Raw genomic sequence first — 113,817 nt, forward strand, 5'->3', positions numbered from 1 at the left:
TTGGTCATGAAATACTGCTGCGCGTTGAACGGTTCTTCGCCCCTGCGCACTTCCATGCGACGCGACGTACCGTCGGGCAATATCTCGTAGCTTTGTTGATTGTCAATCACGTTGCCAAGCATAATCTGTGACAAGACCTGCTCGTGAACGGTGGGATTCGTCAGCGGAACCATGGTTTCGACGCGGCGATCAAGGTTTCTCGGCATCATGTCGGCCGAGCCGATGTAAACCAGCGCCTTGTCGGACGGCAGGCCGTGGCCGTTGCCGAAGCAGAAGATGCGGCTGTGTTCGAGGAAGCGGCCGACGATCGACTTGACGCGGATCTTTTCCGAAAGGCCAGGCACCTGCGGACGCAGGCAGCAGATGCCGCGCACGACGAGATCGATCTCGACGCCGGCATGGCTGGCGCGATAGAGCGCGTCGATGATGTCGGGATCGACAAGCGAATTCATCTTCATCCAGATCGCCGCCGGTGCACCGTTCCTGGCGTGCTGGACCTCTTCCTCGATGTGACGCAGGATGCGCGAGCGCATCGTATAGGGCGAGATGGCGAGCTGCATGCCCTCTTCCGGCTCGCCGTAGCCGGTGATGAAGTTGAAGATGTTCGCCATGTCGTGGGCGATGACGGGATTGCAGGTGAAGTAGGAGAGATCGGTATAGATCTTCGCGGTGATCGGGTGATAGTTGCCGGTGCCGAGATGGCAATAGGTACGCAGTTTGCCATCCTCGCGACGGACGACCAGCGACATCTTGGCGTGGGTCTTGAGCTCGATGAAGCCGAAGACGACCTGGACGCCGGCACGCTCGAGGTCGCGCGCCCAGCGGATGTTCGCCTCTTCGTCGAAGCGGGCCTTGAGCTCGACCAGCGCCGTCACCGACTTGCCGGCTTCGGCGGCATCGATCAGCGCGCGAACGATCGGGCTGTCGTTGGAGGTGCGGTAAAGCGTCTGCTTTATCGCCAGGACGTCAGGATCGCGCGCAGCCTGGAGAAGAAACTGGACCACCACGTCGAAGGATTCGTAGGGGTGATGGACGACCATGTCCTTTTCGCGGATGGCGGCGAAGCAGTCGCCGGCATGTTCGCGGACGCGCTCGGGAAATCGCGCATTGTAGGAGGGAAAGCGCAGATCGTCGCGGGGCGCCTTAGTGATCTCAGACAGGGTGTTCAGCGCCAGAAGACCAGGCAGAACGGCGACGCGATTATCAGGGATATTGAGCGCCTGAACGACGAACTGACGCAGCGAGGCCGGCATTTCCGAGTCGGTCTCGATGCGGATGACCTTACCGCGGCGGCGGCGTTTCAGCGCCGTTTCGAAGAAGCGGACGAGATCCTCGGCCTCTTCCTCGACTTCGATATCGCTGTCGCGGATGACTCGGAACGTACCGGAGCCCTGCACCTCGTAACCCGGGTAGAGCCGATGGATGAAGATGTTGGCGACATCTTCCAGCGTGATGTAGCGGATTGTGTTTCCATCATCCGGCAGGCGGACGAAGCGGTCGAGCGCCACCGGCAGGCGCAGCAGCGCCGTCATCGGCTCGCGGCCGTTCTTGCTGACGAGCTGCAGACCGATCGAAAAGCCGAGATTCGGAATGAACGGGAACGGATGGGCGGGATCGATCGACAGCGGCGTCAGCACCGGGAAGATCGCCTGTTCGAATTCGGCGGCCAGCCACTGGCGGTCGCCCTCGCTCAGGGCGCCGGGGCGCACGATCAGGATGTCTTCCTTGGCGAGATATTGCTGCAGCACGGCGAGCGAGGCCTGCTGCTCCATCTGCAGATGGTCGATCTCCTGCAGGATCGAGTCGAGCTGCTCGGCCGGCGTCTTGCCGTCCGGGCTGCGGATGGCGATATTCTGGCGTACCTGGCCCTCGAGGCCGGCGACACGCACCATGAAGAATTCATCGAGGTTGGCGGCCGAGATCGACAGGAAGCGGACACGCTCGAGCAACGGATGCTCGGTATTCAAAGTTTCTTCCAGGACACGGCGGTTGAACTGCAGCCAGGAGAATTCTCGGTTGATGAAGCGCTCGGGGCTCTTGAGCAGCTCTTCCAGCGGGGGGGTGTTGTCGTTGATTTCCGGAGTGAGTTCCTGATGTTCTGCGACTGCACTATCCATGGTCCGCTTACCCCGTTTTCAATCGCCAAAGGCAATTATATCAGTTTGACGACGGAACTGTGACAGTCAATCGGCCGGTTCCGAATTTCCCAATTCATTCAATACTTCGGCAGCAAGAGACCGGGTGATTTTCGTGCCCCGCGACAGGGCCAGCCGATCAAGCCTTTCGACGATTGTCTGGGCCGCGTTTAGCGACCGCTCCATCCTGACAACGATATAGAGCACGAGTTTGTCATCTATATAAAGCTGCCGGTCGGCAAAGAGCTTGACGATCACCTGCGACAACAGCGCCTCATCGGGTTCGCCGATCTCGACGACGGTTGCCGCTTTCAGGCGCGAGCGCAGATCGGGCAGCAAAACCGGCCACGACATCGGCCAGAGACGGCTGGTCATCAACAGGCTGGTACCGTTTTCGCGGACGCTGTTGATGACGTGGAAGAGCGCATTGTCGTCGAATCCGAGGCGGTCGGCGTCCTCGAACAGCACCGGGCCGGCAGCGGCGGCAACCGCGGCGTCCGAGCCAAGCTCGGGATGGATATCGACGGCGCCGCTCAATTCCCGCCAGATGCGGGCGAGATGCGATTTTCCCGAACCGACGGGGCCGGCGAGCACGACGACCGGCGATGGCCATGCCGGCCAGGCATCGACGATCGAAACGGCGGCGGCAAGACGCTCCGAGATCAGGAGGTCGTCGCGCCCGCTTGCGGCATCGTGCGAAAAGACCAGCGGCAGCTGCTCTCCGGCCTTGCGCTTCGGATCAGCGTTTTTCACGTCATTCATTGGGAACTGATTTCGTCTTCCGGGCGCGGCCACTGGGCGACCCGCCAAAATAAAGATCACTCTGAAGGTAGCGTGAAAGCGCGAAACGAACAAGGACGCCGACGGCCGCCGCCGCCGGCACGGCAACCAGAAGCCCGACGAAACCGAAGAGCGCGCCGAAGGCAAAGAGCGCAAACATCAGCCAGACCGGATGCAGGCCGACACTGGAGCCGACGAGCTTCGGCTGCAGAATGTTGCCTTCCAGGAACTGACCGCTGAAGAAGACAACGAGCACCAGGCCGATCCACGGATAATCGGGCCAGAACTGCACAAGCGCGACGCCGACCGCCAGCACGAGGCCAACCATCGAGCCGACATAGGGAATGAAGCTGATCATGCCGGCGAAGAGGCCGATCAGCAGGCCGAAATTCAGCCCGACGAGAGAAAGGCCGACGGCATAATAGATGCCGAGGATGAGGCAGAGCGAGCCCTGGCCGCGGATGAAGCCGGCAATCGCCTGGTCGATCTCCTTGGCGATCTGGCGAACATCGCTGACATAATCGCGCGGGATCCATTGGTCGACCTTGGCGACCATGCGGTCCCAATCGAGCAGGATGTAGAAGGCGACGACGGGGGTGACGACGAGCAGCGATATGACGTCGACGATCGCTTTGCCGGAATTCCAGATCTGCGCAAAGAGCCCGGTGAGGAAGCCCATGCCCTCCGACAGGATGCCCGAGAGATTGTCCTTGATCGTGCCCATCTGGTTCTCGACCCAGTCCGGCAGCAGCGAATTCTGCGCCTGCGCGATAAACTGCTGTAATTGGCTGATATAACCCGGCAGACGTTGAGCGAAATCGTTGAACTGGCTGATCAGCACCGGAATGAGGATCATCAGCGCCAGCGCGAAGACGATGACGAAGGCAACGAGAATGCCGATGGTCGCCATCATGCGGCTTAGACCCAGCCGCTCCAGCCGGTCGGCCACCGGATCGAGGAAATAGGCGATCGCCATGCCGGCGATGAAGGGCAGCAGGATCGAGCTGAAGACATAGAGAAAGGCGATGAAAAAGACGAGCGCCGCCAGCCAGAAGAAGATCTGACGCTTGAGAATGTTCCCACTGACTTGCTGTGGCATTGCCTTCCCCGCTGATCGCTCGCCGCCGCCGAACGCCGCATGCGATCCGAAGCGGCCATTCAGCACATAGGATGCAGGCGCAAAGATGGTCAACCCTGTCGCGCCGAATCCCGGAAAGGCCGGAAGAAGACGCGGGAAATTGGGGGCTTTTGCCATGCAGCGCTTGCATAAAAGCCCCTGTCATGCAATTGCGACCGGCAGATGACGCGGCACGTTTGCCGCCTGAAATAGCCATCGGAGACCAGCATGAGCCAGTCTGGGAAAAACGGCCTGACATATAGCGATGCGGGCGTCGACATCGATGCCGGCAACCTGCTCGTCGAGAAGATCAAGCCGGCGGTGCGCTCGACCCGCCGTCCCGGCGCCGACGGCGAGATCGGCGGCTTCGGCGGGCTTTTCGACCTCAAGGCGGCAGGCTTTACCGATCCGGTTCTGGTCGCCGCCAATGACGGCGTCGGCACCAAGCTGAAGATCGCGATCGATGCCGACTATCACGACACCGTCGGCATCGACCTCGTCGCCATGTGCGTCAACGATCTTGTGGTACAGGGCGCCGAGCCGCTGTTCTTCCTCGATTATTTCGCGACCGGCAAGCTCGACCCCGACCAGGGCGCGGCCATCGTCGGCGGCATTGCCGCCGGTTGCCGCGAGGCCGGCTGCGCGTTGATCGGCGGCGAGACGGCCGAGATGCCCGGCATGTATTCCTCCGGCGACTACGATCTCGCCGGCTTTGCAGTCGGTGCGGCCGAACGCGGCAAGCTCCTGCCATCCGGCGATATTGCCGAGGGTGACGTGATCCTCGGCCTTGCCTCCTCCGGCGTCCATTCCAATGGCTTCTCGCTGGTGCGCAAGATCGTCGAATTGTCCGGCCTCGATTGGGATGCACCGGCGCCGTTCGCCGAGGGCAAGAAGCTTGGCGAAGCCCTGCTCGAGCCGACACGCATCTATGTGAAGCCGCTTCTGAAGGCGATCCGCGAGACCGGCGCCATCAAGGCGCTGGCGCACATCACCGGCGGCGGCTTCCCGGAAAATATTCCGCGCGTGCTGCCGAAGCATCTGGCGGCCGAGATCGATCTTGCCGCCGTCAAGGTGCCGCCGGTGTTTTCGTGGCTCGCCAAGACGGGCGGCGTCGAAGCCAAGGAAATGCTGCGCACCTTCAACTGCGGCGTCGGCATGATCGCCGTCGTTGCCGGCGAGAATGTCGCGACGGTTTCCGCCGCACTCGAAGCCGAGGGCGAGACAGTTATCACGCTCGGCCGCATGATCGCCCGCGAAGAAGGCGCTGCCGGCACGGTCTACAAGGGCACGCTTGCCATATGAGCTCGCCGCGCAAACGCGCCGTCGTCTTCATATCAGGCAGCGGCTCCAACATGATGGCGCTGGTTGCGGCGGCAAAGGCAGCCGACTATCCGGCCGAGATCGTCGGGGTGATCTCCGACAAGGCGGATGCCGGCGGGCTTGCCAAGGCCGCCGCCGAAGGCATCGCCACCTTCGCTTTTCCCCGCAAGGACTACGCCAGCAAGGATGCGCATGAGGCGGCGATCTTTTCGGCGCTCGACGAGCTTAAACCCGATATTCTTTGCCTGGCAGGCTACATGCGGCTGCTGACGGCGACATTCATCCAGCGTTACGAAGGCCGGATGCTCAACATCCACCCTTCCCTGCTGCCGCTGTTTCCCGGCCTGCATACGCATCAGCGGGCCATCGACGCCGGCATGCGGATCGCCGGCTGCACGGTGCATTTCGTCACCGAAGGCATGGATGAGGGGCCGGTGATCGGCCAGGCGGCCGTGCCGGTTCTTTCCGGCGACACGGCCGAAAGCCTTGCCGCGCGTGTGCTCACCATCGAACACCAGATCTATCCACAAGCGCTGCGGCTCTTTGCCGAAGGCCGTGTGACGATGGAAGGCGGCAAGGCCGTCGGCGCGGAGGCTTCGACCGCCGCACCCAAGACCCAGCTTATTTCGCTGATCGGCGACCGCGCTTAAGCCGCCAGCGCCCGCAACGGATGCAGCGTGCCGTCGCTGTAGACGAAGCGGCCGGCGCGGAAGGTGGCGCGGATGCGATTGATATCACCCGGCTCGACCACGACCAGATCGGCGCGTTGGCCGATGGCGATCTCGCCACGATCCGACAGACCGGCGGAACGGGCCGCATTGCCGGTCGCCATGGCGACGCCTGCCGGCAGGCCGCCTTCCACCATGTCGGCAAGCTTGAAGATGCCGGGCACGAAGGCAGCCGGATGATAATCGGCGGCGATGATGCTCAGCAATCCGGCCCTTGCAGCATCGAGCGCGCTGAGATTGCCCGACATCGACTGGCCGCGCAGCGCGTTCGGCGCGCCCATCAACGTCCAGAGGCCGCGACGGCGCGCCTCCTCCGCCGCAGGTGCAGTGACCGGAAACTCGCTGATGGTGACGCCGAGATCGTGCATCTCGGCGACTTTTTCGGCGCTGTCATCGTCATGCGAGGCAAGCGACAGCTTGTGCTTCAGCGACAGCGCGACAATCTCCTTCAGCTTGGCCTCGATGTCTGGATTGCTGCGCATGGCGATGCGCTTGGCAACGATCTCCGCCGCCATTTCCTCGGAGATGGCGCGGCGCTCGGAAATGCTGAGGATGTAGCTCTGCAGGTTGTTGTACTGTCCCTGGCCCGGCGTGTGGTCGGTGAGCGAGACCATGTCGATCTGATCGGCATTCAGCAGGCGCTCGAGCGCAGGAGCTGCACCAACATTGGTGATTTCGTAGCGGGCGTGGACGCGGTGGTCGATCAGCAGATCGTCGCGCAGGCGATTGATGCCCTCGATCACCGCTGATGTCGTCTCCAGCGAACGGACGTGGCCGTAGACGCTTTCGGTCGCAAAGGAGACGGCGGCAAACGCCGTGGTGACACCGGCGGCGGCAAGCTTCTTGTCGAGTTCGTGGATACCGAAATCGATCGGCATCGTCGCGTTCGGCCGTGGGGCGATCTCGCGCTCGATCATGTCGCCGTGGAGATCGACGAATCCCGGCATCAGCAGCCGCCCGCCGCCATCGATGGCAGCGCCGGCGACCGGCTCCGGCCTGATCTCGGCGATGGCGCCACCCTCAACACGCACGGAACCTTCACTCACCACCTCGTTTGGGAGAACGAGGGTGAAATTGCTGAGCCACATGGGCTTTCTCCTGACCGCATTCGATGATTGACAGACCGCAGCGGATAGAACCGCTTCGTGACAGTCGTATGAAATTTTGCGCCGTATCACCTTAAAGCGGAAACTTGCGCTTTGGAAATGATCCGATGCGGTCGCCCCGCAGATTCAGGCCGTCAGCCTTGCCCTATTCAACATGGCCCATTGCAGGAGCACGATCGTTTTGACGTCGAAGATCTCGCCGGTTTCGATCATCGCTGCCGCCTCGTCGAGCGGGATCTCAAGGACTTCGATATCCTCGTGTTCCTCGTCCAGGCCACCGCCTTCGGCCACGCGGTCGGCGATGTCGACGAGGGCTGCGAAGAAATGCACGACCTCGGTGACGGCACCCGGCGATGTATAGGATCTGAACAGGAAGCGCGCATCGCGCAGGCGATAGCCGGTCTCCTCCATCGCCTCGCGACGGATCGCCGCTTCGGGATGGTCATCGTCGAGAAGGCCGGCCGGCACCTCGATTATCCAGGCGGCATCGCCGTTGAGATGAACGGCGAGGCGGAATTGGCGGACGAGAACGACGAGGTCGCGCTTGGGATCATAAAGCAGGATGCAGGCGGCCGGCGTGCGGTGGTAGACCTCCCGCTTCAACCGTTGGGTTGCGCCCTTGCGGTCGATATAGTCGAGGAGGTAGCTGCTCAGCCGCGTCCACCCATTCGACAGTGTTTCTTCGCTGACGATCTTCACGCGTGATTTCGGCTGCATCATGCTGCGTCCCTGCGAAGCCAGACCTTGTTGTCATGGACGGCCGCCCCGCCATAAGGCGCGACAGGGTCGGCGCCGGTCAAGACGTTGATGCCCTCGCCGTCAACATGCGCCTTGTTCGGCCAGAGGCCCTCGGCAATCAGCACGCCTGACTTCACTTCGGTAGTGATACGGGCGTGGATGCGCAGATCGCCGCGGCTGTTGCCGATTCGGACAAGATCGCCATGGACGATTCCGTTGGCTTCGGCGTCGGCCGGATTGATCATCACCTCGGGGCGGCCTTCCTTCTGGCGGGAGGTCTTGGTCTCGGAAAAGCTCGAATTCAGGAAGTTGCGCGCCGGCGACGTGGCGAGCCGGAAGGGATGCTCGGAATCGGCGACTTCGATGACATCGACCTGATCGGGGAAGGCCGGAAGCGCGGCGTGCGGCCCAAGCGCGCCGATCGCCGCTGGCGGCTTATTCGGCGCCGGCTGATTGATCCAGTCCGGGCGGAAATGGAACTTGCCATCCGGATGGGCAAAGCCGTTTAGGTAATGCGCTTCCTCGAAAGCAGGCTGGCGATCGAACCATTTATGTTCGAGGAAATGGTCGTAGCCCGGCAGGCCGCTCGATTCGAGGATGCGGTCGACCATCTCTCGGGCGGTGAAGCCGAAGCCGGGGCGATCGGCGACGCCGAGGCGTTTGGCAAGTTCCTCGATGACGAAGAGATTGGTGCGCACGGTCGGCGGCGGTTCGACCAGCTTCGGCCCCAGCAGGATATGGTTCTGGCCGCCGGCGCGGTAGATGTCGTCATGTTCGACGAACATCGTTGCCGGGATGACGATATCGGCGATCTCGGCCGTTTCGGTCATGAACTGCTCATGCACGGCGACGAAGAGGTCGTTGCGGGCAAAGCCGCGTCTGACGAGGCGCTGCTCGGGGGCGATGTTTGCGGGATTGGTGTTCTGGATCAGCATAGCCGTCACCGGACCGCGGTGGCGCAGCGCCACGGCATCGCCGGTCAGCACGCGGCCGATCTGCGACTGGTCAAGCATGCGGATATCGGCATCCTTCATCGACCGGCCGGTCAGTTCCGCGCCGTTCATGCGGAAGATATCGCTGTTCGAATGGAAGGCGCCGCCGCCCTCATATTGCCAGGAGCCGAGAACGGTGGCGATCGAGGCGGCCGCATGCATGGCGACCGCGCCGTTGCGCTGGCGGGTGAAGCCGTAACCCAGGCGGAAGAAGGTCTTCTTCGACGTGCCGACGAGGCTGGCGAAGGCTTCGATCTCCTCGACCGAAAGGCCGGTGATGGCAGCGGCCCATTGCGGCGTCTTCGTTTTCAGATGCGCTTCGAGACCCTCGGGATCATCGGCGTATCTCGCCATGTACGCGCGGTCGGCGTAACCGTCGCGGAAGGCGATGTGCATGACGGCGCAAGCGAGTGCGGCGTCGGTACCCGGCCTGACGATCAGCGCCATGTCGGCCTGCTTCATCGTCGGATTGTCGTAAATATCTATGACGACGATCTTCGCGCCGCGCTCCTTGCGCGACCTGATGGCGTGGGTCATCACATTGACCTGGGTCGACACCGCGTTGGTGCCCCAGATGACGACGCAATCGGTGCGGCCCATCTCGCGCGGATCGGGACCGCGCAGCGTGCCGGTCGCCATGGTGAAGCCGGTCCAGGCGGGGTTGGTGCAGATCGAGGAGAAGAAGCCGGAGTAGCGCTTGGCATGACGCAAGCGATCGATGGAATCGCGCTGCACCCAGCCCATGGTGCCGGCGTAGAAATAGGGCCAGATCGCCTCGCTGCCGTCCCTTGCCTCGGACTTCACAAAGGCTTCGGCGATCTCATCCAGCGCATCGTCCCAGGAAATCTGCTGCCACTGCCCTGCCCCCTTGGCGCCGGCGCGGCGTAGCGGATGCATCAGGCGGTCGGGATGGTAGAGCCGCTCGGCATAACGGGCGACCTTGGCGCAGATGACGCCCGACGTGTAGGAATGGTCGCCCGCGCCGCGCACACGGCCGATGCGGCCATCCTCCGATATCTCGACCTCCAGCGCGCAGGTGGAGGGACAGTCATGCGGACAGGCCGTGTGGCCCACCCTGTTGTCCGGCTTTTCTGATTTGGCTTGGATGGGGGTCGCAATGTTCATGGCATTTGTATATTCCAAGGCTTGCACGGCCAAAAGCCACAAAAATTTCCCATGACGCGAATTCATACGGACATCAGCGAAAATGAACTACCGCCACATCTATCACGCGGGCAACTTTGCCGATGTGCTGAAACATGTCGTGCTGACGCGGCTGATCCGTTACATGCAGAAAAAGGATGGCGGGTTCCGCGTGCTCGACACGCATGCTGGCATCGGGCTCTACGACCTCTCCTTGGAAGAAGCGCAGAAAACCGGCGAATGGCTCGATGGCATCGGCAAGCTGATGGAGGCAGACCTCGGCCCTCAGGTTTCCGAACTGCTGGAGCCCTACCTCTCGGCGATCCGTGAACTCAATCCTGAGGGCGGCATCCGTTTCTATCCCGGCTCGCCGAAACTTGCGCGCATGCTGTTCCGGCCGCAGGACCGGCTGTCGGCGATGGAACTGCATCCCGAGGACTATGTCAGGCTGCACCGGCTGTTCGAGGGCGATCACCATGCCCGCATCACCGAGCTTGACGGCTGGCTGGCGCTCGGCGCGCATCTGCCGCCGAAGGAGAAGCGCGGCATCGTCCTCGTCGATCCGCCCTTCGAGGAAGAGGACGAATATCAGCGGCTGGCCGAAGGGCTGGAAAAGGCCTATCGGCGCTTTCCCGGCGGCACCTATTGCCTGTGGTATCCGCTGAAGAAGGGCGCGCCGATCAAGGAATTCCACGAGACCCTGCAGGCGCTCGACATCCCGAAAATGCTCTGCGCCGAACTTGCCGTCCGCAGCGACCGCGGCATTACGGGACTGACGGGCTCAGGCCTCGTCATCGTCAACCCGCCCTTCACGCTGAAGGATGAGTTGCACCAATTGCTGCCCGCATTGAAGGACCATCTGGCGCAAGACCGTTTTGCCTCGCACCGCGCCTTCTGGCTGCGCGGCGAGAACAAGGCGGTCAAGGACGATTGACCGGGCAACCCGCTTCGGGAATAGTCCGCGCCGCAGTTCCACAATCTCATCAGGTGTCCCATGAAGCTCCTTTGTTCGCCCGCCTCGCCCTATTCCAACAAGGTACGGATGGCCGCGCATTTTCTGGGCCTGGAGGTAAACGCCATCCGGGTCGACACCAATACCGGACCGGCGATCCTGGTGGACAACAATCCGCTCGGCAAGATCCCGACGCTTCTGACCGATGACGGGATCTCGATATACGACAGCGTGGCGATCATGCATTATTTCGACCGGCTGACGAAGGGCGGGCTCTACCCTTCGAAGAACGGCAAGCGCACGGATGCGGAAATCCTCGAGGCGCTCTGCGACGGCATCTGCGACTGCCTGCTGGCGATCGTCTACGAGCGGCGCTTCCGCGACGAGGAAAAGGTTCATCAGCCGTGGATAGACCGGCAGTGGAAGAAGGCGACGAGCGGGCTCGCTCATCTCAGCGCCAATCCGCCGAAAACAGGCAAGAAGCTCAATGGCGGACATTTCGCGCTGGCCGCGACGCTCGATTATCTCGAGCTGCGCTTCAAGGACCAGTGGGAAGCCGATCATGCGCCGCTGATCGACTGGCAGCGGCAGTTCGACAAGAAATTCCCTGCCCATAGCGAGCTCAAGTCTGAGGGTTGAGCGGGCTCAGCGTCTGGAGCAACGAGCGGACAGCAAAAAGCCGGGCGACGTGCCCGGCTTTTCCATGTCAGGATATTCAACCCGCTTAGAACTTGACGCCGATACCGAGCTTGACGCTGTTCTCGTCGTAACCGCGCGAGAAGCTGCCGGAGTCGAGGTCGTAATCCTTGCTCTGGTAGTCGGTGTAGCGATATTCGAGGCGCGTCGTGATGTTGTTGGTCACGAAGGCTTCGACGCCGGCGCCGACCGTATAGCCGAAGTTCGTCTTGCTTTCGTCCGAGGTGTCGTCGGAAACCTTGACGTCGCCGATGGCAAGACCGGCCGTGCCGTAGAGCAGGAAGGGGTTCATGTCATAGCCGACGCGGCCACGGACGGAGCCGTTCCAACCATACTTGTTCTTAACGCCGCCTGAGGAGACGTCGTCGCCGCTGTAGCCGAGATCGGATTCAACACCGTAAACGATCTGGCCCTGCTGCCAGTTGTAGCCGGTGAAGACCTGGCCGCCGAAACCGTAGGTGTGGCGGTCGGAACCGAAGTCACCCATGTTGTAGGTGCCGGCGCCGCCGAGGTAGAAGCCTTCCCAGTTGCCTGCCGGCTTGACTGGTGCGTCCTGGGCGACCGGTGCTTCCGGAATCTGGTCCACGGCATCGGCCGCCTGAGCTGCCGAGACGCCCGCAATTGCAAAAACGGAGGCCATGAGGCCAGCAATGAGTACACGCATACTTAATCTCCTTTCAGTCCCGCGCCGCTTGTCATCTGTCTATCAGTGAAGCATTGGCGGGATATTGCCAGATGTCCCTTCCGGATCGAGACTGAAATTGGAACTCAAATGCGGATTTGAAAGAGCCAAATTGTGATATCATTGTGGCTGCCGCATGGCTGAAATTCGATGTTGCTTTAGCGCAACATACATTTCATTAACCCTACTGAAGTGTTAAACTTAAAATACTTATTTTAAGAAATCGCATTCTTAAATAATACATAGAATATCCCCCTCCCCGACGCAACCGCAACGGCCTATTTATATAATCTCCGTCGGCCCCTATATAGTTTGCAGACAGACTCGCGGGATCAGAAGGCACGATCTTGAACCACAAAAGACTTCGCTCGGCCCTTATAACAGGGGCTGCTAAAAGAATAGGCCGGGCAATCGCCGACGACCTTGCTGCAAATGGCTTTTCCGTTGCCATCCACGCGAACGGCTCCATCGGTGAGGCCGAAGAGCTGGTGGCGGAATTGCGGCGGAAGGGATATCGGGCAATCGCCCTGCAGGCCGACCTCACCGATATCGGCGAAACGGGTGAGCTCATTACAAGGGCGTCGGAAGCGCTCGGGCCGCTCGATCTGCTCGTTAACAATGCGTCGGTCTTCCAGCATGATTCAGCGCGTAGTTTCAATGCCGCCACCTGGGCAGTGCACTTCGACCTGCATGTCCGTGCGCCCTCTATCCTTGCGGCGGCCTTCGCGCAGCAGATGCCCGCTGAGGCAGCGGGGCTGATCGTCAATATCATCGACCAGCGGGTCTGGGCACTGAGACCCAGCTTCTATTCCTATACCCTCTCCAAATCGGCGCTGTGGACGGCGACACAGACGCTTGCACAGGCATTGGCGCCACGCATCCGCGTCAATGCCATCGGCCCCGGCCCCTCGATGCCGAGCGAGCGGCAGGCGATGGAGGACTTCCAAGCGCAGGTCTCAGCCCTTATCTTGCAGCGAGGGCCGGCGCTGGAGGAATTCGGACAAACGATTCGCTTCCTTTACGACACGCCCTCGATCACCGGCCAGATGATTGCCCTCGACGGCGGCCAGCACCTCGCCTGGCAGACGCCCGATGTGGCGGAGATTACGGAATGAACGGACGAAAGCTGCCGGATGGCGGCGTTCTCTACGACGACACGGACGAGAGCGAAGACGATACCGAGGTGGAAGGCGACGCTTCCGTCGCCGCGCCGCTTACGGCTGCTGTCGACTGGAATGCGGGCAGCCTCAATGAAACCGGGCTCCTCGGCGCGGAACTGATCGGCGAATTCGTCAAGCGACTGCCGAACAGTCCCGGCGTCTACCGCATGTTCAATGCCGAGGGCGACGTGCTCTATGTCGGCAAGGCGCGCAGCCTGAAGAAGCGCGTCAACAATTACGCCGTCGGCCGCGTCCATTCCAACCGCATCGCCCAGATGGTGCGCCAGACGGCGAACATGGAATTCGTGACGACGCGCACGGAAACCGAAGCGCTGCTGCTGGAAGCGAATCTGATCAAGCGCTTGCGGCCGCGCTTTAATGTGCTTTTGCGCGACGACAAGTCCTTTCCCTATATCCTCATCACCGGCGACCACCGGGCGCCGGCGATCTTCAAGCATCGCGGTGCGCGAGCGCGAAAGGGCGACTATTTCGGACCCTTCGCTTCGGCCGGCGCGGTCGGGCGGACGATCAACTCGCTGCAGCGCGCCTTCCTGATCCGCACCTGCACCGACAGCGTCTTCGAAACGCGCACGCGACCCTGCCTGCTCTACCAGATCAAGCGCTGTTCCGGGCCGTGCACCCACGAGGTCAGCGATGGGGGGTACGGCGAACTGGTGCAGGAGGCGAAGGACTTCCTGTCCGGCAAGAGCCAGAAGGTGAAGTCGCATATGGCCGAGGCGATGAACCAGGCGGCCGAGGACCTCGACTTCGAGCGGGCGGCGATCTATCGCGATCGCCTGGCCGCACTTTCTCATGTGCAGAGCCATCAGGGCATCAATCCGGCCGGTGTCGAGGAGGCTGACGTTTTCGCCATCCATCATGAGGGCGGCATCTCCTGCATCCAGGTATTCTTTTTCCGCACCGGCCAGAACTGGGGCAACCGCGCCTATTTCCCGAAGGCCGATCCGCAGCTTTCGAGCGCCGAAGTGCTGAATTCCTTCCTCGCGCAGTTCTACGACGACAAGCCGGTGCCGAAGCAGATCATGCTGTCGCAGACGGTGGAGGAGTTGGAGCTGCTGGCCGCAGCACTCGGCGAAAAGGCCGGCCACAAAGTTTCCATCCTGGTGCCGCAACGCGGCGAGAAGCGGGATCTGGTCGACCATGTCGTTGGCAATGCACGCGAGGCGCATGGGCGAAAGCTTGCCGAGACGGCGTCGCAGTCGCGGCTGCTCGAAGGTTTCAAGGAAACGTTCGGGCTTACCTATGCACCGCAGCGCATCGAGATCTACGACAACTCGCATATCATGGGCACCAATGCCGTCGGCGGCATGGTGGTCGCGGGGCCGGAAGGTTTCGTCAAGAACCAGTACCGCAAGTTCAACATCAAATCGACCGACATCACCCCCGGCGACGACTTCGGCATGATGAAGGAGGTGATGACGCGGCGGTTCTCGCGGCTGATCAAGGAGGAAGGCATCCCTGACCGGACGGCGCAGGTGGCCACCCCCGATGCAGCCGACATGCCCTTCCCGACCTGGCCCGATGTGATCCTCATCGACGGCGGCCAGGGACAGATGACGGCGGTGCGCGCCATCCTTGCCGAACTCGGCATCACCGACAGCGTGACGGCGATCGGCATCGCCAAGGGCGTCGACCGCGATGCCGGGCGCGAACGCTTTTTCCCGCCGGGACGCGAGAGCTTCACCCTGCCGCCGCGCGATCCGGTGCTCTACTTCGTCCAGCGCATGCGCGACGAGGCGCATCGTTTCGCGATCGGCTCGCACCGGGCACGCCGCAAGAAGGAAATGATCAAGAACCCGCTCGACGAGATCGGCGGCATCGGCCCGTCGCGCAAACGCGCGCTGCTCCAGCATTTCGGCACGGCGAAGGCGGTTTCGCGCGCCGCCCTGTCCGACCTGATGGCGGTGGAAGGCATATCGGAAGCCGTCGCCAGGCAGGTCTATAACCATTTCCATGACGACGCCGCGAAATAACCGGCGTCCGTCGCAAATTCCACGCAAAGGCGGTGAAAAGACAGAAAGAATGTTGACGGTCCGCAGCCAAAGCCGTCATCTACCGCATCGGCCCGAGCATGATGCGGAGGTTCTAAAGTGTTACAGTGTCCTTGGCTCGTCTGAAAAGGCGCGCGGCGCTGTAGCGGTGCATCAATTCAGAGAAACGATCCCATGGCATCGCGTGCGTACAGCATTCCCAATCTTCTGACCTACGGCCGCATCCTCGCCGTACCGTTGATCGTTCTCTGCTTCTTCATCGAGGGCAGGCTGTCGATCAGCAATACGGCGCGTTGGGTGGCGCTGTGGATCTTCGTCATCGCCTCGCTCACCGATTTCCTCGACGGTTATCTCGCGCGCATCTGGAACCAGACGTCGAATATCGGCCGCATGCTCGATCCGATCGCCGACAAGCTGCTTGTCGCCTCGATCCTTCTTCTCGTCGCGGCCGACCAGACCATCGCCGGCTGGTCGATCTGGGCGGCGATCACCATTCTCTGCCGCGAGATCCTGGTGTCGGGGCTGCGCGAATATCTGGCGGCGCTGAAGGTCAGCGTACCGGTGACGCGGATCGCCAAGTGGAAGACGACGCTGCAGCTCGTCGCCATCGCCTTCCTGCTCGCCGGCCCGGCCGGCGACGAGATTTTCCCCTATACGACGCAGACGGGCATCGCGCTGCTGTGGATCGCGGCGCTGCTGACCATCTATACCGGCTACGACTATTTCCGCGCCGGGGTGAAACATATCGTGGATGACGAGGAATGACGCGGCTTGTCTATTTCGCCTGGGTGCGGGAGCGCATCGGCAAGGGCGAGGAGGAGATCGACCTCCCCTCCTCCGTCGTCACCGTTGCCGATCTGTTGAATCATTTGAAGACGCTGGGCGAAGAATATGAGACCGCACTTCAATATCCCGACGTGATCCGCGTGGCGCTCGACATGGAGCATGTCGAGCATGACGAGCCGATATCAGGCGCGCGGGAAATCGGGATATTTCCGCCGATGACGGGTGGATGAGGCGGTGATGGTGGTGCCGTGTCGCTACCCCCCTCTGCCCTGCCGGGCATCTCCCCCACAAGGAGGGAGATTGGCTGGAAGCACGAACTTCCCCAAGCAATCAACGTCGCAGCCCGGAAAAACTGTAGATGGGCACGATGGTCAAGCCGCCTGTAATCTCCCTCCTAGTGGGGGAGATGCCCGGCAGGGCAGAGGGGGGGTGGCACGGCACGCCCTCTCCATAGCCTCCGCTACGAGATCAAAGCAGTTGGGGATGTTATCATGACCATCGCCCCCACCATCCGCGTCCAGCATGAGGATTTCGACCTGCAAGCTGAGGTCGATCTGCTCTCCAAAGGCAAACCCGGCATCGGCGCCGTCGTCACCTTTTCCGGCCTCTGCCGCGATGAAGGCGGGACGCTGGCTGCCCTCGAGCTCGAGCATTATCCCGGCATGGCGGAGGCGGAGATGCGGCGCATCGGCGATCTTGCCATCCAGCGTTTCGGGCTGCTCGGTGTCACCGCCATCCACCGCTACGGGAAGATCGCAACTGGCGAGAATATCGTGCTCGTCGTCGCAGCAGCACCGCACCGGCAGGCGGCGTTCGACGGCGCCAATTTCGTCATGGACTTCCTGAAGACGGCAGCCCCCTTCTGGAAGAAGGAGCACGCCAGGGATGGCGCCACCCGCGACTGGGTCGCGGCGAAAGACGCCGACGACGCAGCCCGCGACAAGTGGAAATAAGTTAGAGCACGACGCGCTCCCTGCGGCTCATGACCAAGAGCAGGACGAGCAGCGAGAAGACGACCAGATCCCGCCAGACGAAGGGGCCGTAGGCGCCCCACATGGTTTCGACGACGGCAAGCCCGGCAGCGCCGCCCGCCGAGCGCAACGGATCGGAATAGCCGCCGACCGCCGCGATCAGCAGCACCTTCAGCCCGAACATCAGGCCGGCGCCGAAATCCATCGAGCCGTAATAGAAAGTCGCAAGGATGCCGCAGATGGTGGCGACGAGGGCTGCGGCCCCATAGGCGACGAGAAAGACGCGGTTGGCGCTGGTGCCGCAGAGTTCGGCTGCCAGCGGATCATCGGTAACGGCGCGCCAGACGCGGCCCCAGGCTGTGCGCCTGAGGATCAGCGTACCCAGGACGACGATGGCGCACATCAGTGCCGTGTTGATCAACTGGATATGGGTGAGCGTCACCTTGAATGGGCCGTCGCTCCAGAAGACGACCGTGTCGTTCAGGAATGGCGGTAACCAGATGGCGCGGGTATTGGCGGCGAGCCTGGCGGTCTCCATCAGCACGATCATGATGCCGAGGGCAGCGACGATGACCGTATTCGGCGATTTGCTGACCAGCGGCATCATGATCGAGCGGCCGATCCATAGGCCCGCCGCCAGCGAATAGACGATGGAAGTGCAGGCGCCGACGGCAAGGGCGGCCGGCAGCACCAGCCAGAAGCGGTTGAAGGCGAGTTCGGTGAAGAGCAGCAGGATCTGGCCCGCGAAGGCAAAGATCGCCCCATAGGTGATGTCGGCCCGCTTCGTCACGCCGAAGGCTACGGCATAACCGAAGGCAAGCGCGGCATAGAGGGCGGCCAGCGGAACCGCATTCGCCAGCTGCTGCAGAAGATAAGCCATTCCAGACACTCCGCGTCACCAAAATTATAACTGGTAAAACCTATTTCACCAGTTATAATTTCACCATGAGCTTTTCCTGGACTCCTCACCGCTTTGCCGGCGGCGTGCTGGCACTCGATGTCGTCAACAGCGTCGTTCTGCGCCACGATGCAACGCGGCGGATCGACCGCTTCGCGGTCAGGGACCAGATGCGGAGTTTTCCAAGAGCCGCGGCCGAATTCTGCGCCGAGCGCGCCCTCTTCGGCGACATCGCGCCGGTGGCGGCGGAAAACGAGGTGGATTTCATCGCGCTGCGGGAAGCGATCGACCTCTATTTCCGCGAGCGTATACTGAATGGCGGCGACGACCAATTGCTGGCCAGGTTGCTGGAAGCGCTGGCGAAGACATTACGCGAAGCAGGCTCCGACAGCCTGGCCGCGGCGACCGCCCATTCGGCACTGCGGCTGATCGTCATGCCCGATCCGGAACGCATGAAGATCTGCGGCAATTGCGGCTGGCTGTTCATCGACCGCAGCAAGAACAGAAGCCGGGCCTGGTGCGACATGGCGGTCTGCGGCAACCGCGCCAAGGCGAACCGTCACTATCGCCGCAAGAAGGAGGAGACGCCATGAGAAAGCATTGGATCGTGATGGCGGTGGTGGCCGGGCTGATGCTGTCAGCCTGCCAGCGCCAGGCTGAAAACCTGGTCGAGGTCACCGGCCATCTCTTCGTCTTCAACTATCGGGTGGCGAGCGCCACCTATCTGCTGACGCTGAAGAAGACAGGGCCTATCCCCGACGGTTCTGTCATCATCGCCGAATTCGAAAATCCTGAAGGAGGCGATCCGCTGGTGCTGAACCAGAAAATCTACCCGATCGACGACAAGATCGCGCTGCAGAGCGAAAAACTGCACTGCGTGCGCAAGGACCGCCCCTATTCCGTGAGCGTCCGGCTGGTCGACAAGGACGGCAAGGTGCTGCAGGAATTGAAGACGCAGTTCCGGTCCGACCTCGACCAGACCGTCCTGCCGAGCAAGCCGCTGGTCGTCGGCGCGCTTTATGAAAAGAACCCGGAGGTCTTCAAGCCTGACGGCAGCGTCGATTTCTCGAACACCGACAAATGCCCGGCATAGAGAAATGCATAGAAAAAGCCGGAGCAAGGCCCCGGCTTTCGAGAGTCAATTCAAGGCATTGCCGGCGAATGCCGAAGCGTGGCCTCAGCCGACGATTTCGGTATCGGAAAACCAGTACTTGATTTCCTGGGCAGCCGTTTCAGGAGCATCCGAGCCGTGGACGGAATTTTCGCCGATCGACAGAGCGTGAACCTTGCGGATCGTGCCTTCGTCAGCATTTGCCGGGTTGGTCGCGCCCATGATCTCGCGGTTCTTGAGGATCGCGCCTTCGCCTTCCAGCACCTGGACGATGGTCGGGCCGGAGGTCATGCCTTCGACCAGTTCGCCGAAGAAGGGACGATCCTTGTGAACGGCGTAGAAGCCTTCGGCTTCGCGACGGCTCATCCAGACGCGCTTGGAAGCAACGACGCGCAGGCCGGCATCTTCGAGCATCTTGGTGATGGCGCCCGTCAGGTTGCGCTTGGTTGCGTCCGGCTTGATCATCGAGAAGGTGCGTTCAATCGCCATAGTCAAATCCTCTGTTTTCTCGGGAAAAGTGGGCGGTCTTTACCCGCCCCAACGCCCGAAAACAAGAGGTAGACGGCAATTTCACGCCGCTGTCACAGTCCTGCCGCGGCTTTCGTGAAGATCGAGGCAGCGTTCGAACCAGGCCATGACGGGATCGTCGGCGGCTAGCATGGCGAGACCCGCGGAGACACGCAGCCATTGCAGCGCGCCGAAGACGATATAGTCGGCAAAGAGCGGTGTCTGCCCGCCGATGAAGGGCTGGAACTTCAGCATGTGCTGCAGCGGCTCCAGCTTGGCGCCGAAGGTGGCTTTCTCCGCTTCGCTGTCGGCGGCAACCACTTCCAACGGCTTGCCGAGCCGATCCTCCCGGCTTTCGCGGAAATAGGCCTTGTCTGCCTCGTCGAGGTTCGCATGGATATCGAGAAGGGCGATGCGCATGATCGCCGGATGGATGATCATCTGCGAATAACCTTCCACCATCCGCGACAGCGCCTTGCCGCCCTCGCCGTTGAATAGCGACGGCCGCTCGGGATAGGCCTCTTCCAGATAGAGGGCGATGTCGAAACTGTCGGGGATCAGCCGGCCGTTGTCGTCGAGAACGGGCACGATCGACGAGACACCGCCGCCGATCGCGCGGATGCGGGCATAAGTCGTCGGAATCTCCTCGAAATCGAGCCCCTTATGCGCCAGCGCCATCACCGCCTTCCAGCAATGGGGCGAAAAGAAGCGCCGCTCGTCGGCTCCGCAGAGGGAATAGAGGGCTCTGGTCATAACAGTCCTTTCGAGATCGCAGCTCCATGCATTCGACGACAGAAAGCGCCTGCGATCAAATCAGGAAATTTCATGGGCGCATCACTGCGATTTTCGGGAAAAGGGGATAGACTGCCGCGACCAAACCGGGAGGGACGGAATGCTCAGACATTACAGGATGTTCGCCGCCTATAATCGCTGGGCCAACACGCAAGTCTATGCAGCTGCGGCCGAACTTAGCGATACAGAGTTCCGCAATGATTGCGGCGCCTTCTTCGGCTCGCTGCATCGCACGCTCAATCATCTGATCGTTGCCGACCGGATATGGATGAAGCGCTTCACCGGCACCGGCGAAGCGCCGACGACACTCGATGCCGTGCTCTTCGAAGATCGGGATTCGCTTGCCGCCGCCCGCAAAGCCGAGGACGAGCGTATCATTGCCTGGACGGGCATGCTGGACGAGGCGGCGCTTGCCGCCAACTTCACCTATGTAACAGTGGTGCAGCCGGCCGAGATCACCCAGCCTCTGTCGTCAGCGCTCGCGCATTTCTTCAACCACCAGACCCATCATCGCGGCCAGTGCCACATGACGCTGACGGCGCTCGGCAAGCCGAGCCTCACGCTTGATCTCATCTACTTCCTGCGCAGCGAGGGCCGCGAATGGATGTGAGGCCCGATCAAAGAGTTAGAACATGATGTCATCCGAAACTGGCCATCAAGACTGAATTAACCGCCTTTGCCGGTTCTACCGCCAATCCTGGGCTTCCCTTTGAAAATTCAGTCTCTTTTAAAAGCTTGCAGTCATAGCGGAGTGAGAGAGATGAGGCCGGGCCGCGAGGGATCGTCATGCAGAATGCAAGCGCAAACGCACTGGTGCCGCGAGAGGCTGCGCGTCCGGCGCCGATGGCGGATATTCAGAAGATCGCCCAGCACATGGCGCGTCTGAACGTCGCAGCACTCCCGCGCAATTACGAACTCTTTCATGAGGCGATCGTCGGGCTCAATGCCGGCCTTGCGCAGGATATCGCAGCACTCGGGTCCCAGCCGCAGCAGCCGATGCTCGACGAACTCGGCCTGAAATACCGCCTCGTCGGCCATTGCGGGCTGGCGGGCGAGACATCCCGAAACGAGGCGAGCCGGATGCTGCGCGACGTGGCGGAAAGGCTTGCCGAAGGGCTGAAGCACAAGAACGCCTTTGCGCGCGCCTGCGGCACGATCCTGAAATCCGTGTCCGGCCATGACGACCAGAGCCTTGCCGCCTTCCTCAGCGAGATCGACTACCTCACTGCGTCCCTTTCGACCGTTCTTGCAGCGGAGATGGAAATCGGCGCGAAGCTGCAGGACGATATCAAGACGCTGGAAACGCTGGAGCGCGGCATTTCGGCGATGCAATCGGCCGCGATCGCCGACAGGATCACCGGACTTCCGAACCGCATCGCGCTGAACCGGACGATCGCCGATCTCTATAAGCGCGAAGAAGGTGCCGCCGGCAGCGCGCTGATCATGGTCGATATCGACAATTTCACCGATCTCAACGACAAATACGGCACCCAGGTCGGCAACAAGCTCCTGAAGAAGCTCGCCGGCCTGTTCAGCAAGTCGGTCAAGAAAAACGATTTAGTCGCCCGCACAGAGGCTGACGAATTCGCCCTGTTGTTTTCCAATGTCGGCATGCAGGATGCGATGACGATTGCCGAGCGCCTGCGCGCCTCCGTCGAGGACAATCTGGTCTTCGCGACATCCGACAAGGCCGATCCCGGCAGGCTCACCATCTCGGTCGGCGTGGCGCTCAGCACCGACGCGGCAACGCCGGGACAATTGCAAGCCAATGCCCGGGTGGCGCTTCTCGCCGCGCAGTCGAACCCCCGACAACCGGTGCAGGCTTTCGGCCGCTGAGGCGGCGGACGAAGCAGGTTTGCCATGGGACAAGCAAGCTTGTCCCGAGGATAAGCAAGCTTGTCAGTGCACAAGCAAGCTTGGCGCGGGGATAAGCGCTCTTGCCTTGGCGAGCGCTTTCGGCCAAAACGCCGGCCATGATCACGCTCACCGATATTTCCGCCCGCATCGCCGGGCGCCTGCTTCTCGACAATGCCAGCGTTTCGCTGCCTTCAGGCACGAAGGCTGGGCTCGTCGGGCGGAACGGCGCCGGCAAGTCCACGCTTTTTCGCGTCATCACCGGCGATCTCGGCTCGGAGAGCGGGTCGGTGTCGATCCCCAAGGCCGCACGCATCGGCCAGGTGGCGCAGGAAGCGCCGGCGACCGAGGACGCCCTGATCGAGATCGTGCTTGCCGCGGACAAGGAACGCACCGCCCTCGTTGCCGAGGCGGAAACGGCAACCGATCCGCACCGCATCGCCGAAATCCAGATGCGCCTTGTCGATATCGACGCGCATTCGGCCGAAGCGCGCGCGGCGAGCATTCTTGCCGGCCTCGGCTTCGACAAGGCGGCGCAGGCCCGCCCCGCCTCCTCCTTCTCCGGCGGCTGGCGCATGCGCGTCGCCCTTGCTGCCGTGCTGTTTTCCGAGCCGGATCTGCTCCTGCTCGACGAGCCGACCAACTATCTCGACCTCGAAGGCACGCTGTGGCTGGAAGATTATGTCAGGCGCTATCCGCACACCGTCATCATCATCAGCCACGATCGCGACCTGTTGAACAACGCGGTCAATGCGATCGTCCATCTCGACCAGAAGAAGCTCACCTTCTATCGCGGCGGCTATGACCAGTTCGAGCGGCAGAAGGCGGAAGCCGACGAGTTGCAGACGAAGGCCAAGGCCAAGAACGACGCGGCGCGCAAACATCTGCAGGGCTTCATCGATCGCTTCAAGGCCAAGGCTTCCAAGGCCCGGCAGGCGCAATCGCGCGTCAAGGCGCTGGAGCGCATGGGAACGGTCGCCGCGGTGATCGAGGACCACGTACAGCCGATCACTTTTCCCGAGCCGGAAAAGCAGCCGGCCTCGCCGATCGTCGCAATCCAGAGCGGCGCCGTCGGTTACGAGCCCGGCAATCCGATCCTGAAGAACCTCAATCTGCGCATCGACAATGACGACCGCATCGCCCTGCTCGGCTCGAACGGCAACGGTAAATCGACCTTCGCCAAATTCATCTCCGGCAGGCTGGCGCCGGAGAGCGGCGAAGTGAAGATCGCGCCGAGCCTGAAGATCGGCTTCTTCGCGCAGCATCAGCTCGACGACCTCATTCCCGAGCAATCGCCGGTGGAGCATGTGCGCCGGCTGATGCCGGGTGCGCCGGAAGCCAAGGTGCGCGCCCGCGTCGCCCAGATGGGGCTTGCGACCGAGAAGATGGCGACGGCCGCCAAAGATCTCTCCGGCGGCGAAAAAGCCCGCCTGCTGATGGGGCTTGCCGCCTTCAATGCACCGAACCTGCTGATCCTCGACGAACCGACCAACCACCTCGACATCGACAGCCGCCGTGCGCTGATCGAGGCGCTGAACGATTACGAAGGCGCCGTCATCCTGATCTCGCACGATCGCCATCTGATCGAGGCGACGGTCGACCGGCTGTGGCTGGTCAATGGCGGCACGGTGACGACCTTCGAAGGCGACATGGACGAATACCGCGACCTCATCGTTACGTCAGGTAAAAAAAAAGAAGAAAAGCCGCAGCTAACTGAAGACGCGACGTCGAAGGCCGACCAGCGCAAGCTCAATGCCGAACGTCGCGCCTCGCTGACGCCGCTCAGGAAAAAGATCAACGAAATCGAATCCTTGACGGCGAAGCTGGAGAAACAGATTCAGGCGCTTGACGCGGAACTTGCGGATCCGGCCCTTTACGAGAAAACACCAGCCAAGGCCGCCGAGAAGGCAAAGCAGCGCGGCGAAGCTGCGGCGAAACTCGCTGCCGCCGAGGAAGACTGGCTGATGCTGTCTGCCGAATACGAAGAAGCGATGGCGGGATAGCCACAGGGTGACGCTGAAATTCAAGAAGACCGAGGTGCCGAACACCGTCGTCGCCTCGGCCGATTTCGTGACGATCCGCTAGCGATGCTTAGATTCAAAGTGTCAGCGTCCTTCGCGCGTCTGAAGAGACGCGCGGCGCTATAACGCGGGTTGCCAAGTCGGGACCGGCTGCCTAGATCTGTCCGACGTCAACGGAAGCCGGCAGGTCAGATATGAACCTTCATCTCGAAACGGACGACGATCCGCGCACCCGCCAGTTCATCGACGAGCACAACCGGGTTTCCGACGCGGCACTGAGAACACCTGAATTCGAGAGCGATCGCGACGCGATCAAGGCGCTGATCGAGCGGCAGGACAGGCTGATCGTTCCGATGCGCCGAGGCGAGTGGCTGTTCGATTTTCGCCAGAGCAAGGACAATCCTCTCGGCATCTGGCTCCGCCTGCCGGCAGATCAGGAGCCGCTGCCGGACGCCGGCTGGGAGCCGGTCTTCGATCTCGACGCCTTCTGCGTCAGGGAAGGCAAGCGCTGGAACTGGCGCGGCGCCGTCACCTGCGCATGGGAGCCGATGCGGGTGCTGCTCACGCTTTCGGACGGCGGTTCCGATCTTCTCCGGCTGCTCGAATTCGACGCCGAGCGGAAACAGGTCGTCAAGGGCGGCTTCGATACACCGGCCGCACGATCGCATGCCACCTGGCTGAGCCGTGACGAAATCTGCTATTTCGGTTCCATCGACAGGTTTTCGGCGACCCGCTCGGGATGGCCGCGCGTCGGACGGCGATTGAAGCGCGGGCAGCGACCGGAAGATGCCGCCGTCATGTTCGAAGCAGCAGACGAGGACGTCTACGGCTTCAATCTCGTCATCGACCCTGCCCTATCAGGCGCTTCGGCGGATCGCGGATTGATCGATATTTTCGTCGCCGCCCACGAGATCGGCGTCGCGAGCGCTTTCCTGATCGCCAACGACGGCACACAGCGGCGCATCGATCTGCCTAAGGAAGCCGATTTCCAGTTCAATCATGATCATTGCCTTTGGCGGGCAAAGACCGATGAACGCGTTGCGACCGGCAGCCTCGTGCTGCAACGCTTCGATCCCGCCTCGGAGACGGCTCTGCTCGGGCCGGAGCGGATCCTGTTTCAGCCGGGCGAGGGCCAGTCCATCGCGCAGATGATGCTGATGCAGGAGTGGTGCGTCTTCATCATCTCCGATCGGCTGCGTCCGCGTCTCATGGTGCTGGACCTGACAAGGCCCGACGCCGAGCAGCGCGAGATCGCACTGCCTGCGGATATGCAGACGGCTCACTTCAGGCCACTCCATGCCGATCTGCATCTTGGCGACGATACGCTCCACATCGTCGGCCAGGGCTTCCTGCAGCCGCCCGTCTGTTACCGCCTCGAGCTGTCGGATCGCAGCAGAGAGGCCGAACCGCTTTTCGTCGCCGGGGCGCCCAGCTATTTCGATGCGACAGATATGTCATCCGAACTGCTGGAGGCTGTTTCCGAGGACGGGACCAGGGTTGCCTACCGGCTGGTCCTGCCGAAGCAATGGACCAAGGGCGCGCTGCCGGTGCTGCTTTACGGCTATGGCGGCTTCGATGTCCCGTTGTCGCCAAGCTATTCCGGCGTGACAGGACGCTGGCTGGAACAAGGCGGCGCCTATGTGCAGGCCTATATTCGCGGCGGCGGCGAATTCGGGCCCGACTGGTATCGCAGCGCCAAGCGGCAGGGGCGAGACCGGGCGTTTGCCGATTTCGTCGCCATCGCCCGCGATCTCGTCGCCCGCGGCTATACAGTGCCGTCGCGGATTGCCTGCCAGGGCGGCAGCAATGGCGGCCTGCTGACCGGCGTGATGCTGACGCGCTATCCCGACGATTTCGGTGCCGTCTGGTGCCAGGTGCCGGTTCTCGACATGACACGCTTCCACCTGTTCAGCGCAGGGCAAGCCTGGATGGACGAATATGGCGATCCGGAGACGCCGGTGGACCGGGATTTCATGCTCGGTTATTCGCCGCTTCACAATGTCGGACCGGCGACCAAGGTCAGCTATCCGCCGATCTACATCGAAAGCTCCGCCAATGACGACCGCGTGCATCCCTCGCATGCGCGCCGCTTTGCCGCGCGGCTGGAGGAAGAAGGACACCGGCCGCTCTTCCATGAATTCGGCTCCGGCGGGCATGGCGGCGACGGCAATTCCGAAGAGCGCGCCGCCCGCGCGGCGATGGGTTACAGCTTCCTTCGCCAAACCATCATGCGATAGGATGCCACAGAATGGAGGAGGAGAGCTTGTCGGCACGCCTCTTTCTGATACAAACGCGTCAATAATCATACTTTTCATACAGGCTCGAGCGAAACACCATGTCTCCTATCAATCTCGCCATCGTCGGCGTCGGCAAGATCGTCCGCGACCAGCACCTTCCCTCCATCGCCAAGAACCCCGATTTCGAACTCGTCGCCACGGCAAGCCGCCACGGCACGGTCGAAGGCGTCAAGAGTTATACGACGATCGAAGCGATGCTCGACGCCGAGCCCTCGATCGATGCCGTTTCGCTCTGCATGCCGCCGCAATATCGCTACGAGGCGGCCTATAAGGCGCTCGTCGCCGGCAAGCACGTCTTCCTGGAAAAGCCGCCCGGCGCGACGCTCAGCGAAGTGGCCGACCTCGAAGCGCTGGCGAACAAGCAGGGTGCGTCGCTCTTTGCCAGCTGGCATTCGCGCTATGCGCCGGGCGTCGAGGCTGCCAAGGCGTTTCTTGCCGCGACGACGATCAAAAGCGTGCATGTGATCTGGAAGGAGGATGTCCGCCACTGGCATCCGAACCAGGAATGGATCTGGCAGGCCGGCGGCCTCGGCGTTTTCGATCCCGGCATCAACGCGCTGTCGATCGTCACCCATATCCTGCCGCGGCCGATCTTCATCACCGAGGCCGTGCTCGAATTTCCCGAGAATCGCGATGCGCCGATCGCGGCCGACATTCACTTCCGCAATGCGGACGGCCTGCCGGTTCACGCCGAATTCGACTGGCTCCAGACCGGCAAGCAGAGCTGGGACATCGTCGCGGAGACGACAGCCGGCCAGATGATGCTTGCCGAGGGCGGCGCCAAACTTTTGATCGACGGCGCGCTCAGCTTCGCCGAGCCGGAGCAGGAATATCCCTCGCTCTACCGTCGCTTTGCCGAAATCATCAAGGCCGGCAAATCGGACGTCGATCTCGCGCCGCTGCGCCACGTCGCCGATGCCTTCATGCTCGGCAAGCGGAAATTCGTCGACGCCTTCCACGACTGAGCGTCGCAATAACGTCATAGAAACCGGCAAGATTTGCCGGCCTATGGCAATCGTGTTCGGGGGCAGCCGCTCATGAGCAATAAAATTGGCCGCAAGGGCCGATTTTCCCGCGTGTTGAAAATTGGCATCCTCGTGGTGCCGCTTCTCGGCCTTGCGGCATGTTCGGGCGAAGAGGCCGTCATGCCGCCCGATGCACCGGGCGTTTCCCGATCCGAGGAATATTCCTTCGGATCGGCGACCCAGGCCCAGGATTGGCAGGCCACCCGCAAGGTGCTGGGCCAACTGGAAGGGCGGTTCGGAGAGAAGTCCATGCGTATCCTGGCGCGCAATCTCGCCAGCACCACCGACCCGCAGACCATCAAGGTCTATTATGCCGAACGCCTTGTCCATCAAGCCGGCTGGGCGGAAATGCCGGTCAGCACCTTTGCCGACAAGGCGTGGGCATTCGCTTTGGTCAGTCCGAATGGAAAGCATGTTTTGGCAGTCGAGGCGCTCGACGCGTCGGAAAGTGCTGGCGGGATCGTACCCCTCAATATCCTGACAAACCTCGACGAGGATAATGGTTCGAAACGGTAGCGGCGTTCGCTGGCCGGGAGAGCGAAGCTGGACGGCTTCATGCCGCAATTCAAAGTGTTGCAGCGTCCTTTGCGGCTCTCGAAAAGACGCGCGGAACTGCAGCGTCGTGGCGAAACGCTCAGGCCTTCTTCTCCCACCGCCCTTCCGGTGTCTGCTGCCAATAGGTGAGGTTATGTCCCTCGCCTTTCAGCTTCTTCCACTGCGCACGGGCGGCGTCCAGTTGCTCCTGGTCGTGACCGTCGAACATGAAGACGATGCGCTCATAGCCATCAGCCGGCGGCGGCTCGGCGCCGTCGACGATGAAACGCACGGTCGCCGCATTGGCATTGTCCGGCGTCACGGTCAAAAGCACCGGCTGGCTTTCGGCGAAATCCGCCTCGTCGGTGCCGTGCGGCAGGAAGCTCTCCTCGCGGAAAGTCCAAAGATGCTGATCGAGAGCATCACGCCGCGCCGGCTCGCGCGTCTGGACGGCAACGCGCCAGCCGCGCTCGACGCTTTTGTCGATGAGCGGCGGAAGCGCGTCCTCCAGCCTGGATTCAGTCAGATGATAGAAGAGAACGTCGGTCATCAGGATTCATAATGGGCGCGAACGAGCTCGTCGAGCAGGCGCACGCCGAAGCCGGAACCCCAGGACTGGTTGATCTCGTCCTGCGGCGAACCCATCGCCGTGCCGGCAATATCGAGATGCGCCCAAGGCGTGTCCTGCACGAAGCGCTTGAGGAAATGCGCGGCCGTGATCGAGCCGGCCTGTCGGCCGCCGGTGTTCTTCATATCAGCGAACTTGCTGTCGATCAGCTTGTCGTAATCCCTGCCGAGCGGCATGCGCCAGAGTTTTTCGTTGCTCGAAAGACCGGCTGCCGTCAGTTGGGTGGAAAGCTGGTCGTCATTGGAGAACAGGCCGGCATGCACATTGCCGAGCGCCACGATGATCGCCCCGGTCAGCGTGGCAAGATTGATCATGAACTGCGGCTTAAAGCGGTCGTTGCAGTACCAGAGCGCATCGCAGAGCACGAGGCGGCCTTCGGCATCGGTGTTGATCACCTCGATCGTCTGGCCGGACATCGAGGTGACGATATCACCAGGACGCTGGGCGTTACCGTCAGGCATGTTCTCGACCAGGCCGATGATGCCGACCGCGTTGACGGCAGCCTTGCGGGAGGCGAGCACATGCATGAGGCCGGTGACGGCTGCCGCACCGCCCATATCGCCCTTCATATCTTCCATGCCAGCGGCCGGCTTGATCGAAATGCCGCCGGTATCGAAGACGACACCCTTGCCGATGAAGGCGACGGGGCGATCCTTGCCCTTGCCGCCCTTCCACTGCATGATCGCCAGGCGCGGCGGACGCACGGAGCCCTGGGCGACGCCGAGAAGGGCGCCCATGCCGAGGCGGCGCATTTCGCGCTCCGTCAGGATTTCCACTTCGACGCCGAGCTTTTCCAGTTCCTTCGCCTTGGCGGCGAACTCGACGGGACCGAGCACGTTCGGCGGTTCGTTGACGAGGTCACGGGCAAGGTTGACACCACCGGCAATCGCTTCGGAATCGGAAAACGCCTTCTTGGCACCACCCGGATCGGCGGTGACGATCGTCACCTTGACGGATTTCGCCGGTTTTTCTTCCTCGTCGTTCTTCTTCGTCTTGTAGGTATCGAAGCTATAGGCGCGCAGCAGCATGCCGAGCGCAAAATCGGCGGCAGCCCGCGCGTTGGTCTCGAGCCCGGGCACGTCGATGAAGACGGCGGCCTTGTCGGTGTTCTTGATTCTCGAGGCCGCAGCACCGCCGGCCTTCAGCCAGTCATGGGCGGTGAGTTCGGCGGCCTTGCCAAGCCCGATGACGACGATGCGCTCGACGGGCGCGCCTTCGGGGGCGACGATATCGAGCGCACCCATGGATTTCGCGGAGAATCGGGCGATTCTCGCAGCCTTGGCGATCACGCCTGCCGGGTCGACTGTTTCAGCGCCGGCAGCGCTGTCGGCCTCCGCGGTCTTCAACAGGATCGCCAGGCCGCCATTGAGCTTTGCCGACTTCGAGAATGAAATTTCCAACTTTACTGACATGTCTTCTCCGCTGGGATTCTTTGAAATCCGTCCCTCGCGGATAATTTCGCGTTTGGCGGGTCTGTCAATGGCTTGCGACAATTGTTATGGTCGCCCGCAGCCATCAGGGCTCTCATGTTTTCGTCAGTTTCGTAGATATTCGCGTTGACAGTTTTTTCGAAAAATCGATGGCGGGGCCTGGCAATCCGCCTGCCGAAAACGACTTTCGGCGCATTCATGCTGCTGTTTTGGATGTGGTGGGCGCTGCTTGCCGTCTTCCGCGCCTTTCCCGGAATAGACATCTATTTTTCCCAGCTTTTTTTCGTGGGCGCAGATTGCGACGCGACTGCTGCTGCCGGGAGCATCTGCGGCGGCTTTCCCTATCGCGACGTCGCGGCCTTCGACCTGCTGCGCACCATCTTCTTCCGCCTGCCCTATGTGGTGGCGATCGTGATGGTGTGGAAACTCGTCGAATGCTACCAGCAGCATGGCGCGACCTTCAACGCTCAGCGCGCGCAAAAGCTCAAAGTCGCGCTCGGAACGCTGCTGATCGGGCCGGTGCTGCTCGTCAATGTCGTCCTGAAGGAACATTGGGGCCGGCCGCGGCCGATACAGACGGACATTTTCGGCGGTGCTCTGCATTTCGTCGAGGCAGGTTCGCTTGCCGGAAAATGCGTTTCGAACTGCTCGTTCGTCTCCGGCGAGGCGGCGAGTGCCGGCTGGCTTCTCTGCCTTCTGCTCTTCGTTCCGAAATCCCTGCGTTATGCGCTGGTACCGCCCGTGGCGGCAATCTCGATCCTCACCCCGGTGATGCGGCTATCCTTCGGCGCACACTACCTTTCCGACGTAGTTCTTGGATGGCTTTCCTCGCTTGTCGTCTTCGCCGCATTGCTGGCGTTAACTGAGTCGCAACAGCATCAAAAAAATTCTGAAATTTGAATGAATTTTTGACACCAGCTTGTCGCAAAAGCGCGACAAAGAGCGTAGAGGGATTCTCCTGCAAGGCCGTTTGGGCGTGCAGGTGCTTTCAAGGGCAGGCATGAAACTACTCGAGACATACATATTACGGCGCGTCGGCCAGATGTTTCTCGTGGCGCTCCTGCCCGTTCTGGCGATCATTTGGACGACTCAGGTTCTGCAGCGCATCAATCTGGTCACCGACAGCGGCCAGTCGATCGGCTCGTTCGCCAAGCTGGCGACGATGATTCTGCCGTCGATCATTCCTGTCGTGCTGCCCTTCGCTCTCGTTATCGCGATCACCCAGACGCTGACGACGATGAACAATGATTCCGAGCTCACCGTCATCGATGCGGCCGGGGCGCGGCGCAGCGTGCTGATCCGCCCGATCCTGCTGCTTGCCGCCGTCATCAGCGTCTTTTCCTTCTTCGTCGACAACGTCGTCGAGCCGCGCGCAAAGACCGTCGTGCGCCAGATGATCGCCGAGACCTATGCTGACCTCCTCTCTTCGGTCATCGAGGAAAAGACCTTCCGGAAACTCGATGAAGGCCTCTATGTACAGATCTCACAGCGGATGGCGGGCCGCATGCTGAAGGGCCTTTTCGTCGCCGACGAGCGCGACCCGGCCTACGAACTGATCTACTATGCGAAGGAAGGCGCTGTCGACGACACGGGCACGACGCTGATCATGCATCAAGGCGAAGTGCACCGCAAAACGCCCGACGGCAACGTCTCGGTCATCAATTTCGATTCCTATTCCTTCGACCTCTCGGACATGACGGAGAATCGCGGTCAGGCGACGCTGCGCGCCAGCGACCGTGACCTGTGGTTCCTGTTCAATCCGGATCCGGCCGACAAGGACTATACGATCCGGCCGCAAAGCTACCGCGCCGAACTGCATCGGCGGCTGACCGACTGGATCCTGCCTGTCGTCTTTGCCCTGTTTTCACTGGCGATCGCCGGCGATGCGCGCTCACACCGCGAAGCGCGGCTGCATCCGATGGTGAGCGCTCTCGCCTATGCCTTCGCGATGCGATGGGCGGCCTTCTACGCGGCCAATCAGATCGATACCGATCCTGAATATATCGCCGTCCTCTACGCCATCCCGATCGTCAGCAGCATCATCTCGATCGTCTTCCTCGGCCTGCACAAACGACTGGTCATGCCTTCGTTCATCCGCGACCGGATTTCGTCTTTCTGGAGGCGGATGCAGGAAAGGCTGCTTGCCGCAACCGGCAGGACCGGCGGGGGCACTGCCCAATGATGTTCGGGACATTGTCGCGTTATTTCTTTCGCCGCTATCTGGTGACGACGGGCTGGTTCCTGATCGGCGTCTCGGCGATTTCTTTCCTCCTCGATTTCAGCGAGACGGCGGGCCGCATGTCCGGCCTTCCCGGCTACACGATCGGCGGCGGCGTCCTGATGACCGCGGTGCGCCTGCCGCTCATCCTGCAGCAGACGGTGCCGTTCATCGCGCTGTTCGTCGGCATGACGGTGCTGATCGGCCTCAACCGCAAATATGAACTCGTCGTCACGCGCGCCGCCGGCATTTCGGTCTGGCAGTTCATGTTCCCCTTCATCGCCGGCTCGCTGGCGCTCGGCCTGCTGACGATGGCGGCGCTGAACCCGCTTGCCGCCTGGGGACAGCGCCAGGCACTGCTGGTCGAATCCGACTGGCGCGGCGAGAACGCGGTTCTGCGCAAGGCGCCGCAGATTCCGTGGCTGCGCCAGATCAGTGGCCGGGACGATGTCATCATCGGCGCCCAGACGGTCCAGGAGAACGGAACCAAGCTGATCGACGCGGTGCTGATCCATTTCGATTCAAGCGGTCAGGTCATTCTGAGACAGGACGCCGCCACTGCAAAATTGGAAGATGGTTACTGGCAACTTAACACCGTTGTCGAGCGCAAGCCTGGCGAAATCCCCGTGCGTAAAGCTTCGGTTCAACTTCGCACCAATCTGAAACAGGACTTCGTCCAGGAGCGGCTGACAGCGCCGGAAACAATTGGTTTCTTTGACCTTTCTAACCGGATTGCGGCGGCCAAATCCTTCGGCATCTCGACCAAGGCGCTGGAGACGCAATTCAACTCCCTGTTGTCCCAGCCATTGCTGCTGGTGGCCATGACTTTCATAGCCGCAACAGTGTCCCTAAAATTTAGCCGGTTCAACCAATCCCGCTCCGTGATTCTGGGTGGCATCCTTTCGGGCTTCATGCTTTATGTCATCACCGTGCTTGTAAAGGCATTCGGAAGCAGTGGAGTCGTGCCCCCCTTCGTGGCGACGTGGATACCGGTGGTCGTCGCGCTGGCTTTGGGTGCGACTATTCTGCTTCATCAGGAGGACGGCTAGTGGCGGCAGGCGACCGCAAGTATTTTAGTAAACAGTTGGTTGCCCTGCTTGTCGGTGCGGCTTTATGTTCCTATTTCGGCAGCGCCCCGGCCTCTTTCGGCCAGGCCAGCGCGCCCGAACAAAATATAGAGAAGAATATTCCCGAAGGGGCCAAGCTCCTGCTTTCGGCCAATGAACTCGTCTATAACCGTGACGCCGACCTGGTGTCGGCGGTCGGCGGCGTGCAGATCAACTATGGCGGCTATAAAATGGTCGCGCAGAAGGTCGAGTACAATCAGAAGACCGGCCGGATGATGGCGCTCGGCAATGTCGAGCTCGTCAGCCCCGACGGCAACCGCATCTATGCCGACGACCTTGACGTGACCGACAATTTTGCCGACGGGTTCCTGAACTCGCTGCGCATCGAGACCGCCGACAACACGCGTATCGTTGCCGAAAGCGGCGAGCGCGTCGGCGGCACGATGATGATTCTCAACAAGGGCGTCTACACGGCCTGCCTTCCCTGCGCCGAAGATCCGAAGCGCGCCCCTTTCTGGCAGGTCAAAGCCCAGCGGGTGATCCAGAACGGCGAGACGCATACGATCCGTCTGGAGAGAGCGCGCTTCGAGCTGCTCGGCCATCCGATCGCCTTCCTGCCGTTCATCGAAGTTCCCGACAATACGGTGAAACGCAAATCCGGCTTTCTGTTTCCGACGATGAGCCTGTCGCAGAATCTCGGCTTCGGTCTTTCCGTTCCTTATTACTATGTGATCTCGCCGAGCATGGACGCGACGGTCACAGCCACGGGCTACACTGCCCAGGGCTTCCTCATCGAAGGTGAATTTCGCCAACGCTTCGAAAATGGCACGCATATTCTGCGCGTCGCCGGCATCGACCAGGCAAAACCGGGTAACTTCAGCTCCGGCACAAGCGATGCCGAAGCCGAGCAACGTGGCATGGTGGCTTCCAAGGCTGACTTCCGCATCAATCCGCGCTGGACGTTCGGCTGGGACGTCATGACGCAGAGCGACAACAATTTCTCGAAAACGTATAAGCTGCGGGGCCTGACCGGTACGGATCGTACCAACCAGATCTACCTGACAGGGCTCGGGAAACGCAATTATTTCGACATGCGGGCGTTCTATTTCGACGTCCAGGATGCCGATCGGACGAATACCGCTGAAAAGCAGCAGGCGATCGTCTATCCGTCGCTCGACTATCACTATGTGGCGCCGCAACCGCTTGCCGGCGGCGAGCTTTCGGCGGATGTCAATCTGACGAATATTTCGCGCACACATGACGACTTCTATACCGTCGACGGCTTCGACCGTTTCCGCGGTCTGAAAGGCCAGACTTCGCGGCTGACTGCCGAGCTGCAATGGAAGCGCACCTACGTCACGCCGACCGGCCTGGTGATCACGCCGCTGCTGGCCGCGCGCGGCGATGCCTTCGCGCTGAACATGGATGACCCCACCGGCTACACCGGCAACTACGTCGACGGCAATTCCGCCACCCGCTCGATGTTCACAGCCGGGCTGGAGATGCGTTATCCGATCTTGATGACGACTGACAATAGCACCCATATCCTCGAGCCGATCGCACAGATCTATGCCCGCCCCGACGAGCAGCTCGCAGGCCGCCTGCCGAACGAGGATGCCCAAAGCTTCGTCTTCGACGCCACCTCGCTGTTCGACCGCGACAAGTTCTCGGGCTACGACCGGGTCGAAGGCGGTACTCGCGCCAATATCGGCGTTCAGTACACCGGTACATTCGACAGCGGTTACAAGCTGCACGGCATCTTCGGCCAATCCTATCAGATCGCCGGCCAGAACTCGTTTGCGACCGATGACCTCGTCAACGTCGGCGCGGATTCGGGCCTTGAAACCGACCGCTCCGATTATGTCGGCCTTGGCGGCGTCGAAACACCGTACGGCGTTTCCGTCGCAGCTTCCTACCGGCTCGACGAAAAAGATTTCGAATTCCGCCGCGGTGACCTGACGACGGCCTACCAGAACGACACCTTCTCGACACAGCTGACCTACACTCATCTCAGCGCCCAGCCGGAATATGGCTTCGCCGAGGACAATGACGAGATCCAGACCAACAGCACCGTCAAGTTCAAGGATTACTGGTCGATTTTCGGCGGCATTGCCTGGGATCTGAACAATGATGTGATCAGTCGGCGGACGATCGGCCTCTCTTATGACGACGAATGCACGATCTTCACGATCGCCTATACGGACAGCAGAGATTCCGACGACGAGTCAGGAAGCGACTGGACGATCGGCGCACGGCTGACCTTCCGCACGCTCGGCGACATCAAGATCGGTTCCGACACCCTCGAATGACGGGCGATCGGCGCAAACATGGCCTGAAGCCATTCTTTCGCCGTAAGCCTGTGCAGGACATTGCCGCCAGTCGGTATCTGAGGCATAGGGGTTTCGCGCCGTGATGGAAGCGATTTCAGCGTGTCTCGCACTGTGGTAAGAACGCCGCGAACAACGTCTCGCGGCGCTATCGGGAGGTCAACAGATGATTGACGCGAAAAAAGCCATAACCAAGTTCCTCGCCGGGGCAGCGCTTGCATTGCTGACAGGCCTTGCCGGTCCAGCGCTTGCGGTCAGTGAAGTCAAGGCCGTGGTGAACGGCACTGCCATCACCAGCGGCGATATCGCCAAGCGCCAGGCCTTCCTGCGCCTGCAGCATACGAAGGCCGATGCCAAGACCGCCCAGGAGCAATTGATCGACGAGACGCTCAAGCGGCAGGAAGTCACCCGCGTCCGTATGTCGGTTTCGCAGCAGGACGTCGATGCGTCTTTCGCGCGCTTTTCGAGCGGCAACAAGCTTTCCCCCGAGCAGATGTCGCAGATCCTCGATCGCGCCGGCGTCGGCGTCGATCATTTCAAGGGTTTCATCGCCGTGCAGATGAGCTGGCCGCGTGTCGTCAACGCCCGCTACGGCTCGACCTCGCGGCTGTCGAACTATGATCTCGTCTCGCGCATGATGCAGAACAACAAGCAGAAGCCGGTGACGACTGAATATATGCTGCAGCAGATCATCTTCGTCATTCCGCAAGCCAAGCGCGGCGCCATCACCGGCAAGCGTAAGGGCGAGGCCGAGGCGTCGCGCTCCAAATTTCCGGGCTGCGATCAGGCAAAGGTGTTTGCTGCCACGATGCGCGACGTTTCCGTGCGCGATCTCGGCCGCCTGCTCGCCCCCGAGATCCCGCCGGATTGGAAGCCGCTGGTCGAGCAGGCCAAGGGCAACACGACGGGGACCCGCGTCACAGACAAGGGCGTCGAATATCTGGCAATCTGCAGCCAGCGGCAGGTTTCTGACGACCAGGCCGCCGAAATGGTCTTCCGCCAGGAAGATCTCGACAAGTCCAAGGGCGGCAAGGACGCCAGCCCAGAAAACGAAAACAGCAAGAAATATCTGGATGAACTGCGCAAAAAGGCGCAGATCGCCTATCGCTGACCGACAATGGCGATACCGTTTTCGCGACCGCTTGCGCTGAGCCAGGGCGACCCCGCCGGCATCGGGCCGGATATTACTCTGATGGCCTGGCTCCGGCGGCGTGAACTCGGGCTGCCGCCTTTCTTCCTGATCGGCGACCCCGATGTTCTGGCGTTGAGAGCCCGCCAGCTCAATCTGACGGTCTCGATCCGCGAGACCGATGAAGCCGGCAAGGCCGCCGGCATGTTTGCCGATGCGCTGCCCGTCATGACCATACCGGCCGGTATCGAGGTCGTGGCCGGTGAACCGCATGCGGCAACGGCGAAAGGCACGATCGCGTCGATCGAGAAAGCCGTGTCGCTTGTCATTGACGGCGAGGCGCTCGCAGTCGTTACCAATCCGATCGCCAAGGCCGTGCTTTACGAGGCGGGTTTCCGGTTTCCTGGCCATACCGAATTTCTCGCCGATCTCGCCGTCAGGGCGACCGGCCGGCCGGTGACACCGGTGATGATGCTGTCTGGACCGAAGCTCCGGGCCATTCCCGTCACCATCCATATTCCGGTCCGCGACGTGCCGCAGGCGCTGACGGGCGACCTGATCACGGAAACCTGCAGGATCGCCCATGAAGATCTAAGGCAGCGCTTCGGCATCGAGGCGCCGCGGCTTGCCGTTGCCGGCCTCAACCCGCATGCAGGCGAAGGCGGGGCGATCGGTACGGAGGACGAGGATGTCATCCGTCCGGCGATCGAGCGCCTGCGCGACGAGGGCATCGATGCGATCGGCCCCCTGCCCGCCGATACGATGTTTCATGACGAGGCGCGGGCGCGATACGACGTCGCCGTCTGCATGTATCACGATCAGGCGCTGATCCCGGCCAAGGCACTTGGTTTCGACGACAGCGTCAACGTGACGCTCGGGCTTCCCTTCGTGCGCACCTCGCCGGATCACGGCACCGCTTTCGGCATTGCCGGCAAGGGACTGGCGCGCGAGCACAGCCTCGTTGCCGCGCTGAAGCTCGCCGCCCAGCTCGGCCGCAGTGTGGAAAGCCGCCGCTGATGGCAGCACTCGATGGCCTGCCGCCGCTTCGCGACGTCATCCAGCGTCACGGCCTCGATGCACGCAAGGCGCTCGGGCAGAACTTCCTGCTCGACCTCAACCTCACGCAGAAGATCGCCCGCACGGCGGGAGCGCTCGAAGATGCGACCGTTTTCGAGGTCGGCCCCGGCCCCGGCGGGCTGACGCGTGCGATCCTGGCGCTCGGCGCCAGGAAGGTTATCGCCATCGAGCGGGATACGCGCTGCCTGCCGGCGCTTGCCGAGATCGCCGATCATTATCCCGGCCAGCTGGAGGTGATCGAAGGCGATGCGCTGAAGACGGATTTCGAGACATTGGCTCCGCAAGGCCCGATCAAGATCATTGCCAACCTGCCCTACAATGTCGGCACGCAGTTGCTGGTCAACTGGCTGCTGCCGAAAGCCTGGCCGCCGTTCTGGCAGTCGCTGACGCTGATGTTTCAGAAAGAGGTCGGCGAGCGTATCGTCGCCAACGAAGACGACGACCATTACGGCCGTCTCGGCGTGCTCTGCGGCTGGCGGACGGAGGCACGCATGGCCTTCGACGTGCCGCCCCAAGCCTTCACGCCTCCGCCGAAAGTAACTTCGACGGTCGTGCATCTCACACCCCGCGAAAACCCCATCCCCTGCGCCGTCGCCAACCTGGAAAAGGTGACGCAGGCGGCCTTCGGCCAGCGCCGCAAGATGCTCCGCCAAAGCCTGAAACCGCTCGGCGGCGAGAGCCTGCTCGTCAAGGCCGGGATCGATCCGGCGCGGCGGGCGGAAACCTTGTCCGTCGAGGAATTCTGCCTTCTCGCAAACAGCCTCTAGGCAATTCCAGCAACGTTCGAAGCGGCTTTCCCAGGACATGCGCTAAAGCGCGTCGCGAACTTTCATATTCGCTCGTCGCGCTTTAGATCCTTTTTTTGCGCATGTCGTAGTCGCAAAACCGCTGCACAGTTATGCGCTAAAGCGACGGCGTCTCTTCCAGAAGTTCGCGGACGAAATCGAACATGCCATGGCGGCGGTCGCGGCGCAGGCGTTCGGCCTTGACGATCGACTGGACGGCGTCGAGGGCGGCGTTGAGATCATCGTTGACGATGACATAGTCGTATTCGCGCCAGTGGGCGATCTCGGCGCGGCTGTTGGCGAGGCGCGTCTGGATGACCTCCTCGGAATCCTCGGCACGGCGGTGCAGCCGCGACTGCAGCTCGGTCATGGTCGGAGGCAGCACGAAGATCGAGACGACATCGGCCGACATCTTCTCCTGCAATTGCTGGGCGCCCTGCCAATCGATGTCGAAGAGCATGTCGCGGCCTTTGGCCATGGCCTGCTCGACCGGCTCGCGCGGCGTGCCGTAGAAATTGCCATGCACCTCGGCCCATTCGAGCAGCGCGTCGCTATCGCGCAACCGCTCGAACTCGCGCACACTCTTGAAGTGGTAATGCACATCCTCGACTTCGCTCGGGCGGCGCTGGCGCGTGGTGACGCTGACGGAAAGGCCGATTTGCCTGTCGGTCTCCAGCAGCGTGCGCGCGATGGTGGACTTGCCGGCGCCGGATGGCGACGAGATGACAAGCATCAGACCGCGGCGGGCGATCTGCACGGGCGAGGATTTCGCCGGTTTCATGTCTTACTCCAAATTCTGGACCTGCTCGCGGAACTGGTCGATCACGACTTTCAGCTCGATGCCGGCGGCGGTGACCGCCGAGGCATTCGACTTCGAGCAGATGGTATTCGATTCGCGGTTAAATTCCTGTGCAAGGAAGTCCAGCCGGCGCCCGGCGGGGCCACCTTTCACCAGGAGATCGCGCGCTGCGGCGATATGAGCCTTCAGACGATCGATTTCCTCGCGCAGATCCGCCTTGGTCGCCAACAGCGCGGCTTCGGCATGCAGCCTGTCGCGGTCGAGCGCGGCCATGCCGTCCATCAACAGGGCGACCTGCGCGGCAAGCCGCGCGGCGATCTCCTGCGGCGAGCGCGACGGATCGGCCTCGATCGTCCGTGTCAGTCCCTCGATCGTCGTGACGTGGTCGTGAAGAATGCGGGCCAGCGCCGAACCTTCCTGTTCGCGCATCGCTCTCAGATCGGCAAGCGCGGCCAGCAGGCCGGCAGCGACATCGGCGTCACGGGCGGCAAGCGCCTCCTCGCCATCCTCGCTTTCGCGGAATTCGACGATGCCGCGCACCAGAAGCAGCGTATCGAGCTTCAGCGGCGCCGGATCGATGACACCGTCCAACTGCTCGCGCATGGCCAGCACGGCGGCAAGAGCCTCCTTGTTCAGCACCGCCTCGAAACGGTTCTCGTCGGCGCTGACGGATAGCGATGCCTGCAGGTTGCCGCGGCTGAAGCTTTCGCCGGCGAGGCGGCGGACCTCTGCCTCCATGCGTTCGAGACCGGGCGGCAGGCGCAGGCGCAGGTCGAGACCTTTGCCGTTGACCGAGCGCAGTTCCCATGCCCAGCGCCAGCGGCCGCTCGTTCCCTCGCGCCGCGCAAAACCGGTCATGGACTGCAAAGCCATGCGAGCCTCCCGAAAGTCTCAGTTGATCTTCTTTTTCTTCGGCGGCGCGACGGTCGCGCCATTATCCGCCGGCTGCTCTTCCGGCTGGCCGTCGACTGCGATGTTCGGGTCCGAACCCTTGTCGGCTTCGAGCTTGCGCCAGCGCTTGACGTTGGCGTTGTGCTCCTCGAGCGTCGCAGAGAAAACATGGCCGCCGGTGCCGTCGGCAACGAAATAGAGATCCTGCGTCTTCCAGGGATTGGCGACGGCTTCCAGCGCATCCTTGCCGGGATTGGCGATCGGCGTCGGCGGCAGACCCTTGATGACATAGGTGTTGTAAGGTGTGTCCCGCTTCAGGTCCGACTGATAGATCGGCCGGTCGGCCGGTTTACCCTCGCCGCCGAAGAGGCCGTAGATGATCGTTGGGTCGGACTGCAGGCGCATACCCTTGCCGAGCCGGTTCAGAAAAACGGAGGCGACATGGGCTCGCTCGTCGGGAACGCCGGTTTCCTTTTCGACGATCGAGGCGAGTGTCACGAACTCCTCCTTGGATCGCAGCGGCAGCGAGGAGTCGCGCTTGTCCCAGATCTGATCGACGAGCTTCTGCTGCGCAGCCGCCATCTGTTCGATGATTTCCGAGCGCTTGGTGCCGCGCGAGAATTTGTAGGTATCCGGACGCAGGCTGCCCTCGGTCGGCAATGCCGCCGGCAAATCGCCCTCCAGCACGGTATCCTGCAGCATGCGGTCAAACATCTGGCGGACCGTCAGACCCTCGGGGAAGGAAACGGAATAGAGAATGGACTTGCCCGATTTCAGCAGCTCCATGATATCCCTCATGGAGGCCCTCGCCTTGATCTCGTATTCACCCGCCTTCAGGCTCTCTCCGGCAGAAAGATGCGTTGCCGTGAGGTAGCGGAAGATGCGGGCATCGCTGATGATCGCGTTGCGCTCGAGGTTCGAGGCGATTTCGGTCAGACCAGCGCCGTTGCGGACGATGAAATTGGTGTTGGTCTGTAGCGGACCCGGGTTCCGATAGGTCGATGTGGCGTAGTAGAAGCCGATGACGGCGACGACGCAGACCAGAACCGCCATCGTCATGATGAAGTTCAGGAAAAGAACGACCTGGCCGCGGGCTTTCTTGGACCGCTTCGGCGGCTCCGGAACGCGCTCCGGACGCAGGGCTTCGCTCGGCGACTTCGGGATAATCGGTCCCTTCTGCGCCTGGGTATCGTTGCTCTGGTTCGTCGTATCGCTCACCGGCAATCCTCTAAAACTTGACCCTCACTTCGCTATTTCGCGAAGCAATGCGGCAAAAGCAGGTTCTGCCGCCGTTCAACGACGCCGCTGACGGTCGTTATGCTTTCGCACGCCCCCTTACGCAACGTAGAAGACGGCCGGTTTGCGGTGCAATGGAGACCCGTCACACCGCTTGCAGGACTCTTATTGCGCGTAACGGCGCAGTACGAGCGATGCATTCGTGCCGCCGAACCCGAACGAGTTGGACAGCGCCACATTGATGTCTCGCTCACGCGCCTTGTGCGGAACAAGATCGATCGCCGTCTCCCGTTCGGGATTGTCGAGATTGAGCGTCGGCGGCGCGATATTGTCGCGAATGGCGAGCGTGGTGAAGATCGCCTCGATCGCGCCTGCAGCACCAAGAAGGTGTCCTGTCGCCGACTTGGTCGAGGACATGGAGATCTTCGACGCCGCATTGCCGACCAGCCGCTCGACGGCGCCGAGTTCAATCGTGTCGGCCATGGTCGAGGTACCGTGGGCATTGATGTAGTCGATATCGGCCGGCGTCAGCCCGGCGCGCTTCAGCGCCATCGCCATGCAGCGGCCGGCGCCCTCGCCGTCTTCGGAGGGTGCGGTGATGTGATAGGCGTCGCCCGACAGGCCGTAGCCGACGATTTCGGCGTAGATCCTGGCGCCGCGCGCCTTGGCGTGTTCCAGTTCCTCGAGCACGACGATGCCGGCGCCTTCGCCCATGACGAAGCCATCGCGGTCGCGGTCATAGGGGCGCGACGCCTTTTGCGGATCGTCGTTGTGCTGGGTCGACAGCGCCTTGCAGGCGGCAAAGCCTGCCAGCGAAATGCGGCTCACGGGGGATTCCGTGCCGCCGGCGACCATGACGTCGGCATCACCAAGCGCAATCAAGCGCGCAGCATCCCCGATCGCATGCGCACCCGTCGAGCAGGCGGTGACGACCGAATGATTGGGTCCGCGCAGCTTGTGGCGGATCGAGACCTGGCCGGAGACGAGGTTGATCAGGCGGCCGGGAATGAAGAAGGGGGAGATGCGGCGCGGGCCTTTGTCGCGCAGGGTGTAACCCGCCTCGACGATGCCTTCGATGCCGCCGATGCCGGAGCCGATCAGCACGCCGGTGGCGATCTGGTCTTCATCGGTTTCAGGATGCCAGCCGGCATCGGCAAGCGCCATATCGGCGGCAGCCATGCCGTAGATGATGAAGGGATCGACCTTGCGCTGCTCCTTCGGCTCCATCCACTGATCGACATTGAAGGTGCCGTCGGTGCCGTCACCGATAGGAATGCGGCAGGCGATTTTGGCGGGAAGGTCGTCGACCTCGAATTCGGTGACGAGGCGGGCGCCGTTCTGACCGGCAAGCAGCCGGGACCACGTCACCTCGGTTCCGCATCCCAAGGGTGATACCATGCCGGTACCAGTGATGACGACACGTCTCATCGCGTGCTTTCCCCCGTCTCTTATGTTCTATGGAGAAATATGCCGAAAAGAAAAGGGCGGACTCCAGGCCCGCCCTTTCTCAAATTCACAGGATCAGGCCTGGGCCTTCTCAATAAACTTCACTGCATCGCCGACCGTCAGGATCGAGTCGGCAGCGTCGTCAGGAATTTCGACGCCGAATTCTTCTTCGAAAGCCATGACAAGTTCGACCGTGTCGAGCGAGTCAGCGCCCAGATCGTCGATAAAGCTGGCGCTCTCGACGACCTTGTCGGCATCAACGCCAAGATGATCAATAACAATTTTCTTTACGCGTTCTGCGATATCGCTCATGTCGGTTTCCTCGACCTTATGTCCTGATCGGAATGCCATCGCGGCACCCCTACCCTGTTTCAGCCTGCGATGTTTTCAGACATCCTCGGCAAACTCGTTTACCCGGCTTCAGAGATGTCCCAGGCTTGCAAAAAGCCCGCCGGTCCGTCTGCTTTCTCGGGACGACTGTTCACAGTCATGGCCCGCTTAACATGCTTTATGTCTGCCGCAAAGCCAGAAAATCAACGGTTCGTGATTGCTCAACATGCTATTGGCGGAATTATTCCCATGCCAGCGGTTTGTCGTTTCAGATCATCGCCATGCCGCCGTTTACGTGCAGCGTCTGGCCCGTCATATAGGCAGCCTCGGAGGACGCAAGGTAAGCAACCGCCGAAGCGACCTCGCCACCCGTGCCCATGCGCTTCATCGGGATCGCCCCCATGATCGCTTCCTTCTGCTTGTCGTTCAGCTTGCCGGTCATGGCGCTCTCGATGAAACCGGGCGCCACGCAATTGACCGTCACGTTGCGGGTGGCAATTTCCTGCGCCAGGGACTTGGTGAAGCCGATCATGCCGGCCTTGGAGGCGCAGTAATTGGCCTGCCCCGGATTGCCGGTGACGCCGACGACGGAGGTGATGTTGATGATGCGGCCATAGCGGCGGCGCATCATCGGATGCGTCAATTCGCGCGTCAGGCGGAAGGTCGATGTCAGATTCACTTCGATGACGCTGTCCCAGTCCTCGTCGCTCATGCGCACGAACAGGCCGTCGCGGGTGATGCCGGCATTGTTGACGAGGATGTCGACGCCTTCAAGATCGGCCTCGGCCTTCTGGCCGAGCGCCTTGACCTCATCGCGGTCGGAGAGGTTGGCCGGGAAGATCTTGACGCGCTCGCCGAGATCGGCGGCCAGCGCTTCCAGCTTCTCGACGCGGGTGCCATGCAGGCCGACGATGGCGCCCTGCTTATGAAGAAGGCGGGCGATTTCCTCGCCGATACCGCCCGATGCGCCTGTGACGAGAGCCTTGCGGCCGGAAAGATCGAGCATGGAAACGTTCCTTATAACAGGGACACCAAATCCGGTGTCCGGGGATACCAATCAGGCCATGAGGGCGGCGACGGCCGCGTCGATATCCGCCGGACCGTTGACGGAGATGCCGTTGATCGTCTTGTCGATGCGGCGGGCAAGGCCGGTCAGCACCTTGCCGGAACCGAGTTCATAAAGCGTTGTCACGCCATTTCCGGCGAACCATTCCACCGTCTCGCGCCAGCGGACCTGACCGGTCACCTGCTCGACCAGCAGGCTGGCGATCTCGTCGGCGCCGGTCACCGGGGCGGCACGGACATTGGCGATGACGGGCACGACAGGATCGGACTTGGCGACTTTTGCCAGCGCTTCGCGCATGGCGTCGGCGGCGGGCGCCATCAGCGTCGAATGGAACGGAGCAGAGACCGGCAGCAGAATGGCGCGCTTGGCGCCCTTGTCGGTCGCAAGGGCCGCCGCCTTTTCGACAGCTGCCTTCTCACCCGAGATGACGATCTGGCCGCCACCATTGTCGTTGGCGATCTGGCAGGCGCCGACGGCAGCGGCTGCCTCACAGACGGCAACGACGTCGGCATGTTCGAGGCCGATGATCGCGGCCATGGCGCCGACGCCGACGGGGACGGCGGCCTGCATGGCATTGCCGCGGATGCGCAACAGCCGTGCAGTATCGGCGAGCGAAAAGGTGCCGGCGGCGCAAAGTGCCGAATATTCGCCGAGCGAGTGGCCGGCGACGTAGGCGACCTTGGACTTCAGATCCAGCCCTTTGGCTTCGAGAACGCGGACGACGGCGATCGAGACGGCCATCAGCGCCGGCTGGGCGTTCGCGGTCAAGGTCAACGTATCCTCGGGACCGTTGAACATGACGTCCGAAAGCTTTTCACCGAGTGCCTCATCGACCTCTTGGAAAACGGCGCGGGCTTCGGCAAAATTCTCGGCGAGATCCTTGCCCATGCCGACGGCCTGACTGCCCTGACCGGGAAAAGTGAAAGCAATGGTCATTCTCATGTTCCCTGGCTCATGCCCCTGAATACGCCCCTTGAGGCTGTTTTGCCTCCAATTGACATTCTTTCCGGCAGAGTCAAGTGGTGGCTCATTCTCCGCAAAGCCTTTCGCACGCGCGCAAAAGCCCGGTTTTTGCTCTTGCGCTCCGCCAAATCCAGCCTAGATTTGCGCGAACCCTCCCAAGGCTGTCACCTCTCTCCCAAGGTTTTTCCATGAAGTACAATTCGCTAGGCCGCACCGAGATTTCCGTTTCAGAGATTTGCCTTGGCACCATGACCTGGGGTTCGCAGAACAGCGAAGCCGATGCGCATGCGCAGATGGACTACGCCGTCGAAAAGGGCGTCAATTTCTTCGATACGGCCGAACTTTATCCGACCACCCCGATTTCGGCCGCGACGCAGGGCTGGACGGAAGACTATATCGGCAGCTGGTTCAAGAAGACCGGCAAGCGCGGCGATATCGTGCTCGCCACCAAGGTCGCAGGCCGCGGTCGCGACTATATACGTGGTGGCGAAGGTGCCGATGCAAAGAATATCCGCCTGGCGCTCGAAGCCAGCCTGGCGCGCCTGAAGACGGATTACGTCGACCTCTACCAAATCCACTGGCCGAACCGCGGCCATTTCCATTTCCGTCAGAACTGGAGCTACAATCCCTTCAACCAGGATCGCGACGAGGCCGTCGCCAATATGCTCGACATCCTGGAAACGCTTGGCGCGCTGGTGAAGGAAGGCAAGATCCGCGCGATCGGCCTTTCCAACGAAACCACCTGGGGCATACAGAAATATCTGACGCTCGCCGAACAGAAGAGCCTGCCGCGGGTCGCCAGCGTCCAGAACGAATACAACTTGCTCTACCGCCATTTCGACCTCGATCTCGCCGAACTCTCGCATCATGAGGATGTCGGGCTGCTCGCTTATTCGCCGCTCGCCGGCGGCATCCTCTCCGGCAAATATGTCGATGGCGGCAGGCCGAAGGGTTCGCGCGGCTCGATCAACCACGATATCGGCGGTCGCCTGCAGCCGCTGCAGGAGCCGGCGACCAAAGCCTATCTGGAGATCGCTGCAACATACCGCCTCGACCCGGCAACAATGGCGCTCGCCTTCTGCCTGTCCAGGCCCTTCATGGCCTCGGCCATCATCGGCGCGACCTCGATGGAGCAGTTGAAAATCGATATCGGCGCGGCAGACATTACGCTTTCGAACGAGATCCTGGCGGAAATCGCCAAGGTGCACCGGCAGTATCCGCTGACGCTTTGACCCTATTTGTTTGGCGCCTGCCCGATGCGGACCATTGGCCGGCATCGGGTTCGGGTGTCCGATTACGCTTGCCTTTGCCCAAAAAATCCGTATAAGCCGCCCTGTTCGTTAACCCGGTCTTCTGGCTGGTGGCTGAACGGAGGGCCGGTTTCCTCACGGAAATCGTTCGGAACGGAAGCGTTCCAGCCTCCCGTGTCTCCGCTCTCGACCGTCTCGGAAACGCTTTCTTGCCTGGGTCCGCCCAATCAGGAGCAGTCGTTGAGGCTTAGCCGCCGAATATCGGGTTGAACCAAACGCAAGAAAGGCAAAGCTGTCATGGCTCTTTATGAACATGTATTCCTTGCCCGGCAGGATATTTCCGCTCAGCAGGTCGATGCCCTCGTAGAACAGTACAAGGGTGTGATCGAAGCGAATGGCGGTAAGGTCGGGCGTATCGAGAACTGGGGCCTCAAGTCCCTCACCTACCGCATCAAGAAGAACCGCAAGGCGCACTACGCCCTGATGGACATCGATGCACCGGCTGCTGCCGTCCAGGAAATGGAACGTCAGATGCGCATCAGCGAAGACGTTCTTCGCTACATGACGATCGCCGTCGAGAAGCATGAAGAAGGTCCGTCTGCCATGATGCAGAAGCGCGACCGTGACGACCGTCCGCGTGAAGGCGGCCGTGGCCCGCGTGAAGGCGGCTTCGGTGATCGCGACCGTGGTCCGCGTCCGCCGCGTGAAGGTGGCTTCGGCGATCGTGACGACCGTCCGCGCCGTCCGCGCGAAGACCGTGTATAAGGGAGATCTGAGATATGTCTGAAACTTCCTCCGCTCCGGTCCGCCGCCCGTTCCATCGCCGCCGCAAGACCTGCCCGTTCTCCGGCGCCAACGCGCCGCGGATCGACTACAAGGACGTACGCCTGCTGCAGCGCTACATTTCCGAGCGCGGCAAGATCGTTCCGTCCCGCATCACGGCCGTTTCCCAGAAGAAGCAGCGCGAACTCGCTCAGGCGATCAAGCGCGCCCGTTTCCTCGGCCTGCTGCCCTACGTCGTCGCCTGATTATCGGCCGACGCACACACTCTTGAGGGAAGGCATTCGTGCCTTCCCTTTTCCCTTCCGCGATGGGCGCGGATCGGAACTCCTAAAACCCATGTTGAGACGTTTCTGAATTTGATTCAGCAACATCCTCTAACTGCTTGATGAAGCAGGACAGCGACCTTGAAACGACCGAACATTAAAACGCTGCTGATCGGCGCACTCGCCGGATTGACCGCCGCCCTGCTGGTGCTGGGCGCGAGCATGCAGCCGTCGTTTTTCAGCGCGCTTCTCTACACGGCCTCGGCTCTGCCGATCCTGATCGTCGGGCTCGGCTGGGGCAATACCGCCGCGGTCTCGGCCGTCGTCAGCGCCGCGGCACTCGGCGCGATCCTGATCTCGCCTTCCTTCGCGCTGATCATGACGATGGTGACGCTGCTGCCGGCCGGTTGGCTCAGCCATCTCGCCAATCTGGCGCGTCCGGCCGCCGAACTCGGCGGACCCGACCATCTGCTTGCCTGGTATCCGCTCTCCGACATTCTGCTGCATCTCTGCGGTCTGGTGACCCTCGCCGTCATCGTCATCGGCGTGATCATCGGCTACGGGCCTGAGATTACCGATCCGATCGTCGATCTGCTGATCACCTCGCTCAAGCAGCAGCAGCCGGAATTCATGCCCGATCCGGCAGCGACAGCGCAGACCAAGTCGCTGATCCTGCTGATGCTGCCGGCTTTGCAGGGCGGCATGTGGGTCAGCATGCTGTTTGCCGCCTATTATTTCGCCGTGCGCATCGTTGCAGCCTCCGGCCGCGGCCTTCGCCCGCGCGAGGATATTCCCTCGTCGCTGCGGATGAACCGCAACTCGATCTTCATCTTCCTGGCCGGACTTGCCGCCTGCTTTTTCGGCGGCGTCCCGGCGCTGGTCGGTGCGACCGTGATCGGCGCCTTCGGTGCCGGTTTCATGCTTTCCGGTTTCGCCTCGCTGCATTTCCGCACGCGCGGCAAGGACTGGCGCATACCAGCCCTCATCCTCTGCTATCTGGCCTCGATGCTCATGCTGCTGCCAGCTCTCCTCATCCTCGTCCTCGGTCTCAGCGATACGCGCAAGGCGATCGCACTGACCCCGACGAAAGATGCTGATGCCCCCAAACAATCCGATACGAAAATCTGAGACACAAGAAAGGAAAAAGAAAATGCAAGTCATCCTTCTCGAACGCATCTCCAAGCTCGGCCAGATGGGCGAAACCGTAAAGGTTCGCGACGGCTTTGCCCGCAACTACCTGCTGCCGCTCGGCAAGGCGCTGCGCGCCAACGCTGCCAACAAGACCCGCTTCGAAGCCGAGCGCGCGACGCTCGAAGCCCGCAACCTCGAGCGCAAGTCAGAAGCCCAGACGGTCGCCGACGTTCTCGACGGCAAGTCCTTCATCGTCGTGCGCTCCGCCGGCGAAACCGGCCAGCTCTACGGTTCGGTTGCTGCCCGTGACGTCGTCGATATTCTCGGCGCCGAAGGCTTCAACATCGGCCGCAACCAGGTTCACCTCAACACGCCGATCAAGTCGATCGGCCTGCACAAGGTCGAGCTGCAGCTACATGCCGAAGTCGAAATCCACGTCGAGCTGAACGTTGCCCGTTCTGCCGAAGAGGCAGAGCGCCAGTCCAAGGGCGAAGAACTCACCTCGGTCGACGCGATCTACGGCGTCGACGAAGACGCGCTGCGTCCGGAAGACTTCTTCGATCCGGAAGCCGACGGCGTCGACGAAGACGAAGCATAATTCTCGTCGGAGTGATCCGCGTGAGGGAAAGCCCGGCCATCGCGCCGGGCTTTTTCGTTTCCACCCCTTCGATATGAGCCGCCGATCGGCTCGCTTCTTTTAAGGGGATTTTCCGGATGTTTTTGCTGCGTGCCTTATCGCATCGCGCTAAAGTAGCGTTCTCCGAAACGGATGGGCTGAGTCGGCGCCATGCCGTGTCGTGCGGGTGACACTGCCAGTATTTCTCCTTTGTGTCGCCCAAGACTGTGGAGAAGTCGAACAACGTGCACAGCGTTCAGGATTTAGGCGAAGCGAGCCCCCGCTCCTTTCGTAGCCTCTTGATTTTCGCGTCCGGAATTGCAAATCCGGAACTGGAAAAAGACAGAACGGATGATGATGAACGACGCCGCTCGAAAGATTACAGCTGTTGCCTCGTCAGAGCAGCACTACCGCGAAGCGCCCAACAATATCGAAGCCGAGCAGGCGCTTCTGGGTGCAATCCTGATGAACAACGACGCCTATTACCGGGTGTCAGACTTCCTGAAGCCGATCCATCTCTATGAACCGCTGCATCGGAAGATCTTCGAGGTTGCCGGCGATATCATCCGCATGGGCAAGATCGCCAATCCGGTGACGATCAAGACCTTCCTGAAGGCCGACGAGAAGGTCGGCGACATGACGGTTTCGCAATATCTGGCGAGCCTGGTCAGCAATGCCGTCACCGTCATCAATGCCGAGGATTACGGTCGGGCGATCTACGACCTGGCGCTGCGCCGGGCGCTGATCACCATCGGCGAGGACGTCGTCAACATCGCCTATGACGCGCCGCTCGACATGCCGCCGCAGTCGCAGATCGAGGATACCGAACGCCGCCTCTTCGAACTGGCGGAAAACGGTCGCTACGACGGCGGCTTCCAGGCCTTCAACGATGCGGTCGCGCTGGCGATCGACATGGCGGCCGTCGCCAAGGAACGTGACGGCGGGCTTTCCGGCATTTCCACCGGCATCCATTCGCTGGATTCCAAGATGGGCGGTTTGCAGCGGTCGGACTTGATCGTGCTTGCCGGACGCCCCGGCATGGGCAAGACCTCACTTGCTACAAACATCGCCTACAATATTGCGGCCGCCTACGAAGGCGAAGTCCAGTCGGACGGCAGCATGAAGGCGAAGAACGGCGGCGTCGTCGGTTTCTACTCGCTCGAAATGTCGTCCGAACAGCTTGCCACCCGTATCATCTCCGAGCAGACGGAAGTCTCCTCCTCGAAGATCCGCCGCGGCGACATCAACGATGCCGATTTCGAAAAGCTCGTCGCCTGCTCGATGATGATGCAGAAGGTGCCGCTCTTTATCGACCAGACCGGCGGCATCTCGATCGCCCAGCTTTCGGCCCGCGCGCGCCGTCTGAAGCGCCAGCGCGGCCTCGACGTGCTTGTGGTCGACTACATTCAGCTGATGACCGGCTCGGGCAAATCCAGCGACAACCGCGTGCAGGAAATCACCCAGATCACCACCGGCCTCAAGGCGCTCGGCAAGGAGCTCAACGTTCCGATCATCGCGCTGTCGCAGCTCTCGCGTCAGGTCGAAAGCCGCGACGACAAGCGGCCGCAGCTGTCCGACCTTCGCGAATCCGGCTCGATCGAGCAGGACGCCGACGTCGTGCTCTTCGTGTTCCGCGAGGAATATTACGTCAAGAATTCGGAGCCGCGCGACATCCACGATCCGAAATATCCGGAATGGGAAGCGCTGTTCGACAAGGTGAAGGGCACGGCCGACGTCATTATCGCCAAGCAGCGCCACGGGCCGACGGGCACGGTGAAGCTCGCCTTCCAGGCGGAATTCACGCGCTTTGCCGATCTCGCCGATCCCTCCTTCACCCAATATGAAGAGCACTGATCGTGGGCCGGTGCTGCAACGCAGCGGCCGGACTTTCCCCCGACAATATTGACCTCTAAACTGGCCGGAGAATCCTTCTCCGGCCTCTTTTCGATGTGGATCATGAGCGAATTTTTCGACGCCCCCGAAGACGACAACTTTGCCTCAGCAGGCCTGCGGTTGACCGTCGACCTGACCGCTCTGACGGAGAACTGGCGCGACATGGCGCGCCGCTCCGGTGCGGCGCGCGCCTCGGCGGTCGTCAAGGCAGATGCCTATGGCATGGGCATCGAGGATGCCGGCGAAGCGCTCTACATGGCAGGCGCGCGCGACTTCTTCGTCGCGACCGTCGACGAGGGCGTGACGCTTCGCCTCTATGCGCCCGAGGCGCGCATCTTCGTGCTCTCAGGCATCTGGCCAGGCACCGAGCGGCGCTTCTTCGACAATGATCTAGTGCCGGTGATTTCCTCCGACGAGCAGCTCGCCTTCTGGATGGCGGTGCTTGCCGATTACGGCGACTACCCCTGCGCGCTGCATGTCGATACCGGCTTCAATCGACTCGGACTGCATATCGACGATGCGATCGCGCTCGCCAACGACGTCTCACGGCCGGCGAGCTTCGCGCCCGTGCTTGTCATGAGCCACCTCGCCTGCGCCGATGATCCCACCCATGCGATGAACCGGCAGCAGCTCGAATCATTCCACAGGGTTAGCGCCGCTTATGAAGGTATCGATTCAAGCCTTGCCGCCTCGGCCGGCATCTTTCTCGGTGAGGATTATCACTTCGACCTGACCCGCCCCGGCATCGCGCTCTATGGCGGCGAAGCGGTCAGCGGCATGGCGAACCCGATGCGGCCGGTGGCCACGGCAGAAGCGCGCATCATCCAGGTGCGCAGCGTCGAAGCCGGCGAGACGGTCAGCTATGGGCGGGCGCTGCAGCTTCCCCGCGAAAGCCGGCTGGCGATCGCCTCGGCCGGCTATGCCGACGGCTACATGCGCAGCCAGTCGAGCGGCGGTGTGCCGCTGCGCCAGGTGGTGCCGCAAGGCGGGCAAGGTTTCATCGCCGGACACAAGGTTCCGGTTGCCGGCCGGATCACTATGGACCTGACGATCTTCGATATCACCGACCTGCCTGACAACGCCGTGCGCGCCGGGGATTATGTCGAGCTGTTCGGAAAGAACATGCCGGTGGACGATGTGGCGCGGACATCCGGCACGATCGGATACGAGATTCTGACCAGCATGGGGCTGCGCCACGAACGGCGCTACGTGGCCGAGGATTAGCGGCCGTTCTATTCAACGGCTGCTGAGGGCGAGACGGACACCGAGCGCCACGAAAAGCGCACCGAGGCCGCGATCGAGCCAGAGGCCGATTTTTTGATTATGCCTGATTGCATCCGCAAGGCGCCCGCCGAGAAGGACGAGCGGCGGTTCGATGAAGGCGGCGACGACGATAATGAGCGCGCCATGCAGCATGAGCTGAGCCCATGCCGGCCCTGCCCCTTCGACGACGAACTGCGGCAGGAAGGCCAGGAAGAATATCGCCACTTTCGGATTGAGCAGCGACACCAGAATTCCCTGCCGATAGATTCTTGCAACCGGCAAACTTTCACCAGCAGCCGTTATCAGGCCATCGCCGCCACCGGAGCGCAAAGCCTGAATGCCGAGCCAGACGAGATAGGCCGCACCGATCCATTTGACCGTCGAGAAGGCGACGGCGGAAGCGGCAAGTATGGCAGAGAGGCCGAGTGCAGCCATCAGTACATGCAGGCAGGCGCCGGACCAGACACCGAACAGCGCCGAAAAACCGGCACGTTTTCCGCTTCTCATCGTGTGACCGAGGATGAAGGCGATGTCGGGGCCGGGCGAGAGATTGAGCAGAACCGCCGCCGACAGAAATGCAAGCCAGTGCGCAAACGAATAATCGAACATCTTCACCATTCCAGATAAGCAGAAGCAAAGGATAGGCATCGGTGCGCTGATGGGGAAATCATTAGTTTTGATCCGTTGCGATAGCCATTATCTCAAGCACGACAATGATTCGATGAAGCGGCGCGTCGCTTCACTCGCGAACCCGGACTGAAAGAGTATTTGATGGCGAAGGCCAGAACACAATTCATCTGCCAGAGTTGCGGCACGGTTCATAACCGCTGGGCCGGCAAATGCGAGAACTGCGGCGAGTGGAACACCATCGTCGAGGAAGACCCGATGGGCGGGATCGGCTCCGGTCCCGGCAAGACGCCGAAGAAGGGCCGACCGGTGGCGCTGACGGCACTCTCCGGCGAAATCGAGGAGGCGCCACGCATCCATACCGCCATGTCGGAGCTCGACCGGGCGCTCGGCGGCGGTTTCGTGCGCGGTTCGGCGGTGCTGATCGGCGGCGATCCCGGCATCGGTAAATCGACGCTGCTGATGCAGGCCGCCGCCGCCCTTGCACGGCGCGGCCACAAGATCATCTACGTCTCCGGCGAAGAAGCCGTGGCGCAGGTGCGGCTGCGGGCGCAACGCCTTGCGGCAGCCGATACCGATGTGATGCTGGCAGCCGAAACCAATGTCGAGGATATTCTGGCGACGCTCGCCGAGGGCAAGCGGCCGGACCTCGTCATCATCGATTCCATCCAGACGCTATGGAGCGAACTTGCCGAATCCGCCCCGGGAACGGTGACGCAGGTGCGCACCGGCGTGCAGGCAATGATCCGTTTCGCCAAGCAGACGGGTGCCGCCATGGTGCTCGTCGGCCACGTGACCAAGGACGGGCAGATCGCCGGCCCGCGCGTTGTCGAGCACATGGTCGACGCCGTGCTCTATTTCGAAGGCGATCGCGGCCATCACTACCGCATCCTGCGCACTGTCAAGAACCGCTTCGGCCCGACCGACGAGATCGGCGTCTTCGAAATGTCAGACAAAGGTTTGCGCGAAGTCGCCAACCCCTCGGAACTCTTCCTCGGCGAGCGCAACGAAAAATCGCCGGGGGCTGCCGTCTTCGCCGGCATGGAGGGCACCCGCCCCATTCTCGTCGAGGTGCAGGCGCTGGTGGCCCCAACCTCGCTCGGCACGCCGCGGCGCGCCGTGGTCGGCTGGGATTCGGCACGGCTGTCGATGATCCTTGCGGTGCTGGAAGCCCATTGCGGCGTCAGGCTCGGCCAGCACGACGTCTATCTCAACGTCGCCGGCGGTTACCGCATCTCCGAACCGGCGGCCGATCTTGCCGTCGCCTCGGCGCTCGTTTCCTCGCTTGCCGGTATTGCCCTTCCTGCCGATTGCGTCTATTTCGGCGAAGTCAGCCTGTCGGGTGCCATCCGGCCGGTTGCGCACACCGCCCAGCGTCTCAAGGAAGCCGAGAAGCTGGGATTTTCCGCAGCGCTGCTTCCGTCCGCCTCCACCGAATTGCCGAAGGGCTCCGGCGGGCGCTGGAGCGAAGTCGCAAGCCTGCCGGATCTGGTCGCGCGCATCGCCGGATCGAAGGGGGCGCTACGTGTGGAAGACGACGTTTGATCCTTTCATTGCCAAGAGTGGTGATGATATAGGAGCACACGATAAGGCACGACACGGCCGCCAAGCGGCAGTCCTGGAGTTGAATTTACATGCCCATTACGATTTTCGACGGTATTGTCATCGGCGTCGTGCTCTTCTCCGCCGTGCTGGCGATGGTCCGCGGCTTTTCGCGCGAGATTCTTTCGATCGCGAGCTGGGGCGGTTCGGCCGCCGCTGCCTATTACCTCTATCCCTACCTGCTGCCCTATGCGAAAAAATACACCGATGACGACCGCATCGCGATCGTCGGTTCGGCAGCGGTCGTCTTCCTGATCGCGCTCATCGTCATCTCCTTCATTACGATGAAGATCGCCGATTTCATCATCGACAGCCGTGTCGGCGCGCTCGACCGCACACTCGGCTTCCTGTTCGGGGCAGCGCGCGGCGTGCTGCTCCTCGTCGTCGCCGTCGCCTTCTGGAACTGGCTCGTCGATGCCGACCACCGTCCGGCCTGGGTCAACGAAGCGAAGTCGAAACCCTTCCTGGATTCGATGGTCGTGAAGCTGAAATCGGTTCTGCCGGAGCAATTTGCCCAGATGATACCGGAAAGCATCCGTGATAAGCTGCAGCCGCCGGCACAGGGCGCCGAAGGTACCACTCCGCCGACGGGCGACCAGGCTCCGGCGGAAGACGCACCGACCGCGCCCGCAGACGGCGCGCAGCAGCCGGCGAATTGACACAGTGTTCAAGAGCTTGACCCGCCATCCGGCAATCGCCATTTGAGCGGGACGTGAAATGAGGGTCCGGCCGAGCATTCCAGCTCCGTCGGGCTCAGCTATTTCTGGAAATGCCGATCCATTCTTGTGAGAGCAGAGGCCCGCAGAAATGAACCAGTCCCATTCCTTCCCGACCGACGATCCGCTCGACGGAGATACGCTGCATGAAGAATGCGGGGTTTTCGGAATTCTGGGACACCCTGATGCCGCCGCGCTCACGGCTCTTGGCCTGCATGCTCTGCAGCACCGCGGGCAGGAAGCGGCCGGCATCGTCTCCTTCGACGGCAAGCGCTTTTATCAAGAGCGCCACATGGGCCTTGTCGGCGACCACTATACCAATCCGATGACGCTCGCCCGCCTGCCCGGCAGCATTACGATCGGTCATACCCGCTACTCGACAACCGGCGAAGTGGCCATGCGCAACGTGCAGCCGCTCTTTGCCGAACTGGAAGAAGGCGGCATCGCCATTGCCCATAACGGCAATTTCACCAACGGCCTGACGCTGCGCCGCCAGATCATCGCGACCGGCGCCATCTGTCAGTCGACCTCCGATACCGAAGTCGTCCTTCACCTCATCGCCCGTTCCCGCCACGCTTCCACGTCCGACCGCTTCATCGACGCCATTCGCCAGATGGAAGGCGGCTATTCGATGCTCGCCATGACGCGCACGAAGCTGATTGCCGCGCGCGACCCGACCGGCATCCGCCCATTGGTGATGGGCGAACTCGACGGCAAGCCGATCTTCTGCTCGGAAACCTGCGCGCTCGACATTATCGGCGCCAAGTTCATCCGCGACGTTGAGAACGGCGAGGTCGTCATCTGCGAAATCCAGGCTGACGGCTCGATCAGCATCGATGCGCGCAAGCCCAGCAAGCCGCAGCCGGAGCGCCTCTGCCTGTTCGAATATGTCTATTTCGCCCGCCCGGACTCGGTCGTCGGCGGCCGCAACGTCTATACGACGCGGAAGCACATGGGCATGAACCTCGCCAAGGAATCGCCCGTCGATGCCGACGTTATCGTGCCGGTGCCGGATGGCGGCACGCCGGCGGCGCTTGGCTATGCGCAGCAGAGCGGCATTCCCTTCGAATACGGCATCATCCGTAACCATTATGTCGGGCGCACCTTCATCGAACCGACGCAGCAGATCCGCGCCTTCGGTGTGAAGCTGAAGCATTCCGCCAACCGGGCGATGATCGAAGGCAAGCGCGTGGTGCTGGTCGATGATTCCATCGTGCGTGGCACGACGTCTCTCAAGATCGTCCAGATGATCCGCGAAGCCGGGGCGCGCGAAGTCCATGTCCGCGTCGCGAGCCCGATGATCTTCTTCCCGGATTTCTACGGCATCGACACGCCCGATGCCGAAAAGCTGCTGGCAAACCAGTATGCCGATGTCGAAGCCATGGCGAAATATATCGGCGCAGATTCGCTCGCCTTCCTGTCGATCAACGGCCTCTATCGCGCTGTCGGCGGTGAGGATCGCAACCCGGCTCGGCCGCAGTTCACCGACCACTATTTTACCGGCGACTATCCGACCCGCCTGCTCGACAAGAACGGCGAGTCCATGGGCAACAAGATTTCGATGCTTGCCAGCAACGGCTGACACGGCACGCCGGCTTTTCCATTGTCCCATCCCGAGGGGTTCAATCGAACCCCTCTCCCTTCGTGAGGGAACACGACATCATGAATATCAATCTTGAGGGCAAGATCGCACTCGTCACCGGTGCGTCGCGCGGCATAGGCTATTTCACAGCGCTGGAACTTGCCAAAGCCGGCGCCCACGTGATTGCCTGCGCCCGCACGGTCGGCGGGCTCGAGGATCTCGACGATGCGATCAAGGCCGTCGGCGGCACGGCGACGCTCGTGCCCTTCGACCTTGCCGACATGAATGCGATCGATACGCTCGGCGGCTCGATCTTCGAGCGCTGGGGCAAACTCGACATCCTCGTCGCCAATGCCGGCGTGCTTGGGGTCATTTCGCCGATCGGCCATATCGAAGCGAAAGTGTTCGAGAAGGTGATGACCATCAACGTCACCGCGACATGGCGGCTGATCCGCTCGGTCGACCCGCTGCTGGCCCGCTCCGATGCCGGCCGTGCGGTGATCCTGTCTTCGGGTGCCGCTCACAAGTGCCGCCCCTTCTGGGGCGCCTATTCCGCTTCCAAGGCCGCGGTCGAGGCGCTGGCACGCACTTGGGCCGGCGAAAGTCAAAGCACCCCGCTGCGGATCACCAGCGTCGATCCGGGTGCCACGCGCACGGCGATGCGGGCGCAGGCGGTGCCCGGCGAAGATCCGCAGTCGCTGCCGCATCCCTCCGAGGTCGCAAATGCGATCCTGCCGTTGCTCGGGCCTGGTGTGACGGAGACGGGCAAGCTGTTTATCGTCCGGGAGAGCAAGCTCGTCGATTACCGGCTGCCCGAATAAGCCACTGCATAATTCCTTAAATCGGAATCGATTTAAGGACAAAATTATGCAGCTATTCAAAGTGCTACAGCGTCCTTTGCGCGTCTTAAAAGACGCGCGGCGCTGTAGACGTTTCAATTCGCTGCAACGGCGGGGAACAGATGCGCCAGGCCCGTTTCCGACGGGCATAGCGCATTGAGGTCAACCGGTCCCTGGATGCCGTCCAAGGTGCCGTTATCGGCAAATTGCCAAATCGACCAATGACTGCACTCTTCCTGCCTCGGCTCTCTGAACACGCTGCGCAGCCACAGATAGTGGTCGGGGAAGCGTGATTCATTGCCTTTCAGATATTGATCAAAGAACTCCTGCGTGACGTAGAAAATAGGCTTTTCCGGAAAAGCGCCCTTCAGCTCGGTGAAGAAGGCGTTCACCTCGGCAACCATTTCCTCGAGCGTCGGGATTTTGTTGCAATTGCCGACAAACTCTAGATCGACGGCGATCGGCAGAGTTCCCTGCTCCTTCGGCACGGTCGCGAGCACATTCTGCGCCTGATCCTTGCCCGGGCGGCAGAAGGTGAAGAAATGATAAGCGCCCCTGACCACTCCCGCATCTCTGGCGCGCTGCCAGTTGTCGGCGAACTTGGAATCCCGATGATCTCCGCCTTCGGTCGCCTTCATGAAGGCGAAACGGACATTCGTCTGCGCGGCAACGGCCTTCCAATCGATATCGCCCTGGTGATGGCTGACATCGATGCCCTGGATTGGATAGTTGCTGAGAGAGGGATTGTTGAAGCGAAGCATCCCGAAATCGTATGCGAAATATGCAGCGAATGCGACCACCAGAACTGCAGTCGCTCCGATCGTCGATCGGGCAAGTCTCCGCATCCCTTCCTCCCCATTTTTCAACAGTTTCTCAACTGGCTATGCGAGATTTGTGCTCCGAAAATGGCGGCCGAATTTGAAGAGCGGGCCAACTGGTTTCGAAGACGTTGGTTGCTACAATCGATTCATCGGATGGATGGATCCTGTTGCCGCTGGATCGCGCTTCGCCCCCTTGACCGGAGGCGCGAACCGGGCCATAAAACCCGCCATGAAAACGGTTATCTGCATTATCTGCCGGAAGATTATTCGCTAGCGCGAGCGCTGGCCCGGCCGTTTTCGTCTCCCAAATAGTCAAGATGCGAAACGCCCCGGTCCGCCGGTCGCGATATTTTTCTGATCGTGCATTTGGGAGAGTGAAATGGACGCGACGCCGGAACTGAAGCTGTACAACACGCTGACACGGGAAAAATCGGTGTTTTCGCCGATCGATCCCAACAACGTCCGCATGTATGTCTGCGGCCCGACCGTCTATGACTTCGCTCATATCGGCAATGCCCGGCCGGTCATCGTCTTCGACGTGCTGTTCCGGTTGCTGCGCCATGTCTATGGCGAAGATCACGTCACTTATGCCCGCAACATCACCGACGTCGACGACAAGATCAATGCGCGCGCGCTCCGCGACCATCCGGGTCTGCCGCTCAATGAGGCGATCCGGGCGGTCACCGAAAAGACCGAGACGCAATTTCACGCCGATGTCGCCGAACTCGGCTGCCTGGAGCCGGACTTCGAGCCGCGCGCCACCGACAATATCGTCGAGATGACCGAGATCATTGAGAAGCTGATCGGCAACGGCCATGCCTATGTCGCATCGGGCGAAGTGCTGTTCGACACCAAATCCATGGCGGATTACGGTCAGCTTTCGAAGCGCCCGCTCGACGAGCAGCAGGCCGGCGCGCGCATCGCCGTCGACGCGCACAAGAAGAACCCGGGCGATTTCGTGCTCTGGAAGCTGTCGAGCCACAACGAGCCCGGCTGGGAGAGCCCATGGGGCCGCGGCCGGCCCGGCTGGCACATCGAATGCTCGGCGATGAGCAAGCGCTATCTCGGCGATGTCTTCGACATTCACGGCGGCGGGCTGGATCTGATCTTCCCGCATCATGAAAACGAGATCGCCCAGTCGCGCTGCGCCCACGGCACCGAGGTGATGGCAAATGTCTGGATGCATAACGGCTTCCTGCAGGTCGAAGGCCGCAAGATGTCGAAATCCGAAGGCAATTTCGTCACCATCAACGAGTTGCTGCAGACGGAAATCTTCGGCGGCCGCAAATGGCCAGGTCAGGTGCTGCGCCTTGCCATGCTGATGACGCATTACCGCGAGCCGATCGATTTTTCGATCAAGCGACTGGAAGAAGCCGAACGTCTGCTCGCCAAATGGCCGGCGGCCGAAGCCGGCGATGCGGCGCCCGATGAAACCGTGCTGAACGCGCTTTCCGACGACCTCAATACGGTCGCGGCAGTGCAGGCATTGCATGCGCTGGCCCAGGCCGCGCATGCGGATCCCACAGCCCGTGCCGTCTTTGCGGCAACGGCCGACCTTCTGGGCCTGCTGCCGAAAAAGATGGAGATCGACGAAGCCGTCGCATCGGCAATCGATGCGCTGGTCGCAATGCGTCTCGAAATGCTGAAGGCGAAGAACTTCACTGAGGCCGACAAGATCCGCGACGAGCTGACGGCGAAGGGCATCCAGCTGAAAGACGGCAAGGATCCGGTGACGGGCGAGCGCGTCACGACGTGGGAGGTCAAGAGATGACCACCTATACCGGCGGCTGCCAATGCGGCGCGATCCGTTTCCGCGTCAACGGCGACATCAAGGATTCGTCGATCTGTCATTGCCGCATGTGCCAGAAGGCGTTCGGTGCTTATTATGCGCCGCTGGTCTCGGTGCGCGGCGCCGATTTCGAATGGACACGCGGCGAGCGGAAAAGATTCCGCTCTTCCAATTTCGTCGAACGCGGCTTCTGCGGCGATTGCGGCACGCCGCTGACCTATGAGGCACCGGATGGAATGGCGATCGCCGCAGGCGCCTTCGACGATCCTTCGGCGTTTCCGCCGACCATTCAATGGGGCGTGGAAGGCAAGATCGGATTCGTCGATCATCTGCACGAACTGCCCGGAGAAAGAACCGAGGCGGATCTCACGGCGGGCTCTTTCCTGCACGAACTCGTTTCCTACCAGCATCCCGATCATGAGACGCAGGCATGGCCACCCAAGGAGCTCGGATGACGGCGGAAGCGGACAGAAGCGGCGGGTGCCAGTGCGGGGCAGTGCGTTACCGCGCCAAAGGCGAACTCGGCTATCCCCATCTTTGCCATTGCCGTATGTGCCAGAAGGCGGCGGGCAATTATTTCATGCCGCTTGCCGGCGTGATGCGCAGCGATTTTACCTTCACACGCGGCGCGCCGAAATGGTTTCAGTCCTCGGATCTGGTGCGGCGCGGTTTCTGCGGCGATTGCGGTACGCCGCTGTTCTACGATATTCCCGAAGGGGACTTCATCAACATCACGCTCGGCTCGTTGGACGATCCCGATGCAGTCAAGCCGGTGATGCAATCGAACACCAGCCAGAAGATGTCCTGGTTTCACGCGCTGGATGGCCTGCCGCTGGAACCAGAGCCTGAAACGCCCGACCGTGAAAACGCGATCGCGGCAAGCAACTATCAGCACCCCGACCACGACACGAAAAGCTGGCCCCTCGGAGAAACCTCATGACGGACACGATCAAGACAGGCGGATGCCAGTGCGGCGCCGTGCGCTTCCGCATCTCAGGCAGACTGGGGCGACCCTCGATCTGCCATTGCCGCATGTGCCAGAAGCAGTTCGGCGGCTTCTTCTCCGCGCTCGTCACCGCGCCTGAGGAAGGCATGGAGTGGACGCGCGGCGAGCCGAGCTACTTCCAGTCCTCGGTCAATATCGAACGCGGCTTCTGCAGTAATTGCGGCACGCCGATGACCTATCGCCATCCGGGCGGGCTGGAGCTTGCGATCGGCACTTTCGACGACCGCAGCGACCTCGCACCGCAGATCCAGGTCAACTACGAGGCCCGCCTGCCCTGGGTCGAGGAAATCTTCGAGGCGCCGGTGCTGAAGGATCAGGATTTCTACGCACGGCAGGAGGCGATCATCTCCTTCCAGCATCCCGACCACGACACGGAAGTCTGGCCGGCGAAAGGCGTGAAGATATGACCGAGATGTTGCGCACGCTCTATCCCGAAATCGAGCCCTATGCTTCCGGCCATCTGGATGTCGGCGACGGCCATGTGATCTATTGGGAGCGCTCGGGAACGCCTGGCGCCAAGCCCGCCGTCTTCCTGCATGGCGGCCCGGGCGGCGGCATCTCGCCCGCCCATCGCCGGCTCTTCGATCCCACTCTCTACGACGTCATGCTGTTCGATCAACGCGGTTGCGGCAGGTCAACGCCGCATGCGGAACTCCATGCCAATACGACCTGGCACCTCGTTGCCGATATCGAGCGGCTGCGCGAGATGGCCGGCGTCGACACCTGGCAGGTGTTCGGCGGCTCCTGGGGCTCGACGCTGGCGCTCGCCTATGCCGAGACACATCCAGAGCACGTCTCCGAGCTCATCCTGCGCGGCATCTATACGCTGACCAAGGCGGAGCTCGACTGGTACTACCAATTCGGCGTCTCGGAGATGTTCCCTGACAAGTGGGAGCGGTTCATCGCGCCCATTCCGCCGGAAGAGCGGCATGAGGTGATGCATGCCTATCATCGCCGCCTGACACACGAGGACAAGAACGTGCGCCTCGCGGCCGCGCAGGCCTGGAGCATCTGGGAAGGCGAAACGATCACGCTGCTGCCGGAACCTTCGACGAGCTTCAAGTTCGAGGAGCCGGAATTCGCCTATGCATTTGCGCGCATCGAGAACCATTTCTTCGTCAATGCCGGCTGGATGGACGAGGGACAGTTGATCCGCGATGCCGGCAGGCTCAGGGATATTCCCGGCGTCATCGTACATGGACGCTACGACATGCCCTGCCCGGCCAAATATGCCTGGCTGCTGCACAAGGCCTGGCCGAAGGCAGAATTCCACCTGATCGAGGGCGCGGGCCATGCCTACTCGGAGCCTGGGATTCTCGATCAGCTGATCCGGGCGACGGATAAGTTTGCCGGGAAGCAAGACTGATGCCCCGCATAAAAGCAGTCAATGCCTGGGAGGCATCGCGGTGACCAAAGAAAAAATCTATCTCTTCGACACGACGCTCCGGGACGGACAGCAGACGCCCGGCATCGATTTTTCCGTCGAGGACAAGATTGCGATCGCCGCCATGCTGGACGAGTTCGGCCTCGATTATGTCGAGGGCGGATATCCCGGCGCCAATCCGACGGACACCGCCTTCTTCAGCGAGAAGCGCACCAGCCAGTCCAGCTTCGTCGCCTTCGGCATGACGAAGCGGGCGGGTGTTTCGGTCTCCAACGATCCCGGCATTGCCGGGCTGCTTCAGGCCAAAAGCGATGCCATCTGTTTCGTCGCCAAGAGCTGGGACTATCACGTCGCGGTGGCGCTCGGCTGCACCAACGAGGAAAACCTCGAATGCATCGCCGAAAGCGTCAAGGCGGCGGTTGGCGCGGGCAAGGAGGCGATCGTCGATTGCGAGCATTTCTTCGACGGCTTCAAGGCCAATCCGGCCTATGCGCTCGCCTGCGCCAAGACGGCCTATGAGAGCGGCGCCCGCTGGGTCGTGCTCTGCGACACCAATGGCGGCACGCAGCCGCCCGAGGTGCGCGCCATCGTCGAGGCGGTGATTGCCTCAGGCGTTCCCGGCCACTGTCTTGGCATCCATGCGCATAACGACACCGGCCAGGCGGTTGCCAATTCGCTTGCCGCCGTCGAAGCCGGCGTCCGGCAGATCCAGGGCACGCTGAACGGCATCGGCGAGCGCTGCGGCAATGCCAATCTGGTGACGCTAATCCCGACGCTGGCCCTGAAGAGCGCCTACAACACACGTTTCGAAACGACGATCGACGAGGAGCGGCTGCTCAACCTCACCCGGCTCTCGCATGCCTTCGACGAACTGCTCAACCGTTCGCCCGACCACCAGATGCCCTATGTCGGCGCCTCCGCCTTCGCCACCAAGGCCGGCATCCACGCATCGGCCCTGCTCAAAGATCCGCGAACCTATGAACACGTGCCGCCGGAAACCGTCGGTAACTTCCGCAAGGTTATGGTCTCCGACCAGGGCGGAAAGGCGAACTTCATCAATGCGCTGAAGCGGCGCGGCATCGCGGTCGCCAAGGACGATCCGAAGCTCGACCTGCTGATCTCGATCGTCAAGGAACGTGAATCCATCGGCTATGCCTATGAGGGCGCGGATGCGAGCTTCGAGCTGCTGGCGCGCCGCACGCTCGGCACGATCCCGGAATTCTTCACCATCGAAGGCTTCCGCGTGATGATCGAGCGCCGCTTCGACAGTCTTGGCCGTGTGAAGATCGTCTCGGAGGCGGTGGTCAAGATCACCATCGACGGCCAGACGCTGATGTCGGTTGCCGATGCCGAAGGCCCGGTCAACGCACTTGACCTCGCGCTGCGCAAGGATTTCGGCAAATACCAGCACGAGATCGACGATCTGGTGCTTGCCGATTTCAAGGTGCGTATCCTCAACGGCGGCACGGAGGCGATCACCCGCGTGCTGATCGAATCCACCGACAGCGACGGCGTGCGCTGGTGGACAGTCGGCGTCTCGGAGAACATCATCGACGCTTCGTTCCAGGCGCTGATGGATTCGGTCATCTACAAGCTGATGAAGAACCGGCAGCTGGCGGGCAAGATCGCGGCGGAATAAACCTATTCCGCGGCTCGGCGGAGGGGTCCCACCCCTCGCCAGAATACCATTCGCTTCCTTCGGACTCCGGCTTCCGTCGCCGGGCGTCGGATCATTGCGTCGTCTCCCGCTTCAAATCCTCTCACCCTTCGTTCAACGAAATGAATTGGCCTATTCACGGCGCTTAAGCTAGGCCGGATCAGAAGAAGAACAAAGATGGAAACACCGATGTCGACCGATGCATCCGTTCCGTTGGCGAAGAACGAAGACAGTCCGCGCGGGTTCGCCTTCGCGCTGACGGCCTATCTGCTTTGGGGCTTCCTGCCGATCTACATGAAGGCGGTGGCGCATATCTCGCCGGCCGAGGTGATCGCCCATCGCATCGTCTGGTCGTTGCCGCTGGCGGGCATCGTGCTGATCGTGCTCGGGCGCACGCAGGATATCCGCGCAGCACTCAGCTCGCCGCGCATGCTGGCGATGGCGGCGCTGACGGCGTCGCTGATCACCGTCAACTGGGGCACCTATGTCTGGGCGATCGGCGCCGGCCATTCGCTCGATGCAGCACTCGGTTATTTCATCAATCCACTGTTCAGCATCTTTCTCGGCGCAGTGTTCCTCAAGGAAAAGCTGCAGCCGCTGCAGATTGCGGCGATCGCGCTTGCGGCGCTTGCCGTCGCCATTCTCGCACTGGACAGCGGCGGCATCCCGTGGGTGGCGCTGACGCTGGCGGTCAGCTGGGGTTTCTACGCCCTGTTGCGCAAGACGCTGCCGCTCGGGCCGAACCAGGGCTTCTTCCTCGAAGTGCTGATCCTCAGCGGGCCGGCCCTCCTCTACATCCTCTATCTCGAATTCGGCGGCCAGGGCCACCTCTACCGCACCGGTCTTGCAGATACGACCCTGCTGCTCGGCTGCGGCGTCATCACCGCCGTGCCGCTGATGATCTATGCGAACGGCGCTAAGCTCTTGAGGCTCTCGACGATCGGCATCATGCAGTATATTGCGCCGACGATGATCTTCCTGATCGCCGTCTTCGTCTTCCACGAGCCATTCGGCACGGCGCGCATGATCGCCTTCCCGCTGATCTGGGCGGGGCTGTTCCTCTATAGCTGGTCGATGCTGAAGGGAAGCCGGGCGGGCTGAGGCGCTAAAGCGCGTCACGTCGAAGCGGATTCGTGCGGCGCGCTTTCGGTCTTTGTTTTATGCATGTCTTTGTCCCAAACCGCTGGACACTTTTGGGCAACATGCATTGAATCCCTACATCTTCGAAATCACCTCGTCCTCGCCGTCGCGATCGGCGGCGAGCTGGGCTGCCTGGGCCATGATCGCCGGAATAATGCCGGAGATCTCGTCGACGACGAGCGGCTGCACCCGGTGGGCGGTGTGCAGGAAGCCTTCTTCGGTCATATGGCGCATCAGTTCCATCATCGGATCCCAGAAACCATTGACGTTGGCAAAGACCATCGGCTTCTCGTGGCGGCCGAGCTGTGCCCAGGTCATGATCTCGACGATCTCCTCCAGCGTACCGATGCCGCCGGGCAGCGCCACGAAGGCATCGGAGCGCTCGAACATGGTGTGTTTGCGCGCATGCATGTCAGGGGTTACAATGAGTTCGTTGAGCTGACCGAGCGAGTGGCGAGTCGCTTCCATATCGATCAGGAATTCGGGAATGATGCCCGTGACCTGACCGCCGCCTGAAAGCACGCCGCTGGCAACCGCGCCCATGATGCCTTTGGTACCCCCGCCATAGACGAGGCGCAGGCCGTATTCGGCGATCTCTCTTCCGAGAGCACGCCCGGCCGCCATGTGGGAAGGATCGCGTCCCGGCCTTGAGCCGCAGTAAACGCAGATGGATCGAATCGATACAGATTGTTCGGTCATGAGGGCAAAACAACTATTCCATTTCAATGCAGTCAAGAAAATTGACTGAAAAGCAGCGTGCCTAGCTTGCCTAATTGCTTTGAATGCTTGTGGAAAGCAACGGGAATCGCTAGCAATTTTGGGTATTACGGCAAATTGCCGCCTTGGGAGACATAATGATGAAGAACCGTGCCGGCTTGCTGGCTCTTGCAGTCCTCGCAATCGCAATCCTACTGATGGTGTTTGTCGTCATGCCGCGCATCGGCGGCGATGCAACCAAGGTCGGAGATGCCATCAACCAGGCGAGCACGGAGGTCAAGAACACGGTTAACGAGGCGGCAAAGACATCGCGCTCCGCCGTGGGCGACGCGGCTGCGGTCGCCGACAAAGTGGGTCGCCTTTCGGCCGATGCCGGCGTATCGCTCAGCGAGCTCAAGGCGCTGTTTGCCGACGGCAAAGGCCCGGCCATCGATGTCTTCACCGCCGCCAAGACCAAGGCCGTCAACGCGCTGACCGCGCTTGCCGATTTTACCATTCCCGAGGGCCTCGATCCCGCGACCCAGACCCTTGCCGCCAAGGCCAAGGACGGTGGCGCGAAGGCGCTCGCCATCGTCCAGTCGCTGCCCGAGAACATCGCCGATGCGCTTGCCGCGATCGCCAAGGCCGAGGTTGCACTGACCGGTGCGCCGGAGACCGCCCCTGGGGCGAATACGGCAGCGGAAAATACCGGCCCGAAGCTTCCGGCCTTCGACGTATTGCGCGTCGAGCCCGACGGATCGACGGTGATTGCCGGTTCCGCCGAGCCGAACGGCAAGCTCGAGGTGCTCGACGGCGAGAAGGTGGTGACGACGGCCAATGTCGACGCGAGCGGCGATTTTGCTGCCGTCCTCGACGATCCGCTTCCGGCCGGCGACCACCAGCTCGTGCTCAAGTTCACGGGCAAGGACGGCAAGAGCACGCTTTCCGAAGAAGTCGCGACCATTTCCGTGCCGAAGGATGGCAATGGCGCCAATCTGCTCGCCATGGTTTCCAAACCCGGCACGGCGAGCCGCATCATTACCGCGCCGAAGGCTGGAACCGAAGTTGCGGATGCCTCCAATCCGATGGCGCCGCCTGCGGACAAGCCGGCAACCGGCGAAAGCTCGGATGCGCCTGCCGCAACAGCTGCACCGACCGGCGAGCTGGCGCTGCAGACGCCGAACCTCACCGACACCTCCTCGGATGGCGCAGCTACGGCACCGGATAAAACGAATGTGCCCGATGTGATGGTCAATGCCGTCGAAATCGAGGGCAACAAGATCTTCATTGCCGGCACGACGCGCTCCAATGCCAAGGTCATCGGTTATGCCGACGACAGCCTCGTCGGCCAGGACACGGCCGGCTCCGACGGCCATTTCGTCATCGACGGTGTGGTGGCGCTTTCAGTCGGCGACCACAAGATCCGCGTCGATGTCGTTGATCCCACAGGCAAGGTGATCGTGCGTGCGGCGGTGAATTTCAATCGCCCAGCCGGCGATCAGGTGAGGGTCGCCGCGCAATCGGCACCCGCCGACGCCAACGGCGCTTCCTCGATGGTGCCGCTCGACGAAGGCGAGCTCGACAAACTCAAAGTCGAAGTCGGCAAAGCCTTCGGCCTGCTGAAGGGACTGTTTGCCGATGGCAAGCTGCCCGGTGCCGAACAGCTTGCGGCAGCGCGCTCGGCAACGGAATTCGCGCTGCGCTCCGTCGCCGACTTCCGCCCGGCCGCTGATGCGCCAGATGTCTTCAAGCAAGCGTCCGGTTCCTCCTCGCAGATTGCCGGCAATGCGCTGAAGCTGCTGCAGGGCCTGCCTGGGGACGCGAAGTCCGTCGGTGCCGCGCTCGAAAGACTGGGCGGGATGATCGCCGAACTCACCGCTGCACCCGCGCCGGCAACGCCATCTGCAAACGAGGTCGGAAGCAACCAGCCGAAGACGATCGAACAGGCGCCGCTGACGGCGAACAATGCGGCGGTCATCATTCGCCGCGGCGACACGCTGTGGCAGATCTCGCGCCGCACCTATGGCCTCGGCGTTCGTTACACGACAATCTACATCGCCAACGAGGACAAGATCATCAATCCCGATCGCATCCGCCCTGGCCAGATTTTCGGCCTGCCGAAGGATGTACTGCCGAACGCCGAAGAGCTGCACCGCAAGCGCATGTCCGGCCAGCATCTCTAAGCTGCAAAACAACACGGCAAGGCCGGGCGGGATAAGCGCCCGGCCTCGTCGTTTCCTTACCCCAGCAATTGTTGTATTCGTCCGCCCGGCACCCTATCTGGCGGTGGCGGCTGCGGGTTGTGGGAAGCGCTTTCAGGCTCGTCCCGGTTCCGCGCTCTTGCCGGCATCGAAGCGCCGCAATCGCGGCAAGCCCATCCGGGCTGGAGACAATCATGGCAAACGGCAAGACAGTCTCGGAATCCAACCTGCCGCAGACGCTTCTCAACCTCTGGCCCTATATGTGGCCGGCCGGCCGGCCAGACCTCAAGATGCGCGTCGTCTGGGCCTCGGTCTTTCTGCTGATCTCCAAATTCGTCCTGCTGCTCGTCCCCTATTTCTTCAAGTGGTCGACCGATGCGCTGAACGGCAGGATGGATCTTGAGGGCTCGGTGCCGCCGCTGCTGGCCGGCGCCATCGCGCTGGTGATTGCCTATAACATCACCCGGCTGATCCAGCTCGGCCTCAACCAGCTGCGCGACGCGCTCTTTGCCAGTGTCGGACAACATGCGGTGCGCCAGCTCGCCTACAGGACCTTCGTGCACATGCACGAGCTGTCGCTACGCTTCCATCTCGAGCGCAAGACCGGCGGGCTATCGCGCATCATCGAGCGCGGCACCAAGGGTATCGAGACGATCGTGCGCTTCACGATCCTCAATTCCGTCCCGACCGTCATCGAATTCCTGCTGACGGCGGTGATCTTCTGGTGGGGCTACGGCTTCTCCTATCTCGCCGTTACCGCTTTTACCGTCTGGGCCTATATCTGGTTCACGATCCGGGCATCCGACTGGCGCATCGCTATCCGCCGGTCGATGAACGACAGCGATACCGACGCCAACACCAAGGCGATCGACTCTCTCCTCAATTTCGAGACGGTCAAATATTTCGGCAATGAGGAGATGGAGGCAAAGCGTTTCGACAAATCGATGGAACGCTACGAAAAGGCGGCGACCGATGTCTGGACCTCGCTCGGCTGGCTGAACTTCGGCCAGGGCGTCATCTTCGGCATCGGCACGACGATCATGCTGGTGCTGTCGGCGCTGGCCGTGCAGCGCGGCGAGCAGACGGTCGGCGATTTCGTCTTCGTCAATTCGATGCTGCTGCAGCTTTCCGTACCGCTCAACTTCATCGGCTTCGTCTACCGCGAAATCCGCCAGGGGCTGACCGATATCGAACAGATGTTCGATTTGCTTGAGGTGCAGACCGAAGTCAAAGACGCCCCCGATGCGACCGAACTTCGGATCGGCCTGGGCGCGATCTCCTTCAAGGACGTGCATTTCGCCTATGATGCGGCCCGTCCGATCTTGAAGGGCATTTCCTTCGAGGTGCCGGCCGGCAAGACGGTCGCCGTCGTCGGCCCTTCGGGTGCGGGCAAATCGACGCTGTCGCGCCTGCTCTATCGCTTCTACGATATTCAGAGCGGCGCAATCACCGTCGACGGCCAGGATATTCGCACGGTGACGCAGAAGAGCCTGCGCTCGGTGATCGGCATGGTGCCGCAGGATACAGTGCTCTTCAACGACACGGTCGCCTACAACATCCGCTACGGCCGCACATCGGCCAGCGACGGCGAGGTCTTTGCCGCCGCCGAGGTGGCGCAGATCGCGCATTTCATCGAAACGCTGCCCGAGGGCTTCGAAACCAAGGTCGGCGAGCGCGGGCTGAAGCTTTCGGGCGGCGAGAAGCAGCGGGTGGCGATCGCCCGCACCATCCTCAAGGCGCCACCGATCCTGATCCTCGACGAGGCGACGTCGGCGCTCGACACGACCACGGAACGGGAGATCCAGGAGGCACTCGACCTGGTTTCGAAGAACCGCACGACGCTTGTTATCGCCCACCGGCTTTCGACTGTCATCAGCGCCGATGAAATCATCGTGCTCAAAAGCGGCGAGATCGCCGAGCGCGGAACACATGCCGCCCTCCTCGAAAGGAACGGTCTTTATGCCTCGATGTGGAACCGCCAGCGCGAGGCGACACAGGCGGAGGAACATCTCAAGCAGGTGCGCGAAAGCGACGACCTCGGCGTGATAACGCGGCTTGCTCCGGCAAGCTGACAAGGGAAACCGACGCCGGCCAACTTTTGTTGTTCAGAAACCCGGCGTGGGAACCAGGGCCGAGGCCACAGCATTGCCCCAGAGACGGTTTTTCGCTAACCAGCAAAAATGAAAACGCAAGGAGACCGGCAGCCATGAGCCTGTTCAACACGGTTCGCAACACGATCGTCCCGGTGCACAAAGAGGGCTATCCCTTCGTTGCCGCCTTCTTCGTCGCGTCGCTGGTCTTGGGCTGGATCTTCGAGCCGCTCTTCTGGATCGGCATGATCTTCACGCTCTGGTGCGCCTATTTCTTCCGTGATCCGGAGCGCGTGACCCCGCAGGACGACGACCTGGTGATCTCTCCCGCCGATGGCAAGGTGTCCGCGATCCAGATGGTGACGCCGCCGGCCGAGCTCAACCTCGGCCCCGAGCCGATGCTGCGCATCTCCGTCTTCATGAACGTCTTCAATTGCCATGTGAACCGGGCGCCGATGCGCGGGCGCATCGTCAGCATCAACTACCGCTCCGGCAGCTTCGTCAACGCCGAGCTCGACAAGGCGAGCGAAGACAATGAGCGCAACGGGCTGGTGATCGAAACCGGCCACGGCCAGATCGGCGTCGTGCAGATCGCCGGCCTCGTCGCACGGCGCATCCTCTGCTGGGCAAACCCCAACGAGCCGCTGGATGCCGGCGAGCGTTTCGGGCTGATCCGTTTCGGCTCGCGGCTCGACGTGTTCCTGCCCGCCGGTGCCGCGCCCCGCGTCTCGCTCGGCCAAACGGCGGTTGCGGGAGAAACCGTCATCGCCGAATTCGCCTCCGCCAAGGGTCCCATTATCAGCCGTCGCAGCTAGAGCGGTTCAGCTTTTCACGGAAGTGCAGAAGCGCTACGCACTGTTGCTGGAATTGCCTTAGGAACGATTGGAACGCGATATGGAAACGCCTTTTCCGCCTTTCGAGCCCAATGGGCCGGATGATTCCGCCCGCGGCCCGCGTCTGCGCGAAATCCCGCTCCGGCTCGTCTTTCCGAACCTCATCACTATTCTGGCGATCTGCGCCGGGCTGACCGGCATCCGGCTGGCTTTCGAGAATCGTTATGAGCTCGCCGTCTCCATGGTGCTGCTCGCCGCCTTCCTCGACGGCATCGACGGGCGCGTGGCGCGGTTGATGAAGGCGACCTCGAAGTTCGGCGCGCAGATGGATTCGCTTGCCGACATCGTCAATTTCGGCGTCGCACCCGCCCTCGTCGTCTATGTCTTCGCGCTCGACCAGGCGCGTTCGCTCGGCTGGATCGCCGCCCTGATCTATGCGATCGCCGCCGGGCTTCGCCTTGCCCGCTTCAATGTCATGGCCGAACGCGAGAACAAGGCAAGCTGGCAATCGGAATATTTCGTCGGCGTGCCGGCGCCGGCCGGCGCCATGCTGGTGCTGCTGCCGGTCTATCTCGGCTTCCTCGGGCTGGCGACGGACCGCACCTTCGCCTATCTCTCGTCGATCTACACCGTGCTCATCGCCTTCCTGCTGATCAGCCGGCTGCCGGTCTGGTCGGGCAAATCGGAAGGCAACCGCTTGCGGCGCGATCTCGTGCTGCCGATGATGCTCGGCGTCGTGCTCTACGTGGCTCTGCTGATGAGCTACACCTGGGAAGTGATGGTCTTCACCGTTGCCGCCTACCTCATATCGCTTCCCTTCGGCGCGCGGAAATGGCGGCGGAAATACGGGACGCTGACGATCGAGGAACCCGGCATCGGCGACGACGATATCGGCCGGCACATCTGATCTCCCGAGCATTTCCGGATTTCTTCGAATGACGGAAATGCTTCTCTCCCTTCGTTCTGACGGATCCCCGGGAAAAGCATGCGCTTTATCCGGGTGAAAACCGTTGCGCGCTTTTCCCAAAAAACCGCTTTCGGACTTTTATTGGAACTGCTCTCTTCAGTAAGTATTAACCAACGTAGGCTTCAGTTAAGCCTCGCGAATTATGGTGGGCGTTTACAAATCCTGATAAGCTACGCCCCCGTTTTGTCGCTATTCGTGACGAAACATCAAACTAGAAAATACCCAGGGAAGAACCACGCAAGGAGAGTATCGTGACTTCGAAGAAGAGCAGTACCGGCGAACAGCAGGCGGCCAAGCCAGACCTCGCCGCCAACTATCGCCCCGTCGGCCTGAAGGCTGTTGCCGCAGCATCGCTGATGGCGAAGCATAAGCCGACCGGCGTCAAAAAATCCGCTTGAGGCGGAAGGCTTCAAATCGGAATCATGCGTGCTTTCGGGTTACATGCGTTAGGCACCGCTGACGAAGCCAATGACGAGGCGATCGCCGGAAGTCTTCCGACCACGCTCTGGCGACATAAGCACAACCCGAAAAACCAGATTGGACGAAGCGACGCATCGCCGCCGCCTATGTGAGACGTCGGTGCCAATCGGTCGCCGCCTGCAGATGCGACCGATCCCGTTTCAGAAGAAGCTGAGCTGGCCGTCGTCAGACTTTTGCTTGTCGGGCGCCTTCAGCGGTTTTTCGATGGCGACGGGCTCCTGCAGGTCGGGACCCATATTGGCGACCTTGTTGACCTTGTCGGAGACCGGGACGGCCTCGAAGAAATCGTCCTGAACGGGCTGCATCAGGTCGGCCACCTCACGCGGTTCCTGCGTCTTGCAATCGAGCCAGCGCGAGAAATCATCAGGCCTGATGACGACAGGCATGCGATCGTGGATCGCCGATATGGCTGAATTGGCTGATGTCGTCAGGATCGCACCGGTATCGACCTCGGAGCCGTCGGCCGAGGACCATGTCTCCATCAGCCCGGCAAAGGCGATGACCCCGCCCTGGCGCGGCCTGATCCAGTAGGCCTGCGGCTTCTCGCCGCTTTCCTTGGACGGGCGATGCCATTCATAGAAACCGGAGGCCGGAATGAGCACGCGCCGATGACGCATGGCGGCGCGGAAAGAGGCCTTGCCAATCGCGGTTTCGGAGCGCGCGTTGATCAGCAGCGGGAAATCTCTCGGATCTTTGACCCAGCCCGGCGTGAGGCCCCAGCGCACGAGCACGGCGCGCCGGTCGGCCAAGTTGCTACCCTGCTCCCTGCCCTCGCCCGATATGATGACGAGGATCGGTTGCGTCGGCGCGATGTTGTAGCGCGCCGGAAAATCGTCGAGATCGAGACCGGAGAAAAAGTCGCTCAAGTCGGCGCTGGAGATTGTCAGGGCGAAACGTCCACACATCGGCCTGTCTTTGCATCCCGCTTGGCATCCGGTCAAGACGCCTCAACCTCTCGGCGCGAAGAGGATGAGGCTGGCGCCGGCAAGGCACATCAGCGCACCGCCGATATCGTAACGATCAGGCACGCGGCTCTCGAGCAACCACAGCCAGAGCAGCGAGGCAAGGATATAAATGCCGCCATAGGCCGCAAAGGTACGGCCGGCGAGCTCGCTTGGCACCAGCGTCAGAAGCCAGGCGAAAAGCGCCAGAGAGACCATGCCCGGCGCCAGCCACCAGACGGGCTTTTCGAGCTTCAGCCATGCCCAGAAGGCAAAGCAGCCAGCGATCTCGAAGAGGGCAGCAAACGCAAAGATGATGTAGGTCACGGAAGCACCTTTCGAATCCCCGTCGCACTATTCCTCCGATAAGATGGGCCATCACAGCAAGAGCAGCCTCCGATGATCTCCACCGCCAAACCCGGCTCCGCCGCCATTCTCGAACGCGACGGACGATTCCTCCTCGTGTTGCGGCGCAATCCGCCCTCCGCAGACATGTATGCCTTTCCCGGCGGGCGGGCCGAGCCCGGCGAAACGCCGGAGCAAACGGCATTGCGCGAACTCCATGAAGAGACCGGCATTTCGGCACGTAATCCGCGGCTGTTTTCGACCTACGACCTGAAGACGCATGCGGCCGACGGCAGCGTCAAGAGCCATTTCCTGCTGTCGGTCTTTCGCGTCGATGCGGATCGGGATGCCGTGGCGGAAGCCGCCGACGATGCGGCAGCCCTCGGCTGGTACACTGTGGAGGAAATCCGGCAATTGCCCGTACCGCAGAGCGTGCTCGAATGCGCGGAGCGGCTGGCGGGCGGCGAATAGACGTGGAAACTTTGAAGCACGCCTTGTTGCCGTCATGCTGAGCGTATCAACTGTGAGCATGATTCCCGTTCGACGCGTTTTTCTGTCCCTGCTCGTGCTCGCCGGCCCCACGATGGCGCAGGGCAAGAATACACCGCCTCCACAGGAGGAGGAGATTGCACCGCCGATCGTGAGCGTGCCCTATGACGACAAGCTGGCGCGGTTCGCCGAGGTGCTGGGTTCGGTGCATTATCTGAGAACGCTCTGCAAGGCGGCGGGTGGCGACGAGTGGCGAAACGGCATGCAGCAGCTGCTCGATTCGGAGACCGGCAACGAGCCGCAGCGCAAGGAAAAGCTGACAGCAGCCTTCAATCGCGGCTATCGCGCTTTCGCCTCGGTCTATACGGATTGCACCCCGGCGGCCATCGTGGCAGAAGAGCGCTACCGTAACGAAGGTGCAACACTTGCCACAGAAATTACCTCGCGCTTTGGAAATTGACGTTTAATTAACCTGTTTTCGCAAGCGGACGTGTCGTTTTGGGAAAAGGCTGTTAGTGTTGTTAACTGTGCAGTAAGACATGAGAAGTTCTGAGGAAAAGACAATGGAAGCAAGCCTCAACGACATCGACGACATGATCGTCCACGAAAAGATGCAGGCAGCTCTGGAGTACCAGAACGAGGCTTGGGCCGACGGCATGGCCGACGGGATCGAGCCTGAAATCATCGCTGATGCCGCCATTGCACATGCGCTGCGCGAGACGATCAGATTGCATGGGGAAAAGAGCGCCGAAGCCCTGCTGGATTCGCTGCGTGAACGCATGCTTGCCGGTGAATTCTCCGCGAACCGCACCCTGCAATAATTGTTATCAGAGAGTTTGATGCACACCGGTAAAGAGAAAGTTTCGCGAATTCCGCTCGCGCCGGTGCTGCTTGCTTTCAGCCTCGCCGCCGGCAATGTTTTCCTTGCGCCGGCAGCCTACGCGCTTTCCGAACTGCACAAGATTCCCGGCCAGGCGGCCAACGACACGCCGGCCGCACAGGGGAATGCTCAAGGACAGAGCCAGCCGCAGGGCGGAGCCACTCCCGGCGTTCCCATGGCCGATCCGCTGGTCAACAGCCAGAACAATCAGGGCGTCGACAAGACGCCGGGCGCCCAGGATAATTCCAAGCCCGTCGAGGTAATCTACGACATCAGCAAGGTGCCAGAGCCAGTTCGCAAGATGCGCGAGCAGATCGTCGAGGCCGCCGCCTCCGGCGATCTCGAGCGGCTGCGGCCGCTGATGGGCACTGGTGCCGACCAGACGCAGGTGACTGTGGGCGAACCGACCGACGATCCGATCGGCACGCTGAAGGATCTGTCGGGCGATCCTGATGGCGACGAGATCCTTGCCATCATGCTCGATATCGTCTCGACCGGCTTCGTGCATGTCGGCCAGGGCACAGCAGACGACATGTATGTCTGGCCCTATTTTGCCGAGAAGGACCTGAAGTCGCTGACACCGCCGGAGCGCGTCGAGCTGCTGCGCATCGTCACGGCCGGCGATCTCTCCGACATGCAGGAATTCGGCGGATATAATTTCTACCGCCTCGGCATCACGCCTCAGGGTAAATGGAAATTCTTCACAGCGGGCGATTGATGCCCGTCTTGGCTGCGCTTTTCACGTTCGCATAGCGCTTGCGATCCACCTCATGAAGACATACCTCTGAGCGATGACCAACGCGACAGGTTCCGCCATGCCAGCCGTATTCCTGAAAGACCGCTCATTGCTCTTCGTCAGCGGCGCGGAAGCCCAATCCTTCCTGCAGAACCTGATCACCACCGATATCACCGCGCTTGGGCCTGATGAGGCGCGGCCCGGGGCACTCTTGACGCCGCAAGGCAAGATCCTGTTCGACTTCATGATCTGGCAGGACGGCGACGGCTACATGATCGAAACCGATGCCGGCCAGCGCGATGGGCTGCTGAAGCGGCTGACGATGTACAAGCTGCGCGCCGCCGTCACCCTGGCGCCAAGCACCGAAGACGGCGTTACCGTTTCCTGGGACGAGGATGCCGGGGACAGCCAGGGCGTCCGGGGCAGCCAAGGCGCCCGAGACAGTCGCTTCGCCAAGGCGGGCGTTACGCTGACCCGCCGGGCAGGGAGACACGGAGATGGTGCAGAGGCGCTCTACGACGCGCTGCGCATCAGCCACGGCATCGTCGCATCAGGATCTGACTTCGCCCTGCAGGACGCCTTCCCGCATGACGTGCTGATGGATTTCAACGGCGGTCTCTCCTTCAGGAAAGGCTGCTATGTCGGCCAGGAGGTCGTCTCGCGCATGCAGCATCGCGGCACTGCGCGCCGGCGCGTCGTGACGGTGTCCGCCGCAACAGATCTGCCGGGGACCGGGACGGAGATTACCGCCGCCGGCAAGCCTGTGGGAACACTCGGTTCGGTCGACGGCGGCAATGGACTTGCGATCGTGCGCATCGACCGTGCCGGCGCCGCAATGGCGGCAGGCACGCCACTGCTCGCCGGCGACACGCCTGTTTCCCTCGTCCTGCCGGCATGGTCCGGCCTTGTCTTTCCTACAAGCGGCGACGAGGCCAGCGCGTGACAACGACGAAAGCTCCGCGTGCCTGGCAACGCATGCTGTCCGGACGCAGGCTCGACCTGCTCGACCCCTCGCCGCTTGATGTCGAACTTATCGACATCGCGCACGGGCTTGCGCGCGTGGCCCGCTGGAACGGCCAGACCTCCGGCGATCATGCTTTTTCGGTGGCGCAGCACAGTCTCGTCGTCGAGGATATCTTCCGTCGCTTCAACGATGCGCGGCCGCAGGAGTGCCTGATGGCGCTGCTGCACGACGCACCCGAGTATGTGATCGGCGACATGATATCGCCGTTCAAATCGGTGGTCGGCGGCGGCTACAAAACGGTGGAAAAGCGGCTGGAAGCCGCCGTGCACCTGCGCTTCGGCCTGCCGCCGCATCCCTCGCGCGATCTCAAGGATCGGATCAAAAAGGCCGACACGATCGCCGCCTATTTCGAGGCGACCGTGCTGGCTGGTTTCAAACCCGCCGAGGCACAGAAATTCTTCGGCCAGCCGCGCGGCATCAGCAAGGACATGCTCATGATCGAGCCCCTGCCGGCGATCGAAGCGCAGCGGCTGTTCTGCGAGCGCTTCGCGGCGATCGAGGTCGAGCGGGAGATGGTATCGTGACCTTCATCGTCGTCTCACCTCTGTCGCGCATCGCGGAAATGGCGGTGCGCCACAAGGCGCGTGACATGATCAGCCTGATCGCCAAGGAGCAGGCTTTTCACCGGCCGGGCGTGATCGCGGCCGAGCGCCATCTGACACTTGGTATGAACGATATCGTCTTCAAGGGCACAGGCGATCTCGTGGCGCCTGACGAGACGCATGTGCAGGGGATTATCGACTTTGCCGCTTCATGGCGGCAGGAGACGCCGCTGCTCATCCATTGCTGGATGGGCGTGTCGCGATCGCCGGCCGCCGCGCTCATTGCCGCGCTGTCGCTGGCACCCGATCAAAGCGAGGAAACGCTTGCCCGCCGGCTGCGGGCCGCCTCGCCTTTCGCGACGCCGAATGCCCGGCTGATCGAGATCGGTGACGCGCTGCTCGACCGCAGCGGCCGGCTGGTCGCGGCGGTGCGGGCAATCGGGCGCGGTGCCGATGCCGACGGCAATGCGCCCTTCGTGCTTGCGATCCGAGACGCCGCCTGCGGTTGACGCTGCCGCCAGCCGCTCCATCTAGCCCCCGACCACGCACAACCGACAGGGCCAGATCATGGAACAGCAGGCAGCCGATGTCCTCCTCGCCACGCAAACGGCGCTCAGCCAGGCAAGCGCACTTGCCGTGCAATATTCCTTCTCCGTCCTCGGAGCGGTAATCCTGCTCGTCCTTGGCTGGACGCTCGCCGGTTTTGCCAGCCGCTGGGCTTATGAAGGGCTGTCGCGCGTTCATGGTATCGACGAGACGCTGGCGCGATTCTTCACCAATGTGCTGCGCTATGCGCTGCTCATCCTGGTGTTCATCACCGTGCTCGGTCAATTCGGCGTCCAGACCGCCTCGATCATCGCAACCCTCGGCGCGGCCGGCCTGGCGATCGGACTGGCGCTGCAAGGGACGCTGCAGAATATCGCTGCCGGCATCATGCTGCTGATCCTCAGGCCGTTCCGCGTCGGCGAATATATCGAGACCAGCAGCGTGGCCGGCACGGTGCGCGAAATCGGATTGTTTGCAACCGAGCTCAAAACCGGCGACGGGCTTTACCGGCTGGCGCCGAATTCGACGCTCTGGAACACGCCGATTACCAATTTCAGCCGCGAACCCACGCGGCGGAACGAGCTGAAAATCAGCGTCGCCTATGAGGATGACATCGATCTGGCGATGGAGAGGCTGATGAACCTTGCCAAAGCCGATTCCAGGGTGCTGACGTCACCGGCACCCAGCGTCTTCATCGACAGCCTTGGTGACGGCACGATCTCCGTAGCGCTGCGCTACTGGGCAAAGACCGGTGACTGGTGGCTGGTCAGCCGTGACATGGTGAAGCGCGTGAAACTCGCCTTCGACGACAATCCTGACGCTGCGCCGGATGCTTCAGATGCCGCGCCGGCAAAAACGTCCAACGGCAAGGCGACGGCCGAAAAACCGACGCCGACGCGGCAGTAAGACATTGCAGCGCCGCGGGTGTTTTTAAGACCCGCGGCGCTGTGCACTTCGAATTCCCAATTTTGTTGTTAATCGATGCCGATCTGAGAATTGCGCCATAGCCTATTGAATGACGCCGCAGGAAATTCTTTCCCCGGCATCACCCGAAGGCTGGCTGCGATAATCATCCGAATTGGCGTGCACCATCAATGCACGGCCGCGAATGCCGTCGGTCTTGCCGTCGAGCGTGACCATGCTGTCGAAGACCTGCGCCCGCAGCACGCCGTCCTGCCCGACATATTGATTGGGCATATCGCCGGCGTGCGGACCCTTGGCGGCAAGAATGCCGTGCTCGGCCTTCTCAGGATTGAAGTGGCCGCCCGCCGATTCGTGATGGGTCGCGGCGTCGCAGCGGCCGGTCTCATGAACATGGAAGGCCACCCATTTATTCACCGGCAGTCCCGATATCTCGACTTCGATCAGGACGCCGCCAGTGGCGGCAGCCGTCAGCTGCGCGCGACCGTCCTCCTTGCCGTCCTTGCCGACGAAATTGGCGACCGCCGTCTGCTTGTCCTGAGCGCCCGCCGGCAATGCAACCGCAAGCAGGCTCAGGGCGGCGATAATGCGCATGGCTTTCATGGAGATCTCCTTCCGTCCGGTTGTCCTTCTGAACGTGTCAAACCGGAAGGTGTTCCTGACCGAGGAAGATCGAACGAAGAAGACGTAACGAGAAAAGCCGGCCAACGGCCGGCTTGATCATCCGAATCGGGACGCCGTTCAGGCGACCGCGTCGAAATCGAACTGGCCGTAGGTCTTGCGGTAGAGATCCTCGGGCTGATCGCCTGTCGCCGGCGCGGTCTGCTGTAATGGATAGGAAACGGCGATGCTGCTTGCCGTGGCACTGTCACGCGTGTCCATCATCAGCGCGATCAGGCTGCCGGAAAATTTCGGCTGCGTGTCGCTGTTCTTGTCCTCGTCGAGGAGCTCTTTGATGATGCCGGGCTTCTCATCGGCGGCACGTTCGCCGCGGCTGAGGACGCCATCGCCATTAGCATCGAGACGCGAAAGAGTCGCCAGATATGCATATGACGTGTCTGAAACGGATGTGGTGCTGGTCATACAAACCTCCATTCACCGCATTTTGCCGGTGGTGTTTGTACGCAATACGAACTTGGAAAATCACTGTTGACTCGGTGGTTAAACTGATTTGCGCAGTGCGTCAATAAGTTGTTAACTTCTCATTAACGATGATTGACAAAAGTTAACGGAATGCTCGACCGCAGGCCTCTGCCAGCATCAGGAGGCCGCCTTTCTCCGTATTTCAGGTATTTTTCACATATAAAACAGACGCCTAACGCAGCGAGGTCTCTGCTGCACTGCAACCGAATATTAATCCGGCCCATACAAAGTGGGCATTCACGCATCACCAGCAGGCGTCCAGCTTATCAAAATCAATCTCTGTATTCATTTTAGAAAGGTCTTCTATGTCCGGCGAAATGAGGCACGTTCATCAAACGAGGACGCTTCCCTCCGCTGTCGTCCCGCGAGACGCATTCACATGAAAGCTGAAGCGCTCTTCTGGCGGCAATGTACCGAGGCCGTCACCGCCGATGGATCGATCGATGCGCAGCGCCTGATGGATCTTGTGATCGCGACCTATCGCGTCCATGAAAGCGACTATGACGAAATCGAGAGAAGCGCGGAAACGCTGCTAAGGGAAAACCATGCACTGAGAGGCAATATTTCCGCCCTCAGCCAAGCGTTCGACGGACAGAAAAAACTCTTCGAAATCATCCTCAACAACCTGCCGCTCGGTCTCAGCGTCTTCGACTCCGACCAGCGGCTGACGCTTTCCAACACCCGCTTCCGCCAGCTCTTCGACCTGACGGACGAAGATGTCATTGCCGGCGCGACAATCGCCGATCTCACGGCCAAAATGCGCGGCACGGAGAGCGCCAGCGCCAAGCCCGGCCGGCGGACCGGGCGACATTCCTCCGCAACCGCAAGGAGCAGTAGTCTCCGTCGGCGCGAATGGTTGATGGACGATGGCCGCATCATCCAGAGCATGGTGACTATCCTTTCCGACGGCAGCAACATTTCCATTCATGCCGATATTACCGAGGATCGAAGGGCGGCCGAGCGCATCACCTATCTCGCCCACCACGACCCGCTGACCGGCCTTCCGAATCGCATCCATTTCCGCGAGCAGGTGGATGCGACGCTCACAGAGCGCAGGCCAGATCAGCAGATTGCCCTCGTTCACCTCAATCTCGACCGGTTCAAATCGATCAACAACACGATGGGCGTTTCGGCCGGCGACAAGATCCTGCTGCAGGTCGCCGAGCGCATCCGAGCCTCGGCCGGTTCGGAAAACACCCTGGCGCGCCTCGGCTCGGACGAATTCGCCATCCTGCAGACGGGCAAGCAGCAGCCCCGGAATGTGACGGCGCTTGCCGAGCGGATCCGCCGGGAGCTTTCCAAACCATTCCCCCACGGCGAAAAACAGGTGGAACTCAGCGTCTCCATGGGGATCGCAATCGCCCCTGAGGATGGCGAGGAAACCGATATCCTGTTGAAAAATGCAGGCGTGGCGCTGTCACATGCCAAGGCGGACGGCCGCAAACGCGAACGTTTCTTCGCCAGCGAGATGGAAGCGCAGATCCAGCTGCGCCACGCACTGGAGGCGGACCTCAGAGCAGCCGTTGAGAATGAAGAATTCGAGCTGCACTACCAGCCGCTTTATGACCTCGTGCAGCGGCGCATCTGTGGCTTCGAAGCGTTGATCCGTTGGAACCACCCGGCTCGAGGCCGCGTTCCGCCGATGGATTTTATTCCGCTTGCCGAAGAGGTCGGCCTTGTCGTCGATATCGGCCGTTGGGTTTTGCACCGGGCCTGCAACGATGCAGCGCAATGGCCGGAGGGCATCAAGATCGCCGTCAACGTTTCGGCAATCCAATTCAGCAGCAGCGACCTGACGCAAGATGTCAGCGAGGCGCTTGCCGCAGCCGCGCTGTCGCCGTCGCGGCTTGAACTCGAAATCACCGAGAGCGTGCTGATGGAAAATCTAAGCGAAGTGCTGCCGATCCTGCATGCGCTGAAGGAGCGCGGCATCCGCATCTCGATGGACGATTTCGGAACCGGCTATTCCTCACTGAGCTATCTCTCGAGCTTCCCCTTCGACAAGATCAAGATCGACAAGTCCTTCGTCAACGACATCGTCGACAACAAGGAAGCGCATGCGATCATGCACGCGATCATCCTGCTCGGCGATGCGCTCGGCATGCGCGTCACCGTCGAGGGCGTCGAGACGGCCGCGCAGCTGGCGCTGCTCGAATGCGAGGAATGCGACGAGATCCAGGGCTATCACATCAGTCCGCCGCGACCGGCGCGTGACGTGCCCCACCTTCTCTCCCTGCCGCCGAAAAACGGCGGCGTGACGCGTCTTCCTGAAGCCAAGCACTAAGATCACCCTCGATTGCGACTCGCACGGCAAGCCGCTACAAAATCGGCTCCGATTCCTGAGATCTTCGTTGTCGCATCCTTTTACCGCCCGCATTCAATTCCGCGCCGGTGCCCTATCGGCCGAAAACGATCTTCCTCATGACAGGTGGCGCTATGTTCGCGGCTGAAGCCTTCTCCCCACACGAAACGCTTGCCGCAGCGCTGATTGCGCATGCGGCCGACGGCGACGACGGCTCGCACGACCTTGCCCATATCCTGCGCGTCTTCAGGAATGCCATGCGCATCCATGCGGAAGAAGGCGGCGACGGGCGGGTTCTTGCCGCTTCCGTACTGCTGCACGACTGCGTCGCCGTCGAGAAGAATTCGCCGCTGCGGGCAAAAGCATCGGCTTTGGCGGCGAAGAAGGCATCGGCGATCCTGGCGGAACTCGGCTGGAGCGGCGCGGATATCGAGGCCGCAGCCCACGCAATCACCGCGCATAGTTTCTCGGCCGGGGTGGCACCGGAGACGCTGGAGGCGAAGATCCTGCAGGATGCCGACCGGCTGGATGCGATCGGCATGATCGGCGTCGCCCGCTGCTTCTATATCGCCGGGCGACTGGGATCCGGGCTCTACGATCCGTTCGACCCGACGGCAGCGAACCGCCCGTTCGATGACAAGCGTTATGCCATTGACCATTTCCAGACGAAGCTGTTCAAACTGGCGGAAGGATTCCAGACCGAGACCGGCCGCAGGCTGGCGGCCGCGCGTGACAAGAGCCTGCGCGATTTTCTCTCGGAATTCATGGACGAAATCTAGGAGAACGGCATGCTTGTCAGCGACCTCTTCATCTATCCGCTCAAGAGCGCCCGTGGCATTGCGCTGCCCGCCGCCGACATCGACGCCTATGGGCTTCCCGGCGACCGGCGGGCGATGATCACCGATGCGCAAGGGCACTTCATCACTCAGCGCGAGTTGCCCGACCTCGCACGCATCGAGGTACGACCGGAATCCGGTGCCTTTCGGCTGCTGATGCAGGGGAAAACGGACATATCGGTAGCGCCGCCTCAGCCTGAAGCCCGCATGAATGTGACCGTATGGAAATCTGTCGTCAGCGCCGCCGTCGCCGATCCGGAGAGCAACCGGCAGCTTTCCGAATGGCTCGGCCGCGAGGTGTGTTTGGTCTTCTTCGACGGGCAGGCACGGCGGACGGCGAATGCCGAATGGGCCGGCGAAGCGACGCCCGTCACCTTTACCGACGGCTATCAGATCCTGGTAACGACGACCGGCTCGCTGAAGGCATTGAATGCCGATCTCGCCGCCCATGGCGAAGGCAGTGTCGGTATGGAACGCTTCCGTCCGAACATCGTCATCGATACCGACGAGGCCTGGGCGGAGGACCGTTGGGCGGCGATCGAGATCGCCGGCATCCGCTTCGATCTCGTCAAACCCTGCTCCCGCTGCATCATGACGACGCAGGATCAGTTGACCGGGTCCCGCGAGGGACCAAACCCGATGCCGGCCATGGGCCGCATCCGCATGTCGGCCGACCGGCGCGTGCCCGGCCCGCTCTTCGGTTGGAACGTCACGCCGCGCGGCAGCGGCAGGATCACGATCGGTGACACTGTCAACATCGTTGAAGAGAGGCCGGAAGGCTGGGCGCTCAAGCGTCGCGCAGCAGCATAGAAGCAATTCCAGGAAAAGTGCGAAGCGGTTTTCCGTCCGGAATTGCGTGAAAACAAAGAGTTAGAGCGGTTCTGCGCTTCCGTGAAAGCTGAACCGCTCTAGAAGCGTCACAGGCGCGCGAGCGCGGTATCGATGCCTGCTATGACATCGGCCGGCAGTGGCCCCTTCTCCAGCGCGCCGGCATTTTCCTCCACCTGGGCAACGGTACGGAACCCCGGAATGGGAAGGGTGCGCGGCGAGCGCGCCCAGAGCCAGGCAAGCGCGCCCTGCGTCAGTGTACGGCCGCCTGACGTCAGGAGATCGCGGACAGCATCGAGCCTCGCAGCGAATTCCGGGGCCATGCGCCCGTCCTTGAAATAGACCATCCAGTCAAGGGCCGCCCCACGGACGTCCTTGGCGCCCACCGCCTTGTCGGCCGTGAACTTGCCGGTCAGCAGCCCCATCGCCAGCGGACCGCGATTGATGGACATCAGACCCTTCCCCTCGACCACCGAGATCATCTCCGGCACCGGTTCGAAAACATTCATCGTATGCTGGATCGAGACGTAGCCCTGACGGTCGACATGACGGGCGGCACGATCGGGAAAATCGGTGCTCCAGCCGAACGCATCGATCTTGCCTTCGGCGCGCAGCGCCTCCAGCGTATCGAAGACGGCATCCGACTGTTCCAGCGGAAAATCATTGAGGTGGAACTGCAGGAGATCGAGGCGATCGCGCTTGAGGCGGCGCAGCGAGGTCTCGACCGAACGGCGGATGAAGGCCTCATCGGCGAAGGCGCCGGTTGCCTGCTTGGTTTCCGGATCGGTGGCGAAGCCGAACTTGGTGGCGATGACAATATCGTCGCGATTGCCGATCGCCCGGCCGAGCACCTCCTCCGAGTGGCCGGCGCCGTAGTTCGAGGCCGTGTCGAAGAAGCGGATGCCGAGTTCGATGGCGCGGTTGATCGCCTGCACGGATTCATCGTCGTCGACATCACCCCAGCCGAGCGGCGTGTCGCCGGCAAAGAAGGGACCGCCGATCGCCCAACATCCCATGCCGAGGCGCGGAATTTCGCGGCCGTTCCAGAGCGTGATCGTTGTCGATGATGCGGGCTTGGTCAGCATGAGATCCTCCTTGAGTGGCAGTCCTGTGAAGACATAGGAGGCGCTCACGAGTGGGTAAACCGCCAAATCTGGAGGATGTTTTGCACCCGTAAAAAACGGAGGTCAGGCGGAAACACCATTCGGATCCGAAAGCGTCCGCAAGGCTGGATTAAGCGCCTTGAGCGCCGCCTGAACGAAGCCCTCGCGGGCAGCTACCACCTCGATGCCACGCGGCTCGTAGACATGGCGATGCAGAAAGAACCCTGTCAGACGGAATGCGGCCGAGAGACTATCGAAGTCGGCCGCATGATTGCCTTCGATGCTGAGGAACGGCGGCAGGAGCAGCATCTTGTCCGCCCAGGGCGCGCCAGCGGCGCGGCTGACGGCGCGGCCGGATTTCGGCGAGACATAGACGAGATCGGAACGGGCGCCGGTCGCGGCGCATTCGGCAAGATCGAGGCCGAAGCCGAGGTCATTCAGCACCGCAAGCTCGAAACGCACGAAGAGTTCGCCGGCATCGGCCGGGTTGTGCAGGTGATCGAGGATGACCTCCAGCGCATCGAAGAGGTGCGGATGCGGGTCACGCTCCGGCAGCAGCCGCAGCAGCGCGCCCATCGCCTGGACACCGTAGACGGCGGTCGCCGTTTCCATCAGCCGGGCAGCGCGCAGCGTCACCGGCTCGACGCGGAATTCGCCCAGATGCTCGTCAAGCCGGGCACGCCAGATGACCTCCACTGCATTGCCCGCCTGCAGCACCGGCTGCATGGCGCGCGAGCGGCCGGAGCGCACCAGGCCGAGATGGCGGCCGCGATCACGCGTCATTACCTCGGCGATGACGCTCGTCTCGCCGTGGCGCTTGACGCCCAGGATGATCGCATGGTCCTGCCACTGCATCGAAAGAAGTCCTTACGGCTGACGAATCATCCTACTGCATAATTCAACGCGTTACAGCGTCCTTTGCGCGTCTGAAAGACGCGCTGCAGTGCAAGGCTGGCTTCCGTCATGGACCGCGTCAGGCGACAGCCGGGAAAAGCCTCTGCAGGAATTCCCGCATCGCCATTTCGTCGAAAGGCTTCACCAGAAGCGGTATGTGCTGCAGGTCGGGCGGGAAATCGCCGGTATCGGAATAGCCGCTGACAAAGCCGAAGGGGATGCCGATATCGAGAAGGTGGCGGGCAAAACCGAAGCTCATGCCCTCGCCGAGATTGACGTCGAGAAGGGCGAAATCATATGTCTCCGCAGCAATGGCAGCCCTTGCCTGTTCGACGCTGCCGACGATATCGATGCTCTCGACGCCGGCCAGGCGTAGAATATCCTCCGCCTCCATCGCGATGATCAGACTGTCTTCAAGAACCAGAACACGGATTGTCATGATTCGATGCCCCTCGTCGGGCGCCTGTCGCAGCGCCCCGGCCGTTTCGCCAACATCATTGCCCTCCGGTGCCCCGCATGGCACGCTATCGGTGAATTCCGCCACCTTTTCTGAATAAACCATTTTTCTGCCCGGTCGATAAGAATCAAAATCGGAGGAAAGATGACGGCAGACCTTATTTTCCTTGCCGCTAATCTGCATTTAAAAAAGACATAACCAGGCTGCTTGGCCAAAGCATGTCGCGCAAAATGTGCAGCGGTCTGCGACAACGACATGCGCAAAACAAAGACCTAAGGTGCGAGGAGCGAATCTGAAAGATCGCGAGGCGCTTTAAATGAACGGGCGTTTGCCCTCTCCAAGCCCTTCCCAGCCTGATATCGCCATCAATTCCTCGCCGTTCAGCACCTCGCAGCCGCGCTCCTGCCAGCGGATCAACCCACGTTCGCTGAGTTTTTTCAAGGTCTTGTTGGTATGAACGATGGAAAGACCGAGCGTGTCGGCAATGTGCTGCTGGGTGATGGGGATGAATTTGCGGCCGTTGAAGATATTGAGCTTCCGACCGCGCTCAAACAGGAAAGCGATCAGATAGGCTGCTCGTTCCAGCGCCGTGCGGCGGCCGATGCTCAAGAGATGCTCATCCAGGATGCGCTCCTCGCGCGCGGCGATCCAGGTGATGTCGAAGGCGAGCGAGGCGTGTTTGTTGTAGAGCGTCATCAGCCTGTCACGCTCGAAGACACAAAGGGACACGGGCGAAAGCGCTTCGACTGAATGCTGCATCTCACCGGCTATCGTTCCCTGCAGGCCGACCAGGTCGCCCGGCATGATATAATTCAGAATCTGGCGGCGTCCGTCCTCCAGCATCTTGTAGCGGAAGCCCCAGCCGGCGAGCACCGTGAAGAGATGAGCGCTATGTGCGCCCTCGACGAGGATCGTGGAGCCGGCATCGACGGCAAGCTCACCCCTCTTGAAGCTCGAGACGAATTCCAGCTCGTCGCGGCTGAATTCCCTGAAATGCGGCAAGGGCCGCAAAGGACATTGCTCGCAAGGGGTCTTGAAAGAATTGATGGGTCTCGACGTCGCCATAGTTGCCCTACCGTCGCAAAATCGGCGCGCCGTTGGTTAACAAATGCGCAAGGCATGGATTTGTTCCATGAGCGAGGCGGATTTTTAAAGCGGAAACAAAGGGCTGGCGCCAACCCGACGAAATCCTTGCCATGCTTATTTCGGGAAATCGAGACCCATTTCGCGGAACCGCTCGGGATCATCCCCCCAATTCTCGCGAACCTTGACGAACAGGAAGAGGTGGACCGGCTGTTCGAGGATCTGCGACAATTCCTTGCGCGACGCAGTCGAGATCGCCTTGATGGTTTCGCCACCCTTGCCGAGGGCGATCTTCTTCTGGCTGTCGCGCTCGAGATAGATCACCTGCTCGATCCGCACCGAGCCGTCCTTGCGCTCTTCCCACGTCTCCGTTTCGACATGCGAGGCATAGGGAAGCTCCTGGTGCAGGCGCAGAAACAGCTTCTCGCGGGTAATCTCGGCGGCGAGCTGGCGCATCGGCAGATCGGAGATCTGGTCTTCCGGATAGTACCACGGCCCCTCAGGGAGCGTTTTCGCCAGATAGTCCATGAGGTCGTCGCAGCCGGAGCCGTTTTCGGCGGAGATCATGAAGGTGCGCTCGAAAGCGATCTTCTCGTTGGCGGCAGCGGCCAGTGCCAGCAGATCCTCGCGGTTGACGCGGTCGATCTTGTTGAGCAGCAGGATCTTCGGCTGCCGGACTTCCTTGAGGCCTTCGAGGATGGCTTCGGAATCGCCGCGCAGGCCGCGCTCGCTGTCGATCAGCAGCACGATCAGATCGGCATCCCTCGCACCGCCCCAGGCCGAGGTCACCATGGCGCGGTCAAGCCGGCGGCGCGGCTTGAAGATACCAGGCGTATCCATGAAGACGATCTGGGCATTGTCATGGATCGCGATGCCGCGAACGATAGCCCGCGTCGTCTGCACCTTATGGCTGACGATCGAGACCTTGGCGCCGACGAGGCGGTTCACCAGCGTCGACTTGCCGGCATTGGTCGGCCCGATCAGCGCGACGAAGCCCGAATGCGTCGGACCATTGGTTTCTGCGGCAGCTTCGGCCGCGATCTCTTCTTCTTGTGTCATTGTCCCGTCAGTTTCCGGCAGGCGATTGCTGCCAAATGCCTTCGCGCTCGAGCATCTTCGTTGCCGCCACCTGTTCGGCGGCACGCTTCGACCGCTCTACGCCGGTTTCGGGCTTAATGCCAGCAACTTCCACCGTCACCTTGAAGCGCGGATCATGATCCGGTCCGCTGCGTTCATCAACCCGGTAGATCGGCGTGACGCCGAATTTCGCGTGCGACCACTCCTGCAGCTCGGTCTTGGCGTCGCGCTTGGCGCCATCGGCTCGCACCGCCCTGCCCTGCCAGTAACGCAGAATGAACCGGCGGGCGACTTCGAGGCCGCCGTCGAGATAGATCGCGGCGATCAGGCTTTCGACGACGTCGGCGCGCACGTTCATCATCCGCTTGCCGGTCAGTTTCTTCACATCGGCGCCGGTGCGGATATAGAGATGAAGATTGAGTTCATCGGCGACCGCAGCACAGGTTTCGGCGCTGACGAGCTGGTTGAGGCGAACCGAGAGCTCGCCTTCTCCCGCCGTGCCGAAGGTGCGGAACAGAAGCTCGGCGATGCAGAGCCCGAGGACCCTGTCGCCGAGGAATTCCAGCCGTTCGTAATTGCCGCCCTTTTCGGTGCGGGCGCTGGCATGGGTCAGCGCGCGATCCAGGCGTTCCTTTTCAGCGAAGTCATGACCGATCAGGGCTTCAAGCTTTGCGCGGTCCGCCGCAGAAAGCGTCTGCGCCTTACTCATTCAACAACCTTGAAGAGGCGGTCCCAACGCATATTCGTCGGCCACTTCCAGATTTCGCGGAAGGAGGTGTCGTTGCCGAGCGAGAAGAAGATGACGCTGGCGCGGCCGACAAGATTTTCGGCAGGCACGAAGCCGACGTCGAAGCGGCTGTCGAGCGAGTTGTCGCGGTTGTCGCCCATCATGAAATAATGGCCTTCCGGCACGATGAATTCGCGAGTGTTATCACCACGCGACACCGGAGACTGATCGAGCGTGTCGTAGGACTTGCCGTCGTCGAGCGTTTCGCGGAATACCGGCACGTCCTCGCCCGGGTCGAGCTTGTAATCCGAAGTGAACGCACCGTCCGCCACCTTCGGAACCGGCTTGCCGTTGACGTAGAGCACGCCGTCGGTAACCTGGATACGGTCGCCCGGCAGGCCGATGCAGCGCTTGATATAGTCGATCTCGGGGTTCGGCGGGAAACGGAAAACGACGATGTCGCCACGCTTCGGATCGGCGCCGAACAGGCGGCCGCTGAAGATATCTGGCGAGAAGGGCAGCGAATATTTCGAATAGCCGTAAGCGAACTTGTTAACGAAGATGTAGTCGCCGACCAGCAGTGTCGGCATCATCGAACCGGACGGAATGGTAAAGGGCTGGAACAGCACCGTTCGGATCACCATCGCCAGAATCAGCGCCTGGATGATGACTTTGATATTTTCCCAGAGGGCGTTCGGCTTGGCTTCGACTTTTTCGGACACGCAGTCTTATTCCTTCAAGACGCCGCGGCGGCGCAATTCTTTCTGTCGTTCTCTCTAGCGGCTTCGGCCGGTTGCGGCAATGGCGACAACATCAAAAGCGACGAGAGGTCGCGATCAACAGCTCCCGAGGTCACGATCAACAGCGCCCGAGGTCGCGATCAGAGGCTCTCGGGCAACGCTTCGATAATGACGAAGGCCTGCGCCAAGGGATAATCATCGGTTATTGTCAAATGAATGGCGGGCCTGTGGCCCGCGGGCAGCAGCGATTCGAGGATCAGGGCGGCGCCGCCCGATAAAACCATGGTCGGCTTGCCGCTCGGCAGGTTGACGACGCCCATGTCCTTCCAAAAGACGCCCTGCGCTATGCCGGTGCCGAGCGCCTTGGAACAGGCCTCCTTGGCGGCGAAACGCTTGGCATAGGATGCGGCACGGTTTGCCCGCTTATCGGAACGCGCGCGCTCGATCTCGGTGAAGCAGCGATGGGTGAAACGCTCGCCGAAGCGCTCGATGGATTTCTCGACACGGCGAATGTCGATCAGATCGCTGCCAATGCCGATGATCATGCCGGAACCTTCCGTCGCTTAAGAATTCTTGATCGGGTTCATATGCTCGGCATGTTGCCGGCTGGAACGGCAAGGCGCAGGCGCGCCCGCTCCATCAACCGTATATGCCGGCGCGTCTGAAAACCCCTGACGGTGTAGAACGTCAACGCATAGAGCGCAACGGAAGTGACGATCGCCGGCGGGATGGCGCCGACCAGCATCGGCTCCAGCACCGGCTTCCATAATTCAGTGAAATTCAGCTTGTGGAAAAGGGCGGCGAGATCCACCGTCTGACCGGCCAATTGATCCTTGCGGCTCAACAGCAAATGTCCGATCTCCCAGGTGATCCCCCAGATAAAGGGATAGGTCAGCGGATTGCCGAAGGCGGCGCAGCCGAGGGCGGCGGCCACCATGCTACCGGAGAGGAAATAGGTGATGACGAAAGCCATGACGAAATGCACGCCGATGAAAGGCGTCCACGAGACGAAGACACCCGCAGCGACGCCGGCGGCAACCGCATGCGGCGAAGCGCTCAGGCGCAGGACGCGCATTGTCAGGTAACGGATCGGGCGAAGGAAACCCTTGCGAGGCCACAAAAGCTCCCGCATCTTTTCCTTGAATCCCGCAGGTTTGCGACGGCGAAACAACATGGCCGGTATTTAGTGCAGCGCACACCACCATGACAAGAGCGGCAAATGATACCGCTCGAAAATCCACCCCTCATTTCTCTCTGTGAAGAGGAGCTTCTTCATGCCGAGGGGCGTCCGTTATGCATAACGTCCCTCACTTGTCTCAAGTATAAGTTTGGTATTAGCGATTGCGGAACAGACCGCGGTCGACCTGGCGCTGACGAAACTCGAGGTCGATACGATCGAACGAGCCATCCAAATATGCCATTTCACGCTCCTGCGTGGTCGGAGCGCGAAAGGCACGAGCGAATTTCTTGATAGGGTCAAACATTATCTTGTCTCATCTTCTGTTTACGTTTCGATGACCAGAAGATAGGCCCGGCAGAGGTTAATTACCACCACCGCAACATGGAGACAGCCATGCGCTCACTGCATTACTCGCCTTTTTGATGCGCCATTCCGATCCTAAAACGATCATAAAATGTGCAATTTTTCGCTCAAACCCCTGAGGGACTTAACAAAAGCTTACTCGTAGAGCCGCCGGACCGTGGCGATGCAATCCAGTTCCTTCATCTGGGCGAGCAACTGGTTGAGCTGGCGCAGGTCCCAGACCTCAACCTCGAGCATCATTTCGGTGAAATCCGCCGCCACCCGCACCGTGTTCAGCAAGCGGATATTGACGTCGAGGCCTGCGACCGTCTGGGCGACCTTGGCGAGCGTGCCGGGTTCATTCAGCCCATTCACCATGATACGCGCCATGAATCGCGACTTGTTGGCTTCGTCGAGATCCCAGCGCACGTCGATCCAACGGTCGGGCTGATCGTCGAAACGCTGCAGGCTCGGCGACTGGATCGGATAGATGGTGATGCCGTTGCCCTGGTCCATGATGCCGACGATGCGATCGCCGGGCACGGCGCCGGTCGGCGCGAACTTGACGTCGACATTGCCGGACAGGCCGCGGATGGGCCCGATGTCGGCATCGGCGTCGATTTCCGAATGACCGCCGTCATGCCCTGCCTTGGTCTTGCCGGGGATCTTGAAGATCATGCCGGCGGCGCTGCGGACGTTGAACCAGCCGTCATCGCCGGAGGGCTTCACGGTGACGCGCTCGTCCTGATGATCAGGATAGACGGCGCGCAGCACGTCGAGCGAGGACATTTCGCCGCGGCCGACGGCGGCGATCGCATCCTCGACATCCTTCTGGCCGAGACGGTGCAGCGCCGGCTTCATCGCCTCGCGCGAGAAGATCTTGCCGGCCCTATTGAAGGTGCGCTCGAGAATGCGGTGGCCGAGGCCAGCATATTGCTTGCGGATCGCCATGCGGGTGGCGCGGCGGATGGCGGCTCGCGCCTTGCCGGTCACGACGATCTCCTCCCAGGCGGCCGGTGGAACCTGTACGCCGGAGCGGATGATCTCGACCTCGTCGCCATTCGCAAGCCGCGTCACCAGCGGCATGATGCGGCCGTTGATCTTGGCGCCCACCGTGGTGTCGCCGATATTGGTGTGCACCGCATAGGCGAAATCGATCGGGGTGGCGCCACGTGGCAGGGCAATCAGCTTGCCCTTCGGCGTGAAGCAGAAGACCTGGTCCTGGAAGAGTTCGAGCTTGGTATGCTCGAGGAATTCTTCCGGGCTGTCACCCTCGGCCAAGGCCTCGATCGTATGACGCAGCCAGGAATAGGCATTGGATTCGCGAGAAAGGATGTCGCCATCGGCATTGGTGGCGCCGTCCTTATAGAGCGTGTGGGCGGCGATGCCGAATTCGGCGATTTCGTGCATGCGCTTGGTGCGGATCTGCAGTTCGATGCGCTGGCTGGAGGGGCCGACGATGGTGGTGTGCAGCGAACGGTAATCGTTCTGCTTCGGCGTCGAGATATAGTCCTTGAAGCGGCCGGGCACGACGCGCCAGCGCGTGTGGACGATGCCGAGCGCGCGGTAACAGGAGGGGATGTCCTCGACAATCAGGCGGAAGCCATAGACATCGGAAAGCTGCTCGAAGGAAAGCGACTTCGACTGCATCTTACGGAAGACCGAATAAGGCTTCTTCTGCCGGCCCTTGACGTAGGCGCTCGTCAGGCCGCTTGCGACCAAAAGGTCGCGTAGCTCGGCCTCGATCTTCTTGACGATGCCCTCGTTGCGCTTCGAAAGCTCTTCCAGCCTTTTGGTGACGGTCTCGTAGGCTTCCGGGTTCATATGCCGGAAGGAGAGCTCCTCGAGTTCCTCGCGCATGTCCTGCATGCCCATGCGGCCGGCGAGCGGCGCATAGATTTCCATCGTCTCCTCGGAAATGCGGGCACGCTTGTCGGCCGACATGTGATCGAGGGTGCGCATATTGTGCAGGCGATCGGCAAGCTTGACGAGCAGCACGCGCACATCGTCGGAAATGGCCAGCAGCAGCTTGCGCAGGTTTTCCGCCTGCTTGGCCTTCTTGGTGACGAGATCGAGCTTCTTGATCTTAGTCAGACCCTCGACCAGGCGGCCGATATCCTCGCCGAAGAGTTCGTCGATCTCGGCGCGTGTCGCCGTCGTATCCTCGATCGTATCGTGCAGAAGGGCAACCGCGATGGTCGATTCATCGAGGTGCATGTCGGTGAGAATGGCGGCGACCTCGAGCGGATGGGAAATATAGGGATCGCCGCTCGCGCGCTTTTGCTGGCCATGCTTCTGCATGGCATAAACATAGGCTTTGTTCAGCAGTGCTTCATTGGCATCGGGCTTGTATTGCTGAACCCGCTCCACGAGCTCGTACTGCCGCATCATTCCAAAGCCACTCCGATAAAAATAAAAGCGCGCCAATCAACGATTGGCGCACACATGGGCAATAATATGCCTAAGCAATAAAGGTGCAAGATTGACGATTGGTAATCGTCGCTCTTTTGCATCGCATGCAGCTTTTTCAGGGTCGCATCTGACCGATGCGACGAGAGATCCAGCCGGCGCGCTTAGTAATCGTCGCTCTTTTCCGGCGGCACGAGGCCTTCGATGCCGGCAAGCAGCTCTTCTTCCGACATCTGGTCGAAAGTGATCGTCTCCGGCACATCGTCCTGCTCTTCGCTGTCGGCTGCGGCGACACCGCCGGCGGCGATCATGCTTGCCGGATCGGGCTCGGGTTCGTCGACTTCGACATGCTTTTGCAGCGAATGGATCAGATCTTCCTTGAGGTCATCGGGCGAAAGCGTCTCATCGGCAATTTCGCGCAGGGCCACCACAGGATTCTTGTCGTTGTCGCGATCGATGGTGATCGAGGCACCCTGGGAAATCAGCCGGGCGCGGTGGCTGGCGAGCAGAACCAGCTCGAAGCGGTTCTCCACCTTGTCGATGCAATCTTCAACTGTGACACGGGCCATTGCCTGTCCTTTACGGTCGTCATTTCGGGATTAACACGCCCGATACAATTAAAACCGGGCAAATACAAGTTTTTCATTCCGGCTCCCCTCGTCTTTATCCGCGGCTGAGCTAGATTCCCATGGAGAATGTCATAATTCCACCGAAGGTTGCTTGGAATATGTCGAATCGTGCCCTAAATCTTTCATATATGAATAATTCATAAAGTAAGGACCGGATCGAAATCGAAACACAAGCTATTGTTTTTATTTAAGTTTGTCCCATGCGGATTTCGATTGCTCTCATTGGATTGGTAAGCGATGTTTGACCCACGCGAAAAAATTGCACTCTTCATTGACGGCGCCAATCTCTACGCTGCATCCAAGAGCCTCGGCTTTGACATCGATTACCGCAAGCTCTTGAAAGCATTCCAGAAACGCGGATATCTGCTGCGCGCATATTATTATACCGCTCTGATCGAAGATCAGGAATATTCATCGATCCGGCCGCTGATCGACTGGCTCGACTACAACGGCTACAAAGTCGTCACCAAGCCCGCCAAGGAATTCACAGATTCCATGGGCCGCCGAAAGATCAAAGGCAACATGGACATCGAGCTTGCCATCGACGCCATGGAGCAGTCCGAAACGGTCGATCATCTCGTCATCTTCTCGGGCGACGGTGATTTCACGAACCTGGTCGAGGCGTTGCAGCGCAGAGGTCGCAAGGTCTCGGTGATCTCGACCATGGCGACCCAGCCGCCGATGATCGCCGACGACCTGCGCCGACAGGCCGATCATTTCATCGATCTCTTGTCTCTGAAGGCTGAAATCGGTCGTGATCCCTCCGAGCGGGCGCCACGCCCGGCCGAAGTTGCCCCGGTCAGCGATCTCGAGGATTGACCTCTCCATCCCGAACCGGAGTGGCCGCGACAATCAGGACGTGATCATAAACCACGGCAGCGCGGTCAGCCATGAGCCTTCAGCAGGCGGCTCTTCTGCCGGTTCCAATCGCGCTCCTTCTCGGATTCGCGCTTGTCGTGCAATTTCTTACCCTTGGCGAGCGCCAGTTCCATCTTCGCCCGACCGCGATCGTTGAAATAGATCTTCAGCGGGATCAGCGTCATGCCTTCGCGGTTGATGGCAGAGCGCAGACGATGGATTTCACGGCCCGACAGCAGCAGCTTGCGGCGCCGGCGCGGCTCGTGATTGAAGCGGTTGGCCTGCAGATATTCCGGCAGATAGGAGTTGATCAGCCAGATCTCGCCGCCCTCATCCGAGGCGTAGGATTCGGCGATATTGGCCTTGCCTTCGCGCAGCGACTTGACCTCCGTGCCCATCAGCACGATGCCCGCCTCGTAAGTATCGATGATCTCGTAGTTGAAGCGGGCCTTGCGGTTTTCGGCCACGATCTTGTTCACCACGCGCTGGCTGCCTTTGGGGGCCATGACGATATTCCAATTGCTTTTTTAGAGCGCGAAAAGCCGCACCCTCATTCCTTGCCCTTTATGTAAGGGAGAGACCCCGTCTTGTGAAGACGGCCGGTCTCGTCAGTTCAACAGGCCTGCATGGCGCATCGCGGCGTCAATCGCCGATTCCGTTGCCGGCTCCAGCGTCGAAAGCAGCGGCGAACGAACGTTGCGGCTCATCCGGCCAAGTTTGGAGAGCCCGTATTTGGCGCCGCAAAGACCCGGCTCAAGGAAGATCGCCTTGTGGAGCGGCATCAGCCGATCCTGATATTCCAGGGCGCGGGCATAGTCGCCTGCCAGCGTTGCCGCCTGGAAGTCGGCGCAAAGGCGCGGGGCAACATTGGCCGTTACCGAAATACAGCCGACACCGCCATGGGCGTTGAAGCCGAGCGCCGTCGCATCCTCGCCGGACAGCTGCCTGAAATCTGCGCCGCAGGTGATGCGCTGTTCGGAGACGCGCTCGATCTTGCCCGTCGCATCCTTGACGCCGACGATATTCCGATGCGCCTTGGCGAGCGCACCCATCGTTTCCGGTGTCATGTCGACCACCGAGCGGCCGGGGATGTTATAGATATAGATCGGCAGATCGACGGCCTCGGCGATCGCCGAAAAATGCGCGATCAAACCCTTCTGCGTCGGCTTGTTGTAATAGGGGGTGACGACCAGAACGGCGTTCGCACCGACCTTTTCGGCATGCAGGGCTAGCTCGATCGCTTCACGCGTATTGTTCGAGCCTGCGCCGGCCATGACGGGAACGCGTTTTGCGGCAACCTCGATGCAGAGCTCCACCACCCGTTTGTGCTCGGCATGCGACAGCGTCGGGGATTCGCCGGTCGTGCCGACCGGAACGAGACCACCGCTGCCTTCCTTGATCTGCCAGTCGACATGAGCGGCGAAGCTGTCTTCGTCGATCAGTCCGGCATCCGTGAAGGGGGTGACGAGGGCGGGAATGGACCCATTGAACATGCAAAGCTCCTCACGACCAAATCCTTGCTTCGGCCGCATTCCATGAATATGAGTTGCGCACCATAGAGCGCCGAAATCATCGCGACAAGCGCGCAGAGTTCGGTTTAGGGCAAATTCCGATAGCAGATGTGAATGAATTTTACCTGGTACGGTAAGGTTTCGTTAAGATGCCTCTAGCCAAATGGCAGGGCGTGTTTTCGTTGCGAGATCCCGGATGAAGAAAGCTGTCCTGATTCTGTCCGCCTTCGGCTTCATTGCCGCCGCGTGGAGCAGTGTTGCGTCGCCGCTTCCCGGCGAGAGCACTGCCATGCCTGCCGTCAAGCCGCTCGGCTTCATTCCCGAAACAGCCATACCGGAATCGATCACGACAGGCGCCATTCCGCGCAATCCGGCCATCGCGCCCGTCAACGGCGACCTGAAAGCCGGCCTCGACGCGCTTTCCGACAAGGACCCGCAGCTGGCACTTTCGATCCGCGACAGCATGCGCGACGGGACGCTCGACCGCCATATCCTCACCTGGGCGATCGCCGTTTCCGGGTTGAAGGGTGTTCCCTCCTTTGAAATCGCCAGCGCCGCGCAAGAGCTCAAGAGCTGGCCGGGACTTTCGCGGCTGCGCGCCTTTTCCGAACGCGCGATCTATGACGAAAATCCCGCCCCTTCCGCCGTGCTCGCCGCCTTCGGCGATACCGCGCCCGAGACGACGCAGGGCGCCGTCATCCTCGGCCGGGCGCTGGTTGCGTCAGGCAAGCAGGCGCAGGCGGCAAAATATATCCGCAAGGTCTGGCGCGGAGAGGCTCTCGACAAGGCGATCGAGGACAAGATCCTCATCGAGTTTTCCGCGCTGTTGACGCCTGCCGACCATAAGGCGCGGATGGACTATCTGATGTATCGCGGCCGGGTGGCGCAGGCCAAGCGCTTCGGAGACATGGGCCAGGTGCAGTCGCTCTACACGGCCTGGGCTGCCGTCGACGCCAAAGCCGGCAATGCCGGCGCCTTGCTCAACGCCGTCGATGCGAAATGGCGCGGCGATGCCGGCCTGCTGTTTGCGCGGATCGAATATCTGCGCAAGCAAGACAAATATGCCGAAGCGGCTGTGCTTCTGGAGCAGATGCCGCCCGAGCGCAGCGAACTCGTCAATTCCGGCGAATGGTGGAACGAGCAGCGCATCATCAGCCGTGGTCTCGTCGACCAGGGACAGTTCAAGCCTGCCTATCGCATCGTCGCAAACTACGCCGCAACGAGCCCGACGGATATCGTCGAGGCTGAATTCCATGCCGGATGGTACGCGCTTCGCGGCCTCCAGGACCCGGCAACGGCGGAAAGACATTTCCGCAAGATCCTGCAGACATCAAACGGACCGATCTCGGTTTCACGCGCCTGGTATTGGCTGGGACGAGCAGCGGAGGCCGGAGGCCCCGGCAAATCCAGCGAATTCTATGCGAAGGCCGCGAATTTTCCCGGCACCTTCTATGGACAGCTCGCGGCCGAAAGGCTGGGGCGAAAGACGCTTAATGTCACCTATCCCGCACCCAGCACGGCCGACCGGCAGCGCTTCCAGGCACGCGAAGCCGTGCAGGCGATCGCCCGGCTGGAGGCCGCCGGCCATGGATGGCGGGCCACCATTCTCTATCTCGCGCTCGCCGATCAACTGCAAAGCCCCGGCGAATTGGCTGTCCTTGCGGCACGGGCCGAGCAATCCGGCGATCATCATCTCTCGCTGCAGATCGGCAAGATCGCCTATGGACGCGGCATCGATGTCGCAGCGCTTGCCTTTCCGGTCGGCGTGATCCCGGCGAACGCCAATATAACGGGCTCCGGCAAGGCGCTTGCCTATGCCATCGCCCGGCAGGAAAGCGCCTTCAACCCGGCCGCCGTATCGGCGGCGAACGCGCGCGGCCTGCTGCAGCTTCTGCCGGGAACGGCCCAGGCAGTGGCCAAGCGCCACAACATCGCCTTTTCCAAGGACAAGCTAACGGCCGATGCCGGCTATAACGCGACACTCGGTGCCCATTATCTCGGCGAGCAGATCGACGCCTTCGGCGGCTCCTATATCCTCACCTTCATTGCCTATAATGCCGGGCCGAAGCGGGTGCCGGAATGGATCGGCCGCTACGGTGATCCGCGCGGCAGGCCGATCGACGAGATCGTCGACTGGATCGAGCGCATCCCCTTCCCCGAAACGCGCAACTATGTGCAGCGGGTGATGGAGAATTACGAGGTTTATAAAGCCCGTCTCGGCCAACCCACCGATATCGAGCGCGACCTGATCGGCGGACGAAGCGCCTCCTGAAGCCATTTGGCGCGGCTTGAAAAGCAAGCTACATCTTCGGGATCAAACAGGTCTCGAGGGATGCGATGCCGGATACGGATGCAGACGGTTTCCAGGAACGATTTTTCACGTCTTCTGATGGGTTGAGGCTTTATGCCCGCGACTACCAACCAGACCAGGCGGTAACCGCCGGACGGCTGCCGGTGATCTGCCTGCCCGGCCTGACCCGCAATACACGGGATTTTCATCCGCTTGCGCTGCTTCTCTCCCGGGACACAACAATGCCTCGCAGGGTGATTGCGCTCGATTCGCGCGGACGGGGAAACTCGGCATGGGATGAGAACAAGGCGAACTACAATCTCGCCATCGAGGCCGGCGACGTCCTTGCCGCCTGCGAAGCGCTCGGCATCGAGCGGGCGATCTTCGTCGGCACGTCGCGGGGCGGGCTGATCCTGCATCTGATCGCGGCGACACGGCCGGATCTTCTCGAAGCCGTCATCCTCAACGATATCGGGCCCGTGCTCGAGGCGGAGGGGCTGGCGCGGATCCGCGATTACCTCAACAGCGGCAGGAAGCCGGCGGACTGGAACGAGGCGGGTGATATATTGAAGGAAAATCATGGCGCGTCGTTTACCGCGCTTGCAGAGGAAGATTGGCGCGAGATGGCGCTTGCCCTTTATCGCGATATCGGCGGACGGCCGGTCGCCGACTTCGACCCGGCGATCGCGGAGGCACTAAAATCGATCGATTTCAGCCAGCCGCTGCCTGATCTCTGGGGGCAATTCGAAGGCCTGAGCCGGTTGCCGCTCATGCTGATCCGCGGCGAAAATACGTCGCTGCTTTCACTGGAAAGCGCCGGCGAAATGGCGCGGCGGCATTCTGGGATGATCCTTCATACCGCCGAAGGTCAAGGACACGCCCCGCTCCTGCATCTTGGCAATATTCCCACGACAATTCGAGTTTTTCTCGACACCTGCCGATAACCTCGCGAAATTGCTCAACTGACACAATGGGCCATTCGTCCAAATACAAAAAGCCCGGCTCGAGAGCCGGGCTTTCCTGATTGACCGAAGTCAGATCAGATTAGAACGCACGCTGCAGGCGGAAGTAGCCAGCCGTGGTGTCGTCATCATCTTCCGGATCGAGGTACTGAACCGAAGCCTTGGCGTAGAAGTTGTCGACGATCTGGTAATCAACCGTCAGACCAACCTTCCAGGCATCGCCGTCGCTGAAGTCGTCGCCAGCAACGTAGTAGTTGCTGTAGTACTGGACGCCAGGAGTGATCTTGAGCTTGTCGGTTGCCTTGATCGCGTATTCGGCAGCGATAGCCCATTCAGCCTTGGTGTAGTAGGAGCTCGGGCCGGTAGCGTATACGGCAGCGAGGCCGAGCGTACCAGGACCGATGTCAACCGTACCCATTGCACGGACAGCACCGTCTTCGTTGTCGACGTCGTAGCCGGCAGTGATCTGGTAGCTGAATGCACCAGCCTTGCCGCCGAGACCAACTGCAACACCAACGTTGTTGGCTTCTTCGTCCGTCTTGTAGAAGCCATCTTCGAGTTCATCGACGCTGATGCCAGCGTAGAAGGCGTCGGTTTCGTACTGATAACGGATGGAGTTATGCAGGGTGACCGGCGAGCCAATGTCGTCGGTTTCGCCGGAGAGGCCATCGTCCCACCAGCTGTAGAACAGACCAGCGCGGAAGCCGGCGATGTCGAGGTAAGCGGAGTCGAGCTTAGCAGCCTGATCGGTGGCATTGTCAGCATTGAACTGCATGACGATGACGCCGGTCAGCGGACCATACTCGGTGTCGCTCTTTGCCGTGAACTGAACCTGACCGCGGGTGAATGCATCCCAGTCAGAATCGCCGCCGACATCTTCGCCAACGTTGACCTGGAAACGGACGTAGCCGTTGATCTTGAGGCAGGTTTCGGTGCCCGGGATGTAGAAATAGCCGGTGCCGTAAGCGTCGCAGACGCGAACATATTCAACCGGTTCCGGCTCGGCAGCAACGATAGCGTCAGCAGCCTGAGCACCGGAAACTACTGCGAGAGCAGCAGCGGAGCCGAGAAGAAGGCTCTTGATGTTCATAAATGACCTCCAATTCAAAGTTTCGATCGGGTTTGGGATCTTTCGCTGAGCAGCGTTCCCTGCCCCATCCCCGTGTTTCAAGAAGTGGACGATCAGTCGCCCTTGCTTCCGACGCTGAAAATACAAGACGGAAGCCGTCACGCAATCACCAACTTACTCGGATGGGTGATTTGAGGGAGCCTTCCCGACATTCTGTTGCTGAAAGGACACAAGTCGGGCAACCGGCCCCGATTTCCTTTATGCTTTGTTAAGAAAACCCTGATTTTGCGGAGGCTTAGGTCAGACCAGCAAAGGATTGGACATGCGCTTTGCGACACATTCGTGACACTTTTTCGACAAAATGCGGCTCTTGCGGGGGATTCATGATTGCCGGAAGCGTAACCCGACGTGCACCGATCCGCTTTCGCCCCTGCTGGTGGCTGGAGCGCGGGAGGTGATTCCCGCAGGCGATTCTCTCGCTTGAGGCAGAGAGATTTTTTCGTCGCGCGGCCTAACCAACTAAGCGAACATGATTCCCGGCCAGAAACTAACGATCGATGCGCGATTAAGAGATCGGGATGGCGGAGAAGATGGGATTCGAACCCACGATACGCTTTTGACGTATACTCCCTTAGCAGGGGAGCGCCTTCGACCACTCGGCCACCTCTCCGGTGCGGCCTAACTATGGTGACCGGTCTGTGAATGCAAGGGTTTTTTGAGTTTTCACCAGAAGAAATGCAGCGAACTGCAATTCGGCCGGTTGCGCAAACAAACCGCATTTCCTGGCAAAATCCGCGGAATTTGATCGCGCTTCGTTCTCTTCGATGAAGAAGCCAAGCTCAGCTGAGCAGGCTCTTGAGGTCAGCAGAGGGGTCGGCGAGAATCGATTTATCGGGATTGGTCCCGGATTCCAGCAGTTTTTTGCCGGTCACATAGGCTTTCGCGTCGTTGATCGCATCGACGGCGATCAGCCGGCCTTCCCTGAAGTACCAGACCGAATGGGCGCCTTCGCGGGCGCCGGGGCGCAGCAGCGTCTCGTCATAACCAAGATTGAAGCCGGCGATCTGCAGCTTGACGTCATACTGGTCGGACCAGAACCACGGCTTCGGATCATAGGGCTCGCTGCCGCCGGCGATGACGGCTGCCGCCGCTTCGGCCTGGTCGACGGCGTTCTGCACCGATTCGAGCCTGATGCGGCCGCCCTGCCAGGGAAGTGCGGCGCAATCGCCAGCCGCAAAGATCGCCGGATCGGAGGTGCGGGCGAATTCGTCGACGACAATGCCGTTGGCGACTTCGAGGCCGGCTTCCTTGGCAAGCTGATCGTTCGGGGCGACACCGATGCCGACGACGGCGAAATCGATGTCGATGACCGATCCGTCGGAAAGTGCGGAGCCGGTGACGCGGCCATCCTTGCCGATCAGATGCTTGAGCCCTGTCTTCTCGCGGATCACCACGTCATGGGCCTCGTGGATCACGCGCATGATGTCGGCGGTCTCCTTCGCCGCGACGCGCTGCAGGATGCGGTCGGCCATCTCGATGACGGTGACTTCCAGGCCGCGATGGCGGGCAACGGCCGCCGCCTCGAGACCGATATAACCGCCACCGATGATGAGGACGCGGCGACCGGGGCGCATCTCGTCAGCGAGCTGATCGGCATCGCGCTTGTCGCGGGCGACATAGACGCCTTCGAGATCGCCGCCGATTGCGGCCGGCAGCCGGCGCGGCGTCGAGCCGGTGGCGAGCGCCAGCGTGCCGTAATCAAGAACGGAGCCGTCCTGCAGCAGAACCTGCTTGCTGTCCGGCTTGATCTGCTCGGCCCAGGTCGAAAGGCGAAGGTCGACGTCATTGTCCGCATACCAGTGCTCGGCGCGGAACAGCAGGCGGTCGAAAGCCATTTCGCCGAGCAGGTATTTCTTTGAGAGCGGCGGGCGCTGATAGGGGGCGACGTCTTCCGCGCCGATGAGGGTGATCGGGCGCGTATCCTTCAACGCACGCAGCTTGGCCGCCAATGCGAAACCGGCCTGTCCCGCGCCGATGATCACCAGTCTATCCGTCACGATCTCACTCCTGAAGCTGCGCCCGACAACCACGCCAAGGCCTATTCCCTACCCCACGCCCCGTCAACGGAAAGCGGCCTCTTACATTCAGCCGATCTCGATCCAGCGGCGCTCGTGGAAGGACTGTGCCATGGCATGCACCGACTTCTCTATCCTGAGACCGTCTTCGAATGTCACGATCGACGACGGCTCGCCTGATATTGCCCGGATCAGCTCACGGCATTCGATGATCTTCAGATCGTTGAAGCCGAGGCCGTGGCCTGGTGCCGGGATAAACCGATCATAAGGCTGATGGGCGGGTGCCGCCAGTATCTTGCGGAAGCCCTGCTCGGAGCCACGACCCTCGCACTGATAGAGTTCGAATTCGTTCATCCGCTCCTGGTCGTAGACGATCGAGCCTGTCGAGCCATAAATCTGCAGCGCAATCCGGCCCTTGCGACCCCAGGCGGCGCGATTCGCCATCAACACGGCGGAGATGCCGCCGCCAAGCCGCATCAGCACGTTGGCGCCATCGTGGTTTTCGACGGCACGGCGACCGCCCTCGCTCAGCGGGCGGTCGGCATAGGGTTTGACCATATCCGTTATGACGGCCTCGACATGGCCGAAGAGATACCAGAGCAGCGACAGCGGGTGCACGGCGAAATCGTCGAGCGCGCCGTAGCCGGCGGAAAGCTCGCTCTTCCAATAAAAGAAGACATCGGGATCGGCCATGAAATCCTCATCCATCTCAACGCGGATGTGGTTGACCGTGCCGATAGCGCCCTCGCCGATCAGCGTCCTGATATGCCGCATGACAGGATTCTGGATGTAATTATAGCCAAGGGCGGCAACCCTGCCTGATTTCTTTGCCGTTTCCAGCATGCGCTCGGCATCGGCATAGGCCGGCGCCATCGGCTTTTCGCACCAGACATGTTTGCCGGCCGCAAGGGCTGCAATCGCCATCTCGGCGTGGAACTGATTGGGCGTGGTGACGGAGACGACGTCGACCTCGGGGTCGGCAATCAGCGCCCGCCAGTCGGCCGTCGCCTTCTCGAAACCGAATTCACCGGCACGAGCCTCGGCAAGCCCGGCATTGGCTTCGGCCAGATGCACGAGACGCGGACGCTCGACATCGCCGAACACCGTCTTCACCGCATTCCACGCCAATGCATGGCACTTGCCCATATAACCGGTGCCGATCAAACCGATGCCGAGTGGCTTCATTTCCGTCTCCTCCAGAGCTGCGCGCGGATTTTTGGAATATTTGGATCATTTTGACAAGGGACCTAGTCGCAGGCATTTCTGCATATTTCCCGAAGAGACTGTTCAAAAGCCTTCAATTACAGTGGATTAAAAACAATTAGCGGTGTCGTTTGAAATCGTTTATGTTCGACAATATGGAATATTTGTTTCATCTCGTGAGCCACAAGCATGGATAACGATCCCCAGAGGCACGCGCGCGTGCCGCGCGATTTCGAAAGCCTGCGCAGCACCATCATCGAGCGCAAGGCGAGCATGCCGAAGCGGCTGGCGCAGGTCGCCGCCTTCGCGCTCGGCAATCCCGACGAGATCGCCTTCGGAACGACGGCGAGCATCGCGGCCGCCTCCGATGTCCAGCCGTCGACGCTGGTGCGCCTGGCGCATCATCTGGGTTACGGAGGGTTTTCCGACCTGCAGAGCATCTTTCGCGAAAGATTGCGGGACCGGACGCTAAGCTACGAAGAGCGCCTCGTCACGCTCGAGCAATCGAGCGGCGACGATGAGGACGCCAATCTGCTCTCCGGCTTCATTGCCGCGGCAAGTCAGTCGGTCAACCGGCTGGCGGCGACGGTACAGAGCGATACTTTCACCAAAGCTGTGAATATCCTTGCCAGCGCCGAGACGATCTATCTTATCGCCAAACGGCGCTCCTACCCTTTGACGGCGCACATGACCTACGCTTTTTCCAAGCTCAATATCCGCCACCAGATCGTCGCCTCGCCGAACGGCGTCGACCCTGAAATGGTGCAGTTCGCATCACCGAAGGATGCAGCGATCGCGGCGAGCTTCTCGCCCTATGCAGCCGACAGCCTCAGCCAGAGCCAGGAGCTTGCCGATCGCGGCGTCCCCGTCATTGCGATCACCGATTCGGCCTTCTCGCCGCTTGCCGCCTGCGCCACGCACTGGTTCGAGGTGGCGGAGGCCGATTTCGCCGGCTTCCGCTCGCTTTCGGCCTCGATGGCGCTCACCATGGCGTTACCGGTTGCAATCGCCGAACGGCGGCGCAAGGATCAGCAGTCCAAAGCTGCAAAAGGCAAAATGGAATAAACATTCCGAATTGACAAAATATCGGAACCGATGTTTCATTATTGAAAATTCGCAGGCACTGGAAGCCGCGCAAAATCTAGCGGGAGGACATCATGGTACAATCGAATCCGGGTTCACAGCCGGAGCCGGCGCTTGATGTGATCACCATCGGCCGTTCCTCGGTCGATCTTTACGGCCAGCAGATCGGTTCGCGGCTGGAGGATATCGGCTCCTTCGCCAAGTCCGTCGGTGGCTGCCCGGCCAATATCGCCATCGGCACGGCGCGGCTCGGCCTCAAATCCGGCCTCATCACTCGCGTCGGCGACGAGCAGATGGGACGCTTCATCCGCGAGCAGTCGGCGCGCGAAGGTGTCGCGACAGACGGCATCGTCACCGACAAGGAGCGGCTGACGGCGCTGGTGCTGCTGGCGGTCGAGGCCGAGGGTGTGTCGCCGATGATCTTCTATCGGTCGGACTGCGCCGACATGGCGCTCGATGAAGGCGATATCGACGAGGATTTCATCAGATCGTCGCGCGCCGTTCTCGTTTCCGGCACACATTTCTCACGGCCGAATACCGAAGCCGCGCAACGCAAGGCTATCCGCATCGCCAAGGCGAACGGCCGCAAGGTGATCTTCGATATCGATTACCGGCCGAACCTCTGGGGCCTTGCCGGCCATGCGGAAGGCTTCGAGCGCTATGTGAAATCCGACCGGGTCTCCTCGAAGATGAAGGAGACGCTGCCCGACTGCGATCTCATCGTCGGCACCGAAGAAGAAATCCTGATCGCTTCCGGCGCCGACGACGTGCTCGGCGCGCTGAAGGAGATCCGCCGCCTGTCACCGGCGACGATCGTCTTGAAGCGCGGCGCCATGGGCTGCATCGTCTATGACGGGCCGATCGCCGACGATCTCGAAGCCGGCATCATCGGCCAGGGTTTCCCGATCGAAGTCTTCAACGTGCTCGGCGCCGGCGATGCCTTTATGTCCGGCTTCCTGCGCGGTTTCCTGCGCGACGAGCCGCTGAAGACCTGCGCCACCTGGGCCAATGCCTGCGGCGCCTTCGCCGTCTCCCGCCTGCTCTGCTCGCCGGAATATCCGACCTGGGCGGAACTCGACCTCTTCCTGACGACCGGCAGCAAACACCGGGCGCTGCGCAAGGACGAGGCGCTCAACCATATCCACTGGGCATCGACCCGGCGCGGCGAAATCCCGCTTTTGATGGCGCTGGCGATCGACCACCGTTCGCAACTCGTCAGCGTCGCCGATGAGCTCGGCGTCGGCCATGAGAAGATTGTCGCCTTCAAGCGGCTGGCGGTAGCGGCAGCGGCGCGGGTTTCGAACGGCCGCGACGGCTACGGCATGCTGATCGACGAACGCTTCGGCCGCGACGCTTTCTTCGATGCGGCGACGAAGAATTTCTCCTGGATCGGGCGGCCGGTGGAATTGCCGGGCTCGAAGCCGCTGCGCTTCGAATTCAGCCAGGATATCGGCTCGCAGCTCGTCGAATGGCCCCTCGGTCATTGCATCAAATGCCTATGCTTCTATCATCCCGATGATCCGGCCGAATTGAAGACGGAGCAGCAAGAGAAACTGCGCACGCTGTTCGAGGCCGCCCGCAAGGTCGGCCGCGAACTACTGGTGGAGATCATCGCCGGCAAGAACGGGCCACTCACCGACGATACCATCGCGACCGCGCTGGAGGAGCTCTATGCGCTCGGCATCAAGCCGGACTGGTGGAAGCTGGAGCCGCAGGCATCCCGTGAAGCCTGGAAAAAAATCGATGCGGTGATCGCCAAAAATGATCCATGGTGCCGCGGTATCGTGCTGCTCGGGCTCGAGGCGCCCGCCAACGAGCTGATCTCCTGCTTCGAGGCGACGCTGGCAGCTCCCTCCGTGAAGGGTTTCGCCGTCGGCCGGACGATCTTTGCCGATCCGGCGCGCGCCTGGCTTTCAGGCGAAATGAACGACGAGGAAGCGATCGCCGACATGGCCGGCCGCTTCCGGCAACTGACAGAGGCGTGGCTGAAGACACGCGGACATCAGTAGACTTAGAATTAAGACCCCTCCCCAACCCCTCCCCACAAGGGGGAGGGACTTAACCCGGAGCACCGCCTCACGCCATCAGCAAGCTTCCCTTTGGAGGAGACGTTGCGGCGAGAATGAAGGGAGCCCGGCAGGTTAGCCCCTCCCCTTTGTGGGGAGGGGTTGGGGAGGGGAAAACGCGAAAAGAAAGATTGCGGGAGGACCCGATGGGCAAGACGATACGGTTGACGATGGCACAAGCCGTCGCGCATTTCCTGAAAGTACAGATGACGATCGTCGACGGCAAGAAAGTGCCGATCTTCGGTGGCGTCTGGGCGATCTTCGGTCACGGCAACGTCGCCGGCATCGGCGAGGCGCTCTATCAGGTGCGCGGCGAATTGACGACCTATCGCGCCCACAACGAACAGGGCATGGCGCATGCCGCGATCGCCTATGCCAAAGCGAATTTCCGCACGCGCTTCATGGCCTGCACGAGTTCGATCGGTCCGGGCGCGCTGAACATGGTGACGGCCGCCGGCGTGGCGCATGTCAATCGTATTCCCGTTCTCTTCCTGCCGGGCGACGTCTTCGCCAACCGTGCGCCGGATCCGGTGCTGCAGCAGATCGAGGATTTCGGCGACGGCACGGTTTCCGCCAATGATGCCTTCCGTTCGGTTTCCCGCTATTTCGACCGCATCACCCGGCCCGAGCAGATCATCACGGCGCTGAAGCGCGCCATGCAGGTCCTGACCGATCCGCTCGATTGCGGCCCGGTGACACTGTCGCTCTGCCAGGACGTTCAGGCGGAAGCCTATGATTATCCGGCAAGCCTGTTCGAGGAAAAAGTCTGGACAACCCGCCGGCCGCAGCCGGATGCGGACGAGCTGGCGAATGCCATCGCACTGATCAAGGCATCGCAGAAGCCGGTGATCGTTGCCGGCGGCGGCGTGCTTTATTCGCAGGCGACGAAGGAGCTTGCCGCCTTTGCCGAGGCCCACGGCATTCCGGTCGTCGTCAGCCAGGCGGGCAAATCGTCGATCAACGAGAACCATCCGCTGGCGCTTGGTTCGGTCGGCGTCACCGGCACCTCGGCGGCGAATGCAATCGCCGAAGAGACGGACCTCGTCATCGCCGTCGGCACGCGCTGCCAGGATTTCACCACGGGCTCCTGGGCGCTGTTCAAGAACGACAGCCTCAAGATGATCGGCCTCAATATCGCCGCCTATGACGCGGTGAAGCACGACAGTCATCCGCTGGTGGCCGATGCGCGCGAAGGGCTGAAGGCGCTTTCGGCCGGGCTTTCCGCCTGGAAGGCGCCGGCAGCGCTTGCAGAAAAGGCATCTTTAGAGAAAAAAATCTGGCTGGAGGCCGCCGCCAAGGCGATGGCAACCACCAATGCCGCCCTGCCCTCCGATGCGCAGGTGATCGGCGCGGTGGCGCGCACGATCGGCGGCGAGAATACGACGGTTCTTTGTGCTGCAGGCGGCCTTCCGGGCGAATTGCACAAGCTCTGGCCGGCGACGGCGCCGGGCAGCTATCACATGGAATACGGTTTTTCCTGCATGGGCTACGAAATCGCCGGCGGGCTCGGTGCCAAGATGGCGCGTCCCGAACGGGATGTCGTCGTCATGGTCGGCGACGGTTCCTACATGATGATGAATTCCGAGCTCGCCACCTCGGTCATGCTCGGCCTCAAGCTCAACATCGTCGTGCTCGACAATCGCGGTTACGGCTGCATCAACCGATTGCAGATGGGAACCGGCGGCGCCAACTTCAACAATCTGCTGAAGGACTCCTATCACGAGGTGATGCCGGAGATCGATTTCCGCGCGCATGCCGAAAGCATGGGCGCCATCGCCGTCAAGGTCGCCTCGATCGTGGAGCTGGAGCAGGCGCTCGCCGCCTCCAAGAAGAACGACCGCACCTCGGTCTTCGTCATCGACACCGATCCGCTGATCACCACGGAGGCCGGCGGCCACTGGTGGGATGTCGCGGTGCCTGAGGTCAGCCCGCGCGAAGAGGTCAACGAAGCGCGCAAGGGCTACGTCGAAGCACGCGCCGCCCAGCGCATCGGTTAATCTACTGCATAATTCCTTAAATCGGGATCGATTTAAGGACAAAATTATGCAGCAATTCGAAGTGCTACAGCGTCCTTTGCGCGTCTGAAAAGACGCGCGGTGCTGTAGTGCTACCATTTCTCGGAAGAGCGCCCCGGCTCTTCCGCAATGCTTTTAAGGAGAATGTTGATGAAGGCCAAACTCGGCATGTCGCCCATCGCCTGGTGGAACGACGATCTTCCTGAGCTCAGCGACGATGTGTCCCTCGAGGAATGCCTGCGGCAATCGCGCAGCGCCGGTTTCACCGGCATGGAGCAAGGCCGCCGTTTCCCTAGCAATCCGGAAGAGATGCTCCCGATCCTGCGCACCGCCGACGTGACGCTGTGCGGTGGCTGGTTCTCCGGCACGCTGGTCAATGAGGAGCTTGCCGCCAACAAGAACCGCATCGCGCCGATGATCGCGCTGTTCAAGGCGGTCAATGCACCTTGCATCGTTTATGGCGAAGTCGGTCGCTCCATCCAGGGCGACCGCTCCAAGCCGCTCGCGACCAAGCCGCGCCTCTCAGATGACGAGATGAAGGCCTATGCGCGTCGCGTCACGGAATTCGGGGAATGGTGCGCCGAGCAGGGCATGCCGCTTTCCTATCACCACCACATGGCGGCCGTGGTCGAAACCGAGCCGGAACTCGACGCCTTCATGCGCCATTCGGGCGAAGGCATCCCGCTGCTGCTCGATGCCGGCCATCTCGCCTTTGCCGGCGGCGACGTGCTGCGCGCCATCGGCAACCACCACGCCCGTATCAACCATGTTCACGTCAAGGACATCCGCAAACCTGTGGTGGATGGGCTGGATCGCAGCCGGCAGTCCTTCCTCGATGCGGTGGCGCTTGGCGCCTTCACGGTGCCTGGCGACGGCTCGCTCGATTTCGCCGCCATCGTCCAGCGGCTGGCCGATCACGGCTATGAAGGCTGGTTCGTCGTCGAGGCCGAACAGGATCCGCGAAAGGCCCCGCCGCAGAAAATGGCCGAGATCGGTCACGCCGAGTTGATGCGCGTCATGACGGCTGCGGGCTATACCGTGGAAACGGAAGGCTTCCCCAAGGGATCGTAAAAACTGTTTGTCCGGAGATTCATTCCACAAGGAGTTCGTCTTTCCGGACTGCTGGAGCAAGAACCCCCTCATCCGCCCTACGGGCACCTTTGCCTGGGTTAAGCCACCGGTCTCAACCCGTCCTTCGGACCCCCGGTGGGGAGAAGGGGAATGGAAGCGGCGCAGCATGTCCCTTCTCCCCTCGGGGAGAAGGTGGCGGCAGCCGGATGAGGGGGCCGCACCCGCCAACTTACGAGGAAAAACACCAATGCCAAATCTCAAGGTGAAACCATCAGGCACGCATGGCCGCGTCACGCATGTCACCCCGGAAAATGCCGGCTGGACCTATGTCGGCTTCGATCTGCATCGGATGAAGCCGGGCGAAACCGTCTCGGGAGAGACGGGCGATCGCGAAGTCTGCCTCGTCTGGGTGACCGGCAAGGGCAAAGCGTCTGCCGGCACCAAGGATTTCGGCACGCTCGGCGGCCGGATGAGCCCGTTCGAAGGCGCCCCGCATGCGCTCTACATCCCGATGGAATCGACGTGGTCGGTGACGGCGGAGACCGATCTGGAGCTCGCCGTCTGCTCCGCACCCGGCGGCGGCACCTATCAGGCGAAAGAAATCCCGCCCGGCACACATCCGCAGGTGACGCGCGGCAAGGGCACGAATGTGCGTTACGTCAACAATATTATGCCGGAAGACGACAGCTCGGCGCATTCGCTGCTCGTCGTCGAGGTGATTACGCCAGGCGGCCACACCTCCTCCTATCCGCCGCACAAACACGACCAGGACGACCTGCCGAACGAGAGCTTCCTGGAAGAGACCTATTATCATCGCCTCAACCCGCCGCAGGGCTTCGCTTTCCAGCGCGTCTACACCGACGATCGCTCGCTCGACGAAGCGATGGCGCTCGAGGACGGCGACGTGACGCTGGTGCCGAAAGGCTATCACCCCTGCGCCGCCTGCCATGGTTACGATCTCTATTACCTCAACGTCATGGCCGGACCGCAGCGGATCTGGAAATTCCACAATGCCGCCGAGCACGAGTGGCTGCTGAAAGCGTAAGCGTCGCGTTCGATCGCTAAATAATCTGACAGCGCGAAAACGCCGCTGATGGTTCACTGCCTCCATCCAAACACGGATGGAGGATCACCATGCACAGCCCGAATTTCACGATATCGGCCCGAAATATTCGCTCTTCGCATCTTACGCGACCCGGCCTCTTCCTTGCCGCAATCACGGTGGCGCGCTGGCTGGCGCGCAAGATGAGCGAACGACGCAACCTCAATGCGTTGATGGAGCTTTCCGACGAACAGCTGAAGGATATCGGCCTTTCCAGGGGGCAGACGGAAAGCGATGTTCATGTCTACAGCCGTTACTAAAGTGCTGCTATAAGTACGGTCGGCTCTGGCCTGTCTGATACGGAATATGCAATGTCGCAGTTCTCAACGGCACCGCTTCTGAAAACGAAGATGGTCACTATTCGTGACATCGTCTGTAATGGCGAGTGCCGTCATAAGAGCGACGAGGAATGCGCCCACAGGACGAGCCTCGTCTATCCCTATCGCGGCGTCTTCATGCGGCATGTCGGCCGCAATGATACGGTGGCCGAAGCCAATCAGGTCTTGTTCTTCAATGCCGGCCAGGGATATCGAATCAGCCACCCTATCGAGGGTGGCGACGCCTGCATCGATCTGGCGATCGACGAATCCATGCTCGAAGAGCTTACGCCGAAGGAGCAGGCACAGCCCGGCCCGCCCTTTTCCTTCCGCCGCCAGCGCCGGCGGATCGATCCACGCGCGCAGGCGCTGGTTGCGCTTCTGCGTCATGGTCTCAGCCGCAACGTCGCCGAGACGCTCGAGGCGGAGATATTGGCCCTGACGCTGGTGCGCCGCTCGCTCGGCGAGCGCACATCGCATGCGGCGGGTGCCAGCGCCGGCCGACAAAAACTCGTCGACCGGGCAAAGCTGGTGCTTTCCTCCGATCTCGCGCGGCGCTGGACACTTTCGGAAATCGCCACCGAAGTGGGCGTCTCGCCCGTTTATCTCACCCAGGTCTTCCAGCAGGTCGAGGCGACGCCAC

Annotated in this window: 111 protein-coding genes and 1 tRNA gene (2 of these 112 cut by a window edge); 68 read left to right on the forward strand and 44 right to left on the reverse strand. The window is 61.3% G+C overall.

Features of this window, described 5'->3' with window-relative positions:
• From HX898_RS27725 to HX898_RS27735, 3 genes are all read right to left on the reverse strand, one after another.
• A protein-coding gene (locus tag HX898_RS27725; RefSeq protein WP_062940729.1) for an RNA degradosome polyphosphate kinase crosses the window boundary here: on the reverse strand, nt 1–2,117 show its 5' portion. The gene continues 88 nt to the left of window position 1, outside the view; only the first 2,117 of its 2,205 coding nucleotides appear in the window; its start codon is at nt 2,115–2,117; the stop codon falls past the left edge of the window.
• Nucleotides 2,118–2,183: 66 nt separating this feature from the next.
• Nucleotides 2,184–2,897, reverse strand: a complete 714-nt coding sequence (gene hdaA / locus HX898_RS27730; RefSeq protein WP_027665286.1) for a DnaA regulatory inactivator HdaA — start codon at nt 2,895–2,897, stop codon at nt 2,184–2,186.
• Nucleotides 2,890–4,014, reverse strand: coding sequence for an AI-2E family transporter (locus tag HX898_RS27735; RefSeq protein ID WP_138328336.1), 1,125 nt, complete (start codon nt 4,012–4,014; stop codon nt 2,890–2,892). Before HX898_RS27735 ends, hdaA begins: the two co-directional genes overlap by 8 nt.
• 246 nt (nt 4,015–4,260) lie before the next feature.
• Between HX898_RS27735 and purM the strand changes: the two genes are divergently transcribed.
• Both purM and purN read left to right on the forward strand, forming a co-directional pair.
• Nucleotides 4,261–5,334 (forward strand): phosphoribosylformylglycinamidine cyclo-ligase, encoded by a 1,074-nt coding sequence (purM, locus tag HX898_RS27740; RefSeq protein ID WP_138328337.1) that lies wholly within the window; start codon nt 4,261–4,263, stop codon nt 5,332–5,334.
• Nucleotides 5,331–6,002, forward strand: coding sequence for a phosphoribosylglycinamide formyltransferase (purN, locus tag HX898_RS27745; RefSeq protein ID WP_029872931.1), 672 nt, complete (start codon nt 5,331–5,333; stop codon nt 6,000–6,002). Before purM ends, purN begins: the two co-directional genes overlap by 4 nt.
• On the opposite strand, the gene HX898_RS27750 is transcribed toward purN, so the two are convergent.
• From HX898_RS27750 to HX898_RS27760, 3 genes are all read right to left on the reverse strand, one after another.
• Nucleotides 5,999–7,168, reverse strand: a complete 1,170-nt coding sequence (locus HX898_RS27750; protein ID WP_171599424.1) for an alpha-D-ribose 1-methylphosphonate 5-triphosphate diphosphatase — start codon at nt 7,166–7,168, stop codon at nt 5,999–6,001. The genes purN and HX898_RS27750 overlap by 4 nt on opposite strands.
• 144 nt (nt 7,169–7,312) lie before the next feature.
• A complete protein-coding gene (locus HX898_RS27755; protein WP_138387607.1) occupies nt 7,313–7,906 on the reverse strand; it encodes an NUDIX domain-containing protein in 594 nt (197 codons plus the stop codon).
• Nucleotides 7,903–10,107 (reverse strand): molybdopterin oxidoreductase family protein, encoded by a 2,205-nt coding sequence (locus HX898_RS27760; RefSeq protein ID WP_180196357.1) that lies wholly within the window; start codon nt 10,105–10,107, stop codon nt 7,903–7,905. Before HX898_RS27760 ends, HX898_RS27755 begins: the two co-directional genes overlap by 4 nt.
• A 16-nt stretch (nt 10,108–10,123) precedes the next feature.
• On the opposite strand from HX898_RS27760, the gene HX898_RS27765 reads away from it, so the two are divergent.
• Both HX898_RS27765 and HX898_RS27770 read left to right on the forward strand, forming a co-directional pair.
• Entirely contained in the window at nt 10,124–10,993 is an 870-nt protein-coding gene (locus HX898_RS27765; protein WP_129418657.1) for a 23S rRNA (adenine(2030)-N(6))-methyltransferase RlmJ, read from the forward strand.
• 60 nt (nt 10,994–11,053) lie between these two features.
• Complete coding sequence (locus HX898_RS27770; RefSeq protein ID WP_171599421.1) at nt 11,054–11,650, forward strand: glutathione S-transferase; 597 nt, start codon at nt 11,054–11,056, stop codon at nt 11,648–11,650.
• Nucleotides 11,651–11,735: 85 nt separating this feature from the next.
• On the opposite strand, the gene HX898_RS27775 is transcribed toward HX898_RS27770, so the two are convergent.
• Nucleotides 11,736–12,371: an outer membrane protein gene (locus tag HX898_RS27775; RefSeq protein ID WP_138328343.1), complete on the reverse strand. Its 636-nt coding sequence runs from the start codon at nt 12,369–12,371 to the stop codon at nt 11,736–11,738.
• A gap of 365 nt (nt 12,372–12,736) precedes the next feature.
• Here HX898_RS27775 and HX898_RS27780 point away from each other — a divergent pair, with 365 nt between their 5' ends.
• From HX898_RS27780 to HX898_RS27800, 5 genes are all read left to right on the forward strand, one after another.
• Nucleotides 12,737–13,504 (forward strand): SDR family oxidoreductase, encoded by a 768-nt coding sequence (locus HX898_RS27780; RefSeq protein ID WP_138328344.1) that lies wholly within the window; start codon nt 12,737–12,739, stop codon nt 13,502–13,504.
• The gene (uvrC, locus tag HX898_RS27785) at nt 13,501–15,543 is read left to right on the forward strand and encodes an excinuclease ABC subunit UvrC (RefSeq protein WP_138328345.1); all 2,043 of its coding nucleotides are present in this window, start codon (nt 13,501–13,503) and stop codon (nt 15,541–15,543) included. The genes HX898_RS27780 and uvrC overlap by 4 nt, the downstream gene beginning before the upstream one ends.
• Before the next feature lie 192 nt (nt 15,544–15,735).
• A complete protein-coding gene (pgsA, locus tag HX898_RS27790) occupies nt 15,736–16,326 on the forward strand; it encodes a CDP-diacylglycerol--glycerol-3-phosphate 3-phosphatidyltransferase (RefSeq protein ID WP_003547103.1) in 591 nt (196 codons plus the stop codon).
• Entirely contained in the window at nt 16,323–16,577 is a 255-nt protein-coding gene (gene moaD, locus HX898_RS27795) for a molybdopterin converting factor subunit 1 (RefSeq protein WP_017959832.1), read from the forward strand. The genes pgsA and moaD overlap by 4 nt, the downstream gene beginning before the upstream one ends.
• A 261-nt stretch (nt 16,578–16,838) precedes the next feature.
• Nucleotides 16,839–17,300, forward strand: coding sequence for a molybdenum cofactor biosynthesis protein MoaE (locus tag HX898_RS27800; protein ID WP_180196358.1), 462 nt, complete (start codon nt 16,839–16,841; stop codon nt 17,298–17,300).
• 1 nt (nt 17,301) lies between these two features.
• Here the strand turns inward: HX898_RS27800 and HX898_RS27805 are convergent, their stop codons facing one another.
• Nucleotides 17,302–18,198 carry a branched-chain amino acid ABC transporter permease gene (locus tag HX898_RS27805; protein ID WP_180196359.1) on the reverse strand — a complete coding sequence of 299 codons (897 nt, stop codon included), beginning with the start codon at nt 18,196–18,198 and terminating at the stop codon, nt 17,302–17,304.
• 65 nt (nt 18,199–18,263) lie between these two features.
• Between HX898_RS27805 and HX898_RS27810 the strand changes: the two genes are divergently transcribed.
• Both HX898_RS27810 and HX898_RS27815 read left to right on the forward strand, forming a co-directional pair.
• The gene (locus HX898_RS27810; RefSeq protein ID WP_138328348.1) at nt 18,264–18,809 is read left to right on the forward strand and encodes a CGNR zinc finger domain-containing protein; all 546 of its coding nucleotides are present in this window, start codon (nt 18,264–18,266) and stop codon (nt 18,807–18,809) included.
• The gene (locus tag HX898_RS27815; RefSeq protein WP_138328349.1) at nt 18,806–19,309 is read left to right on the forward strand and encodes a hypothetical protein; all 504 of its coding nucleotides are present in this window, start codon (nt 18,806–18,808) and stop codon (nt 19,307–19,309) included. Before HX898_RS27810 ends, HX898_RS27815 begins: the two co-directional genes overlap by 4 nt.
• An 84-nt stretch (nt 19,310–19,393) precedes the next feature.
• Here HX898_RS27815 and ndk read toward each other — a convergent pair whose 3' ends face one another.
• The gene (gene ndk, locus HX898_RS27820; RefSeq protein ID WP_003547097.1) at nt 19,394–19,816 is read right to left on the reverse strand and encodes a nucleoside-diphosphate kinase; all 423 of its coding nucleotides are present in this window, start codon (nt 19,814–19,816) and stop codon (nt 19,394–19,396) included.
• Nucleotides 19,817–19,897: 81 nt separating this feature from the next.
• Complete coding sequence (locus HX898_RS27825; RefSeq protein ID WP_171599418.1) at nt 19,898–20,587, reverse strand: glutathione S-transferase family protein; 690 nt, start codon at nt 20,585–20,587, stop codon at nt 19,898–19,900.
• 139 nt (nt 20,588–20,726) lie between these two features.
• Here HX898_RS27825 and HX898_RS27830 point away from each other — a divergent pair, with 139 nt between their 5' ends.
• The 6 genes from HX898_RS27830 to HX898_RS27855 all read left to right on the forward strand — a co-directional run bounded on the left by HX898_RS27830 (nt 20,727) and on the right by HX898_RS27855 (nt 28,339).
• Nucleotides 20,727–21,236: a DinB family protein gene (locus HX898_RS27830; RefSeq protein WP_138328351.1), complete on the forward strand. Its 510-nt coding sequence runs from the start codon at nt 20,727–20,729 to the stop codon at nt 21,234–21,236.
• Between the two features lie 176 nt (nt 21,237–21,412).
• Nucleotides 21,413–22,462, forward strand: coding sequence for a GGDEF domain-containing protein (locus HX898_RS27835; RefSeq protein WP_180196360.1), 1,050 nt, complete (start codon nt 21,413–21,415; stop codon nt 22,460–22,462).
• Between the two features lie 137 nt (nt 22,463–22,599).
• Nucleotides 22,600–24,483 carry a ribosomal protection-like ABC-F family protein gene (gene abc-f, locus HX898_RS27840; protein WP_180196361.1) on the forward strand — a complete coding sequence of 628 codons (1,884 nt, stop codon included), beginning with the start codon at nt 22,600–22,602 and terminating at the stop codon, nt 24,481–24,483.
• Nucleotides 24,484–24,695: 212 nt separating this feature from the next.
• Complete coding sequence (locus HX898_RS27845) at nt 24,696–26,738, forward strand: prolyl oligopeptidase family serine peptidase (protein WP_180196362.1); 2,043 nt, start codon at nt 24,696–24,698, stop codon at nt 26,736–26,738.
• 98 nt (nt 26,739–26,836) lie between these two features.
• A complete protein-coding gene (locus HX898_RS27850) occupies nt 26,837–27,763 on the forward strand; it encodes a Gfo/Idh/MocA family oxidoreductase (protein WP_180196363.1) in 927 nt (308 codons plus the stop codon).
• Nucleotides 27,764–27,835: 72 nt separating this feature from the next.
• On the forward strand, nt 27,836–28,339 hold the full coding sequence (locus HX898_RS27855) for a hypothetical protein (protein ID WP_180196364.1): 504 nt from the start codon (nt 27,836–27,838) through the stop codon (nt 28,337–28,339).
• 118 nt (nt 28,340–28,457) lie between these two features.
• On the opposite strand, the gene HX898_RS27860 is transcribed toward HX898_RS27855, so the two are convergent.
• Nucleotides 28,458–28,907: a DNA polymerase III subunit chi gene (locus HX898_RS27860; RefSeq protein WP_138387625.1), complete on the reverse strand. Its 450-nt coding sequence runs from the start codon at nt 28,905–28,907 to the stop codon at nt 28,458–28,460.
• The gene (locus tag HX898_RS27865; RefSeq protein ID WP_180196365.1) at nt 28,907–30,397 is read right to left on the reverse strand and encodes a leucyl aminopeptidase; all 1,491 of its coding nucleotides are present in this window, start codon (nt 30,395–30,397) and stop codon (nt 28,907–28,909) included. The genes HX898_RS27860 and HX898_RS27865 overlap by 1 nt, the downstream gene beginning before the upstream one ends.
• A 144-nt stretch (nt 30,398–30,541) precedes the next feature.
• Here HX898_RS27865 and HX898_RS27870 point away from each other — a divergent pair, with 144 nt between their 5' ends.
• From HX898_RS27870 to rsmA, 7 genes are all read left to right on the forward strand, one after another.
• A complete protein-coding gene (locus HX898_RS27870; protein WP_180196366.1) occupies nt 30,542–31,315 on the forward strand; it encodes a phosphatase PAP2 family protein in 774 nt (257 codons plus the stop codon).
• Nucleotides 31,316–31,415: 100 nt separating this feature from the next.
• Entirely contained in the window at nt 31,416–32,597 is a 1,182-nt protein-coding gene (lptF, locus tag HX898_RS27875) for an LPS export ABC transporter permease LptF (protein WP_138328360.1), read from the forward strand.
• On the forward strand, nt 32,594–33,682 hold the full coding sequence (gene lptG, locus HX898_RS27880; RefSeq protein ID WP_011651253.1) for an LPS export ABC transporter permease LptG: 1,089 nt from the start codon (nt 32,594–32,596) through the stop codon (nt 33,680–33,682). The genes lptF and lptG overlap by 4 nt, the downstream gene beginning before the upstream one ends.
• Nucleotides 33,682–36,009 (forward strand): LPS-assembly protein LptD, encoded by a 2,328-nt coding sequence (locus HX898_RS27885; protein ID WP_180196367.1) that lies wholly within the window; start codon nt 33,682–33,684, stop codon nt 36,007–36,009. Before lptG ends, HX898_RS27885 begins: the two co-directional genes overlap by 1 nt.
• 184 nt (nt 36,010–36,193) lie before the next feature.
• Entirely contained in the window at nt 36,194–37,138 is a 945-nt protein-coding gene (locus HX898_RS27890; RefSeq protein ID WP_180196368.1) for a peptidylprolyl isomerase, read from the forward strand.
• A gap of 6 nt (nt 37,139–37,144) precedes the next feature.
• Nucleotides 37,145–38,173 (forward strand): 4-hydroxythreonine-4-phosphate dehydrogenase PdxA, encoded by a 1,029-nt coding sequence (gene pdxA, locus HX898_RS27895; protein ID WP_138387630.1) that lies wholly within the window; start codon nt 37,145–37,147, stop codon nt 38,171–38,173.
• On the forward strand, nt 38,173–39,000 hold the full coding sequence (rsmA, locus tag HX898_RS27900) for a 16S rRNA (adenine(1518)-N(6)/adenine(1519)-N(6))-dimethyltransferase RsmA (protein ID WP_180196369.1): 828 nt from the start codon (nt 38,173–38,175) through the stop codon (nt 38,998–39,000). Before pdxA ends, rsmA begins: the two co-directional genes overlap by 1 nt.
• Before the next feature lie 136 nt (nt 39,001–39,136).
• Here rsmA and gmk read toward each other — a convergent pair whose 3' ends face one another.
• From gmk to fabD, 7 genes are all read right to left on the reverse strand, one after another.
• Nucleotides 39,137–39,799, reverse strand: a complete 663-nt coding sequence (gene gmk, locus HX898_RS27905) for a guanylate kinase (protein WP_180196370.1) — start codon at nt 39,797–39,799, stop codon at nt 39,137–39,139.
• A 3-nt stretch (nt 39,800–39,802) separates the two neighbouring features.
• The gene (locus HX898_RS27910) at nt 39,803–40,690 is read right to left on the reverse strand and encodes a YicC/YloC family endoribonuclease (RefSeq protein WP_180196371.1); all 888 of its coding nucleotides are present in this window, start codon (nt 40,688–40,690) and stop codon (nt 39,803–39,805) included.
• Nucleotides 40,691–40,708: 18 nt separating this feature from the next.
• On the reverse strand, nt 40,709–41,926 hold the full coding sequence (mltG, locus tag HX898_RS27915; protein ID WP_180196372.1) for an endolytic transglycosylase MltG: 1,218 nt from the start codon (nt 41,924–41,926) through the stop codon (nt 40,709–40,711).
• 183 nt (nt 41,927–42,109) lie between these two features.
• Nucleotides 42,110–43,372, reverse strand: coding sequence for a beta-ketoacyl-ACP synthase II (fabF, locus tag HX898_RS27920; protein WP_062942139.1), 1,263 nt, complete (start codon nt 43,370–43,372; stop codon nt 42,110–42,112).
• 93 nt (nt 43,373–43,465) lie between these two features.
• A complete protein-coding gene (locus HX898_RS27925; protein ID WP_003547058.1) occupies nt 43,466–43,702 on the reverse strand; it encodes an acyl carrier protein in 237 nt (78 codons plus the stop codon).
• A 286-nt stretch (nt 43,703–43,988) separates the two neighbouring features.
• Nucleotides 43,989–44,726: a 3-oxoacyl-[acyl-carrier-protein] reductase gene (fabG, locus tag HX898_RS27930; RefSeq protein ID WP_164023022.1), complete on the reverse strand. Its 738-nt coding sequence runs from the start codon at nt 44,724–44,726 to the stop codon at nt 43,989–43,991.
• A gap of 51 nt (nt 44,727–44,777) precedes the next feature.
• Entirely contained in the window at nt 44,778–45,722 is a 945-nt protein-coding gene (fabD, locus tag HX898_RS27935) for an ACP S-malonyltransferase (protein ID WP_180196373.1), read from the reverse strand.
• 215 nt (nt 45,723–45,937) lie between these two features.
• Here fabD and HX898_RS27940 point away from each other — a divergent pair, with 215 nt between their 5' ends.
• The 7 genes from HX898_RS27940 to alr all read left to right on the forward strand — a co-directional run bounded on the left by HX898_RS27940 (nt 45,938) and on the right by alr (nt 52,909).
• Entirely contained in the window at nt 45,938–46,981 is a 1,044-nt protein-coding gene (locus HX898_RS27940; RefSeq protein WP_180196374.1) for an aldo/keto reductase, read from the forward strand.
• 315 nt (nt 46,982–47,296) lie between these two features.
• The gene (gene rpsF / locus HX898_RS27945; protein ID WP_003547040.1) at nt 47,297–47,764 is read left to right on the forward strand and encodes a 30S ribosomal protein S6; all 468 of its coding nucleotides are present in this window, start codon (nt 47,297–47,299) and stop codon (nt 47,762–47,764) included.
• 14 nt (nt 47,765–47,778) lie between these two features.
• Nucleotides 47,779–48,027, forward strand: a complete 249-nt coding sequence (gene rpsR / locus HX898_RS27950) for a 30S ribosomal protein S18 (RefSeq protein WP_003547038.1) — start codon at nt 47,779–47,781, stop codon at nt 48,025–48,027.
• 159 nt (nt 48,028–48,186) lie between these two features.
• Nucleotides 48,187–49,173: a hypothetical protein gene (locus HX898_RS27955; protein ID WP_011651242.1), complete on the forward strand. Its 987-nt coding sequence runs from the start codon at nt 48,187–48,189 to the stop codon at nt 49,171–49,173.
• A 22-nt stretch (nt 49,174–49,195) separates the two neighbouring features.
• Nucleotides 49,196–49,774: a 50S ribosomal protein L9 gene (gene rplI / locus HX898_RS27960; RefSeq protein WP_011651241.1), complete on the forward strand. Its 579-nt coding sequence runs from the start codon at nt 49,196–49,198 to the stop codon at nt 49,772–49,774.
• Between the two features lie 375 nt (nt 49,775–50,149).
• Nucleotides 50,150–51,646 (forward strand): replicative DNA helicase, encoded by a 1,497-nt coding sequence (locus HX898_RS27965; protein WP_027685267.1) that lies wholly within the window; start codon nt 50,150–50,152, stop codon nt 51,644–51,646.
• A gap of 93 nt (nt 51,647–51,739) precedes the next feature.
• The gene (gene alr / locus HX898_RS27970; protein ID WP_171599504.1) at nt 51,740–52,909 is read left to right on the forward strand and encodes an alanine racemase; all 1,170 of its coding nucleotides are present in this window, start codon (nt 51,740–51,742) and stop codon (nt 52,907–52,909) included.
• A 12-nt stretch (nt 52,910–52,921) separates the two neighbouring features.
• Here the strand turns inward: alr and HX898_RS27975 are convergent, their stop codons facing one another.
• Complete coding sequence (locus HX898_RS27975; protein WP_138328374.1) at nt 52,922–53,557, reverse strand: LysE family translocator; 636 nt, start codon at nt 53,555–53,557, stop codon at nt 52,922–52,924.
• A gap of 162 nt (nt 53,558–53,719) precedes the next feature.
• On the opposite strand from HX898_RS27975, the gene radA reads away from it, so the two are divergent.
• The 4 genes from radA to HX898_RS27995 all read left to right on the forward strand — a co-directional run bounded on the left by radA (nt 53,720) and on the right by HX898_RS27995 (nt 58,296).
• The gene (radA, locus tag HX898_RS27980; RefSeq protein WP_138328375.1) at nt 53,720–55,120 is read left to right on the forward strand and encodes a DNA repair protein RadA; all 1,401 of its coding nucleotides are present in this window, start codon (nt 53,720–53,722) and stop codon (nt 55,118–55,120) included.
• Nucleotides 55,121–55,209: 89 nt separating this feature from the next.
• Entirely contained in the window at nt 55,210–55,836 is a 627-nt protein-coding gene (locus HX898_RS27985) for a CvpA family protein (protein ID WP_029872969.1), read from the forward strand.
• Between the two features lie 148 nt (nt 55,837–55,984).
• Nucleotides 55,985–57,475, forward strand: a complete 1,491-nt coding sequence (purF, locus tag HX898_RS27990) for an amidophosphoribosyltransferase (RefSeq protein WP_138328376.1) — start codon at nt 55,985–55,987, stop codon at nt 57,473–57,475.
• An 80-nt stretch (nt 57,476–57,555) separates the two neighbouring features.
• Nucleotides 57,556–58,296, forward strand: coding sequence for an SDR family NAD(P)-dependent oxidoreductase (locus HX898_RS27995; protein WP_138328377.1), 741 nt, complete (start codon nt 57,556–57,558; stop codon nt 58,294–58,296).
• Between the two features lie 113 nt (nt 58,297–58,409).
• Here HX898_RS27995 and HX898_RS28000 read toward each other — a convergent pair whose 3' ends face one another.
• Nucleotides 58,410–59,159 carry a GH25 family lysozyme gene (locus HX898_RS28000; RefSeq protein ID WP_138328378.1) on the reverse strand — a complete coding sequence of 250 codons (750 nt, stop codon included), beginning with the start codon at nt 59,157–59,159 and terminating at the stop codon, nt 58,410–58,412.
• 355 nt (nt 59,160–59,514) lie between these two features.
• Between HX898_RS28000 and cysS the strand changes: the two genes are divergently transcribed.
• The 7 genes from cysS to rarD all read left to right on the forward strand — a co-directional run bounded on the left by cysS (nt 59,515) and on the right by rarD (nt 66,072).
• Complete coding sequence (gene cysS, locus HX898_RS28005) at nt 59,515–60,906, forward strand: cysteine--tRNA ligase (RefSeq protein ID WP_138328380.1); 1,392 nt, start codon at nt 59,515–59,517, stop codon at nt 60,904–60,906.
• Nucleotides 60,903–61,379, forward strand: a complete 477-nt coding sequence (locus HX898_RS28010) for a GFA family protein (protein ID WP_180196375.1) — start codon at nt 60,903–60,905, stop codon at nt 61,377–61,379. The genes cysS and HX898_RS28010 overlap by 4 nt, the downstream gene beginning before the upstream one ends.
• Nucleotides 61,376–61,864 (forward strand): GFA family protein, encoded by a 489-nt coding sequence (locus HX898_RS28015; RefSeq protein ID WP_180196376.1) that lies wholly within the window; start codon nt 61,376–61,378, stop codon nt 61,862–61,864. Before HX898_RS28010 ends, HX898_RS28015 begins: the two co-directional genes overlap by 4 nt.
• A complete protein-coding gene (locus HX898_RS28020) occupies nt 61,861–62,337 on the forward strand; it encodes a GFA family protein (protein WP_180196377.1) in 477 nt (158 codons plus the stop codon). Before HX898_RS28015 ends, HX898_RS28020 begins: the two co-directional genes overlap by 4 nt.
• Complete coding sequence (pip, locus tag HX898_RS28025; protein ID WP_180196378.1) at nt 62,334–63,296, forward strand: prolyl aminopeptidase; 963 nt, start codon at nt 62,334–62,336, stop codon at nt 63,294–63,296. The genes HX898_RS28020 and pip overlap by 4 nt, the downstream gene beginning before the upstream one ends.
• A gap of 40 nt (nt 63,297–63,336) precedes the next feature.
• Nucleotides 63,337–64,953 (forward strand): citramalate synthase, encoded by a 1,617-nt coding sequence (cimA, locus tag HX898_RS28030; protein ID WP_138328385.1) that lies wholly within the window; start codon nt 63,337–63,339, stop codon nt 64,951–64,953.
• Nucleotides 64,954–65,160: 207 nt separating this feature from the next.
• Nucleotides 65,161–66,072: an EamA family transporter RarD gene (gene rarD, locus HX898_RS28035; RefSeq protein WP_138387646.1), complete on the forward strand. Its 912-nt coding sequence runs from the start codon at nt 65,161–65,163 to the stop codon at nt 66,070–66,072.
• A 114-nt stretch (nt 66,073–66,186) separates the two neighbouring features.
• On the opposite strand, the gene HX898_RS28040 is transcribed toward rarD, so the two are convergent.
• The gene (locus tag HX898_RS28040; protein WP_003558142.1) at nt 66,187–66,810 is read right to left on the reverse strand and encodes a TIGR00730 family Rossman fold protein; all 624 of its coding nucleotides are present in this window, start codon (nt 66,808–66,810) and stop codon (nt 66,187–66,189) included.
• Between the two features lie 155 nt (nt 66,811–66,965).
• On the opposite strand from HX898_RS28040, the gene HX898_RS28045 reads away from it, so the two are divergent.
• The 5 genes from HX898_RS28045 to HX898_RS28065 all read left to right on the forward strand — a co-directional run bounded on the left by HX898_RS28045 (nt 66,966) and on the right by HX898_RS28065 (nt 73,296).
• Nucleotides 66,966–68,990, forward strand: a complete 2,025-nt coding sequence (locus tag HX898_RS28045) for a LysM peptidoglycan-binding domain-containing protein (RefSeq protein ID WP_138387647.1) — start codon at nt 66,966–66,968, stop codon at nt 68,988–68,990.
• A gap of 212 nt (nt 68,991–69,202) precedes the next feature.
• On the forward strand, nt 69,203–71,080 hold the full coding sequence (locus HX898_RS28050) for an ABC transporter ATP-binding protein/permease (protein WP_180196379.1): 1,878 nt from the start codon (nt 69,203–69,205) through the stop codon (nt 71,078–71,080).
• The gene (locus HX898_RS28055) at nt 70,978–71,913 is read left to right on the forward strand and encodes a phosphatidylserine decarboxylase (RefSeq protein WP_348649488.1); all 936 of its coding nucleotides are present in this window, start codon (nt 70,978–70,980) and stop codon (nt 71,911–71,913) included. Before HX898_RS28050 ends, HX898_RS28055 begins: the two co-directional genes overlap by 103 nt.
• A 79-nt stretch (nt 71,914–71,992) precedes the next feature.
• Nucleotides 71,993–72,838 carry a CDP-diacylglycerol--serine O-phosphatidyltransferase gene (gene pssA / locus HX898_RS28060; RefSeq protein WP_003558134.1) on the forward strand — a complete coding sequence of 282 codons (846 nt, stop codon included), beginning with the start codon at nt 71,993–71,995 and terminating at the stop codon, nt 72,836–72,838.
• Nucleotides 72,839–73,149: 311 nt separating this feature from the next.
• Entirely contained in the window at nt 73,150–73,296 is a 147-nt protein-coding gene (locus tag HX898_RS28065) for a hypothetical protein (RefSeq protein WP_171599413.1), read from the forward strand.
• 222 nt (nt 73,297–73,518) lie between these two features.
• Here the strand turns inward: HX898_RS28065 and HX898_RS28070 are convergent, their stop codons facing one another.
• Both HX898_RS28070 and HX898_RS28075 read right to left on the reverse strand, forming a co-directional pair.
• Nucleotides 73,519–74,283 carry an SOS response-associated peptidase gene (locus HX898_RS28070; protein WP_180196380.1) on the reverse strand — a complete coding sequence of 255 codons (765 nt, stop codon included), beginning with the start codon at nt 74,281–74,283 and terminating at the stop codon, nt 73,519–73,521.
• Between the two features lie 42 nt (nt 74,284–74,325).
• Nucleotides 74,326–74,646 carry a YnfA family protein gene (locus HX898_RS28075; RefSeq protein ID WP_180196381.1) on the reverse strand — a complete coding sequence of 107 codons (321 nt, stop codon included), beginning with the start codon at nt 74,644–74,646 and terminating at the stop codon, nt 74,326–74,328.
• Between the two features lie 72 nt (nt 74,647–74,718).
• Here HX898_RS28075 and HX898_RS28080 point away from each other — a divergent pair, with 72 nt between their 5' ends.
• The 8 genes from HX898_RS28080 (at nt 74,719) to HX898_RS28115 (ending at nt 79,787) form a co-directional block, all read left to right on the forward strand.
• A complete protein-coding gene (locus tag HX898_RS28080) occupies nt 74,719–75,135 on the forward strand; it encodes an NUDIX domain-containing protein (RefSeq protein WP_020049325.1) in 417 nt (138 codons plus the stop codon).
• 34 nt (nt 75,136–75,169) lie between these two features.
• Nucleotides 75,170–75,613, forward strand: coding sequence for a TIGR02301 family protein (locus HX898_RS28085; RefSeq protein ID WP_011651218.1), 444 nt, complete (start codon nt 75,170–75,172; stop codon nt 75,611–75,613).
• 103 nt (nt 75,614–75,716) lie between these two features.
• Nucleotides 75,717–75,974, forward strand: a complete 258-nt coding sequence (locus tag HX898_RS28090; protein ID WP_003546972.1) for a hypothetical protein — start codon at nt 75,717–75,719, stop codon at nt 75,972–75,974.
• An 18-nt stretch (nt 75,975–75,992) separates the two neighbouring features.
• Nucleotides 75,993–76,751 carry a hypothetical protein gene (locus tag HX898_RS28095; protein ID WP_138387652.1) on the forward strand — a complete coding sequence of 253 codons (759 nt, stop codon included), beginning with the start codon at nt 75,993–75,995 and terminating at the stop codon, nt 76,749–76,751.
• 97 nt (nt 76,752–76,848) lie between these two features.
• On the forward strand, nt 76,849–77,712 hold the full coding sequence (locus tag HX898_RS28100) for a folate-binding protein YgfZ (RefSeq protein ID WP_180196382.1): 864 nt from the start codon (nt 76,849–76,851) through the stop codon (nt 77,710–77,712).
• Nucleotides 77,709–78,317, forward strand: a complete 609-nt coding sequence (locus HX898_RS28105; RefSeq protein WP_138328394.1) for an HD family hydrolase — start codon at nt 77,709–77,711, stop codon at nt 78,315–78,317. Before HX898_RS28100 ends, HX898_RS28105 begins: the two co-directional genes overlap by 4 nt.
• Entirely contained in the window at nt 78,314–78,844 is a 531-nt protein-coding gene (locus HX898_RS28110; protein ID WP_180196383.1) for a tyrosine phosphatase family protein, read from the forward strand. Before HX898_RS28105 ends, HX898_RS28110 begins: the two co-directional genes overlap by 4 nt.
• 58 nt (nt 78,845–78,902) lie before the next feature.
• Nucleotides 78,903–79,787 (forward strand): mechanosensitive ion channel domain-containing protein, encoded by an 885-nt coding sequence (locus tag HX898_RS28115; RefSeq protein ID WP_180196384.1) that lies wholly within the window; start codon nt 78,903–78,905, stop codon nt 79,785–79,787.
• A gap of 102 nt (nt 79,788–79,889) precedes the next feature.
• Here HX898_RS28115 and HX898_RS28120 read toward each other — a convergent pair whose 3' ends face one another.
• Together HX898_RS28120 and HX898_RS28125 are read right to left on the reverse strand one after the other, a co-directional pair.
• Nucleotides 79,890–80,405 carry a superoxide dismutase family protein gene (locus HX898_RS28120; protein ID WP_180196385.1) on the reverse strand — a complete coding sequence of 172 codons (516 nt, stop codon included), beginning with the start codon at nt 80,403–80,405 and terminating at the stop codon, nt 79,890–79,892.
• Between the two features lie 138 nt (nt 80,406–80,543).
• Nucleotides 80,544–80,897, reverse strand: a complete 354-nt coding sequence (locus HX898_RS28125; RefSeq protein ID WP_020397447.1) for a hypothetical protein — start codon at nt 80,895–80,897, stop codon at nt 80,544–80,546.
• A 427-nt stretch (nt 80,898–81,324) separates the two neighbouring features.
• On the opposite strand from HX898_RS28125, the gene HX898_RS28130 reads away from it, so the two are divergent.
• The 3 genes from HX898_RS28130 (at nt 81,325) to HX898_RS28140 (ending at nt 84,893) form a co-directional block, all read left to right on the forward strand.
• Nucleotides 81,325–83,229, forward strand: a complete 1,905-nt coding sequence (locus HX898_RS28130; RefSeq protein ID WP_180196386.1) for an EAL domain-containing protein — start codon at nt 81,325–81,327, stop codon at nt 83,227–83,229.
• Between the two features lie 137 nt (nt 83,230–83,366).
• Nucleotides 83,367–84,026, forward strand: a complete 660-nt coding sequence (locus HX898_RS28135; protein WP_180196387.1) for an HD domain-containing protein — start codon at nt 83,367–83,369, stop codon at nt 84,024–84,026.
• A gap of 9 nt (nt 84,027–84,035) precedes the next feature.
• Nucleotides 84,036–84,893: an MOSC domain-containing protein gene (locus HX898_RS28140; protein ID WP_180196388.1), complete on the forward strand. Its 858-nt coding sequence runs from the start codon at nt 84,036–84,038 to the stop codon at nt 84,891–84,893.
• A 107-nt stretch (nt 84,894–85,000) separates the two neighbouring features.
• On the opposite strand, the gene HX898_RS28145 is transcribed toward HX898_RS28140, so the two are convergent.
• The 12 genes from HX898_RS28145 to rpoZ all read right to left on the reverse strand — a co-directional run bounded on the left by HX898_RS28145 (nt 85,001) and on the right by rpoZ (nt 95,492).
• Nucleotides 85,001–85,996 (reverse strand): aldo/keto reductase, encoded by a 996-nt coding sequence (locus HX898_RS28145; RefSeq protein WP_180196389.1) that lies wholly within the window; start codon nt 85,994–85,996, stop codon nt 85,001–85,003.
• Nucleotides 85,997–86,098: 102 nt separating this feature from the next.
• Nucleotides 86,099–86,869 carry a DNA repair protein RecO gene (recO, locus tag HX898_RS28150; protein WP_138328403.1) on the reverse strand — a complete coding sequence of 257 codons (771 nt, stop codon included), beginning with the start codon at nt 86,867–86,869 and terminating at the stop codon, nt 86,099–86,101.
• 118 nt (nt 86,870–86,987) lie between these two features.
• Nucleotides 86,988–87,470, reverse strand: a complete 483-nt coding sequence (locus HX898_RS28155) for a response regulator (RefSeq protein WP_138328404.1) — start codon at nt 87,468–87,470, stop codon at nt 86,988–86,990.
• 207 nt (nt 87,471–87,677) lie between these two features.
• Nucleotides 87,678–88,430, reverse strand: a complete 753-nt coding sequence (locus tag HX898_RS28160; RefSeq protein ID WP_064653984.1) for a Crp/Fnr family transcriptional regulator — start codon at nt 88,428–88,430, stop codon at nt 87,678–87,680.
• A gap of 135 nt (nt 88,431–88,565) precedes the next feature.
• Entirely contained in the window at nt 88,566–89,507 is a 942-nt protein-coding gene (era, locus tag HX898_RS28165) for a GTPase Era (RefSeq protein ID WP_180196390.1), read from the reverse strand.
• 7 nt (nt 89,508–89,514) lie between these two features.
• On the reverse strand, nt 89,515–90,234 hold the full coding sequence (gene rnc / locus HX898_RS28170) for a ribonuclease III (RefSeq protein ID WP_003546941.1): 720 nt from the start codon (nt 90,232–90,234) through the stop codon (nt 89,515–89,517).
• A complete protein-coding gene (gene lepB / locus HX898_RS28175; protein WP_138328405.1) occupies nt 90,231–90,974 on the reverse strand; it encodes a signal peptidase I in 744 nt (247 codons plus the stop codon). The genes rnc and lepB overlap by 4 nt, the downstream gene beginning before the upstream one ends.
• Before the next feature lie 158 nt (nt 90,975–91,132).
• Entirely contained in the window at nt 91,133–91,537 is a 405-nt protein-coding gene (gene acpS / locus HX898_RS28180; protein WP_138328406.1) for a holo-ACP synthase, read from the reverse strand.
• A gap of 38 nt (nt 91,538–91,575) precedes the next feature.
• Nucleotides 91,576–92,166 carry a DUF2062 domain-containing protein gene (locus tag HX898_RS28185; protein WP_138328407.1) on the reverse strand — a complete coding sequence of 197 codons (591 nt, stop codon included), beginning with the start codon at nt 92,164–92,166 and terminating at the stop codon, nt 91,576–91,578.
• Nucleotides 92,167–92,326: 160 nt separating this feature from the next.
• Nucleotides 92,327–92,476, reverse strand: coding sequence for a DUF3563 family protein (locus HX898_RS28190; protein ID WP_012756785.1), 150 nt, complete (start codon nt 92,474–92,476; stop codon nt 92,327–92,329).
• A gap of 194 nt (nt 92,477–92,670) precedes the next feature.
• Nucleotides 92,671–94,905 carry a bifunctional (p)ppGpp synthetase/guanosine-3',5'-bis(diphosphate) 3'-pyrophosphohydrolase gene (locus HX898_RS28195; RefSeq protein ID WP_029871473.1) on the reverse strand — a complete coding sequence of 745 codons (2,235 nt, stop codon included), beginning with the start codon at nt 94,903–94,905 and terminating at the stop codon, nt 92,671–92,673.
• A 182-nt stretch (nt 94,906–95,087) separates the two neighbouring features.
• Nucleotides 95,088–95,492 carry a DNA-directed RNA polymerase subunit omega gene (gene rpoZ, locus HX898_RS28200; RefSeq protein ID WP_003558080.1) on the reverse strand — a complete coding sequence of 135 codons (405 nt, stop codon included), beginning with the start codon at nt 95,490–95,492 and terminating at the stop codon, nt 95,088–95,090.
• Nucleotides 95,493–95,789: 297 nt separating this feature from the next.
• Between rpoZ and HX898_RS28205 the strand changes: the two genes are divergently transcribed.
• Complete coding sequence (locus tag HX898_RS28205; protein WP_003558079.1) at nt 95,790–96,371, forward strand: NYN domain-containing protein; 582 nt, start codon at nt 95,790–95,792, stop codon at nt 96,369–96,371.
• 65 nt (nt 96,372–96,436) lie between these two features.
• Here the strand turns inward: HX898_RS28205 and smpB are convergent, their stop codons facing one another.
• Together smpB and dapA are read right to left on the reverse strand one after the other, a co-directional pair.
• Nucleotides 96,437–96,916: an SsrA-binding protein SmpB gene (gene smpB / locus HX898_RS28210; protein ID WP_003558077.1), complete on the reverse strand. Its 480-nt coding sequence runs from the start codon at nt 96,914–96,916 to the stop codon at nt 96,437–96,439.
• Nucleotides 96,917–97,018: 102 nt separating this feature from the next.
• Complete coding sequence (gene dapA, locus HX898_RS28215; RefSeq protein WP_138387660.1) at nt 97,019–97,903, reverse strand: 4-hydroxy-tetrahydrodipicolinate synthase; 885 nt, start codon at nt 97,901–97,903, stop codon at nt 97,019–97,021.
• Between the two features lie 214 nt (nt 97,904–98,117).
• On the opposite strand from dapA, the gene HX898_RS28220 reads away from it, so the two are divergent.
• Together HX898_RS28220 and HX898_RS28225 are read left to right on the forward strand one after the other, a co-directional pair.
• Nucleotides 98,118–100,193: a lytic transglycosylase domain-containing protein gene (locus HX898_RS28220; protein WP_138387661.1), complete on the forward strand. Its 2,076-nt coding sequence runs from the start codon at nt 98,118–98,120 to the stop codon at nt 100,191–100,193.
• A 65-nt stretch (nt 100,194–100,258) separates the two neighbouring features.
• Nucleotides 100,259–101,155: an alpha/beta hydrolase gene (locus HX898_RS28225; protein WP_180196391.1), complete on the forward strand. Its 897-nt coding sequence runs from the start codon at nt 100,259–100,261 to the stop codon at nt 101,153–101,155.
• A 100-nt stretch (nt 101,156–101,255) separates the two neighbouring features.
• Here HX898_RS28225 and HX898_RS28230 read toward each other — a convergent pair whose 3' ends face one another.
• The 4 genes from HX898_RS28230 to HX898_RS28245 form a co-directional block, all read right to left on the reverse strand.
• Entirely contained in the window at nt 101,256–102,263 is a 1,008-nt protein-coding gene (locus HX898_RS28230; RefSeq protein WP_138328411.1) for a porin, read from the reverse strand.
• Between the two features lie 558 nt (nt 102,264–102,821).
• Nucleotides 102,822–102,912: transfer RNA gene (locus HX898_RS28235), tRNA-Ser, on the reverse strand.
• Nucleotides 102,913–103,081: 169 nt separating this feature from the next.
• Nucleotides 103,082–104,299 (reverse strand): FAD-dependent oxidoreductase, encoded by a 1,218-nt coding sequence (locus HX898_RS28240; protein ID WP_180196392.1) that lies wholly within the window; start codon nt 104,297–104,299, stop codon nt 103,082–103,084.
• An 87-nt stretch (nt 104,300–104,386) separates the two neighbouring features.
• Entirely contained in the window at nt 104,387–105,502 is a 1,116-nt protein-coding gene (locus tag HX898_RS28245; protein ID WP_180196393.1) for a Gfo/Idh/MocA family oxidoreductase, read from the reverse strand.
• Nucleotides 105,503–105,709: 207 nt separating this feature from the next.
• Between HX898_RS28245 and HX898_RS28250 the strand changes: the two genes are divergently transcribed.
• The 7 genes from HX898_RS28250 to HX898_RS28280 all read left to right on the forward strand — a co-directional run.
• The gene (locus tag HX898_RS28250) at nt 105,710–106,585 is read left to right on the forward strand and encodes a MurR/RpiR family transcriptional regulator (protein WP_029871480.1); all 876 of its coding nucleotides are present in this window, start codon (nt 105,710–105,712) and stop codon (nt 106,583–106,585) included.
• Nucleotides 106,586–106,677: 92 nt separating this feature from the next.
• Nucleotides 106,678–108,612 carry a 5-dehydro-2-deoxygluconokinase gene (gene iolC, locus HX898_RS28255; protein ID WP_180196394.1) on the forward strand — a complete coding sequence of 645 codons (1,935 nt, stop codon included), beginning with the start codon at nt 106,678–106,680 and terminating at the stop codon, nt 108,610–108,612.
• 203 nt (nt 108,613–108,815) lie between these two features.
• Entirely contained in the window at nt 108,816–110,666 is a 1,851-nt protein-coding gene (iolD, locus tag HX898_RS28260) for a 3D-(3,5/4)-trihydroxycyclohexane-1,2-dione acylhydrolase (decyclizing) (protein WP_180196395.1), read from the forward strand.
• Between the two features lie 168 nt (nt 110,667–110,834).
• A complete protein-coding gene (gene iolE / locus HX898_RS28265; protein ID WP_180196396.1) occupies nt 110,835–111,755 on the forward strand; it encodes a myo-inosose-2 dehydratase in 921 nt (306 codons plus the stop codon).
• A gap of 247 nt (nt 111,756–112,002) precedes the next feature.
• On the forward strand, nt 112,003–112,800 hold the full coding sequence (gene iolB, locus HX898_RS28270; RefSeq protein ID WP_138328418.1) for a 5-deoxy-glucuronate isomerase: 798 nt from the start codon (nt 112,003–112,005) through the stop codon (nt 112,798–112,800).
• A gap of 89 nt (nt 112,801–112,889) precedes the next feature.
• Nucleotides 112,890–113,117, forward strand: coding sequence for a DUF1127 domain-containing protein (locus HX898_RS28275; protein WP_138328419.1), 228 nt, complete (start codon nt 112,890–112,892; stop codon nt 113,115–113,117).
• Between the two features lie 51 nt (nt 113,118–113,168).
• Nucleotides 113,169–113,817, forward strand: the 5' portion of a protein-coding gene (locus tag HX898_RS28280) for a helix-turn-helix domain-containing protein (RefSeq protein ID WP_138328420.1). The gene runs 188 nt beyond the window's last position; only the first 649 of its 837 coding nucleotides appear in the window; the start codon lies at nt 113,169–113,171; the stop codon falls past the right edge of the window.

The organism is Rhizobium sp. WYCCWR 11128, assembly GCF_013416305.1.
Lineage (GTDB): Bacteria > Pseudomonadota > Alphaproteobacteria > Rhizobiales > Rhizobiaceae > Rhizobium > Rhizobium indicum.

Excerpts from the sequence above, each read along its gene's own strand:
- acpS (WP_138328406.1), bottom strand. The coding sequence starts at position 91,537 with ATGATCATCGGCATTGGCAGCGATCTGATCGACATTCGCCGTGTCGAG.
- HX898_RS28205 (WP_003558079.1), top strand. The coding sequence starts at position 95,790 with ATGTTTGACCCACGCGAAAAAATTGCACTCTTCATTGACGGCGCCAAT.
- HX898_RS27890 (WP_180196368.1), top strand. The coding sequence starts at position 36,194 with ATGATTGACGCGAAAAAAGCCATAACCAAGTTCCTCGCCGGGGCAGCG.
- fabF (WP_062942139.1), bottom strand. The coding sequence starts at position 43,372 with ATGAGACGTGTCGTCATCACTGGTACCGGCATGGTATCACCCTTGGGA.
- HX898_RS27775 (WP_138328343.1), bottom strand. The coding sequence starts at position 12,371 with ATGCGTGTACTCATTGCTGGCCTCATGGCCTCCGTTTTTGCAATTGCG.
- abc-f (WP_180196361.1), top strand. The coding sequence starts at position 22,600 with ATGATCACGCTCACCGATATTTCCGCCCGCATCGCCGGGCGCCTGCTT.
- iolD (WP_180196395.1), top strand. The coding sequence starts at position 108,816 with ATGGGCAAGACGATACGGTTGACGATGGCACAAGCCGTCGCGCATTTC.
- iolE (WP_180196396.1), top strand. The coding sequence starts at position 110,835 with ATGAAGGCCAAACTCGGCATGTCGCCCATCGCCTGGTGGAACGACGAT.
- HX898_RS28020 (WP_180196377.1), top strand. The coding sequence starts at position 61,861 with ATGACGGACACGATCAAGACAGGCGGATGCCAGTGCGGCGCCGTGCGC.
- lptG (WP_011651253.1), top strand. The coding sequence starts at position 32,594 with ATGATGTTCGGGACATTGTCGCGTTATTTCTTTCGCCGCTATCTGGTG.
- rnc (WP_003546941.1), bottom strand. The coding sequence starts at position 90,234 with ATGAGTAAGGCGCAGACGCTTTCTGCGGCGGACCGCGCAAAGCTTGAA.
- HX898_RS27750 (WP_171599424.1), bottom strand. The coding sequence starts at position 7,168 with ATGTGGCTCAGCAATTTCACCCTCGTTCTCCCAAACGAGGTGGTGAGT.
- dapA (WP_138387660.1), bottom strand. The coding sequence starts at position 97,903 with ATGTTCAATGGGTCCATTCCCGCCCTCGTCACCCCCTTCACGGATGCC.
- HX898_RS27865 (WP_180196365.1), bottom strand. The coding sequence starts at position 30,397 with ATGTCAGTAAAGTTGGAAATTTCATTCTCGAAGTCGGCAAAGCTCAAT.
- HX898_RS27965 (WP_027685267.1), top strand. The coding sequence starts at position 50,150 with ATGAACGACGCCGCTCGAAAGATTACAGCTGTTGCCTCGTCAGAGCAG.
- HX898_RS27805 (WP_180196359.1), bottom strand. The coding sequence starts at position 18,198 with ATGGCTTATCTTCTGCAGCAGCTGGCGAATGCGGTTCCGCTGGCCGCC.
- HX898_RS27760 (WP_180196357.1), bottom strand. The coding sequence starts at position 10,107 with ATGAATTCGCGTCATGGGAAATTTTTGTGGCTTTTGGCCGTGCAAGCC.
- HX898_RS28080 (WP_020049325.1), top strand. The coding sequence starts at position 74,719 with ATGATCTCCACCGCCAAACCCGGCTCCGCCGCCATTCTCGAACGCGAC.
- recO (WP_138328403.1), bottom strand. The coding sequence starts at position 86,869 with ATGCAGTGGCAGGACCATGCGATCATCCTGGGCGTCAAGCGCCACGGC.
- smpB (WP_003558077.1), bottom strand. The coding sequence starts at position 96,916 with ATGGCCCCCAAAGGCAGCCAGCGCGTGGTGAACAAGATCGTGGCCGAA.
- HX898_RS27910 (WP_180196371.1), bottom strand. The coding sequence starts at position 40,690 with ATGGCTTTGCAGTCCATGACCGGTTTTGCGCGGCGCGAGGGAACGAGC.
- ndk (WP_003547097.1), bottom strand. The coding sequence starts at position 19,816 with ATGGCGATTGAACGCACCTTCTCGATGATCAAGCCGGACGCAACCAAG.
- HX898_RS28120 (WP_180196385.1), bottom strand. The coding sequence starts at position 80,405 with ATGAAAGCCATGCGCATTATCGCCGCCCTGAGCCTGCTTGCGGTTGCA.
- rpsF (WP_003547040.1), top strand. The coding sequence starts at position 47,297 with ATGGCTCTTTATGAACATGTATTCCTTGCCCGGCAGGATATTTCCGCT.
- HX898_RS28095 (WP_138387652.1), top strand. The coding sequence starts at position 75,993 with ATGCACACCGGTAAAGAGAAAGTTTCGCGAATTCCGCTCGCGCCGGTG.
- HX898_RS27815 (WP_138328349.1), top strand. The coding sequence starts at position 18,806 with ATGAGAAAGCATTGGATCGTGATGGCGGTGGTGGCCGGGCTGATGCTG.
- HX898_RS27770 (WP_171599421.1), top strand. The coding sequence starts at position 11,054 with ATGAAGCTCCTTTGTTCGCCCGCCTCGCCCTATTCCAACAAGGTACGG.
- HX898_RS28040 (WP_003558142.1), bottom strand. The coding sequence starts at position 66,810 with ATGACCGAACAATCTGTATCGATTCGATCCATCTGCGTTTACTGCGGC.
- HX898_RS28250 (WP_029871480.1), top strand. The coding sequence starts at position 105,710 with ATGGATAACGATCCCCAGAGGCACGCGCGCGTGCCGCGCGATTTCGAA.
- fabD (WP_180196373.1), bottom strand. The coding sequence starts at position 45,722 with ATGACCATTGCTTTCACTTTTCCCGGTCAGGGCAGTCAGGCCGTCGGC.
- HX898_RS27830 (WP_138328351.1), top strand. The coding sequence starts at position 20,727 with ATGCTCAGACATTACAGGATGTTCGCCGCCTATAATCGCTGGGCCAAC.
- pip (WP_180196378.1), top strand. The coding sequence starts at position 62,334 with ATGACCGAGATGTTGCGCACGCTCTATCCCGAAATCGAGCCCTATGCT.
- hdaA (WP_027665286.1), bottom strand. The coding sequence starts at position 2,897 with ATGAATGACGTGAAAAACGCTGATCCGAAGCGCAAGGCCGGAGAGCAG.
- HX898_RS28070 (WP_180196380.1), bottom strand. The coding sequence starts at position 74,283 with ATGTGTGGACGTTTCGCCCTGACAATCTCCAGCGCCGACTTGAGCGAC.
- HX898_RS28160 (WP_064653984.1), bottom strand. The coding sequence starts at position 88,430 with ATGGCGACGTCGAGACCCATCAATTCTTTCAAGACCCCTTGCGAGCAA.
- HX898_RS28130 (WP_180196386.1), top strand. The coding sequence starts at position 81,325 with ATGAAAGCTGAAGCGCTCTTCTGGCGGCAATGTACCGAGGCCGTCACC.
- rplI (WP_011651241.1), top strand. The coding sequence starts at position 49,196 with ATGCAAGTCATCCTTCTCGAACGCATCTCCAAGCTCGGCCAGATGGGC.
- HX898_RS28090 (WP_003546972.1), top strand. The coding sequence starts at position 75,717 with ATGGAAGCAAGCCTCAACGACATCGACGACATGATCGTCCACGAAAAG.
- HX898_RS27850 (WP_180196363.1), top strand. The coding sequence starts at position 26,837 with ATGTCTCCTATCAATCTCGCCATCGTCGGCGTCGGCAAGATCGTCCGC.
- HX898_RS27755 (WP_138387607.1), bottom strand. The coding sequence starts at position 7,906 with ATGATGCAGCCGAAATCACGCGTGAAGATCGTCAGCGAAGAAACACTG.
- HX898_RS27735 (WP_138328336.1), bottom strand. The coding sequence starts at position 4,014 with ATGCCACAGCAAGTCAGTGGGAACATTCTCAAGCGTCAGATCTTCTTC.
- moaD (WP_017959832.1), top strand. The coding sequence starts at position 16,323 with ATGACGCGGCTTGTCTATTTCGCCTGGGTGCGGGAGCGCATCGGCAAG.
- HX898_RS27925 (WP_003547058.1), bottom strand. The coding sequence starts at position 43,702 with ATGAGCGATATCGCAGAACGCGTAAAGAAAATTGTTATTGATCATCTT.
- era (WP_180196390.1), bottom strand. The coding sequence starts at position 89,507 with ATGACACAAGAAGAAGAGATCGCGGCCGAAGCTGCCGCAGAAACCAAT.
- HX898_RS27860 (WP_138387625.1), bottom strand. The coding sequence starts at position 28,907 with ATGACCGACGTTCTCTTCTATCATCTGACTGAATCCAGGCTGGAGGAC.
- HX898_RS27835 (WP_180196360.1), top strand. The coding sequence starts at position 21,413 with ATGCAGAATGCAAGCGCAAACGCACTGGTGCCGCGAGAGGCTGCGCGT.
- HX898_RS27765 (WP_129418657.1), top strand. The coding sequence starts at position 10,124 with ATGAACTACCGCCACATCTATCACGCGGGCAACTTTGCCGATGTGCTG.
- HX898_RS28230 (WP_138328411.1), bottom strand. The coding sequence starts at position 102,263 with ATGAACATCAAGAGCCTTCTTCTCGGCTCCGCTGCTGCTCTCGCAGTA.
- HX898_RS28145 (WP_180196389.1), bottom strand. The coding sequence starts at position 85,996 with ATGCTGACCAAGCCCGCATCATCGACAACGATCACGCTCTGGAACGGC.
- alr (WP_171599504.1), top strand. The coding sequence starts at position 51,740 with ATGTGGATCATGAGCGAATTTTTCGACGCCCCCGAAGACGACAACTTT.
- radA (WP_138328375.1), top strand. The coding sequence starts at position 53,720 with ATGGCGAAGGCCAGAACACAATTCATCTGCCAGAGTTGCGGCACGGTT.
- lptF (WP_138328360.1), top strand. The coding sequence starts at position 31,416 with ATGAAACTACTCGAGACATACATATTACGGCGCGTCGGCCAGATGTTT.
- HX898_RS27845 (WP_180196362.1), top strand. The coding sequence starts at position 24,696 with ATGAACCTTCATCTCGAAACGGACGACGATCCGCGCACCCGCCAGTTC.
- HX898_RS28225 (WP_180196391.1), top strand. The coding sequence starts at position 100,259 with ATGCCGGATACGGATGCAGACGGTTTCCAGGAACGATTTTTCACGTCT.
- HX898_RS27975 (WP_138328374.1), bottom strand. The coding sequence starts at position 53,557 with ATGTTCGATTATTCGTTTGCGCACTGGCTTGCATTTCTGTCGGCGGCG.
- HX898_RS28190 (WP_012756785.1), bottom strand. The coding sequence starts at position 92,476 with ATGTTTGACCCTATCAAGAAATTCGCTCGTGCCTTTCGCGCTCCGACC.
- HX898_RS28195 (WP_029871473.1), bottom strand. The coding sequence starts at position 94,905 with ATGATGCGGCAGTACGAGCTCGTGGAGCGGGTTCAGCAATACAAGCCC.
- fabG (WP_164023022.1), bottom strand. The coding sequence starts at position 44,726 with ATGCTCGATCTTTCCGGCCGCAAGGCTCTCGTCACAGGCGCATCGGGC.
- HX898_RS28185 (WP_138328407.1), bottom strand. The coding sequence starts at position 92,166 with ATGTTGTTTCGCCGTCGCAAACCTGCGGGATTCAAGGAAAAGATGCGG.
- HX898_RS27985 (WP_029872969.1), top strand. The coding sequence starts at position 55,210 with ATGCCCATTACGATTTTCGACGGTATTGTCATCGGCGTCGTGCTCTTC.
- HX898_RS28220 (WP_138387661.1), top strand. The coding sequence starts at position 98,118 with ATGAAGAAAGCTGTCCTGATTCTGTCCGCCTTCGGCTTCATTGCCGCC.
- rpsR (WP_003547038.1), top strand. The coding sequence starts at position 47,779 with ATGTCTGAAACTTCCTCCGCTCCGGTCCGCCGCCCGTTCCATCGCCGC.
- HX898_RS28015 (WP_180196376.1), top strand. The coding sequence starts at position 61,376 with ATGACGGCGGAAGCGGACAGAAGCGGCGGGTGCCAGTGCGGGGCAGTG.
- HX898_RS27825 (WP_171599418.1), bottom strand. The coding sequence starts at position 20,587 with ATGACCAGAGCCCTCTATTCCCTCTGCGGAGCCGACGAGCGGCGCTTC.
- HX898_RS28140 (WP_180196388.1), top strand. The coding sequence starts at position 84,036 with ATGCTTGTCAGCGACCTCTTCATCTATCCGCTCAAGAGCGCCCGTGGC.
- rarD (WP_138387646.1), top strand. The coding sequence starts at position 65,161 with ATGTCGACCGATGCATCCGTTCCGTTGGCGAAGAACGAAGACAGTCCG.
- HX898_RS28010 (WP_180196375.1), top strand. The coding sequence starts at position 60,903 with ATGACCACCTATACCGGCGGCTGCCAATGCGGCGCGATCCGTTTCCGC.
- HX898_RS28100 (WP_180196382.1), top strand. The coding sequence starts at position 76,849 with ATGCCAGCCGTATTCCTGAAAGACCGCTCATTGCTCTTCGTCAGCGGC.
- pssA (WP_003558134.1), top strand. The coding sequence starts at position 71,993 with ATGGAAACGCCTTTTCCGCCTTTCGAGCCCAATGGGCCGGATGATTCC.
- HX898_RS27855 (WP_180196364.1), top strand. The coding sequence starts at position 27,836 with ATGAGCAATAAAATTGGCCGCAAGGGCCGATTTTCCCGCGTGTTGAAA.
- HX898_RS28275 (WP_138328419.1), top strand. The coding sequence starts at position 112,890 with ATGCACAGCCCGAATTTCACGATATCGGCCCGAAATATTCGCTCTTCG.
- HX898_RS28045 (WP_138387647.1), top strand. The coding sequence starts at position 66,966 with ATGATGAAGAACCGTGCCGGCTTGCTGGCTCTTGCAGTCCTCGCAATC.
- HX898_RS28050 (WP_180196379.1), top strand. The coding sequence starts at position 69,203 with ATGGCAAACGGCAAGACAGTCTCGGAATCCAACCTGCCGCAGACGCTT.
- HX898_RS28085 (WP_011651218.1), top strand. The coding sequence starts at position 75,170 with ATGCTGAGCGTATCAACTGTGAGCATGATTCCCGTTCGACGCGTTTTT.
- HX898_RS28115 (WP_180196384.1), top strand. The coding sequence starts at position 78,903 with ATGGAACAGCAGGCAGCCGATGTCCTCCTCGCCACGCAAACGGCGCTC.
- gmk (WP_180196370.1), bottom strand. The coding sequence starts at position 39,799 with ATGAAACCGGCGAAATCCTCGCCCGTGCAGATCGCCCGCCGCGGTCTG.
- HX898_RS28125 (WP_020397447.1), bottom strand. The coding sequence starts at position 80,897 with ATGGAGGTTTGTATGACCAGCACCACATCCGTTTCAGACACGTCATAT.
- HX898_RS27995 (WP_138328377.1), top strand. The coding sequence starts at position 57,556 with ATGAATATCAATCTTGAGGGCAAGATCGCACTCGTCACCGGTGCGTCG.
- iolB (WP_138328418.1), top strand. The coding sequence starts at position 112,003 with ATGCCAAATCTCAAGGTGAAACCATCAGGCACGCATGGCCGCGTCACG.
- purM (WP_138328337.1), top strand. The coding sequence starts at position 4,261 with ATGAGCCAGTCTGGGAAAAACGGCCTGACATATAGCGATGCGGGCGTC.
- HX898_RS28135 (WP_180196387.1), top strand. The coding sequence starts at position 83,367 with ATGACAGGTGGCGCTATGTTCGCGGCTGAAGCCTTCTCCCCACACGAA.
- HX898_RS28245 (WP_180196393.1), bottom strand. The coding sequence starts at position 105,502 with ATGAAGCCACTCGGCATCGGTTTGATCGGCACCGGTTATATGGGCAAG.
- uvrC (WP_138328345.1), top strand. The coding sequence starts at position 13,501 with ATGAACGGACGAAAGCTGCCGGATGGCGGCGTTCTCTACGACGACACG.
- cysS (WP_138328380.1), top strand. The coding sequence starts at position 59,515 with ATGGACGCGACGCCGGAACTGAAGCTGTACAACACGCTGACACGGGAA.
- HX898_RS28155 (WP_138328404.1), bottom strand. The coding sequence starts at position 87,470 with ATGGTTTATTCAGAAAAGGTGGCGGAATTCACCGATAGCGTGCCATGC.
- purN (WP_029872931.1), top strand. The coding sequence starts at position 5,331 with ATGAGCTCGCCGCGCAAACGCGCCGTCGTCTTCATATCAGGCAGCGGC.
- HX898_RS27810 (WP_138328348.1), top strand. The coding sequence starts at position 18,264 with ATGAGCTTTTCCTGGACTCCTCACCGCTTTGCCGGCGGCGTGCTGGCA.
- iolC (WP_180196394.1), top strand. The coding sequence starts at position 106,678 with ATGGTACAATCGAATCCGGGTTCACAGCCGGAGCCGGCGCTTGATGTG.
- rsmA (WP_180196369.1), top strand. The coding sequence starts at position 38,173 with ATGGCAGCACTCGATGGCCTGCCGCCGCTTCGCGACGTCATCCAGCGT.
- HX898_RS27940 (WP_180196374.1), top strand. The coding sequence starts at position 45,938 with ATGAAGTACAATTCGCTAGGCCGCACCGAGATTTCCGTTTCAGAGATT.
- purF (WP_138328376.1), top strand. The coding sequence starts at position 55,985 with ATGAACCAGTCCCATTCCTTCCCGACCGACGATCCGCTCGACGGAGAT.
- HX898_RS27800 (WP_180196358.1), top strand. The coding sequence starts at position 16,839 with ATGACCATCGCCCCCACCATCCGCGTCCAGCATGAGGATTTCGACCTG.
- pgsA (WP_003547103.1), top strand. The coding sequence starts at position 15,736 with ATGGCATCGCGTGCGTACAGCATTCCCAATCTTCTGACCTACGGCCGC.
- rpoZ (WP_003558080.1), bottom strand. The coding sequence starts at position 95,492 with ATGGCCCGTGTCACAGTTGAAGATTGCATCGACAAGGTGGAGAACCGC.
- HX898_RS28000 (WP_138328378.1), bottom strand. The coding sequence starts at position 59,159 with ATGCGGAGACTTGCCCGATCGACGATCGGAGCGACTGCAGTTCTGGTG.
- pdxA (WP_138387630.1), top strand. The coding sequence starts at position 37,145 with ATGGCGATACCGTTTTCGCGACCGCTTGCGCTGAGCCAGGGCGACCCC.